Source organism: Streptomyces sp. NPDC041108, assembly GCF_055592645.1.
This window is the reverse complement of record NZ_JBVIYK010000006.1, coordinates 1-115343: the sequence shown is the minus strand read 5'-3', so window position 1 is coordinate 115343 and position 115343 is coordinate 1. Positions and strand designations below refer to the sequence as shown.

Annotated in this window: 95 protein-coding genes and 2 pseudogenes (1 of these 97 running past the window's edge); 58 read left to right on the top strand and 39 right to left on the bottom strand. The window is 71.2% G+C overall.

Annotated elements, in window-relative coordinates; translation table 11 throughout:
- Nucleotides 1-49, top strand: partial view of a hypothetical protein gene (locus tag ACZ6BB_RS18650; RefSeq protein ID WP_471616255.1) — the final stretch only. Its footprint begins 146 nt before the window's first position; only the last 49 of its 195 coding nucleotides appear in the window; its start codon lies beyond the left edge, outside the window; it ends in the stop codon at nucleotides 47-49.
- A gap of 349 nt (nucleotides 50-398) precedes the next feature.
- Here the strand turns inward: ACZ6BB_RS18650 and ACZ6BB_RS18645 are convergent, their stop codons facing one another.
- Both ACZ6BB_RS18645 and ACZ6BB_RS18640 read right to left on the bottom strand, forming a co-directional pair.
- The gene (locus ACZ6BB_RS18645) at nucleotides 399-2705 is read right to left on the bottom strand and encodes an ABC transporter permease (RefSeq protein ID WP_471616254.1); all 2307 of its coding nucleotides are present in this window, start codon (nucleotides 2703-2705) and stop codon (nucleotides 399-401) included.
- Nucleotides 2702-3412, bottom strand: a complete 711-nt coding sequence (locus ACZ6BB_RS18640; protein ID WP_471616253.1) for an ABC transporter ATP-binding protein — start codon at nucleotides 3410-3412, stop codon at nucleotides 2702-2704. The genes ACZ6BB_RS18645 and ACZ6BB_RS18640 overlap by 4 nt, the downstream gene beginning before the upstream one ends.
- Nucleotides 3413-3415: 3 nt before the next feature.
- Between ACZ6BB_RS18640 and ACZ6BB_RS18635 the strand changes: the two genes are divergently transcribed.
- From ACZ6BB_RS18635 to ACZ6BB_RS18625, 3 genes are all read left to right on the top strand, one after another.
- Nucleotides 3416-4393, top strand: coding sequence for a sensor histidine kinase (locus tag ACZ6BB_RS18635; protein WP_471616252.1), 978 nt, complete (start codon nucleotides 3416-3418; stop codon nucleotides 4391-4393).
- Nucleotides 4390-5100: a response regulator gene (locus tag ACZ6BB_RS18630; protein ID WP_471616251.1), complete on the top strand. Its 711-nt coding sequence runs from the start codon at nucleotides 4390-4392 to the stop codon at nucleotides 5098-5100. Before ACZ6BB_RS18635 ends, ACZ6BB_RS18630 begins: the two co-directional genes overlap by 4 nt.
- A gap of 137 nt (nucleotides 5101-5237) precedes the next feature.
- Nucleotides 5238-6911 (top strand): HEAT repeat domain-containing protein, encoded by a 1674-nt coding sequence (locus ACZ6BB_RS18625; protein ID WP_471616250.1) that lies wholly within the window; start codon nucleotides 5238-5240, stop codon nucleotides 6909-6911.
- A 111-nt stretch (nucleotides 6912-7022) separates the two neighbouring features.
- Here the strand turns inward: ACZ6BB_RS18625 and argG are convergent, their stop codons facing one another.
- Nucleotides 7023-8477 (bottom strand): argininosuccinate synthase, encoded by a 1455-nt coding sequence (argG, locus tag ACZ6BB_RS18620; RefSeq protein WP_046919575.1) that lies wholly within the window; start codon nucleotides 8475-8477, stop codon nucleotides 7023-7025.
- A 567-nt stretch (nucleotides 8478-9044) separates the two neighbouring features.
- Here argG and ACZ6BB_RS18615 point away from each other — a divergent pair.
- On the top strand, nucleotides 9045-9668 hold the full coding sequence (locus tag ACZ6BB_RS18615) for a hypothetical protein (protein ID WP_471616249.1): 624 nt from the start codon (nucleotides 9045-9047) through the stop codon (nucleotides 9666-9668).
- A 197-nt stretch (nucleotides 9669-9865) separates the two neighbouring features.
- On the opposite strand, the gene ACZ6BB_RS18610 is transcribed toward ACZ6BB_RS18615, so the two are convergent.
- Nucleotides 9866-10429: an LPXTG cell wall anchor domain-containing protein gene (locus ACZ6BB_RS18610; RefSeq protein ID WP_471616248.1), complete on the bottom strand. Its 564-nt coding sequence runs from the start codon at nucleotides 10427-10429 to the stop codon at nucleotides 9866-9868.
- A gap of 116 nt (nucleotides 10430-10545) precedes the next feature.
- Between ACZ6BB_RS18610 and ACZ6BB_RS18605 the strand changes: the two genes are divergently transcribed.
- Nucleotides 10546-11454 (top strand): helix-turn-helix domain-containing protein, encoded by a 909-nt coding sequence (locus tag ACZ6BB_RS18605; RefSeq protein ID WP_471616247.1) that lies wholly within the window; start codon nucleotides 10546-10548, stop codon nucleotides 11452-11454.
- A gap of 50 nt (nucleotides 11455-11504) precedes the next feature.
- Here ACZ6BB_RS18605 and ACZ6BB_RS18600 read toward each other — a convergent pair whose 3' ends face one another.
- The 4 genes and pseudogenes from ACZ6BB_RS18600 to ACZ6BB_RS18585 all read right to left on the bottom strand — a co-directional run bounded on the left by ACZ6BB_RS18600 (nucleotide 11505) and on the right by ACZ6BB_RS18585 (nucleotide 15174).
- A complete protein-coding gene (locus tag ACZ6BB_RS18600) occupies nucleotides 11505-12110 on the bottom strand; it encodes a 3'-5' exonuclease (RefSeq protein ID WP_471616246.1) in 606 nt (201 codons plus the stop codon).
- A gap of 149 nt (nucleotides 12111-12259) precedes the next feature.
- Complete coding sequence (locus ACZ6BB_RS18595) at nucleotides 12260-13687, bottom strand: serine hydrolase domain-containing protein (RefSeq protein WP_471616245.1); 1428 nt, start codon at nucleotides 13685-13687, stop codon at nucleotides 12260-12262.
- Between the two features lie 218 nt (nucleotides 13688-13905).
- Nucleotides 13906-14301: pseudogene (locus ACZ6BB_RS18590) on the bottom strand (hypothetical protein); the annotation flags it as partial.
- Between the two features lie 27 nt (nucleotides 14302-14328).
- A complete protein-coding gene (locus ACZ6BB_RS18585; RefSeq protein WP_471616244.1) occupies nucleotides 14329-15174 on the bottom strand; it encodes a DMT family protein in 846 nt (281 codons plus the stop codon).
- A 248-nt stretch (nucleotides 15175-15422) separates the two neighbouring features.
- On the opposite strand from ACZ6BB_RS18585, the gene ACZ6BB_RS18580 reads away from it, so the two are divergent.
- From ACZ6BB_RS18580 to ACZ6BB_RS18555, 6 genes are all read left to right on the top strand, one after another.
- A complete protein-coding gene (locus tag ACZ6BB_RS18580; protein ID WP_471616243.1) occupies nucleotides 15423-19355 on the top strand; it encodes a glycoside hydrolase family 2 TIM barrel-domain containing protein in 3933 nt (1310 codons plus the stop codon).
- Nucleotides 19356-19953: 598 nt separating this feature from the next.
- Nucleotides 19954-21954: an RICIN domain-containing protein gene (locus tag ACZ6BB_RS18575; protein ID WP_471616242.1), complete on the top strand. Its 2001-nt coding sequence runs from the start codon at nucleotides 19954-19956 to the stop codon at nucleotides 21952-21954.
- Nucleotides 21951-23357, top strand: coding sequence for a glycoside hydrolase family 43 protein (locus ACZ6BB_RS18570; protein ID WP_471616241.1), 1407 nt, complete (start codon nucleotides 21951-21953; stop codon nucleotides 23355-23357). The genes ACZ6BB_RS18575 and ACZ6BB_RS18570 overlap by 4 nt, the downstream gene beginning before the upstream one ends.
- A 158-nt stretch (nucleotides 23358-23515) precedes the next feature.
- On the top strand, nucleotides 23516-24418 hold the full coding sequence (locus tag ACZ6BB_RS18565; protein ID WP_471616240.1) for a hypothetical protein: 903 nt from the start codon (nucleotides 23516-23518) through the stop codon (nucleotides 24416-24418).
- A 127-nt stretch (nucleotides 24419-24545) separates the two neighbouring features.
- Nucleotides 24546-25166 (top strand): hypothetical protein, encoded by a 621-nt coding sequence (locus tag ACZ6BB_RS18560; protein WP_471616239.1) that lies wholly within the window; start codon nucleotides 24546-24548, stop codon nucleotides 25164-25166.
- 442 nt (nucleotides 25167-25608) lie between these two features.
- Nucleotides 25609-27030: an ATP-binding protein gene (locus tag ACZ6BB_RS18555; RefSeq protein ID WP_471616238.1), complete on the top strand. Its 1422-nt coding sequence runs from the start codon at nucleotides 25609-25611 to the stop codon at nucleotides 27028-27030.
- A 21-nt stretch (nucleotides 27031-27051) separates the two neighbouring features.
- Here the strand turns inward: ACZ6BB_RS18555 and ACZ6BB_RS18550 are convergent, their stop codons facing one another.
- On the bottom strand, nucleotides 27052-27423 hold the full coding sequence (locus ACZ6BB_RS18550) for a hypothetical protein (protein WP_471616237.1): 372 nt from the start codon (nucleotides 27421-27423) through the stop codon (nucleotides 27052-27054).
- Nucleotides 27424-27585: 162 nt separating this feature from the next.
- On the opposite strand from ACZ6BB_RS18550, the gene ACZ6BB_RS18545 reads away from it, so the two are divergent.
- Entirely contained in the window at nucleotides 27586-28053 is a 468-nt protein-coding gene (locus ACZ6BB_RS18545) for a DUF6174 domain-containing protein (RefSeq protein WP_471616236.1), read from the top strand.
- On the opposite strand, the gene ACZ6BB_RS18540 is transcribed toward ACZ6BB_RS18545, so the two are convergent.
- Nucleotides 28035-28448 carry a hypothetical protein gene (locus tag ACZ6BB_RS18540; protein WP_471616235.1) on the bottom strand — a complete coding sequence of 138 codons (414 nt, stop codon included), beginning with the start codon at nucleotides 28446-28448 and terminating at the stop codon, nucleotides 28035-28037. The genes ACZ6BB_RS18545 and ACZ6BB_RS18540 overlap by 19 nt on opposite strands.
- A 149-nt stretch (nucleotides 28449-28597) precedes the next feature.
- Between ACZ6BB_RS18540 and ACZ6BB_RS18535 the strand changes: the two genes are divergently transcribed.
- The 5 genes from ACZ6BB_RS18535 to ACZ6BB_RS18515 all read left to right on the top strand — a co-directional run bounded on the left by ACZ6BB_RS18535 (nucleotide 28598) and on the right by ACZ6BB_RS18515 (nucleotide 31870).
- Nucleotides 28598-29308 (top strand): hypothetical protein, encoded by a 711-nt coding sequence (locus tag ACZ6BB_RS18535; protein WP_471616234.1) that lies wholly within the window; start codon nucleotides 28598-28600, stop codon nucleotides 29306-29308.
- Nucleotides 29309-29451: 143 nt separating this feature from the next.
- Nucleotides 29452-29748: a hypothetical protein gene (locus ACZ6BB_RS18530; protein ID WP_471616233.1), complete on the top strand. Its 297-nt coding sequence runs from the start codon at nucleotides 29452-29454 to the stop codon at nucleotides 29746-29748.
- A gap of 177 nt (nucleotides 29749-29925) precedes the next feature.
- Nucleotides 29926-31101 carry a hypothetical protein gene (locus tag ACZ6BB_RS18525; protein WP_471616232.1) on the top strand — a complete coding sequence of 392 codons (1176 nt, stop codon included), beginning with the start codon at nucleotides 29926-29928 and terminating at the stop codon, nucleotides 31099-31101.
- Between the two features lie 113 nt (nucleotides 31102-31214).
- Complete coding sequence (locus ACZ6BB_RS18520) at nucleotides 31215-31598, top strand: hypothetical protein (RefSeq protein ID WP_471616231.1); 384 nt, start codon at nucleotides 31215-31217, stop codon at nucleotides 31596-31598.
- Nucleotides 31599-31723: 125 nt separating this feature from the next.
- Entirely contained in the window at nucleotides 31724-31870 is a 147-nt protein-coding gene (locus tag ACZ6BB_RS18515; protein WP_471616230.1) for a hypothetical protein, read from the top strand.
- Nucleotides 31871-31951: 81 nt separating this feature from the next.
- Here the strand turns inward: ACZ6BB_RS18515 and ACZ6BB_RS18510 are convergent, their stop codons facing one another.
- Nucleotides 31952-32908 (bottom strand): hypothetical protein, encoded by a 957-nt coding sequence (locus ACZ6BB_RS18510; RefSeq protein WP_471616229.1) that lies wholly within the window; start codon nucleotides 32906-32908, stop codon nucleotides 31952-31954.
- A gap of 488 nt (nucleotides 32909-33396) precedes the next feature.
- Here ACZ6BB_RS18510 and ACZ6BB_RS18505 point away from each other — a divergent pair, with 488 nt between their 5' ends.
- The 7 genes from ACZ6BB_RS18505 to ACZ6BB_RS18475 all read left to right on the top strand — a co-directional run bounded on the left by ACZ6BB_RS18505 (nucleotide 33397) and on the right by ACZ6BB_RS18475 (nucleotide 43523).
- Nucleotides 33397-34383: an ATP-binding protein gene (locus ACZ6BB_RS18505; protein ID WP_471616228.1), complete on the top strand. Its 987-nt coding sequence runs from the start codon at nucleotides 33397-33399 to the stop codon at nucleotides 34381-34383.
- A gap of 17 nt (nucleotides 34384-34400) precedes the next feature.
- Nucleotides 34401-34793: an SCO5389 family protein gene (locus tag ACZ6BB_RS18500; protein ID WP_471616227.1), complete on the top strand. Its 393-nt coding sequence runs from the start codon at nucleotides 34401-34403 to the stop codon at nucleotides 34791-34793.
- Between the two features lie 399 nt (nucleotides 34794-35192).
- Nucleotides 35193-38474: a SpoIIE family protein phosphatase gene (locus ACZ6BB_RS18495; protein WP_471616226.1), complete on the top strand. Its 3282-nt coding sequence runs from the start codon at nucleotides 35193-35195 to the stop codon at nucleotides 38472-38474.
- A 273-nt stretch (nucleotides 38475-38747) separates the two neighbouring features.
- Nucleotides 38748-41390, top strand: coding sequence for an SdrD B-like domain-containing protein (locus ACZ6BB_RS18490; protein WP_471616225.1), 2643 nt, complete (start codon nucleotides 38748-38750; stop codon nucleotides 41388-41390).
- Between the two features lie 285 nt (nucleotides 41391-41675).
- Nucleotides 41676-42356, top strand: a complete 681-nt coding sequence (locus ACZ6BB_RS18485) for a L,D-transpeptidase family protein (protein WP_471616224.1) — start codon at nucleotides 41676-41678, stop codon at nucleotides 42354-42356.
- 37 nt (nucleotides 42357-42393) lie between these two features.
- On the top strand, nucleotides 42394-42909 hold the full coding sequence (locus ACZ6BB_RS18480; protein WP_471616223.1) for a DUF3515 family protein: 516 nt from the start codon (nucleotides 42394-42396) through the stop codon (nucleotides 42907-42909).
- Between the two features lie 17 nt (nucleotides 42910-42926).
- On the top strand, nucleotides 42927-43523 hold the full coding sequence (locus ACZ6BB_RS18475) for a TlpA family protein disulfide reductase (protein ID WP_471616222.1): 597 nt from the start codon (nucleotides 42927-42929) through the stop codon (nucleotides 43521-43523).
- Here the strand turns inward: ACZ6BB_RS18475 and ACZ6BB_RS18470 are convergent.
- From ACZ6BB_RS18470 to ACZ6BB_RS18460, 3 genes are all read right to left on the bottom strand, one after another.
- Complete coding sequence (locus ACZ6BB_RS18470) at nucleotides 43483-44496, bottom strand: hypothetical protein (RefSeq protein ID WP_471616221.1); 1014 nt, start codon at nucleotides 44494-44496, stop codon at nucleotides 43483-43485. The genes ACZ6BB_RS18475 and ACZ6BB_RS18470 overlap by 41 nt on opposite strands.
- Nucleotides 44497-44631: 135 nt before the next feature.
- Nucleotides 44632-45441, bottom strand: coding sequence for a L,D-transpeptidase (locus ACZ6BB_RS18465; protein ID WP_471616220.1), 810 nt, complete (start codon nucleotides 45439-45441; stop codon nucleotides 44632-44634).
- Nucleotides 45431-45934: a SigE family RNA polymerase sigma factor gene (locus ACZ6BB_RS18460; RefSeq protein WP_471616219.1), complete on the bottom strand. Its 504-nt coding sequence runs from the start codon at nucleotides 45932-45934 to the stop codon at nucleotides 45431-45433. Before ACZ6BB_RS18460 ends, ACZ6BB_RS18465 begins: the two co-directional genes overlap by 11 nt.
- 152 nt (nucleotides 45935-46086) lie before the next feature.
- On the opposite strand from ACZ6BB_RS18460, the gene ACZ6BB_RS18455 reads away from it, so the two are divergent.
- The 4 genes from ACZ6BB_RS18455 (at nucleotide 46087) to ACZ6BB_RS18440 (ending at nucleotide 49357) form a co-directional block, all read left to right on the top strand.
- Nucleotides 46087-47100: a L,D-transpeptidase gene (locus ACZ6BB_RS18455; RefSeq protein WP_471616218.1), complete on the top strand. Its 1014-nt coding sequence runs from the start codon at nucleotides 46087-46089 to the stop codon at nucleotides 47098-47100.
- Nucleotides 47101-47261: 161 nt separating this feature from the next.
- Nucleotides 47262-47837 (top strand): hypothetical protein, encoded by a 576-nt coding sequence (locus ACZ6BB_RS18450; RefSeq protein ID WP_471616217.1) that lies wholly within the window; start codon nucleotides 47262-47264, stop codon nucleotides 47835-47837.
- A gap of 129 nt (nucleotides 47838-47966) precedes the next feature.
- Nucleotides 47967-48524, top strand: coding sequence for a SigE family RNA polymerase sigma factor (locus ACZ6BB_RS18445; protein WP_471616216.1), 558 nt, complete (start codon nucleotides 47967-47969; stop codon nucleotides 48522-48524).
- A 71-nt stretch (nucleotides 48525-48595) separates the two neighbouring features.
- Complete coding sequence (locus ACZ6BB_RS18440; RefSeq protein ID WP_471616215.1) at nucleotides 48596-49357, top strand: hypothetical protein; 762 nt, start codon at nucleotides 48596-48598, stop codon at nucleotides 49355-49357.
- A gap of 7 nt (nucleotides 49358-49364) precedes the next feature.
- Here the strand turns inward: ACZ6BB_RS18440 and ACZ6BB_RS18435 are convergent, their stop codons facing one another.
- From ACZ6BB_RS18435 to ACZ6BB_RS18420, 4 genes are all read right to left on the bottom strand, one after another.
- Nucleotides 49365-50717, bottom strand: coding sequence for a helix-turn-helix domain-containing protein (locus ACZ6BB_RS18435; protein WP_471616214.1), 1353 nt, complete (start codon nucleotides 50715-50717; stop codon nucleotides 49365-49367).
- Nucleotides 50718-50843: 126 nt separating this feature from the next.
- A complete protein-coding gene (locus tag ACZ6BB_RS18430) occupies nucleotides 50844-52229 on the bottom strand; it encodes an outer membrane protein assembly factor BamB family protein (protein WP_471616213.1) in 1386 nt (461 codons plus the stop codon).
- Entirely contained in the window at nucleotides 52226-52780 is a 555-nt protein-coding gene (locus ACZ6BB_RS18425; protein ID WP_471616212.1) for a SigE family RNA polymerase sigma factor, read from the bottom strand. Before ACZ6BB_RS18425 ends, ACZ6BB_RS18430 begins: the two co-directional genes overlap by 4 nt.
- Nucleotides 52781-53023: 243 nt before the next feature.
- Entirely contained in the window at nucleotides 53024-53782 is a 759-nt protein-coding gene (locus tag ACZ6BB_RS18420) for a membrane protein (protein WP_471616211.1), read from the bottom strand.
- 319 nt (nucleotides 53783-54101) lie between these two features.
- Between ACZ6BB_RS18420 and ACZ6BB_RS18415 the strand changes: the two genes are divergently transcribed.
- The 3 genes from ACZ6BB_RS18415 (at nucleotide 54102) to ACZ6BB_RS18405 (ending at nucleotide 58679) form a co-directional block, all read left to right on the top strand.
- Complete coding sequence (locus ACZ6BB_RS18415; RefSeq protein ID WP_471616210.1) at nucleotides 54102-56063, top strand: Ig-like domain repeat protein; 1962 nt, start codon at nucleotides 54102-54104, stop codon at nucleotides 56061-56063.
- 227 nt (nucleotides 56064-56290) lie between these two features.
- Entirely contained in the window at nucleotides 56291-57058 is a 768-nt protein-coding gene (locus tag ACZ6BB_RS18410) for a response regulator transcription factor (protein WP_471616209.1), read from the top strand.
- Between the two features lie 79 nt (nucleotides 57059-57137).
- Complete coding sequence (locus ACZ6BB_RS18405) at nucleotides 57138-58679, top strand: sensor histidine kinase (RefSeq protein WP_471616208.1); 1542 nt, start codon at nucleotides 57138-57140, stop codon at nucleotides 58677-58679.
- 209 nt (nucleotides 58680-58888) lie between these two features.
- On the opposite strand, the gene ACZ6BB_RS18400 is transcribed toward ACZ6BB_RS18405, so the two are convergent.
- Both ACZ6BB_RS18400 and ACZ6BB_RS18395 read right to left on the bottom strand, forming a co-directional pair.
- Nucleotides 58889-60094, bottom strand: a complete 1206-nt coding sequence (locus ACZ6BB_RS18400) for a hypothetical protein (protein ID WP_471616207.1) — start codon at nucleotides 60092-60094, stop codon at nucleotides 58889-58891.
- A gap of 127 nt (nucleotides 60095-60221) precedes the next feature.
- Complete coding sequence (locus tag ACZ6BB_RS18395; RefSeq protein WP_471616206.1) at nucleotides 60222-61448, bottom strand: PP2C family protein-serine/threonine phosphatase; 1227 nt, start codon at nucleotides 61446-61448, stop codon at nucleotides 60222-60224.
- Between the two features lie 203 nt (nucleotides 61449-61651).
- Here ACZ6BB_RS18395 and ACZ6BB_RS18390 point away from each other — a divergent pair, with 203 nt between their 5' ends.
- Nucleotides 61652-62092, top strand: coding sequence for a hypothetical protein (locus tag ACZ6BB_RS18390; RefSeq protein ID WP_471616205.1), 441 nt, complete (start codon nucleotides 61652-61654; stop codon nucleotides 62090-62092).
- 94 nt (nucleotides 62093-62186) lie between these two features.
- Here ACZ6BB_RS18390 and ACZ6BB_RS18385 read toward each other — a convergent pair whose 3' ends face one another.
- Nucleotides 62187-62690, bottom strand: a complete 504-nt coding sequence (locus ACZ6BB_RS18385; protein WP_471616204.1) for an SH3 domain-containing protein — start codon at nucleotides 62688-62690, stop codon at nucleotides 62187-62189.
- Between the two features lie 224 nt (nucleotides 62691-62914).
- Here ACZ6BB_RS18385 and ACZ6BB_RS18380 point away from each other — a divergent pair, with 224 nt between their 5' ends.
- Complete coding sequence (locus ACZ6BB_RS18380) at nucleotides 62915-63928, top strand: hypothetical protein (RefSeq protein WP_471616203.1); 1014 nt, start codon at nucleotides 62915-62917, stop codon at nucleotides 63926-63928.
- Here ACZ6BB_RS18380 and ACZ6BB_RS18375 read toward each other — a convergent pair.
- Nucleotides 63843-65276: an aminotransferase-like domain-containing protein gene (locus tag ACZ6BB_RS18375; protein ID WP_471616202.1), complete on the bottom strand. Its 1434-nt coding sequence runs from the start codon at nucleotides 65274-65276 to the stop codon at nucleotides 63843-63845. The two genes, ACZ6BB_RS18380 and ACZ6BB_RS18375, sit on opposite strands and share 86 nt — an antisense overlap.
- Nucleotides 65277-65369: 93 nt before the next feature.
- Here ACZ6BB_RS18375 and ACZ6BB_RS18370 point away from each other — a divergent pair, with 93 nt between their 5' ends.
- From ACZ6BB_RS18370 to ACZ6BB_RS18350, 5 genes are all read left to right on the top strand, one after another.
- Nucleotides 65370-66155, top strand: coding sequence for an alpha/beta fold hydrolase (locus tag ACZ6BB_RS18370; protein WP_471616201.1), 786 nt, complete (start codon nucleotides 65370-65372; stop codon nucleotides 66153-66155).
- A 93-nt stretch (nucleotides 66156-66248) separates the two neighbouring features.
- Nucleotides 66249-66704 (top strand): DUF7144 family membrane protein, encoded by a 456-nt coding sequence (locus ACZ6BB_RS18365; protein ID WP_471616200.1) that lies wholly within the window; start codon nucleotides 66249-66251, stop codon nucleotides 66702-66704.
- A 272-nt stretch (nucleotides 66705-66976) separates the two neighbouring features.
- The gene (locus ACZ6BB_RS18360; RefSeq protein ID WP_471616199.1) at nucleotides 66977-68050 is read left to right on the top strand and encodes an endonuclease/exonuclease/phosphatase family protein; all 1074 of its coding nucleotides are present in this window, start codon (nucleotides 66977-66979) and stop codon (nucleotides 68048-68050) included.
- Nucleotides 68051-68108: 58 nt separating this feature from the next.
- On the top strand, nucleotides 68109-70070 hold the full coding sequence (locus tag ACZ6BB_RS18355) for an FUSC family protein (RefSeq protein ID WP_471616198.1): 1962 nt from the start codon (nucleotides 68109-68111) through the stop codon (nucleotides 70068-70070).
- A 149-nt stretch (nucleotides 70071-70219) separates the two neighbouring features.
- Nucleotides 70220-70438 (top strand): hypothetical protein, encoded by a 219-nt coding sequence (locus tag ACZ6BB_RS18350; RefSeq protein WP_471616197.1) that lies wholly within the window; start codon nucleotides 70220-70222, stop codon nucleotides 70436-70438.
- Nucleotides 70439-70517: 79 nt separating this feature from the next.
- On the opposite strand, the gene ACZ6BB_RS18345 is transcribed toward ACZ6BB_RS18350, so the two are convergent.
- Nucleotides 70518-72599, bottom strand: a complete 2082-nt coding sequence (locus ACZ6BB_RS18345; protein ID WP_471616196.1) for a PhoX family protein — start codon at nucleotides 72597-72599, stop codon at nucleotides 70518-70520.
- A gap of 250 nt (nucleotides 72600-72849) precedes the next feature.
- Here ACZ6BB_RS18345 and ACZ6BB_RS18340 point away from each other — a divergent pair, with 250 nt between their 5' ends.
- The 3 genes from ACZ6BB_RS18340 to ACZ6BB_RS18330 all read left to right on the top strand — a co-directional run bounded on the left by ACZ6BB_RS18340 (nucleotide 72850) and on the right by ACZ6BB_RS18330 (nucleotide 77242).
- Nucleotides 72850-74964 carry a VWA domain-containing protein gene (locus tag ACZ6BB_RS18340; protein WP_471616195.1) on the top strand — a complete coding sequence of 705 codons (2115 nt, stop codon included), beginning with the start codon at nucleotides 72850-72852 and terminating at the stop codon, nucleotides 74962-74964.
- A 123-nt stretch (nucleotides 74965-75087) separates the two neighbouring features.
- Nucleotides 75088-76818, top strand: a complete 1731-nt coding sequence (gene metG, locus ACZ6BB_RS18335) for a methionine--tRNA ligase (RefSeq protein ID WP_471616194.1) — start codon at nucleotides 75088-75090, stop codon at nucleotides 76816-76818.
- 58 nt (nucleotides 76819-76876) lie between these two features.
- Entirely contained in the window at nucleotides 76877-77242 is a 366-nt protein-coding gene (locus ACZ6BB_RS18330; RefSeq protein WP_471616193.1) for a PH domain-containing protein, read from the top strand.
- Between the two features lie 149 nt (nucleotides 77243-77391).
- On the opposite strand, the gene ACZ6BB_RS18325 is transcribed toward ACZ6BB_RS18330, so the two are convergent.
- Both ACZ6BB_RS18325 and ACZ6BB_RS18320 read right to left on the bottom strand, forming a co-directional pair.
- Nucleotides 77392-78759: a pectate lyase family protein gene (locus ACZ6BB_RS18325; RefSeq protein WP_471616192.1), complete on the bottom strand. Its 1368-nt coding sequence runs from the start codon at nucleotides 78757-78759 to the stop codon at nucleotides 77392-77394.
- Nucleotides 78760-78959: 200 nt separating this feature from the next.
- On the bottom strand, nucleotides 78960-79313 hold the full coding sequence (locus tag ACZ6BB_RS18320; protein WP_471616191.1) for a cupin domain-containing protein: 354 nt from the start codon (nucleotides 79311-79313) through the stop codon (nucleotides 78960-78962).
- Between the two features lie 610 nt (nucleotides 79314-79923).
- Here ACZ6BB_RS18320 and ACZ6BB_RS18315 point away from each other — a divergent pair.
- Together ACZ6BB_RS18315 and ACZ6BB_RS18310 are read left to right on the top strand one after the other, a co-directional pair.
- Nucleotides 79924-80787, top strand: a complete 864-nt coding sequence (locus tag ACZ6BB_RS18315; RefSeq protein WP_471616190.1) for a CAP domain-containing protein — start codon at nucleotides 79924-79926, stop codon at nucleotides 80785-80787.
- Between the two features lie 114 nt (nucleotides 80788-80901).
- A complete protein-coding gene (locus ACZ6BB_RS18310) occupies nucleotides 80902-81801 on the top strand; it encodes a hypothetical protein (RefSeq protein ID WP_471616189.1) in 900 nt (299 codons plus the stop codon).
- A 66-nt stretch (nucleotides 81802-81867) separates the two neighbouring features.
- Here ACZ6BB_RS18310 and ACZ6BB_RS18305 read toward each other — a convergent pair whose 3' ends face one another.
- Nucleotides 81868-82116 (bottom strand): hypothetical protein, encoded by a 249-nt coding sequence (locus ACZ6BB_RS18305; RefSeq protein WP_471616188.1) that lies wholly within the window; start codon nucleotides 82114-82116, stop codon nucleotides 81868-81870.
- A 33-nt stretch (nucleotides 82117-82149) separates the two neighbouring features.
- Between ACZ6BB_RS18305 and ACZ6BB_RS18300 the strand changes: the two genes are divergently transcribed.
- The 3 genes from ACZ6BB_RS18300 (at nucleotide 82150) to ACZ6BB_RS18290 (ending at nucleotide 83825) form a co-directional block, all read left to right on the top strand.
- Nucleotides 82150-82422: a hypothetical protein gene (locus tag ACZ6BB_RS18300; RefSeq protein ID WP_471616187.1), complete on the top strand. Its 273-nt coding sequence runs from the start codon at nucleotides 82150-82152 to the stop codon at nucleotides 82420-82422.
- A gap of 241 nt (nucleotides 82423-82663) precedes the next feature.
- Nucleotides 82664-83008, top strand: coding sequence for a CAP domain-containing protein (locus ACZ6BB_RS18295; RefSeq protein WP_471616186.1), 345 nt, complete (start codon nucleotides 82664-82666; stop codon nucleotides 83006-83008).
- A gap of 109 nt (nucleotides 83009-83117) precedes the next feature.
- Nucleotides 83118-83825 carry a hypothetical protein gene (locus tag ACZ6BB_RS18290; RefSeq protein WP_471616185.1) on the top strand — a complete coding sequence of 236 codons (708 nt, stop codon included), beginning with the start codon at nucleotides 83118-83120 and terminating at the stop codon, nucleotides 83823-83825.
- A gap of 53 nt (nucleotides 83826-83878) precedes the next feature.
- On the opposite strand, the gene ACZ6BB_RS18285 is transcribed toward ACZ6BB_RS18290, so the two are convergent.
- The 3 genes from ACZ6BB_RS18285 to aspS all read right to left on the bottom strand — a co-directional run bounded on the left by ACZ6BB_RS18285 (nucleotide 83879) and on the right by aspS (nucleotide 87701).
- Entirely contained in the window at nucleotides 83879-84283 is a 405-nt protein-coding gene (locus ACZ6BB_RS18285; protein ID WP_471616184.1) for a hypothetical protein, read from the bottom strand.
- A 260-nt stretch (nucleotides 84284-84543) separates the two neighbouring features.
- Entirely contained in the window at nucleotides 84544-85542 is a 999-nt protein-coding gene (locus ACZ6BB_RS18280) for an intradiol ring-cleavage dioxygenase (RefSeq protein WP_471616588.1), read from the bottom strand.
- A gap of 395 nt (nucleotides 85543-85937) precedes the next feature.
- Nucleotides 85938-87701, bottom strand: a complete 1764-nt coding sequence (gene aspS / locus ACZ6BB_RS18275) for an aspartate--tRNA ligase (protein ID WP_471616183.1) — start codon at nucleotides 87699-87701, stop codon at nucleotides 85938-85940.
- Nucleotides 87702-88048: 347 nt separating this feature from the next.
- Here aspS and ACZ6BB_RS18270 point away from each other — a divergent pair, with 347 nt between their 5' ends.
- Both ACZ6BB_RS18270 and ACZ6BB_RS18265 read left to right on the top strand, forming a co-directional pair.
- Nucleotides 88049-90271, top strand: a complete 2223-nt coding sequence (locus ACZ6BB_RS18270) for a SpoIIE family protein phosphatase (protein ID WP_471616182.1) — start codon at nucleotides 88049-88051, stop codon at nucleotides 90269-90271.
- A 316-nt stretch (nucleotides 90272-90587) separates the two neighbouring features.
- The gene (locus ACZ6BB_RS18265) at nucleotides 90588-91400 is read left to right on the top strand and encodes a BRO family protein (protein WP_471616181.1); all 813 of its coding nucleotides are present in this window, start codon (nucleotides 90588-90590) and stop codon (nucleotides 91398-91400) included.
- 180 nt (nucleotides 91401-91580) lie between these two features.
- Here ACZ6BB_RS18265 and ACZ6BB_RS18260 read toward each other — a convergent pair whose 3' ends face one another.
- The 3 genes from ACZ6BB_RS18260 to ACZ6BB_RS18250 form a co-directional block, all read right to left on the bottom strand.
- Nucleotides 91581-93017: a glycosyltransferase family 39 protein gene (locus ACZ6BB_RS18260; protein WP_471616587.1), complete on the bottom strand. Its 1437-nt coding sequence runs from the start codon at nucleotides 93015-93017 to the stop codon at nucleotides 91581-91583.
- 586 nt (nucleotides 93018-93603) lie between these two features.
- Entirely contained in the window at nucleotides 93604-94575 is a 972-nt protein-coding gene (locus tag ACZ6BB_RS18255) for a pirin family protein (protein WP_471616180.1), read from the bottom strand.
- A gap of 347 nt (nucleotides 94576-94922) precedes the next feature.
- Complete coding sequence (locus tag ACZ6BB_RS18250; protein ID WP_005483119.1) at nucleotides 94923-95417, bottom strand: SseB family protein; 495 nt, start codon at nucleotides 95415-95417, stop codon at nucleotides 94923-94925.
- Between the two features lie 149 nt (nucleotides 95418-95566).
- On the opposite strand from ACZ6BB_RS18250, the gene ACZ6BB_RS18245 reads away from it, so the two are divergent.
- From ACZ6BB_RS18245 to ACZ6BB_RS18230, 4 genes are all read left to right on the top strand, one after another.
- Nucleotides 95567-97393, top strand: coding sequence for an acyl-CoA dehydrogenase (locus ACZ6BB_RS18245; RefSeq protein WP_471616179.1), 1827 nt, complete (start codon nucleotides 95567-95569; stop codon nucleotides 97391-97393).
- A 166-nt stretch (nucleotides 97394-97559) separates the two neighbouring features.
- Nucleotides 97560-98858, top strand: a complete 1299-nt coding sequence (locus tag ACZ6BB_RS18240) for a M18 family aminopeptidase (RefSeq protein ID WP_471616178.1) — start codon at nucleotides 97560-97562, stop codon at nucleotides 98856-98858.
- A gap of 120 nt (nucleotides 98859-98978) precedes the next feature.
- The gene (locus tag ACZ6BB_RS18235) at nucleotides 98979-99215 is read left to right on the top strand and encodes a DUF6458 family protein (protein ID WP_275457304.1); all 237 of its coding nucleotides are present in this window, start codon (nucleotides 98979-98981) and stop codon (nucleotides 99213-99215) included.
- Between the two features lie 105 nt (nucleotides 99216-99320).
- Nucleotides 99321-99815 (top strand): LURP-one-related/scramblase family protein, encoded by a 495-nt coding sequence (locus ACZ6BB_RS18230; RefSeq protein WP_471616177.1) that lies wholly within the window; start codon nucleotides 99321-99323, stop codon nucleotides 99813-99815.
- 55 nt (nucleotides 99816-99870) lie between these two features.
- On the opposite strand, the gene ACZ6BB_RS18225 is transcribed toward ACZ6BB_RS18230, so the two are convergent.
- Complete coding sequence (locus ACZ6BB_RS18225) at nucleotides 99871-100665, bottom strand: carbon-nitrogen family hydrolase (RefSeq protein ID WP_471616176.1); 795 nt, start codon at nucleotides 100663-100665, stop codon at nucleotides 99871-99873.
- 231 nt (nucleotides 100666-100896) lie between these two features.
- Between ACZ6BB_RS18225 and ACZ6BB_RS18220 the strand changes: the two genes are divergently transcribed.
- Nucleotides 100897-101721, top strand: coding sequence for a maleylpyruvate isomerase family mycothiol-dependent enzyme (locus ACZ6BB_RS18220; RefSeq protein WP_471616175.1), 825 nt, complete (start codon nucleotides 100897-100899; stop codon nucleotides 101719-101721).
- A 34-nt stretch (nucleotides 101722-101755) separates the two neighbouring features.
- On the opposite strand, the gene ACZ6BB_RS18215 is transcribed toward ACZ6BB_RS18220, so the two are convergent.
- Together ACZ6BB_RS18215 and ACZ6BB_RS18210 are read right to left on the bottom strand one after the other, a co-directional pair.
- Nucleotides 101756-103057: an MFS transporter gene (locus ACZ6BB_RS18215; protein WP_471616586.1), complete on the bottom strand. Its 1302-nt coding sequence runs from the start codon at nucleotides 103055-103057 to the stop codon at nucleotides 101756-101758.
- Between the two features lie 11 nt (nucleotides 103058-103068).
- Nucleotides 103069-103731 (bottom strand): GntR family transcriptional regulator, encoded by a 663-nt coding sequence (locus ACZ6BB_RS18210; RefSeq protein WP_471616174.1) that lies wholly within the window; start codon nucleotides 103729-103731, stop codon nucleotides 103069-103071.
- Nucleotides 103732-104017: 286 nt separating this feature from the next.
- Here ACZ6BB_RS18210 and ACZ6BB_RS18205 point away from each other — a divergent pair, with 286 nt between their 5' ends.
- Both ACZ6BB_RS18205 and ACZ6BB_RS18200 read left to right on the top strand, forming a co-directional pair.
- Nucleotides 104018-104863, top strand: coding sequence for a D-alanyl-D-alanine carboxypeptidase family protein (locus ACZ6BB_RS18205; RefSeq protein WP_471616173.1), 846 nt, complete (start codon nucleotides 104018-104020; stop codon nucleotides 104861-104863).
- A 170-nt stretch (nucleotides 104864-105033) separates the two neighbouring features.
- Nucleotides 105034-105999: a BRO-N domain-containing protein gene (locus tag ACZ6BB_RS18200; protein WP_471616172.1), complete on the top strand. Its 966-nt coding sequence runs from the start codon at nucleotides 105034-105036 to the stop codon at nucleotides 105997-105999.
- A 90-nt stretch (nucleotides 106000-106089) separates the two neighbouring features.
- Here ACZ6BB_RS18200 and ACZ6BB_RS18195 read toward each other — a convergent pair whose 3' ends face one another.
- Genes ACZ6BB_RS18195 through pdhA form a run of 3 tightly spaced genes read right to left on the bottom strand, consistent with a single transcriptional unit; the run spans nucleotide 106090 to nucleotide 109801 of the window.
- Entirely contained in the window at nucleotides 106090-107538 is a 1449-nt protein-coding gene (locus ACZ6BB_RS18195; RefSeq protein ID WP_471616171.1) for a dihydrolipoamide acetyltransferase family protein, read from the bottom strand.
- 11 nt (nucleotides 107539-107549) lie between these two features.
- Nucleotides 107550-108578, bottom strand: a complete 1029-nt coding sequence (locus ACZ6BB_RS18190) for an alpha-ketoacid dehydrogenase subunit beta (protein WP_471616170.1) — start codon at nucleotides 108576-108578, stop codon at nucleotides 107550-107552.
- A 2-nt stretch (nucleotides 108579-108580) separates the two neighbouring features.
- Nucleotides 108581-109801 (bottom strand): pyruvate dehydrogenase (acetyl-transferring) E1 component subunit alpha, encoded by a 1221-nt coding sequence (pdhA, locus tag ACZ6BB_RS18185; RefSeq protein ID WP_471616169.1) that lies wholly within the window; start codon nucleotides 109799-109801, stop codon nucleotides 108581-108583.
- A 551-nt stretch (nucleotides 109802-110352) separates the two neighbouring features.
- Between pdhA and ACZ6BB_RS18180 the strand changes: the two are divergent.
- Nucleotides 110353-111500 (top strand): annotated as a pseudogene (locus ACZ6BB_RS18180) (phosphotransferase).
- A gap of 30 nt (nucleotides 111501-111530) precedes the next feature.
- On the opposite strand, the gene ACZ6BB_RS18175 reads toward ACZ6BB_RS18180, so the two are convergent.
- Nucleotides 111531-113102 (bottom strand): protein kinase domain-containing protein, encoded by a 1572-nt coding sequence (locus ACZ6BB_RS18175; RefSeq protein WP_471616168.1) that lies wholly within the window; start codon nucleotides 113100-113102, stop codon nucleotides 111531-111533.
- A 391-nt stretch (nucleotides 113103-113493) separates the two neighbouring features.
- Here ACZ6BB_RS18175 and ACZ6BB_RS18170 point away from each other — a divergent pair, with 391 nt between their 5' ends.
- The gene (locus tag ACZ6BB_RS18170; RefSeq protein WP_471616167.1) at nucleotides 113494-115134 is read left to right on the top strand and encodes a protein kinase domain-containing protein; all 1641 of its coding nucleotides are present in this window, start codon (nucleotides 113494-113496) and stop codon (nucleotides 115132-115134) included.
- Nucleotides 115135-115343: the final 209 nt, after the last annotated feature.

Sequence of the window (115343 nt, the reverse complement as noted above, 5' to 3'; positions counted from 1 at the left end):
GCTCAAGGCGAACAAGAGCTCCTCGGACCGGAGCAACGGCGACGACTAGCTTCGACCGAGCAACTGGAGGCATTCGAGACGGACGTGCTCTCAGGCTTCGTGCCGGCGCGGGCCTCGGCAGGGCTGGCAGACGGCACCATCCGCGGGGACGTCGGCAACCTGGAGCAGATCCGCACGTGGTTCGGCCGACCGCCGTGGGACATGGAGCCCGCCGACGCGTACTTCGGGCGGGCCCCGCGCGGCTCGCCGCCCTCGACCGGTAGCGCCGCCGGGCCGGCTCGGCCGGCCTGCGCACCGTGCCAGGTGCGAAGGCCGAGAAGATGGCGTCGGACCGTACGCCCCCATCCGCATCATGAGGACGTGGCGGTCCGGCCGAGGTACTCGCTGAAGGGAGGGGGCTACTCGTTGTGCAGCACCTTGGCGACAGTGAGCCGCGCTGCCGACCTCGCCGGGATCAGCGCACCGAGGACGGCGATCGTCACGCCCGCCAGGAGCAGAGCGGCCAGCTGCGGCATGTGCCAGACCTGCTTCATGGATTCCGGGAACGAGACCACTCCGACCCGGTCCACAACCAGCCGGTGCGCGACGATCCCCAGAGGGATCCCCAGCAGGCCGCCGACCACGCCCAGAGCCGCAACCGACGACACGGTCATCACCATGACCTGGCGCGGCGTCATCCCGATCGACTTGAGCATGCCCAGGTCGCGGCGCCGTTCCCGGATGTTGAGCAGGACGGTGTTGAATACCCCGAGCGCAGCGACGACGGTCAGCAGCACGGTGAACACCGACGCGAAGCCGACAACGGTCGTGGTGGCGGTGTTGTCCGAGTGCAACAGTGCCGGGCGCAGGGACGGGTCGGCCGCCTTGACCGCTTCGATGTAGCTCTGGGCGTCGGCTCCGTGAGCGAGCCGGATCGTGTACTCGGCAGCCTGTCTTGTCGGGTCGAGTTGCGTCAGCGTCCGCCAACTGGAGTCCAGTGCCTGGGCGTTGCCTTCCATCAGCTCACCCACGATGGTGACGGGCGCCTGCCTGCCGTTCAGCTGGATGGTGACCCGGTCGCCTACCGACAAGCCGTGCTGATTGAGGAATGCCGGACCGGCTGCGGCCTCCCCGGCACCGGCCGGCCAGTGTCCCTTGACGATCCCGGAGGCGAGGTCCTGGGTGTCCCCGCGGTAGAAGTTGGCGAATACGGTCTGCGTATACCCGGCGAGGCTCACTTTGGTGAGCGCGCGGACGGTCACCTGATCCGCCCCAGGCAGAGAGCGCAGTCGTCGTTCGGTCTGCCGGTCGCTCAGTTCCGGAGCGGTCTGGCCGCGCGCGGGCGAGCCGGCCTGTACGCCGACCCGGGCGGCCCCGTCGCTCTTGCCGGCATTCCCGTAGGCGACCATGGTGCTGGTCAGACCGGTCGTCAGGGTCACGGTGGTGACCCCGAGGACGATGGCCGCCATCGTCAACAGGGACCGGCCCGGTCGGGCGAACGGCTGGCCAAGACCCAGGCTCACGGAACGCGGCAGCCGGGTCCCACCGAGTCGGCGCTGGGTGCGGAGTCCGCGTCCGGTCCGCGGTGCGCTGCCTGCCGTGATCGCCTGGGCCGCGGACAGTCTGTGCGCGCGTACGGCGGGGATCAGGGCGGCAACAACCACGAGGGCAGGCATGCCCATCAGGCAGATTGCGGACGGCCACCAGCTGATACCGATCGAGGCGCTGCCCGTTTCGATGCCGGAGAAGGCCACCTGCAGGATGGGGCCGGCCACCGCGTTGCCGATCAGGATGCCGATGGCGCAGCCGATGAACGCGGGGACGGAGACCATCGTCAGATAGACCGCGACCACTTGGTTCGGGGTGAAGCCCAGCGACTTGAGCACGCCGATGTGCCGGTGCCCGGAGATGACCGCCCCGCTGACGACATTCCCGACGATCAGTACGGAGACCAGAAGGCCGAGGACTCCGAAGAGAGTCATGAACGGCAGATACGCATCGGCCTGTGCGGAGAAGGCACGCTTGAGGGTGAGGTAGGACTGCGCGGTGGTCAGCGATCCGGCGGGCAACTCGGCGGTGGCTGTGGTGAGGCCGGTACGCAGCTCCCGCTCAGTCGCGGCGTTCGTGAAGCGGTACAGCATCTGGGCGGTGGCCGGGTGCAGTTGGGTCATCTGCTCGGGTGAGACCCACGCCCCGGCGGACTTGCTCATGCTGGTGGCGAAGCCGACGACGGTGAGGGCCGGGGCTCCGCGGGCCTTGAGCTTGGTGCCGAGCCGGCCGGGGCCGGGCGTGCCGTCGACGGGCCAGTTGACGACGATTTCACCGGGAGCGGTGGCCCAGCGGCCTTCGAGCAGACGGATGCGGTCCACCGGGCCGTCCGGATCGGCCCGGCCCACGACGGAGAGAGAACCGGCCGACATCCACAGCCAGTCTTTGGGCATCTCCAGGACGGCTTGCCCGAAGGGCCCGGCGGCGGCCTCGACGCCGGAGCGGCGGGCCGTCTGCGCCAGCTGCGCACGCGACGCCTTCGCCGGGTCGAACGCCGCCACCGTGTGGGCCCCGCGCTGCTGGTCGAAGGCTTTGTCGAAGGGGGCTGAGGCTGCGGTGAGCAGCGCCAGCCCGAGCAGGATGGTCGTGGTGGAGCACAGGACCACGAGCCCGATGACGAACGTCTGGAGCCTGCGGCGTCTTACGGCCGCCCGCGATGCCCTCCACACGGCGCTCATGCGGTGGGCTCCAGCGTGCGCTCGCGGGCAACTCGGCCATCGGCGATCTCGATCAGGCGGCTGGCGCAGCGGGTGGCCAGGTGCGGGTCGTGCGTGACGATCAGCAGGGTCTGCCCGATCTGGTTGAGGTCGATCAGCAGGTCCATGACCTGCTCTCCCGAGCGGCTGTCCAGCGCGCCGGTCGGCTCGTCGGCCAGGAGCAGGGCCGGGCGGTTCATCAGCGCCCGGGCCACGGCCACTCGTTGACGCTCGCCTCCGCTCAACGCGGCCGGGTAGGTGTTCTTGCGGTCGGCGATGCCCAGTTCGTCGAGGAGTTCCAGCGCCCGGCGGCGGGCCTGCCGGGCGGACATGCCGGTCAGCTGGGCGGCCAGCGCGACGTTGTCCAGTGCGGGCAGGTCGTCGATCAGGTTGAAGAACTGGAAGATCATGCCGATGTGCCGTCGCCGGAACAGCGCCAGCCCCGTCTCGTTCAACTTTTTCAGGTCCTGGCCGTGGACCTGCACCGTTCCCGACGTCGGGCGGTCCAGGCCGGCAACCATGTTGAGCAGTGTGGACTTGCCGCACCCGGAGGGCCCCATCACCGCGACCGCTTCCCCGGCACGGATCTCCAGGCTGACGCCGTCCAGGGCCTTCGCGTCGCCGTACTCCTTGTGGACGTCCTCCAGCCGAACGACGACCTGTGGGGAGCTGTCCAGATCAGTTGTCATGGCATGAACCTAGAAGCGGCACGACCGGTACGACGTCCCCCACCGGATGTAACCGGCCCGGAAGGTCATCCTGGGGATGTAGGGAACTGGATCCGGAGCATGACGCGGATGGGCATGGCGGGCTGCAATGCTCGTCCGGTGGGGAGTTCAGGGTTGATATGGCTGGTCACAGCTTCGGCAGCAGCGTGCACTGCGGCCGTCGCCCTGGGTGCAGCGCTCATCCGGGCACGTCGGCGCCACCGAGCATCCATCGAAGAACGCGGCTGGCTGCTGGAGCGGGAGCGGGAGAGTGCGGCACGGACCGCGGTTGACGCCGAGCGGGCCAGGATCGCAGCCGAACTCCACGACATCGTCAGCCACAACGTGAGCCTCATGGTGGTCCAGGCCGGGGCGGCTCGCGAGGTGCTGGCCACCATGCCCGACGAGGCAGAGGCCGCACTGCGCGCCGTGGAGAACGCAGGGCGGACCGCGATGACCGAGCTACGGCACCTGCTCGGCCTGCTCGCCCCTGCGCAGAGCGGCGACGACGAACCCTACGGTCAGGACCTGGCACCACAGCCAAGCCTGAGCCGGCTCAGCCCGCTGATCGACCGGATCGCCTTCGCCGGCCTGCCCGTGGAGGTGCGCATCTCCGGAGAACCCCGCCCACTGCCGACCGGGATCGACGTCACCGCCTACCGGATCATCCAGGAGGCGCTGACCAACGCCCTCAAACACAGCGACGGAGCCAAAGCCGAGGTGACAGTGCGGTACGCGGAGCACTACCTGCGCGTCGAAGTCCTGAACAGCGGACCCAGCGTCCTCACCGACGACGCTGCCGGGCCTCGCAGCCATCCGGCCGCAGGCCAGGCCCACGGAGCGGGACGCGGACTGCTCGGCCTGCGAGAGCGGGTCGCCGTCTACGGCGGCGACCTGGACGCCCGGCGCCGCCTGGGTGGCGGCTACCGCGTCCGCGCCCGGATCCCGCTGGACCGGCCATGACCGCACTCACCGACCCGGCCCCCCGCGTCGTGATCGCCGACGACCAAGAGCTGGTCCGCACCGGCTTCCGCCTGATCCTGACCGCACGCGGCATCGACGTGGTCGGCGAAGCCGCAGACGGAGCCGAAGCCGTCAAAGCCGTCCGCCGCCTACGACCCGACGTCGTCGTCATGGACATCCGCATGCCGAACATGGACGGCCTGGAAGCCGCCCGCCAGATCCTCGCCCAAGTCCCGAACTGTCGAGTGATCATGTTGACCACCTTCGACCTCGACTCCTACGTCTACGCAGCCCTCGCCGCCGGCGCCAGCGGCTTCCTCCTCAAGGACGTCACACCCGCACACCTCGCAGCCGCCGTACGCCTGGTCGACACCGGTGACGCACTGCTCGCACCCTCGATCACCCGCCGCCTGGTAGAGCGGTACGCCTCCGGTGCCGCACGGACCGCTCCAACCTCGGCACCCCCTGCCGTCCACCGCGACCTCGCTGTACTGACACCACGCGAACGCGAGGTACTGACACTCATGGGCAAGGGCCTGTCCAACGCCGAACTCGCCCAGGAACTGACACTGAGCGAAGCGACGGTGAAAACCCACGTGGCCCGGATTTTCGCAAAGCTGACCCTGCGAGACCGGGCCCAGGCCGTCGTCCTCGCCTACGAGACGGGACTCGTCGCACCCGGCGATTCTGCCGACCTCGATCGCTAGGCCGTTTTCACCCCTCGGCCGATTCCACTCTGGCGTTTGATACCCGACCGTGCGTACAACTCCCGCACCCCGTGGACAGTCGTCATCGTCGACGCCTCCCCCGCAGCGGGTCGGCGCGGGCGACTCGGAGGGGACGCGTGGGGGTTGTCAGGGGTGGCGGGGCCGACGGTGCGGCCCATCAGATCCGGTTCTTCCTGCGGGAGTCGGCGGCCGAGCAACCCGGGCGGAGGACCGCCGCCGTCAAAGGGCTCGGGCGGGTGGGGCGGTGGGCCGCCGCGTACGGGGAGGTGGTCACCGGGGTGGGGGATGCCGTCGGACGGGCCGCTGAGGACCCTGCGGCCGTGGTGCGGGCCGCGGCGGCGCATGCCCTCGGGTGGCTGGGACCGGTCGGCGGCGACGGGGCGGGCGCGGTGGTCGTCGCGCTGATGGGGGACGCGGATCCAGCCGTACGGCGCCCGGCCTCGCTCGCCGCCGAGCGGCTGCAGCTGACCGGGCCTGAGGTCGTGGCGGCGCTGCGGCGGCTGTCGGACGACACCGACCGGCATCTGCGGGTCAACGCGCTGCTGGGCCTGCGCAGCCGGGGCGAGACCGCCGAACCGGCGGTGCTCGTACGGCTGTTGGGCGACACCGAGCCCCTCGTGTGGGGCCATGCGCAGCGTGACCTCTATGCCTCGCTGAACGAAGGCCCCGTAGTGGAACAGCTTCTGCGCGCCGCCCGGCACGGCCACGGACTCTCGCGCGCACGAGCGCTGGAGATGCTGCCCGCGCGGCACCGGCGCGGTCTGCGTGACACGCTCCTCGACGGCCTGCGCGACGAGTGCCCCGAGGTACGGCGGGTGGTCGCGGGCATGCTCGCCGACGACCGGCCCGGCCCCGCCGACGCGCTGCTGTCGGCCCTGCGGCTGTCCGGAACGGTCGACGCCCTCTTCTACGCCCTGCGGCGCACCGGCACGGCCGAGTCGCTCCTGCCGGTCCTGCGCCCCTCGGGCACGGCCGACGCGTTGCTGTCGGCGCTGGAGGCCGAGACCGACGCCGAGGTCGCCGCCCGGCTCCTGAGCGCGCTCGGCGCCTGGGGCGACGTCCGTGCCGTGCCCGCCGCCGTGCGCTGGCTCGACCACCCGGAAACGGGCCCCGGCGCCGTACGGGCGCTGGCCTCCATCGGGACGCCGACGGCGGTCCGGTGGATCGGAGCGGTGGCCGTCTCCGCTCCCGGGCCCGACCCGGGCCCCGGTCTCGGCCACCCCTGCGTCCGGGCGACCGCCGCCACCGCCCTGGGCGAACTCGCGGAACCCGGGGCCACCGAGACACTGCTGGCGCTCCTGCGCGACCCGGACCGGCGGGTGCGGGCCGGGGCGCTCGACGGTCTGGAGCGGCTGGGCCGGCACGAACTGCCGCCCCCTCAGCGGCAGGCCGCCGCCGAGGCCCTGCTCGGCCACCTGACGACCGACGAACCGAACCTCCGGCACACCGGCAACGCGCTCACCGAGTACCCCGAGACCCGGCCCGCCGTACGGCGCCTGATCGGCCACCCGTCCGAGGAGGTCAGGGCGACCGTCCTGACCCTCCTGGACGAGGACGACGACGCAGACGTCGCCCTCTTCCTGTCCCACCTCGACGACCCGTCCGAATCCGTCCGCAGCCAGGCCCTGTACGGGATCGGCCGGTACGTCGACGGGTACGGGGAACTGCCCGCCGCACCCCCCGGCGCCGACCTGCTCGCCACCCTCACCGCGCTCTCCCGGCCACCCGCCTCCCGCGGCGTCCGCTACGCGGCGGAACAGCTCCTCGACGCGCTGGAGAAGCACGGGTAGCCCCCGGCCGGGTGGCCGTCGGCGCATGCGCGAGGGGCCTGTGCGACACAGACGTGTCGCACAGGCCCCTCGCGGTGCCGTCGTCCCGGCGGTCGGTCCGTGCCGGACCGATCAGTCCGTGCCGGACTCCATCGCCGCGCGGTCCAGCAGCGCGTCCTCCTCGGAGACCTCGCCGCGGGAGGCGATGGCCTCCGCGCCGCCCTGCGGCAGCTCCGGCATGGTGCCGATCAGGCCGGTGGCGGCGGCCTGGGAGGCGCCGACGGTGGGGCTGCCGGTGCCGATCAGGCCGAGACCGGCGTACTGCTCCAGCTTGGCGCGCGAGTCGGCGATGTCGAGGTTGCGCATGGTGAGCTGGCCGATCCGGTCCACCGGGCCGAAGGCCGAGTCCTCGGTGCGCTCCATGGACAGCTTGTCCGGGTGGTAGCTGAACGCCGGGCCCGTGGTGTCGAGGATCGAGTAGTCCTCGCCGCGCCGCAGCCGCAGGGTGACCTCACCGGTGACGGCCGCGCCGACCCAGCGCTGCAGGGACTCCCGGATCATCAGGGCCTGCGGGTCCAGCCAGCGGCCCTCGTACATCAGCCGGCCGAGGCGGCGGCCCTCGGCGTGGTACTGCGCGAGGGTGTCCTCGTTGTGGATGGCGTTGACGAGACGCTCGTACGCGACGTGCAGGAGGGCCATGCCGGGGGCCTCGTAGATGCCGCGGCTCTTGGCCTCGATGATGCGGTTCTCGATCTGGTCGGACATGCCGAGGCCGTGGCGGCCGCCGATGGCGTTGGCCTCCATCACCAGGTCGACGGCGGAGGCGAACTCCTTGCCGTTGATCGTGACCGGGCGGCCCTGGTCGAAGCCGATCGTCACGTCCTCGGTGGCGATCTCGACCGACGGGTCCCAGAACCGGACGCCCATGATCGGCTCGACGGTCTCGACGCCGGTGTCCAGGTGCTCCAGGGTCTTGGCCTCGTGGGTGGCGCCCCAGATGTTGGCGTCGGTGGAGTACGCCTTCTCCGTGGAGTCCCGGTACGGCAGCTGGTGCGCGACCAGCCACTCGGACATCTCCTTGCGGCCGCCCAGCTCGGTGACGAAGTCGGCGTCCAGCCAGGGCTTGTAGATCCTGAGGTGCGGGTTGGCCAGCAGGCCGTAGCGGTAGAACCGCTCGATGTCGTTGCCCTTGAAGGTCGAGCCGTCGCCCCAGATCTGGACGTCGTCCTCCAGCATCGCCCTGACCAGCAGCGTGCCGGTGACGGCACGGCCGATGGGGGTCGTGTTGAAGTACACCCGGCCGCCGGAACGGATGTGGAACGCGCCGCAGGTCAGCGCGGCCAGGCCCTCCTCGACCAGCGCGGCGCGGCAGTCGACCAGGCGCGCGATCTCGGCACCGTAGGTCTTCGCGCGGCCGGGCACCGAGGCGATGTCGGGCTCGTCGTACTGGCCGATGTCAGCCGTGTAGGTGCAGGGGACAGCACCCTTGTCGCGCATCCACGCGACGGCGACCGAGGTGTCGAGCCCGCCCGAGAAGGCGATGCCGACGCGCTCGCCGGCCGGAAGAGAGGTGAGGACCTTGGACATAGGAAGATTATGCACCCTCATGCATGATCATGCAAAGTCGGTTCTGGTGATTCAGCTCCCATCGACGCCGTCGCCATAGCCGTCGCCACCGCCGCCGTCGCTGCCGCCGTCGCTGCCGTCGCTGCCGTCGCTGCCGTCGCTGCCGTCGCTGCCGCACGGACGCCGGGTCGTTCACGCTCGGACAGTCGTTCACGCTCGGGCATGCGGACTCCTCGGGATGTTCATGCCCGGACGGCGGTCAGCGAGCCATGGCCCCGGTTCGCGGGCTCCCTCGGCGCCTGCGGCAGCGCCGCGACCTCCGCCATCTTGTGGATGCGTCGTCCGGTGCCGACACGGGTTCCCCCGTCCTTGTACAGCCCGACCCGCCCTTGGACCCCGTCCCAGGCACCCCGAATACCCGCACGTCAGAGGGGCTGGGATGGTTCCACCGTGGTGGATCGGCAGTCGGCTGTTGCGCCCGGCCGCCGTGACCGCCGATGCTCGTGGTGCCGCACCGGACAGGCCCGGACCGACCAGCCGGCCTCGCCGCGGCATCCACGTCCACGCACTCATCCAGGGGGAACACCCATGCCCATGCGCATCCGAACGAGCGCTCTCACCGCACTCACCGTCGCCGCCCTCGCGGCGGGCACCCTCTTCACGGCACCGGCCGCGGGCGCCGCGCCGAAGACCGCCGCGCCCACGTTCCTGTCGGCGTCCCAGCTGCCGCCGCACCCGACGTCGTCCTGGACGGCGGGGCCGGTCACCGAGGGCTTCCCGGAGGCACTCGGCCTCTGCGTGAGCACGGAGGGCGTGCTCGACTACGAGTACCGGCACCGGGAGTTCCGGACCGACCTGGACACCCACGCCGTGCAGTTGACCGTCGTGGCGGGCACAGCCGCCCAGGCCAAGGCCCTGGCGAAGCACTACGACGACCTGATCCGCACCTGCGCCGACCGCCTCGAGGAGTCCTCGCCCGACATCGACGCCGAAGGCCGGGACTACGGCACGCTGCCGGTCGAGGAGGGCGCCCACGTCCGCGGCCTGAACACCGAGACGTCCTGGGGCGCCACCGACGTCGCCCTGCTGTCGGTCGGACGCGACGGCAGGACCGTCACCGTCGTCCAGTGGGGCCAGATGGGCGACTTCGTGAACGCGCCCGTGACCGCCTTCAAGAAGACCACGACCACGGCCGTCAACAAGCTGTACTGACCCGGCGGCCGCCGGCGAGGGCCGGGGCCGTCCTCCCGCCACGGGGGTCGGGGGGACGGCCCCGTACGCCCGACCTGGGCCTTGTTCGTCTCCTGACCGCCGGCGCCGGCGCCGACGCCGGCGGTCAGGCCGACGGCCCGGCGCGCACGCCACGGGTGGGTGGCGTCGCTGCCGGGCCGTCAGTCACTCACGCGGTCTCACTTCCCGTGCGAAGCCTTGCGACGACGTCCGCGAAGTACCAGCACACCGCCGGCGACGATGACCAGCAGGCCACCGATGGCGCTGTACGTGACAGCGGTGCTCGCCCCGGTGGAAGCCAGGGGGCCGAACGTGTTGCTGCTGCTGTTGCTCGGAGACGGCTGGCCGACGGGTGCGCCGTTCTCCACCTGCGCACGGCTGCCGGTCTTGCCGGCGGCGGAGACGAGCGGCGCGGCGGCGGGCGGCGTGGCGGCGGGCGTCGGCTTGTCAGCGCTGGTCCCCGACCTGGGCTTCAGCTGAAGAGTCGTGATCGAGTACGGCGGCAGCGTCTGTGCGGCCGCCGTGCCCCGCTTCGCCGTCGTCAGGGCGGTGTCTCCCTTGCCGTACGAAACTGTCGTGACCGCCCCTGCGGCCGGGGTGAATCCGGCGTACGAGAGCGACACCTGCGCCGCGTTCTGCGGGCTCTTGTTGGTCAGCATGACGTTCAGCCCGCCGTTGCCGCTTCGCACCGCGTGCACAGTGACCGACGAGTTGCCCGAGGACGACTTGACCATGGTGTCCATCTCAAAATCGTTCTTCTCCGAGAGGCTGCCGCACACCGCCCTGTTCTGGAGAACTCACGGGATGTCGCGCTGAGGCTCTTGAGTCTCCAGCCGCTGGAGGGTTCAGGATCGTGCTCATGGACCACGAACGCCCCGAAGTGCTCACCATCGGCCGGCTCGCGCACCGCACCGGACTTCCGGTGCGCACCCTGCGTTTCTGGTCGGACGAGGGGGCGGTGCCGCCTGTGGGCCGTTCCGCGGGCGGCTACCGGTTGTACGACGCCGAGTCCGTGGCCCGCGTCGAGTTGGTCCGCACCCTGCGGGAGCTGGGCCTCGGGCTCGACGACGTGTGCCGGGTCCTGAGTGGCCGCACCACGGTCGCCGGGGTCGCCGACGCGCATGTGGCCGCGATCGACGCGCAGATCCGCTCCCTCAAGGTGAGCCGGGCCGTCCTGTCCACCGTGGCGAAACGGAGTTCGACCGTTGAGGAGACAGCACTGATGAACCGGTTGGCGCGGCTTTCCGCCGCCGAGCGCAAGCAGATCATCGACGAGTTCAAGGAGGAGGTGTTCGGCGGCCTCGACGACCCGCGCCTGCGCGACCGCATGCGCGCCTTCAGCATCGAATTGCCCGACGATCCCACACCTGATCAGGTCGACGCCTGGATCGACTTGGCCGAATTGGTTCGGGACCCCGAGTTCCGCGCCCGGTTGCGCACATGGATGGAGCTCAACACGCCCGTCCCCGGGCAGGGCCGTCCCCCCGGGGCGTCCATCTGGTGGGCCAGGCAGATCGTGCAGACCGTCGCGGAGGTCAGAAAAGGCGGGGTCGCTCCCGAGGAACCGGCAGCGGCCGAGGTGCTGTCCGAGCTGTTCGGTGACGCCGATCGGGCCGCCGTGCTGCGCAGCCTGGAGGCCGGGATCGAGGCAGGAGCGGAGCACTACCGCAGGCTCGTCGCCCGTGTGCGCGGGCAGAATTCGTCGCCCGACGCGACCGAGGAGCTGGAATGGCTGGCGCGGGCCCTGCGCGCCGCGGACCAGACCTGACCTGGCCCTCGCCCGCCCGGCCGCGGGCCGGGATCGAGGGCACCGCCTGGCTAGGGCCCTTGGAGGAGACCGTCCGCCAAGGCGGTCCCCGTCCCCGCCAGGTGCCGTAGCGCCGTCGCGATGGAGTGGCAGTCGAAGAGGGCCGAGTGTTCGTCGCCCGGGACAGCGGGCCGGGGGAGGCCCAGGGCCTTCCACAGGCGGCCGGAGTTGACGCCCGCCGTCGCCGGGGCGACGGCGTTGAGCCAGGGCCGGAGGTTGACGAAGCCGGGGGTGAGGGCGCTGTGCCCGATCTCCTCGCCGCGGGCCCGCGCCCAGCCGATGTTCTCGCCGACGACGACCATGTCGTTGCCGTAGGAGAGGACGGACTGTCCCTGGCAGAAGGCGAGGAAGTCGCTCAGGGCCCGGGCCGGTGCGAAGCCGTCCCGGTCGACCGCCCCCTGCTCGATACCGGTGAGGGCGGTGAAGTGCGGGGAGAGGACCGGGTTGACCACCGGCCGGACCAGCGTGTCGTACGTGTCGACGACCGCGTACTCCTCGTTCAGCCGCAGCGCGCCGATCTGCACGATCTCCCGCAGCTGGCCGGGGGCCGACCAGTGCTGTTCCATGGCCCCCGGCCAGGTCGTGAACTCCAGGTCGAAGATGACGAAGGTGGGCAAAACGCTACTCTCCCTGGTGTGCGAGGACGGTTACGGAAGCGTTCTACCCACCGATGCCCGGAATCCCGGGACTTCGGGACCTCGGGATTCCCAGACTTCGGCACCCCGGCACCCCGGCACCCCGGCACCCCGGCACCCCGGGGGCGGGGTCACCGGTTCCGGTTCGGTGGCACGAAGGGGCTCGGGGCCATCGGGCTGTTCCCGGTGGACAGACCCACGTCCGGCAGGCCGTTCCGCAGGAGCCGCCGGGCGTCCGCCGCCGCGATCCCGGACTTCAGCGCCGCCCCGGACGCCGCGCCCGGCTCCTCACCCGTGTCCAGGGACGGGCACAGCCCCTTCACCAGGTGGATGATGATCGCATCGTCGATCGGGCTCGGCTCCAGCTCCGTACCCTCCTCGTTGAGACGCTGGTACTTCATCAGGTTGTAGCCCATGGAGAGCTGCCGCTTGCCGTGCGCGCCGGTGAAGCTGATGGTGCCGGCGCCGAAGACACCGCCGTCGTGGCCCCAGAAACGCCCGCAGCCCGGGAGGTCGAGCGCGTAGATGCCGAGGCCGTAGTCGATGGCGGCGTCCGGGCCGACCAGCACCGGGACCGTGCGCTGCATCTGCGCGAGGGACGCCCGGCCGACGAGGCCGCCGGTCAGCAGCTCGCGGTAGAACCGGTTGAGGTCGTCCGTCGTGGAGACGATCGCGCCCGCGGTGGAGGCCCAGGACATGTCGTAGACGCTGTAGTCGCGGGGCGGGTCGATCAGCCCGTAGAACGACTCGTACATCCGGGCGTGCGGACCCTTGATGTACGGGGTGCGCGGGAACGAGGTGTGGTGCAGCCCGGCCCGGTCGATGACATGCCGGGTGATGTACGACGACGCCTTCTGGCCGGTGACCTTCTCCAGGATCAGGCCGGCGATGACGTAGTTGGTGTTGGAGTACGAGCCGGGCTGCGCGCCGGGGCTGCCGGTGGCGTCGGCGGCGAGGCCCAGCCGGACCAGTTCCCGGGGGCTGATCGAGCGGAAGCGGCCCTCGTCGAGGCTGGCGGTGGAGTTCTGGTCGAGGGAGGGGAAGGCGCCGCGGACGTAGTCGCCGATGTGGCTGGTGTGGTTGAGCAGCATGCGTACGGTGATGGCGTCGCCGCGCTCCCGGGCGTTCGCGTCGGTGCCGGTCCCCCTGAACAGCTCGGGGACGTAGCGCGTGAGGGGGGCGTCGAGGCTGATCCGGCCCCGCTCCACCTGCTGCATGACCGCCACGGCCGTGAACGTCTTGCTGATGCTGCCGACGCGGTGCCGCATGTTCGGGGTGACCTTGCGCCCGGTGTCGACGTCGGCCAGCCCCGCCGCGCCGGTCCAGCGCTCACGGCCGTCCCGCACCGAGGAGTACGTGCCGTACATCCCGGCCTCGGGGATCGCGGCGAGCGTGCCGCGCAGTTCGGCCCGGTCCAGTCCGCCCGGCCCGCGAGCGGTGCTCCCGGCGGTGCTGTCTGCCGTTCTCCCCGCCGCGGGTACGGCCGAGGCGGCCGGTACCGCCGTGAGAAGCAGGAGTGTGGTGCCCAGAGCCGTCCCGGCGAGATGGGTGATGCGCACGGCGTGTCCCTCGTTTCCGGCGTTCGTGACGTCGCCGACGTGCCTGACATCCCTGCCACGTCAGCGCTTCTGTGCGGCCCGGTCGGTCAACTCCCGTGCCCTGTACGGCGATTGTCACGAACGGCCGGTGCGCACTGCATCGTTCCCGTGGACGAGCGCCTTCACAGCGGGGCCATGACATCTGTCACGGCCCCGCGCACGTCGGTGACGGGAGGGGGTCAGAGGCCGTAACGGGACTTCATGTGACGCCAGATGCCGCGGAACATCCACGTGTCGAACTCGGTGATCCGGGTGGCACTGCCGGCCTTCATCAGGAAGCAGCACCGGCCGGTCGGGGACCAGTCGTAGAAGTCGTCGAGGCCGAAGGTGTGGCCGACCTCGTGGAGATAGATGTGGATGTTCTCCCGGCCGAGGGCGCCGGTGAAGTAGGAGCGGCCCATGCGCTGCCCCCGGTCACCGCCGGCACCGCCGCCGAAGCCCTCGGTGAGCCAGAGGGACTGGTCGTAGTGGCGGGCGGCGCCGCCGGGACAGCGCGAGTAGTCGCCGTCCTGGTGGAAGAAGCGGCCGCAGTCGGGAGCGCACTGCGGGGCTCCGGCGCCGTCCAGCATGTTGGTGGAAGGCTGCCGCCCGCCGGGCACGGGTCACCCCCGGCCCTCCGGCTCCCCCGCCTCCCCGAACCGGGCCAGCGCCACCCCGCCGCCCACGCACCCCACGAACCCGATGACGGCCAGCCACCCGTACCCCTGCCGGGTCGAGTCGCCGAGGCAGACCACCCCGAAGACGCCCGGCCAGACGGTCTCGCAGATGACCATCGCCGCCGTGGCCGCCGTCACCGAACCCGACTGGAGGGCCTGGACGAGGAGGAGGTAGCCGCCGAGACCGGAGACGACGACGGCGTACGCGGCCGGCTGGGCCAGCACCGCGGGGACGGTCGCGTCCGGCAGCAGACGTACGGCGATCGCGGTGAGGCCGAAGCTCAGGCCCGCCGCCGCGCCCAGCACGACCGCCCGGCCCTGCCGCAGCCGGCCGCCCAGGGCCCACCCGCCCGCCACCACCAGCACCGCCGCCACCAGCACCGCGACCCGCAGCCCGGTGTCTCCGTGTCCCTCGCCCGTGCGCCCGGCGGACACCGCGAGCGTCGCGAGACCCAGGCACACCATGGCCACGGCACCCCACTCGGCCCGCCGCAGCCGCAGCCCCAGCACGGCCGTGCCGCCCACCGCCGTGACCGCCAGCGACGCGGCCACCGCCGCCTCCACCAGGAACAACGGCACCAGCCGCAACGCCACCACCTGCGCCGCGAAGCCCGCCGTGTCGAGGCCCGCCCCGGCGAGGAAGGGCCAGCCGCGCAGCACCTCCACCACGGTCCGGCCCCGGCCGCGCCCGTCGTCCCTCAGCGCCGCCCGCCGCGCGCCCAGCGCCTGCAGCACGGTCGCCGTCCCCATGCACACGGCCGCGCACAACGCCCACACCACACCCACCACCATGGGGGCACCGTAAGCGGCGGGACGGGCCCGGGGCGGGCAACACCAGCGCACGCACCCACGTGGCCGTCACCCTCGCGCTCTCACCACCCCACCCTCACGACCGCACAAAGCGCGACAGATTCATTGCTCCCGTTCTGTTCGAAGTCCTAGGGTGGGCCCGGTTTTTCAACAACTTCGGACACCATCCGACGCATCAGACGCTCCTCAGCACGCGCACTCCCCAATGTCGTCGAGGAAGGCCCCGGTACATGCCACAGCAGCACCCGCACACAGGCACCCCCACCGCCCGGCCCGTCATGAGCCGCCGCCGCCTGCTGGAGGGCGGCGCCGCCCTCCTCGGTGCCGTGGCCCTCTCCGGTGGCGCCGCCCACGCGGCCCCCCTCCTCGCGCCGAAGGCCGACGGCACCCCCGAGTGGTCCGGCAGCATGGCGCTCTTCCAGGTCGGCGCCGAACCGCCCCACACCACCCTCATGCCGTACGCGGACGTCAGACAGGCTCTCGCCGCCGACCGCACCCGTTCCCCGTACCGGCTGAGCCTCGACGGCAAGTGGCGGTTCGCGTACGTCGACCGGCCCGGCGACCGGGACGAGGACTTCTACCGGACCGACGTCGACGACAGCGACTGGGACACCATCCCGGTACCGTCCAACTGGCAGCTGCACGGCTACGACTTCCCCATCTACATCAACATCACCTACCCCTGGTGGGGCCCCAACGGCCTCGGCGAGGAGGCGCAGCCGCCGAACGCGCCGACCCGGTACAACCCCGTCGGCCAGTACCGCCGTTCCTTCCAGCTCCCCAAGGACTGGACGGCCGGCGACCGCCGTACCTTCCTGCACTTCGAGGGCGTCAAGTCGGCCCACTACGTGTGGATCAACGGCGAACTCGTCGGCTACCACGAGGACTCCTACGACCCGGCCGAGTACGACATCACCCAGCACCTCAAGCCGGGGTCGAACCAGATCGCCGTCGAGGTCTACCGGTACTCGGACGGCGACTGGCTGGAGGACCAGGACATGATCCGGCTGAGCGGGATCTTCCGCTCGGTCTACCTCTACTCCACCCCGGCCGTGCACCTGCGCGACTTCAAACTGGACACCCCGCTCGCCGACGGCTACACCACCGCCGAGCTGTCCGTCACCGCGAGCGTGCGCGCCTACGAGTCCGGGCACGAGGGCGCGTACTCCGTCGAGACACAGCTCTACGACGCCGGCGGACACGCCGTCTGGTCGCGCCCCCTCGTCCAGTCCGTCACCGTCGGTGCCTCCGCCGTCGGTGAGGACGTGACCGTCCAGGCCGCCAGGGCCGTCCCCTCCCCCGAGCTGTGGTCCGCCGAGCACCCGACCCTCTACACGGCCGTGCTCCAGCTGCGCGACCCGGGCGGCAAGGTCGTCGAGACCCTCTCCCACCGCGTCGGCCTGCGCGAGTTCGCGCTCAAGGACGGGCTGATGCGGATCAACGGCAAGCCGGTCTCCCTGCGGGGCACCAACCGCCACGAGATCCACCCCGACCGGGGCATGGCGCTCACCCGCGCCGACCTGGTCCAGGACATGGGCATCATCAAGCGCCTCAACATCAACTCCGTCCGCACCTCGCACTACCCCAACAACCCGCTCTGGTACGAGCTGGCGGACGAGTACGGCCTCTACCTCGTCGACGAGACGAACCTGGAGACGCACGGCATCCGGGACCGCTTCCCCGGCAACGACCCCGACTGGACCAAGGCGTGTGTGGCCCGCGCCCGGAACATGGTCCACCGCGACAAGAACCACGCCTCCGTCGTCATCTGGTCCCTAGGCAACGAGGCGGGCGGCGGCTCCACCTTCGTCGCCATGCGCGACTGGATCGAGTCGTACGACAAGACCCGTGTCATCCAGTACGAGGGCGACGACCGGCCGACCATCAGCCAGATACGGTCGGAGATGTACGACAGCCCGCAGCGCGTCGAGCAGCGGGCCAAGGACACCTCGGACACCCGGCCGTACGTGATGATCGAGTACTCGCACTCCATGGGGAACTCGACCGGCAACTTCAAGAAGTACTGGGACCTCGTCCGGCGCTACCCCGTCCTCCAGGGCGGCTGGATCTGGGACTTCGTCGACCAGTCGCTGACCTGGCCGATCCCCCGGCTGAAGGTCTTCACCGACGAGGGCCCGAGCGCGCTGAAGGGGCAACTCCTCACCGCCGCAGGAACGTTCAGCCGCGACAAGGGTCTCTCCGGCGCCACCGGCTTCACCCGCGACCCCGCCCTCGACCTCACCGGCTCCCTGACGCTGGAGGCGTGGTTCACCCCGCACGTCACCGGCGGCCACCAGCCGATCATCGCCAAGGGCGACACCCACTACGCCCTCAAGCAGAGCGAGAAGAACATCGAGTTCTTCATCTACGGCGGCGGCCAGTGGGTCAGCGTCAGCTGGGGGCTCCCGGCCGAGGGCTGGACCGGCCGCGAACACCATGTCGCCGGTGTCTTCGACGCCGGGTCCGGGTCCCTCACCCTCCACGTCGACGGCGAGGTGAAGGCGACCCGCACCACGACCCGGCGGCCCAGCGTGAACGTCGCCCCGCTCGCCCTCGGCACCGACACCGACAACCCGACGCGCGAGTTCAGCGGCACGATCCGGCGGGCGCGCGTGTACGCCCGCGCCCTGAGCGGCTCCGAGCTGGCCTCCACGGGGCGCGGCGCCAAGGACGACGGGGTGCGTTTCTGGTTCGACGCGGCGACGGTCGAGGTGGCGGAGAGCAGGGCGAAGGACCGTTCGTTCCTCGCGTACGGCGGTGACTGGGGCGACAACCCCAACGACGGCGCCTTCGTCGCGGACGGCATCATCAAGGCCGACCGGGGCCACACCGGCAAGGCGGCCGAGGTCAAGCGCATCTACCAGGCCGTCCACGCGAAGCCGGCCACCGGCACCACCCTGACCTCGAAGAGGGTCACGCTCACCAACGAGTACCTGTTCACCAACCTCCGTGAGCTGGACGGCGGTTGGACCTTGGTGGCCGACGGCAAGAAGGTCCAGGAGGGCCGCCTTACCCGCGACCAGCTGGACGTCGGCCCCCTGTCCACCAAGGACATCACGGTCCCCTTCGACCTCCCCGCCGACCCGGCCCCCGGCACCGAGTACTTCCTCGAACTCTCCTTCACCACCAAAGACTCCGCCCCCTGGGCCGAGGCCGGCTTCGAGGTGGCCCGCGAGCAGCTGTCCGTGGACGCGGGCAGCCCGGCGGTGACACCCGTCCCCCTGGCGGACGTCCCGGAGCTGAAGTACGAGGAGAGCGACGAGGCCGTCACGGTCACCGGCAAGGGCTACCCGGGCCGCTTCTCCGTCACCGTCGACAAGGCGACCGGCACGATCACCTCGTACAAGGCGGGCGGCACCCGGCTGATCTCCTCCGGCCCGGTGCCCAACTTCTGGCGGGCCCCCACCGACAACGACCACGGCAACGGACAGCACACCCGCAACCAGACCTGGCGGGACGCGGGCACGAACCGCAAGGTCACGGGCGTGACCGTGCGCGCGCTCGGTGAGCGGGCCGTGGAGATCAAGGTCAGCGGCACGCTCCCGACGACCACCGAGTCCACCTACACGACCACCTACACGGTGTTCGGCAACGCCGAGATCAAGGTGGACAACACCCTGCACCCGGGTGCCGCCTCCCTCCCGTACATCCCGGAGGTGGGCACCCTGTTCCTGCTCAACCGCCGCCTGGAGCGCCTGCACTACTACGGCCGCGGCCCCGAGGAGAACCACTGGGACCGCAACAACGGCACCGACGTGGGTCTCTACTCCGGCGACATCGCCGACCAGTGGTCCGGCTACATCCGCCCCCAGGAGAACGGCAACAAGACCGACGTCCGCTGGGCCGCCGTCACCGACCGCGACGGAGAGGGCCTGCTGGTCTCGGGCGACGGGCTGATCGAGATCAACGCCTCCTACTTCACCCCGGAGGACCTGTCGACGGGCCTGCGCCACGACTACCACCTCACCCCCCGCGACACCCCCGTCCTGCGCGTCAACCACCGCCAGATGGGAGTCGGCGGCGACAACAGCTGGGGCGCCCACACCCACGACGAGTACAAGCTCTTCGCCAACCGCGACTACGCGTACACGTACCGGCTGCGCCCGCTGACGGACGTCGGCGAGGCGACAGCGGCGTCGAGGAGGCCCACGGCGACCAAGTGACGCCCTCCCACACGTGACCGGCACGGCCGGCGCTACCGGCACTACCGGCACGAAGGTCCCGTCTCGCCGCGAGACGGGACCTTCGCGTCGGCGTCGCCTCCGTCCCCGTCCCCGTCTCCGTCTCCGTCCCCGTCCCCGTCTCCGTCTCCGTCTCCGTCCCCGTCTCCGTCTCCGTCTCCGTCTCCGGTGACGAGTCCACCGCGTCACGGGGTGAACGAGGACGCGGCCGGTGGACGAGGAGGCGGCCGATTTCATCCGGTGAGGGGCGAGAGTGACCGGTCACACGGCCTGACCAGGCCGAACCCATCAGGGCCGGCAGACCCCTCCCCGGACTCGGCACGCCAGTGCCCCCGCCGCGGAACGCGACCGCCGGTGGCGCGACGCCGGGCCCTTCCCGGGCCCGGCGTCCGCGCGTTGCCGCCCCGTCGGCACCCGCGCTCCCGCCTCCGCGTCGCTACTTTGTGACCGGTTCAAAAAACACCTCTGCCACAGCCGTTGACTTCCTTCACTCCCGGCTCTACTTTCGGCCAGCCAGCATGTTCGGCGCGCCGATCCCCGTTCGAGATATCGATCTCCGGGTATCCATCGAAGGAGCCGCATGACCTCCCCTCCACGTGCCAACTCCCGTGGTCTCCACCGGCTTTGCAGGACGACGGTGATCCGCGCCGTCACCCTGGCGACCGCCGCCACGGCCGCCCTGCTCTTCGCCCAGCCGCCGACCGCGGCCCCCGGCCCCCAGACGCTGACCGACGCCGCTCCCGTGGCGGTGACGGACCGTCAAATACCGGTCCCGGAAGCCCCGATGGGCTGGGCCTCCTGGAACGCCTTCGCCGCGAAGGTCGACTACGACGTCATCAAGCGCCAGGTCGACGCGTTCGTCGCGGCCGGGCTGCCCGAGGCCGGCTACGAGTACATCAACATCGACGAGGGATGGTGGCAGGGCACCCGCGACGGCGCGGGCAACATCACCATCGACGAGGCCGAGTGGCCCGGCGGCATGAAGGCCATCGCCGACTACATCCACAGCAAGGGCCTGAAGGCGGGCATCTACACCGATGCCGGCAAGGACGGCTGCGGCTACTACTTCCCCACCGGCCGCCCCGCCGCGCCCGGCAGCGGCAGCGAGGGCCACTACGTCCAGGACATGACGCAGTTCTCGAAGTGGGGCTTCGACTTCGTGAAGGTCGACTGGTGCGGCGGCGACGCCGAGGGCCTCGACCCGAGGACGACCTACCAGGCGATCAGCGACGCCGTGGCCACCGCGACCGCCACCACCGGCCGCCCGCTCACCCTCTCCCTGTGCAACTGGGGCTACTCCAACCCCTGGAACTGGGCGCCGGGCATGGGCCCCATGTGGCGGACGAACACGGACATCTTCTACCACGGCCAGGGCCTGACGTACGCGGGCATGCTGACCAACTACGACCGGAACGTGCACCCCACCGCCCAGCACACCGGGTACTACAACGACCCTGACATGCTGATGATCGGCATGGGCCTCACCGCCGCCCAGGACCGCACCCACATGAACCTGTGGGCGGTCTCCGGCGCCCCGCTGCTCGCGGGCAACGACCTCTCCACCATGACCACCGCCACGGCGAACATCCTCAAGAACCCCGAGGTCATCGCCGTCGACCAGGACCCCCGCGGCCTCCAAGGCGTCAAGGTCGCCGAGGACACCACCGGCCTCCAGGTCTACGGCAAGGTCCTCTCCGGCAGCGGCAACCGCGCGGTCGTGCTGCTCAACCGCACCTCCACCACGCAGAACATGACCGTCCGCTGGTCCGACCTGGGCCTGACGAACGCCTCCGCGACCGTCCGTGACCTGTGGAGCCGCAGCGACGTCGGGACCCCCGGCACGAGCTACACCACCAGCGTCCCTGCGGGCGCCTCCGTGATGCTCACGGTCAAGGGCGGCACCGAGCAGACGTCGAGCGCGTACACGGGCACGTCCGGCTTCTCCGGCGTGGTCGCCGGGAACACCGGCCTGAAGACCGTCGACGTCTCCTACACCAACAACACGTCCTCGGCTCGCGTCGGCACCCTCACCGTCAACGGCCAGACCTCCACGAAGGTCTCCTTCCCGCCGACCGGCTCCTCCCCCGGCAACATCTCCGTCGCCATGTCGCTCACCAAGGGCAGCGCCAACACGATCACCTTCTCCGGCGCCCCGACCCTCGAAGGCATCGTCGTACGGCCGCTGCCGGGCACCAACGGCACCCTGATCACCGGCACGGGCTCCGGCCGCTGCGCCGACATCGACAACAACACGATCACCAACGGCACCGACGCCCAGCTCTGGGAATGCTCCGGCGGCCAGAACCAGGTCTGGCAGTACACCTCCCGCAAGGAACTCGTCGTCTACGGCAACAAGTGCCTGGACGCCTGGGACCGCGGCACCTCCAACGGCACCCGCGTCGTCATCTGGGACTGCCACGGCGGCACCAACCAGCAGTGGAACGTGAACGCCGACGGCACCATCGTCAACGTCAACTCCGGTCTCTGCCTGGACGCCTACAACGCCGCGACCACCAACGGGACCAAGCTCGTCCTGTGGTCCTGCAACGGCCAGAACAACCAGAAGTGGAGCCGGACATGAGCGGAACTACGTACGGACCGGACCGGCAGGGCCCCTCCCGCCGGCTCTTCCTCGGCATGGCGGCCACCGTCCCGCTGGCCGCGACGGGCGCGCTGACCCTCGGCGCGGGCACCGCCCACGCCGCCGACTCGGCGTACGCGATGGTCTACTTCACCGAGTCCACCACCATGCTGGAGGCCGACTACGGCCTCCACCTGGCCGTCAGCCAGGACGGACTCAACTGGACCCCGCTGAACCAGAACGCGCCCCTGGTCACCCCCACCCAAGGCGCCGGCGGGCTGCGCGACCCGTTCCTGATGCGCAAGCAGGACGGTACGTTCGTCGTCCTGGCGACGGACCTCAAGGGCACCGACTGGAACTACAACAGCACCTACATCCACGTCTGGGACTCGACCGACCTGCGCACCTTCACCGGCTACCGGCGCGTGAAGCTGCACGACATGACCGGCACCCACAGCTGGGCCCCGGAGGCCTACTGGGACGCCGCGCGCGGCCGCTACGGCATCCTCTACTCCTCGGTGAACAGCAGCGGCCACAACGTCATCATGGTCAGCTACACCACCGACTTCGTCACGACGTCCAGCCCCCAGGTCTTCTTCGACCCCGGCTACGACATCATCGACGGCAATCTCACGGTCGGCGTCAACGGCGTCAACTACCTCTACTACAAGGTCAACCAGACCCTGGTGGGCGCCCGCTCGACGACCCTGAACCCCGGCAGCTTCACCCCGTTCAGCACGGCGGCCTCCCACGGCGGCACCGAGGCCCCCACGGTGGTGAAGTCCCTGACCTCCGACACCTGGTACCTGTGGGGAGACACGTACACCCCCAACGGCGTCTTCTACGCCTGGCAGTCCGGCGACCTGGCCGCCGGCACCTGGACCGCCCTCGACCAGAAGCTCTACACCCAGCCGCTCAACTCCAAGCACTGCGGCATCCGCCCGATCACCTCGACCGAGTACACCAACCTGGTGGCCAAGTGGGGTGCGCCGGCCTGGAACCGCCTCAAGTCGTACAACTTCCCGTCCCGCTACGTCCGCCACAGCAACTACGTGGGCCGTATCGACGAGTACCCCTTCGACCCGTTCACGGACTCCCAGTGGAAGCTGGTCCCGGGCCTGGCGGACTCCTCCGGGGTGTCCTTCCAGTCGGTCAGCCACCCCACCCGCTACCTCCGGCACTACAGCTACAACCTGCGCCTCGACGTGAACGACGGCACGCCGGCCTTCGCCGCCGACGCCACGTTCACCCGGGTCGCCGGCCTCGCGGACTCGACATGGTCGTCCTTCCGCTCGTACAACAACCCGACCCGCTACATCCGCCACAGCAACTACGTGCTCCGCATCGACCCGATCTCCACGGCGACGGAGAGGGCGGACGCGACGTTCCGGGTGGGCTACTGAGACAACGGCCCCGCTCGGTGTGACCGACCGTTCCCCGCGCCCCCGTTTCCCGGGGGCGCGGGGAACCGCGCGAACGGGCCCGGCCACCAAGCGTGTTGGTGCCACAGAGATCACAACGTCGTGCACAACGTCGTACGCACACCTGCGATGCTGTGCGGATGAGCAAAGTATGGCAAGGACACCTCATCGAGGGCACGCGCTTCGTGGTCCCGGCGTTCGGTGTGACACCAAGGCACGTGCTGTGCGCGATCGGCGTGGGCCTGGATCCCGACGTGCTCGGCCGCGTGGTCGAGGAGGCCGGCGGCGGGGGCTTCGAACTCGACGAGTTCCAGCAGGAGCCGGACCCCCGGATGCGGGAGTGTTTCGACGCCGCGCTCGACTCCCGCCAGATCACCGGCGACGACGGGTTCGGCGAGAGCGACTGGGCCGCGGTGGACGCACACGACTCGGTCGTCTACGTCCTGTCGCCGCCGATCTCCCAGTTCACCGCCCTCGAAGTGTCCCGCCGCACGCTGGCCGTCACCGCGGCTTTGCTGGCCCACGGGGCCACCGCGGTGAAGAACGAGTCCAGCGGGGTGGCCTGCGGGCGCGAGCGGTGGCTGGCCCTGGCGAGCGAGGCGGCGGCCGCCGAGACCGTGGACGACCTGGCCCGCGCCCTCGTCCGGGCCTGGGTCGCGCCGGTGATCTACGACGGGGAGGTCTACTACAGCTGCGGCATGCACCTCCTGGGCGAGGCCGACGTGGAGCTGGCCCCCGGAACCACCGGGGTGCCCGAGCCGAAGCTGATGCTCGACTGGATGGCCACCATGCAGATCGCGTCGTACTACCTGCTGACGGAGCAGCCGGAGCACGGCGTCCAGGACGGCGAGGGCTTCCGCATCGCCCAGGACGCCCCGCGCTGGATCATGAACCGTGTGGAGTGCGAACGCTTCGAGGACGACGACTTCTTCCACAACCCGTACGGATACTGGCGCCTGACCCCGGCTGTCCGCGGCCCACAGAGGGGGGCGAGGCTCAGGAAGCGCAACCGCACGACCCTCCGAACGCGACGGAAGGGGTGAGAGCGGCGAAGGCGTGGAAATCTCCGGGCCACGGGCCGAACGCCGCACCCTTCTCCGGCGTCTCAGTACCGATCGCGGTCCCACCCACCCGGGCGACCGCACAGGGGGCGAAGAACCGGAGGGACACATGGCCGAGCGCACACCCGCCAGGCCCGGCACGATCGCGGCCGTGGCCATCGCCGTCCTGACCCTCGGCGGCCTCCAGGGCTCGACGGCCGGCGCCCAGGCGGCACAGACCCCACAGGCCGCACCGGGCCCTTCGACCACCTGCCACGGCACGCGCCCGGAGGGCAGTCTCACCAGCCGCACCGGCGCCGGCGCGGCGGGCGAGACCTCGTTGGAACGGACCCTCGTCCACGTGGAGAAACTGGCCACAGGCCCTCACGCCGACGTCTACGCCGGACTGGTCGTCGACGAGGACGCGGCGGCCGCGGACCTCTACCGCATCCCCTCCGCAGCCTTCGACAAGGCCGTCTGCGCCTCGGCCGAGCGGGGCGTGACCCTCCGCCTCCACGACCGCGACATCAACGAACGGGACCTCACCGTCCTGCTCGACCGGATCAGCGAGGACATGACCCGCTGGGACGGCACCTTCGACCTGCGCGAGGTCGGCCTCGACGGCACCGGCCGCGTCCAGATCGGCGTGGACGACCCCGGCAAGGCCGAACCGATCCTCCGCAGGGCCTACGGCGGCCACAACGCCAAGTACCTCGTCGTCGAGTACGCCCCCCAGGCGCACTTGCTCTGACCCGGCGATCTTCGTGGATGCAACACCCCGGAAGATCCGCTATAGTTGATCACGAGCCGCTCACCGGAACACGAACTCCCGGTAGCACTCGATGCGTTGGTGGTCCAAGGAAAGACGCCCCGCTTCCTGCGGGGAAATGCAGGTGCAAGGCCTGCCCGGCGCTCCAGTACAAGAGCCCCACTTCGCTTCATGCGAAGTGGGGCTCTTGCGTTGTACGGGACGGGACCGGCATTCGCCCGCCCCACCATCGGCCAGAGCCGCCGCCGCATCCCGGGCGACTGGCGTACGGCGACGTCCGTCCGCCTGCCCTGCTCTGCTGCTCTGCCCATCCCGCCCGCGACCGATCACACCCCACCCCACGCCGCGCGACACGAACCAAGGCCGAATGGTATCGGTGGCGATAGTATCTCCCTCGATACTATCTCTCGCGGGAGTCTCCCTCATGCGACGATTCATCGGGCGGGACCCGGAGCTGAACGTGCTCCGGGACGCCTTCCAAGCGGTTCACGAGGCCGTCGGATCGGCGAAGCCAGGTCAGTGCATCCTCGTGCGGGGCAGGCGGCGGGTCGGCAAGTCCAGCCTCGTCGAGGAGTTCCTCCGGCGTACCGGGGCGCCGAACCTCTTCTTCACCGCGGCGGGCGGCACGGCGGAGGACGAGCTGACAGAGCTGCTCGACACCGTCGCGAGATCCACGCTGCCGGAGCGGGAACTGTTCTCGGAGGAGACCCCGGGACAGTGGAACGCGGCGTTCAGGCTGCTCGCCGAGATCCTGCCCGACGACAGCCCGAGCGTGGTCGTCATCGACGAGGTCCCGTACCTCATGGACCGCATCGACGCCTTCGAGGGCATGCTCCAGCGGGCATGGGACCGCCTGCTCAGCCGCAAACCCGTACTCCTCCTCCTCGTCGGATCCGATCTGTCGATGATGGAGGCGCTGAACAGCTACGACCGGCCCTTCCACCAGCGGGGCCGGGAAATGGTCGTGGGCCCGCTGCACCCGGCCGACATCGGAGAGATGCTCGGCCTTCCGCCGGCAGCCACCTTCGACGCCGCCCTGATCACGGGCGGTCTTCCGCTGATCTGCGCGCAGTGGCGGGCCGGGGCGGACGTCTGGGAGTTCCTCCGCGACTCCCTGAACAACCCGATCTCGGCGCTGCTGGTCTCCGCCGAGCGCTCACTGGCCGCGGAGTTTCCCCCGCAGGCCATGAGCAGGGAAGTCCTGCGGGCCATCGGAAGCGGGGAGCGGACCTTCACCAACATCGCGCGCGCCGCCGGCGGAATCTCGCACACCACTCTCACCCGTGCGACGGACGTCCTGACGGAGAAGCGGGTGGTGGCGACCGAGCTGCCCCTCTCGCTGCGGCCGTCGAAGGAACGCCGCTACCGCGTGGCCGACCCCTACCTGCGCTTCTGGCTCGCGTTCCTGGATCCGCACATGGCGGAGATCGAGCGGATGCGGGGAGATCTCACACTCGGCCGGATCAAGGAGCGGTGGACGAGTTGGAGGGGCCGCGCGATCGAGCCCCTGGTCCGGGAATCCCTCGCCCGCCTGCTGCCGGACGGGCACCTGCCCGCCGCCCCGGCGATCGGCGGATACTGGACCCGCAGCAACGACGTCGAGATCGACCTGGTGGGCGCCGACCGGCAGCCGGTGGCCAAGCAGCTGCTCTTCCTCGGCTCGGTCAAATGGCTGGAGAACTCCGCGTTCGACAACCACGACCTGGCCGCACTGCAGAAGCACCGGGCGACGCTCACCGACCAGCCCGTACCCCTCGTGGCAGTCTCCCGCAACGGGATCAACTGCTCCGGCCTCCAGGCGGCGTACGGCCCCGAGGAACTGCTCGACGCCTGGCGCAGGGCGTGAGCAGGGTTCCGCCGAACGCTGTCATGCGGTGACGGTCTCCGCCTTGTGCAGCAGCCGAGCCAACAACAGTGCTCCTCCGGCTGCCGCCCCTACCGCTCCCACGGCCATGAAACCCCCGTGGGAACGCCACGACAGCACCGACCACCGTGACTGCGCGGAGAACAACGACCCGGTACTCAGCCACGACCCGGTCGAGATCAGCGACAGGGAGGAACCGATCGAGCCGACCGACAAGGCACTCCCGATCGAGCCGACCGACAGGGCCGAACCGACGGATCCCACGGAGAGCACCGATCCGACCGACCCGATCGACAGCACGGAGTCCTGCGACCACAACGACAACACCGAACGGGAGGAAGTGCGACGGACTGAAGGTACGGACAGCTTCGTCATGCAGCCATCCTGCCCGTTGCACGCCCCCGGACAGAGCCTTCCGGCCGCCGCCACCGCCGGCCCGCGTGTCGCCGCCGGCCCGCGTGTCGCCGGAGATCTCGCCGAACGTTGCCGACCCGCCCCGCGTCTCAGTGGTGACCGTCCCAGAAGGAGGCCACCACCATGCCGAAGACCGCCACCGTACGAGTCCGTCAACGCGCCCTGACCGCCGCTGCGACGGCCGGGACGTTGCTGTGGGCCCTCTCCGCGTGCGGGGAGGAGTCGACGACAGCGAAAAGGTCGGCGCCCGTCTGGGAGGAGCCCACCGCGTACCGCTACACGCTCAAGTCGAGCGAGGGTGAGCGGGCGCTGATCGGGACGTTCGAGGTGACGGTCCGGGACGGGAAGGTCGCGAAGGCCGTCGGGATCGACGAGAGCGGCCGACGGGCGGTGGACCAGAAACTGGCCGAAGTGCCCACCATCGCGGGCTTGTTGAAGCAGGCGGAGACGGCACGGGACGAAGGCGCCGACGCCGTGGACGTCGAGTACGCGAAGGACGGCCGTCCGACCAGCATCTCCATCGACTGGGAGGAGAACGCGATCGACGACGAGGAGGCGTACACCCTCGGCGACTACGAGGCGCTCGGCTGACTCAGGTCCCGGATCGTGCCGCCCACCTTGGCCTTCAGCTGCTTGAGCACCTTGGGCTTGGCGGAGATGGCCCATTGCGGACCGACCAGGTACTTCCCGCCGTACATGGAGGCCGACTCCAGCCAGACTTCCTTCAGCTCGTCCTTGGGGAAGGTGGTGATGAGGTAGTCCCCGACACCGGTCTGACACACGCCCTCGCGCAGCTCCTCCGCCTCGGTCCGGATCTTCACCTCGCACCCGGTGAGCTCGGCGATCACCTCGACCTTGGCCGGCGCGACCACCGCGGCAACAGTGCTGGACTCGCCCTTGCCCTCGTCACCGCCGCACGCCGCCATCAGGGGCAGGACAGCCAGGCTCGCGGCCAACGCGACACCACGCGACAGCTTCCTCACCATGTCCTGATCTCCGTTCGCGTTCCCCGTACCGAGTGCACTCGGTACGGGGGTACGTGTGACGCCTGCGGATTGCTCAATCTCAGGTACTCGCGGAGCACGACCTCGACACCACTTCCTTGGGTGCACCGGCCGGCAAGGAACGTCGCCCCTTGCCACAGGCGTCGCGCACGCGCGCCGAACACGTCGTCACCGCCGACGGCCACTACCTCCTGGTGGTCAAGGTCAACCGGAAGAAGCCGCGCAAGCTGCTGCGGCGCCTGCCCTGGAAGCAGATCCCGCCACAGGCCCGCACCATCGGGGTCGGAGACGGCAGTGGCCCTGATCGCCGCGCTTGCCACCACCAACTGACTGAGCATTTTCAGCGTGACCACCTATCAGGTGGCAGCTCCGGCGCCTCTGGCGTCAAGCACTTGCCGGGGAGGCAGTCAGTTGAAAGCGTCGGTCATGCAGTCCACCCGGCAGTCGGCAGCCTCATAGCGCCGGCGGAGGGCGGCAGCTGCTTCTTCGCGCTCCACAAAGCGGTACCCGTAGTGCTGGCGCGCCACCCTGGTCACGTCTCCGACCGTGACTATGGCCGGTTCGCCGTGTTCAGCGCGTCGACGCGCTCCGGCGATTGCCATGTCCGCAGAGCGCAGCAGGTTTCTGGAACGATCCCGGACCACGGCTGCCTGGGCGCGTTTCGCCGAGAGGGGACGCAGGACACGTCCTCTCCAGAGGTAGCCGGCGGCGACAAGGATGAGACCGAGCGCTACGAACAGGAGTCCGCCTGGGGCGTGAGGTCGCATCTATCCAGTCTTCACCACTCGCGTGGTGATCGTCATGCCCCCGTCGGCGGCCGATTGGCGACTTGGTGTCAGTGAGCCCTTGCGCAACGCACGAGGCTCCCGTGCCGTTGAGGGAGGTGTTCGAGTCTCAAACCGATCCCCCGAAATGCACCGGCTCGCTCAGCGGCCGGTACTCGCATGCCCGGGTCGTGCTGGATTCACGGGGCGGAGGTCGCCTGATGGGGAGCGAAACGCCGGGTGAGGTGCGGCTGTTGCCGTGGGTCGGGGGTGAGGGGAAGGCCTGTTATCCGGTGACCGACGCCGGAGGTGGGCCGGTGTCGCGGGTGGCTGATGCCGCGGAGGCCATTCAGCTCGGGATGGGACGTGAGCTGCTCGCTCATGCGGGGGAGATGTTGGCGGAGGCTGCTCCGGGTGGTGAACTCCGGTTTCTGGCCGAGCGGTTGAGTGAAGCCCTCAGCGACGCGCTTCGGGTTGCCGAGAGTCGGGGGCAGCGGCTGACGCGGCGGCTCGGCTGACGGCGCGGGGCCACTCACAGGGTGGTGACACGGACACCTCAAGGGTGCGGATGCAGGGGCGTCGGGTACGTGTCACGCTGGCCGTAGCGCCGCGCCTGGACCTCCCTTGCACCCCTTGCACCCGTTGCACCCGTTGCACCCGTCATCTGCAGTGAAGAGACGAAACGGAGTACGGCCATGGGCGAGATTCTGGTCAGCACGACCACCAGCGGTGCCCAGTTCCAACCGTCCGTCGACTCGGTCTTCGGTGCGCAGTACGTGGCCATGTGGGCGGACGAGAGCAATGCCGGTATCAAGGGGCAGAACCTGGGGACGAACGGGGCCAAACTCGGTGCCGAGTTCCAGGTGAGCGCGGCGACGCCGCCCGGCGGCAACACGAGTCGGCAGTGGCCGACGATCGAGTCCGCGGGGTTCTCCTCGTTCGCGGTGTGGAGGGAAGAGGCTTTCAACCCGCCGCCCGGACCGCAGCTGAAGCTGCGGCGGTTCGTCAACGGGCAGCCGTCGGGGGCCGAGGTCCAGGTCAACGGCTCCGAGATCGACCCGGCCACCCGGCCGTCCGTCACGAACATGATCGACGGCGGCTGCCTCGTCACCTGGGCCGGTTCCCGTGCGGACCAGCGGATCCGGGCCCAGCGGTTCACCTCCGAGGGCATCAAGGCCGGGCCGGAGTTCACGGTCAACACCACCGAGGGGTTCCATGTGAACCCGGCCGTGACGGTTCTCGCGAACGGGAACTACGCCATCGCCTGGACCTCCGACCCCTCCTCGGTCGGCGGAGGCCGGCTCACCTTCCGGGTCTTCGACTTCGAAGGGGTCCCGCAGGGCGGCGAGGTCCGGCCCAACGCCTCCGGATTCAAGGGCGACAACGCGATCACGCTGCTCGACAACGGACGGTTCGTCGTCGCGCACATCGACGGCATCGGGCCCAGCGATATCGGTGTCCCGCAGACCACCGTGGAGGCCAGCATCTACGACCCCGGCAGCGGTGGCGTCGAGATCACCAGCGTGACCGCGGGCCAGCCGCGGGACTTCAACCGGTCCAGCCCGGCCCTCACCCCCCTGCCGGGTGGGCGCTTCCTCCTCGCCTGGGTGGAGAAGAGCGCGACCACCTTCGACACCGTCCCCAAAGTCATGGCGAAGATGTGCTCCGACACCGCGCTCTCCCTCAGCGACAAGGTGCAGGTCAGTACGGCTACGGCCGGCGATCGCCTCCAGGTCTGCGCCGCGTCGGCCTTCGGCGACGGAGCCGAGTCCGTCTTCCTCGCGTGGGCGGACGACGGCGGCACGTCGGACTTCGCCGTACGGGGACGGGCGTTCACTGTCAGCTCCACGGGGCAGTTGGTGGCGGCGTAGCCGAGTCACCCCAGGGGCCTCGACCTCCAGGATCGCGTCCACGGCGCCTGCCGCCCCGGAGGCCGAGGGAAAAGGGGTCTGTGGCCGGCACCGGCCACAGGCAGACTGCGTTCATGCAGCTCCCCGCACCGGCCGTCGCCGCCACCGCGCTGATCGAAGTCGTCAGGATCTCCGGCCTGCCGAGGCGGCGGTGCGACCCCTATCCCGGTGCGGTGGTCGCCCACTGGGCCGAGGGCGAGGCCGCCGACGTACTGGCCCTGATCGGGACCCTGCCCGGCAGCGCACAGCATCGCTGCGGCTTCTCGCCGGGATGGGGCATCCGGGCGTACGACGCCGCGCTCGACCTGCCGTTGTTCGAGGCGGCGTTCTGCTTCACCTGCCATGAGGTCCGGATGCAGGGGACGGCTGTGCCGCCCGCGCCGGCCACGCAGTTCTTCGACGCGGATGCAGGGCAGGCCCAGGCCCTCCTGGCCCGCTTTCGCGGGGAAGCCCGGTAACCGGACCCGGTATCCGGGCACCAGGCACCGTACGTAGCCGATTCCGTAATCTCACCGATCACTTCCTGGGCGTCGGCCGGAAGGATGGTCCGGGTTCCCATGAACAGCGATCGACAGTGATCGATGTGGAGGTAGTCGCGCCCAGCGGCCGCGGTGGCGCGCTCAGGACCACGGTCACGGCCACCGCCGACGGTTACTGGCGCTGGACCTTCGCCGGCAACAGCACCACCTCGACGGCCAAGGCCACCGGGGACTACGTCGACGTGCGCTGAGCCAGGGGTACGAACGGACATGGCGCCCGGCCCTCGGAAGAGGGCCGGGCGCCACATGCGTTCAGACGTTCACGCGTCGCGTCACGAAGCCGTGCGGTTCGCGCCCTTGCGTCGCGTCACCACGAAGATCACGCCACCCGCGGCGACGAGACCGGCCGCGCCGATGGCGATCGGGATGGCGTTGCCGCCGCCCGTCTCGGCGAGGTCGCCGGGCTCACCGCCGTTGGGGGTGGGGGCCGCCGGGGCGGAGTCGGAGGGAGAGGGCGACTCGGTCTTCGGGGTGTCGTCGGCCGGAGGCTTCTCGTCGGCCGGGGGCTTCTCGTCGGCCGGAGGCTGCTCCTCCGCCGGCGGCTGCTCCTCGGCGGGCGGCTGCTCCTCGGCCGGGGGCTGCTCCTCGGCCGGGGGGTTCTCCTCGGCCGGCGGCTGCTCCGTCGTGCAGTCCTTCGTGCCACCGTTCCAGGCCGCGATCAGCTTGTCCTTGATGACCGGGCGGTCGGGGCCCTTGGGGACGTCGCCGTGCTCGAAGCCGTCCTTCGCGTCGAGCTTGCCGTCGAACTTCACCTTGCCCCGGTACAGGTCCACCTGGCCGAAGCAGCCCGCGTCGGGGACCGCGATGTCCAGGGAGTCCGTGCCGCCCTGCTTGACCGTCACCGTGTCGAAGTCGACGAGGACCTGCTCGCCGGAGGTGGCGAAGGTCGGGCCGTGGGCGAGGTAGGACGCGAGGGAGACCGTGCAGGTCGTGGCGTCGGAGGCGGCGCGGACCTTGATGTGGACCTTGCCGTCCTCGGTGGGCTTGAGGTTCTGCTCGTCGAGCTTGACCCAGTCGGCGAACTTCACGCCGTCCAGCGAGAACTCGCAACGGTCGGTCTCGGTGGGGGTGCCCGCGCCCTGGCCGGGGGCGTAGCTGTTCTTGCCCCAGCCCTCGCCGCCGGGCGTGTCGGTGGCGAAGGCCGGACCCGACACGGCCGCGCTCAGCGCGAGAGCCGCGATGCCCGTTCCCACCAGGCGGCGCACGATGACACGTCTCACTATGGACATGCAGATCCCATTCTCGAACTCGGAACGTACGAGACCCGACCCAGGGCGTGGCGGCAGGACGGCAGCACGAGGCCATGCCCGTCCGGGGCCGCGCCAGGGTGTGAGTGGTCGAAGAAAACACCGGGCCCAGGGGTCACTTGAGCCACAGAGTCTGCACATCGTTTACCAACGGGTAGGGGCTGTCAACCTCGGGAAACGACTCTGCGGCATCCGGCTCCGCCCACCCCTCGGGCAGGGCCGCGCCCTCCGTGCCGCACATTTGGGACACAAAGGGAATCAGCGCCTCCGAGTTCCCACGGGGACCTCACGGGTACCCCAAGGACGGGTCGAGGAACCATAAAGGGCTCACCAACTCACCCGTTCGCGCGGGTGAGTTGATATGGGGCGGATTTGACAATCCTGTCCCCCGCTCCCGACTCTACGTTCATGACATCCATTTTCATTATCGGCGTCGACGGTGCCGCCGACGGCGAGCGGGGTGACGGTCCATGCGTGTGGCCTTCGTAGGCAAGGGCGGCAGCGGCAAGACGACACTCTCCGCGCTCTTCGCCCGGCATCTCGCCCGCTCGGGAGCACCGCTCGTGGCGATCGACGGTGACATCAACCAGCATCTCGCGCACGCGCTCGGCCTCGACGAGGACGACGACTTCGGCGCGCCGGCGCTCAGTTCGCGCACCGGCGAGATCAAGGATCATCTGCGCGGCACGAACCCGCGGATCGTCTCGCGCGAGGCCATGGTGAAGACGACCCCGCCGGGCCGGGGTTCGCGGCTGCTGCGGCTGCTCGGGGACGACGAGGTCCACGGCCGGCACGTCGCACACGTGGACGGCGTGCCGCTGATGGTCACCGGCGCCTTCGACGAGAGCGACCTCGGCGTGGCCTGCTACCACTCCAAGCTGGGCGCGGTGGAGCTGTACCTCAACCATCTCGTCGACGGGCCCGGCGAGTATGTCGTCGTCGACATGACCGCCGGCGCGGACGCCTTCGCCTCCGGCCTCTTCACCCGGTTCGACATGACCTTCCTGGTCGCCGAGCCGACCCGGAAGAGCGTGTCCGTGTACCGGCAGTACCGGGAGCACGCCGCCGAGTTCGGCATCCCGATCGCCGTCGTCGGCAACAAGGTCACCGGTGAGGACGACCTGCTCTTCCTCAAGGAGCACGTCGGTGACGACCTGCTGGCGTACTGCGTGCAGTCGTCGTACGTCCGCGCGCAGGAACAGGGGCGGCCCCAGGGCGAGCTGGAGGCGCACAACCTCCACACGCTGACGCAGCTGAAGGCCGCCGTCGACGCCCGTACGAAGGACTGGGTCACGTTCCAGCGCCAGGCCGTCGAGTTCCACCTCCGCAACGCCGCCGCCTGGGCCAACGACGCCACCGGGCACGACCTGGCCGCCCAGGTGGACCCCGAATTCCGGCACGGGCCGCAGGCACCGGCCGCCGCCGGGTCCGACGCCCCCTGCGCCGTCTCCCTCTGACCAGAACAGGAACACCCATGTCGCTCGACGTCTCCCCGCAGCTGCTCGCCGATGCCGAGAAGGGCGAGGTGCGGGAGGAGGAGTTCGTGGAGACGGTCCGTACGTCGCTGCCGTACGCCTACGAACTGATCGCCTCCCTCGTCGGTGAACTGCGCGCGGGCAACGCGGAGTTCGCCGACAACCAGACGCCACCGCCCTCGGAGCGGGAGCGTGGGCAGCTGCTGCGGGCGCTGTCCAGCGACGCGATCCGGGGGAGCCTGGAACGGCACTTCGGGGTGGCGCTCGCCTTCCAGAACTGTCACCGGGTGGCGGTCTTCCCGGCCGGGGCGCGCGGCGGTGCGACGTATGCCCGCTTCACCTCGCTGCGGTCGCAGATCCTGAACCAGTCGCCGGAGTTCCGCGACTGCTGACCCCTCGGCCGGCCCGGCCCTCCATCACCGCCGCCCCCTCCGCACCCTTTTCCGCGGAGGGGGCGGTTGTTTCGACACGCCGGAGCGTGGGGGGCGTACGGGGGCGCACTACCGGCGTACGGCTGCATGGGTGACGAGGGGTGGGGGCGTCCGCGTGTGCGGGGCGGGGGTGTGCGTGCGGGCGGCTTCGTCCCGATCGCGCCCGATCCGGCACGATCCCGCCCGGGCGTGCGGGGCTCGTGCGCGACGGTCGGGTGCCCGGTGAGTGCTCGCGGCGCGCCCGGTCCGTGCGCCACGGCGTGCGACCGTGCGATTTGCGCCGTCACGAGTTGGCCCACCTGCGATCACACAAGGTGAATAATGGGGCCTGAGGGCGTCTCAGCGACAGAGAGGGTCGCCGTGGGGACCGACAGGGACAGTGCCGTTTCCCGTCAGCGCTTCGACGTGGCCGATGCCGCGCCGTTGTTGATCGACGCGGACGGGTTCGTGACGAGCTGGACCCGGGACGCGGAGCGGCTCTTCGGGTATCCGGCGGCCGAGATCCTCGGCCGCAGCGTCCGCACGCTCCTGCTCGACGAGGACGGCGATCGCATCGGTCTCCTGGCCGAAACGCATCGCGCCCTCGGCGGCTGGTCCGGCATCCTCACCGCCCGCCACCGCGACGGCCACCACATCAAGGTCATGGTCCGCGTCGTCCCCACGCGCGAGGCGATCTCGACGGGTCACACGGGTGGCTCAGCCCCGGCACACCACTCGGGCCCGGCGTGCGGCTCGGCAGGCCCGGGCCACGGCTCGGGCCCGGCCGGCTCCATCCGTGCGTCCGGTCCGGGGGTCCGGCCCGGGGGGACACCCGGCCCCGGCTCGGGCGGTTCAACCGTCCGGCCCACCGCGGCCTCCGCGGCCGGCCGAACCGGCGCCACCGAAACGGTCGGCCGGCCCGGGACTCCCGGATCTCCCGGATCTACTGGATCTACTGGATCTACTGGATCTACTGGATCTGCCGGGTTCGCAGGCTCCACCGAGCCCGCCGGGTCCACCGGGTCCGCAGAGCCCGGAATGACCGGGTCCACCGGGTCCATCAGGGCCACCGGCGGTGCGGCCTTCCCGCCCGGTGCGGCGCCTGGGGCCGGATCGGCTGGTTCCGCCGGTCCGGCCTCCCCGCCCGGTGTCACCGCTTCCCCGTCGGCCGCCGACTCGCCATCAGGCTCCGTCGGCTGGCCCGCCCCGCGCCCCGGCTACCCCGACATGGACCGGTCCGCCACACCGTCGCCGTCCCAGGCCGTACCGCCGTCTCCTTCCCAAGCCGTACCGCCGTCTCCGGCCACCCCCGTCCGGGAGGCGGGTACCGGGGTGCCGTCCCGGCAGGGACCGCCCCCGCCCAAGCCCACCCCGCCCCGGGCCGAGTCGCCCCGGGCCACCTGGTCGGCCGCCCAGGGCCATGGCAGGCCGGCGGTTCGGCGGACCGCGCCCGCTCCCGGCTCCCCGTCCGCCCGCCTGCCCTTCCCCCCGTCCCCCGCCCCCTCCGCCCCCGACCCCCTCGAGGCGGCCCACTGGGTGGCCCTCGTCTCCGATGCCACGGACGCTCCCGGCTGGGACATGAGCCGGACGGTGCTGGAACGGATGACCGCGTGGTCGCCCGTGGGCATAGCGATGGTGGACACGGAGCTGCGGTTCGTGTGGTCGAACGCGGCGCTGGAACGGTTCGGCGGCGGCCGCGCGCACGAACGGGTGGGCCTGCGGCTCGCCGAGGTGCAGCCCGGCCTCGACGCCGAGCGCATCGAGGCACAGATGCGGAAGGTACTGGAGACGGGCGTCCCGGTGCTCGACTACGAGCACGTGGGCCGGCTGCGGTCGGCACCGCACCGAGAGACCGCGCACGCCATGTCGTTCACCCGGCTGGAGGACGACCACGGGCGCCCGATCGGCGTGTACTACACGGTGGTCGACGTCACGGAGCAGCACCGCGCCCGCATCCGGCTGGCCCTGCTCGACCGGGCCGGTGAGCAGATCGGCCGGACCCTCGACGTGGGCCGGACCGCGCAGGAACTGGCGGACGTCGTCGTGCCGACGCTCGCCGACTTCGTGACCGTGGACCTGCTCGACTCGGTGCTGCGGGGTGCCGAGCCGGGTCCCCTCGACGACGATTCCGTCCCGCTGCGGCGCGTCGCCCAGCAGTCCGTGCACGACGGGGTACCGGAGGCCGTCCTGGAGGTCGGCGCGTTCGCCTCGTACGCGGCCGGCTCGCCGCCGGTGCGGGTGCTGGTCGAGGGCCGGTCGTGGTCGGAGCCGCGGCTCGACCCGCTGTCGGCGGAGTGGGCCAGGGCCGTGCCCGGTGGCCGGGCACTGCCCGCCGAGGCGCTCCGGCTGCACAGCGTGATGATCGTGCCGGTGCGGGCGCGCGGCATCACGCTCGGCATCACCACGTTCTTCCGGCGCGACCGTCTGGACCCCTTCGACGCGGTCGACCTGGGCCTCGCCGAGGAGCTGGTGGGCCGGGCCGCCGTGTGCGTCGACAACGCCCGCCGGTACACGCGTGAGCGCGACGCCGCCCTCGCCCTCCAGCGCAGCCTGCTGCCGCGCAGGCTGCCCGAGCAGGACGCGGCCGAGGTCGCGGCACGCTACCGGCCCGCCGACGAACTCACCGGTCTCGGCGGCGACTGGTACGACGTCATCCCGCTCTCCGGCGCCCGCGTCGCCCTGGTCATCGGCGAGGTCGCGGGCCACGGCATCGACGGCGCCGCCGCCATGGGCCGCCTCCGTACGGCCGTACGCACCCTCGCCGACCTCGATCTGCCGCCGGACGAGGTGCTCGCCCACCTCGACGACATGGTGGCCAAGTCGGCACGGCAGGAGGGTGCCGAGCCGGGCGGGGGCAGCGGCCCGACGGTCGGGGCCCGCTGTCTGTACGTGGTCCACGACCCGGTGTCGGGCACCTGTGCCATGGCCGCCGCCGGACCGTCGGCCCCGGCCCTGGTCGCCCCCGACGGCACGGTCACCTTCCCCGCACTGCCCCAGGGGCCGGCGCTCGGCGTCGACCAGCAGCCCTTCGAGGCGCTGGAGCTGGACCTCCCCGAGGGCACCGTCATCGCCCTGCACACCGACGGCCTGCTCGCCGGGTCCACCCGCGAGGCGCTGTGCCGTGCCCTGGCCCGGCCCGAGCCCTCCCTCGAACGGCACGCCCAGCGCGTCCTCGACGCCCTCGCCCCGGCCCGCCCCACCGACGACGTCGCCCTCCTCCTGGCCCGCACCCGGCGGCTGCCCGCGCACCGGGTCGCCTCCTGGGAGCTGCCGGCCGACCCGGCGCTCGTCGCGGAGGCCCGCAAGACGACCGCCCGGCAGCTCGGCGTCTGGGGGCTGGACGAGCTGGCGTTCACCACCGAACTGGTCGTCAGCGAGCTGGTCACCAACGCCATCCGGCACGCGGCCGGGCCCATCCGGCTCCGGCTGGTCCTCGAACGCACCCTGATCTGCGAGGTGTTCGACGGCGGCGCCACCGCGCCCCATCTGCGCCACCCGCGCACCACCGACGAGGGCGGCCGCGGCCTCTTCCTCATCTCCCAGTTCACCCAGCGCTGGGGCACCCGTTTCCTGCCCGAGGGCAAGGTGATCTGGGCGGAACAGTCCCTGGCGGACCCGTCGGCGGACCCCTCGGCGGACCCGTCGGCGGATCCTCCGGTCTGACCGCCCCGGCCTACCCCCATTCCCCGCCGTACGCCATGCGGGGACGCCGTCACTGGCCCGGCCGGGTGAACATCACCCGGCCGTCGTCCGCTCCCCCACACCCCCCTCCTCCCCCGAATCTCCATATTCCCGGCATCCCGCCGCCCTCTCCCTCTCCTCCCGTGCCCCGTTCGGCCTGATTAGTAGCGCTTGGCACTTCATATGAATGCAGGCGTCGGCTTCGGGCACCGGGTTCCGTCGCCTCGGCAGGACATCAGGAGAAGAGGACGTGGCGTGAAGCGAAGAACTCCGAGGGGCGTGGGTCTGGTCCTGGCCGTCTCGGCGGCGCTGGTGCTCGGGCCGGCCGGCGAGGCGGTCCCGGCCGGCCCCGGCGTCGACGGCACGGCCGGCCGGGCACCCGGCGACGGCACCGTGACCGTACGCGTCGTCAACGAGGTGGACGCCGACGGGACGTACGACAGCGGTCTGGAGAAGGGCCGCGAGGGGGTGCGGGTCACGCTGACCGACGACCGGGGGACGGTTGTGACCCGGACCACCAACTCCTACGGCGTCGCTTGGTTCCAGCCGTCCGCCACCCCCTTGAGCGGCGGCAGATATCGCGTGCAGGCCCACAACCCCGACCCCCGCACCCTGCAGCCGGCGATCGCGGGACTCGGCGACGGCCCGAAGGTCATCCGCAGCGGCGTCGGCTTCGTGGACGTCTCCCGGAACCGCAACGTGACGTACACGACCGGCTTCTGGGAGCCCGGCGTCTACTGCCAGGAGAACCCCGACCTGGTGACCTGCAACCTGACCAAGGGCGACGCCCCCGACACCCACCAGGGTCTGGTGCGGTTCGCCGGGAACTTCTCCGGCACCCACCCCGGCGGCACGGTCGAGCGGCTGACCAACAACACGCAGCAGGGCGCCGTGTTCGGCATCGGCAACGACCGTACCGGCAACACGTACATGGGCACGCTGGTCAAGCGGCACGCGGCGTACGGGCCGGCGGGCGCGACCAACACGATCTACCGCCGCAACAGCGCCTCCGGGGTGAGCACCTTCGTCACCCTGCCGGGCCTGCTGACCGAGCACGACGAGTCCGACGGCTGGCTCCGGGACAACCCGGTCTACAGCCGGGTCGGCCGGGAGGGCATCGGCGACGTCGACGTCTCCGGCGACGGCCGGACCCTCTACGCGGTCAGCCTCAACGACTCCCGGCTGTACGCCGTGCCGATCCGCGGCAGCGGCGACCAGGTCTATCCGGGCACCTACCGCTCGCACGTCATTCCCGAGCCGGAGGACTGCGCCGGCCGCTGGCACCCGTACGGCATCGGGGTGCGCGGCGGGCGGGTGCTCGTCGGCGGGGTGTGCGGCGCGGAGAACACGGTCACGCGCAGCGCCCCGTGGGGCGACCCGTCCGAGGTCACCGCGCACGTCTACGAGTTCCGCCAGGGCTCGTTCCGCCATCTGTTCCACACGGCGATGAACTACCCGCGCGGCTGCGCGTACCGGTTCACCGGACTGCCCGCGAGCATCGCCCGCTGCACCAAGCCCGCCACCGTCGGCCAGCCGCTGAGCGCGATGTGGGAGGCGTGGAACCAGCGCGTCCCCGTGCCCGGACACCTCTCCTTCGTCTCCGCGCCGCAGCCGATCCTGTCCAACATCGAGATCGCCGACAACGGTGACCTGGTTCTGGGCTTCCGCGACCGCTTCGCCGACATGCAGGGGACGGCGACGTACCCCTTCAACGCCCAGAACAGGGGCCTGGTCAGGGCCGTCGCCGCCGGTGACGTGCTGCGCGTGTGCACCTCCGGCACGACGTACACGCTGGAGAACAACGCACGGTGCGACGCCCTCTACGGGGCGCGGCCCAACAACGACGAGGGACCGGGCCACGGCGAGTTCTACGACGACTCGACCGACCTCACGGACGCCCACGAGGACCAGGTCACCCAGGGCGGCACGGCGCTCCAGCCGTTCCGGAACAGGCTGTGGAGCACGGTCTACGACCCGTTCGACTACCACCCCTGGGAGCAGGGCGTCCGCCGCTGGAACGCCGACAAGGGCCGGACCGAGGGCAACCTGACGGTCCAGAACACCTGGAGCGCCGACGCCGGACGGCGCGCCCTGCTCTTCGGCAAGGGCAACGGCCTCGCCGACCTGGAGATGGTCTGCGACCGGGCGCCCGTCCAGATCGGCAACCGGGTCTGGTACGACGTCAACGGCAACGGCATCCAGGACCCCTCCGAACCGCCGGTCAGGAACGTGAAGGTGACGCTCGACCCGCAGTCGCCCGGCCCCGACCTCACGGCCCGCACGGACGCGAACGGCGAGTACTACATCGGCAGCGGCCAGGGCCTGCGGCCCAACACCACCTACCGGGTCTCCTTCGACCACCGCGGCGTCGACACCACCGCCCTGCCGGGGCGGCCGAGCCTCGCCTCCCTCAAGTGGACGGTCAAGGACGCCGGTTCGAACCGCGCGATCGACTCCGACGCCGACGCGCACGGCAGGACCACGGTCCGCGTCGGCGACGCCGGCCATGTGAACCACGCGGTCGACGCCGGCCTCACCAAGTCGGTGCGGCTGACGCTCCTGAAGCTGGACAGGAAGACCGGCAAGCCGTTGAGCGGTGCGGTGTTCGAGCTGTGGCAGGACACCAACGGCGTCCGTGGCCTGCAGCGCAGCGGTATGCGCAAGGACCGCTTCGTCAACGACTGCGCCAGCTCCCGCACCGGCCGCTGCTCGTTCGGCTCGCTGCTGCCCGGCACGTACCACCTGGTCGAGACCGACGTCCCCGAGGGCTACCTCAAGCCGAAGCAGCCGGTCACCGGGCCGTACGTCCTCACCCCGGCGAACGCCTCGTCCGGGAGCGGGCTGCTGGTGAAGGTGCGCAACCAGCGGGGAGAGCCGTGCAAGGGCAAGAAGTGCTGACGGGCTGACGGACCGATGGACCGGCGGTTCTGGGACGGCCGACGGCTGACGGCTGACGGCTGACGGCTGACCCGAGCGCTCGCGGCACGAGACGGGCCGCCCACCGGAGGACACCCCGGTGGGCGGCCCGAGGCCGGTTCCCGTTCGGCCCAGCAGGACGTCTCCGGAGCGCGCGGAATGCCGTATCTCTGGGAGGGGGTTCGGCGAGCGAGTGTGTGAGTACCGGAGGCCGCGTTGACGACCCGACGAAGGACACGCAAGACCCCGATACGTACGGTCGCGGCAGTGACCTCCGCCCTGCTGGGCTGGACGGCGGTCCCCGCCGCCGCGGCGGCGCCCGCGACGCCGGAGTGCGCCACGCGCACCGGCCCCTACCAGTGGGACCTCGAACGCCATCTCCGACGCCCCGCCGACGGCCGGCAGTCCACCGCCGACTGTGTGGCGATCCGCGCGTTCCAGCAGCGCACGGGGGTGCGGCCGGCCGACGGTTACGCGGGCCTCGCCACCTACCGCACCATGCTGGTCGTGCAGGCCCGCCCCGACCCCAACCGCGCCGGCAAGTGCCCGGTGCGGACGTACCAGGTGACGTGTGTGGACCTCGACCGTCAGCTGATGTGGGTGCAGGAGGACGAGCGGGTGGTCTACGCGCCGGTGCCCGTGCGCACCGGCAGGGACGGCCAGGAGACCCGTACCGGCTGGCACACGGTCTACTGGAAGAACCGCGACCACCACTCCGACCTGTACGACGACGCCCCCATGCCGTTCGCCCAGTTCTTCAACAACGGGCAGGCCTTCCACGGCGTCCTCGACGACCTCTTCCGAGGCGGCTCCCACGGCTGTGTGAACCTGCGCTACGCGGACGCCGAACGGCTCTGGAACGTCATGCACGAGGACGACGCGGTGTACGTGTGGGGCGTGAAGCCGGGCACGGGACGGTCGTTGCGGCCCCCGTCCGAACGGGGTTGAGCGGCCGCCGCCCACACCCACCCCGTACGATCTCGGCATGTCCCGCCGCACCCGGATCGCCGTGCTGACCGTCGGCGCCCTCGCCCTCGCCGCCGCGGTCACGGTGCACCTGCTGAGCGCACCCACCTTCACCTTCGCCGCCGCCCCGCTGGCCGACGATCCCGCCTGCGCCAGGGTCGGCGAGCGGTACCCCGACCGGCTGGCCGGACTGGAGCGGTCGGACACCACGACGGAGGGCGCGGCGGTCTGGGGGGACGGGGCCGTCGTCGCGCGCTGCGGCTTCCCCCGGCTCGGCGCCACCGACGACGCGTGCACCCAGGTCGACGGGGTGGACTGGGCCTGGCGTACGAGCAGGGACGGCGACGGTCGGGAGGTGCTGGTGACCTACGGCCGGGAGCCGTCCGTCGAGATACAACTCACCGTCGGCGAGGCGGCCCCCGACGCCGTCCTCGTGGGCCTCTCCCCCGTCGTGAGACATCTCGAGCAGGACAACGAGTGTCTGGCTCCCTCCGATGTCACGGCTCCCACGACACCGCCGCAACACACCCACTGACGGAGCTGGAGCACCCGATGGCCACGAGGAAGACGGCCCGGCTGGCGGCCCTGTGCGCGCTCGTGGTCGCGCTGTCCGGCTGCTCGACGAGCGAACCGCTGGAGCTCGACACGGACTCGGCGCAGTCGGGCCGGTTCCAGCCGTTCAAGCGCGTTCCGGTGGCCGAGCGCGCGGACGCTCCCGCGTTCTCCGGCCGTACGGTCGACGGGAAGCCGGCCCGTCTCTCCGACTACCGGGGCGAGATCGTCGTGGTGAACGCCTGGGCCACCTCGTGCGGTCCCTGCCGGGCCGAGGCACCCGCCCTGGAGCGCACGTATCGGACGTTCAAGGACCGGGGCGTGCGGGTCCTGGGGATCAGCACCGACATCGAACGACGGAACGCGCGGGCCTTCCAACGGGAGTTCGGCCTCTCCTACCCGAGCCTGCACGACCCGGAGGGCCGGCAGTTCCTGGAACTGCCGCGCGGCATGGTGAACCCGCAGTTCCTGCCCTTCACCCTGTTCGTCGACCGGGCGGGCAGGATCGCGGGTGCCGTCCAAGCACGCCTGGACGAGAAGGGGTTGAAGGCCATTCTCACGCCGTTGCTGAAGGAGGGGCAGGAGGCAGGCCGGTGACGGGGGCGGGCCGCCCGGCCTCGTCGGAGTAGTCGTCCTCGCCGGCGGACGTCCCGTCCGGGGACTGCTCCTCGGAGGTATCCTCCTCGGTGGTGTCGCCCTCCGTGGTGTCCTCCTCGGAAGGCGGTGGCGTGGTCCCGCCGCCCTCGGAACTCTCCCCCGGACTCGCCTTCGGCGTCCTGTTCGGGGTCTTCTCGCCCTTCGTCGCGCCCTGCCGTTCCTTTTCCAGGACGTCCCGGAGCCGCTTCGCCCCCGCAACCGCGGCGTCGCGGGTGGCGGTGTCGTCGATGCCGTAGAGGCCGCCGTGGGTGACGAGGACGGCGGTGTCGCCCACACGGACGGTCGCGAGGTCGAAGGTGAGGGCGCTGTCCTCGCCCTCGACGTCACCGCTGACGACCAGCCGCAGGCCCTGCCGTGCGTCGCCCAGGTCGCCGGGCAGGTCCACGGGGGCGACCTCGGCTCCGTGCTCCCGGCCCTGGGCGCCGGTGATGGTGAACTCCCCGCACTCGTCGACGAGTTGCCGGAGGTGTCCGAGCCGGGCGTCGACGTCGGCCCGGTCGTACGCGCCCACCTGGTAGCGCAGCTGGGCGCCGTACTCGAAGTCGTCGAAGCCCACGACGGCCGTCCCGCCCCGGGGCTTGCCGAGGACGTCCTCGGCGTAGACCGCGTCGAGGAGTTCCTGGCACTCGGGGCGGTCGGTGCGACCCTTGAGGAGGCCGTCCCGCCAGGTCGCCGCGCCCTGGGTGCCGGCCCAGGCGTCGCCGAGGTCGCCCTGGCGGAGCAGGGCGCTGCGGGCCCGGGCGTCGGTGAGGGCGGAGGCGGACGGCGCGGAGGGCGAGGGGGAGGCCGTGTCGTCGACGGCCGCCTCGGGGAAGCCGCGCGGGTGCCCCGGATCGTCCACGAAGCAGCCCGCCGCGCCCGCGAGCATCCCGAGGACCACGACCCGGGCGAGAACACGGTACGGACGACGCATGGCGGAGCCTCCCGGGAGCACGATGTTTCCGCTCCCACGCCAACACCACCCGGGCCCGCCCACCAGCGCACGGGGGCGTACGGGTGAGCCACTCCCCCGTACGGCTCCGCAGTCGGCCCCCGTACCGCTGGGGCCCTAGCTCCGAGGCACCCGCCCGTCGCCCGGGGAAGGGCTGGCGGACGGGGACGGGGTCGCCCGCGTGTCCCGGATGTCCACGACCGCGCCCTCGGGCAGCCGGTCGAACAGCCATCGTGCGTCGGCGGTGCGCAGGCCGATCCAGCCGTCGGTGACGTCGTGGGCGCCGGGGGCCTTCTCGTTGTGGGCGATGGCGGCGATCCAGAGCGACCACGGCCTTCCGGTCCGCGTCGGCTGCGGCCTCGTCCTCCCGCTCGTGTCGGTGCCGCCGCCCGAGTCGCCGCCGTCCCCCGCCTCCGTCGTGCCGCGCGCGTCGACCGCTCCGGGATCCTCGCCCGTGTCGCCCGTCGCGACGGGCGACAGCTCCATGACCCAGTCCAGGTTCACCGTGTACTCGTCACCGAGGCCGACCGTCTTGCTGGAGACCCTCAGGGTGTCCACCTTGCGGGTGACGTTCATCAGGCCGGTCGGCGTCGGCGTGCTGTCCTTCCCTGCGGAGATGGGCAGTTCACGGCCGGCGTAGACGAGGACGCGACGCGAGAGGTCCACCGTGACGTCGGGGCCCGCCGTCGCGCTGGCCGAGGCGCTGGCGGCCGTGGCCGGGCGCTGCGGCGTGCCGTGGGAGGCGACGTTCAGGGTGAGGACGGCGGCCAGGCCGGCCGCCGCGCAGCCGCCCGCGACGGCGGCGGACGTACGGCGCCGGCGGCGCCGGCGGCCCGCGGTGGCGCGGACCTCGGCACCGGACCCGGGCGGCGGGGTCTCGGCGGTCTCGGCCAGTTCACGCAGCCGGACGGTGAGTTCATCGGACACGGCCGTCCTCCTTCTCACCCTCGCCGGGGGCCAGTTCGCGTGCCAGCGCCGCCCGGCCCCGGGACAGCCGGGCCTTGACCGTGCCCACGGGGGCGCCGGTCTCGGAGGCTACCTGTTCCACACTCAAGTCGCACAGATGGTGCAGAACCACCGCCATCCGCTGTGCCTCCGGAATCCTGCGCAACGCGTCGACCAGGACCGCCCGCTCGGGATCGGGCCCCGGCACGTGTTCCGCGGGCGGAGTGCGGCGCACCAGGTCCAGCCAGCGGCGAGCCCGCCGCCAGCGGCTCACCGCGAGCCGCATCGCCACGGTCCGGATCCACGCCTCGGGCGCCCCCTCGGCGAGGAAGTCCCGCCGCCGGTCCCAGGCCCGTACGAAGGCCTCCTGCACCACGTCCTGTGCCTCCCCGTGGTCCCCGGTGAAGGCGAAGAGCTGGCCGGTCAGCCGGGGGAACGCGGTCGCGTAGAACGTGTCGAACTCTTCCTCGGTCATGCCCCCCGCCGTCTTTCCCGAAGTTCCTCGCATCGCCGTGCAACCCGGCCGCCCCCGTCGTGCGTACAGGTCCCGTACGTACGCCACACATCGAAACACATCGCGGAATCACACCGCGTCGGACATCTGGTCGTAAGACCACTGGGGGGACCATGACCACGGGGAACGGCGGCTCGGGGAAGAGAGCCGCGGAAGGCGGGACCACGGGGAGGAGGCGGACCCGGCGTCTCGTCCACGCGCTCGCGGCGACGGCCGCGTGCGCGCTCGCGCTGACGCTCACGGGCTGCGCGGGGATCGGCGAGGGAGTACGGGTCGAGGGGCCGAGCGCGATACCGAAGGCGCACGTCCGGGCGGACTCGGGGGGCGAGGGGAAGACCGGGGCCGGGCGTGCGACGCCGACTCCCACCCCGCCGAAGGCCCTTGAGGGCGTGCGCGTGAACATCGCCGACGGGCAGACCGTGGGTGTCGGCATGCCGATATCCGTCACCTTCGACCGGCCTGTCGCGCAGGCCGAACGGGCGAGGGTGGAAAGGGAGTTGAAGGTCCGCACGGACAACGGAACCGAGGGGTCCTGGAGCTGGGTCAAGGACCACAACCTCGCCGACGGGCAGCGGGTCGACTACCGTCCCCGCGCCTACTGGAAGCCCGGCACGAAGGTCACCGTCGAGGTGGGAGCGGGTCTGGAGCGGCACTTCACGATCGGCCGCTCGCTCGTCGCCACGGTGGACGTGCGGCGCCACGTCATGACCGTCGAGAAGGACGGCTCGACCGAGCGCATCCCGGTCACCACGGGCGCGCCCGGCATGGACACGTGGAACGGCACGATGGTCGTCTCCGACAAGCAGAGCCGGGTGTTCATGGACTCCACCACGGTCGGCTACGGCGACTCGTACGCGGGCTGGTACGCGAACGCGGTCCACCTCACCACCTCCGGCACGTATCTGCACGAGAACCCGAAGGCCAATACGTACGCGGGCCGCCAGAACGTCACCCACGGCTGTGTGGGTCTCGCGGACGACGGCACGGCGAAGCGGTTCTACGACCAGGTCATCCCTGGTGACGTGGTGAAGGTGACCGGCTCGAAGGAGACCGTGGCCGTCGGCAACGGGTACGGCGACTGGAACCTGGGCTGGGAGAAGTGGAAGGAGGGCAGCGCGCTGCACTGAGCCGAGGTGAGGGGTGTGAGGGAAGGCGACGGGAGAAGCCGCGGAGAAAAAGTCCCGCCGGTGTCATCCGTCCCGTACGCCTCCCGGGTTTCAGGAGTGTCAGACCAACGCACCTGAGCCAACACACCTTTGGGGGTCGTCCGTTCATGACCATGACACGGATGCACACACTCGTCGCCGTCGCAGCGCTGACCACGCTGCTGGCGGGGGCGTCGACGACGTCGTACGCCGCCTCGCGGGGGGAGGCGGCGCACGGCGCCGGCACGGCGGTGGCGGTCGCCGAGGCCGCGGCGGCGGCCAGGAAGGCGCCGACTCCGCGCATCGTCCAGCCCGGTGAGCACGTCGTCGCCGCGCCGGGATTCGAGTTCTGGATGACGGCGGAGGGGAAGCACTGGCTGGAGCCGGACCTGCCGGACTTCCCGCAGTTCCGCAGTGTCGTCGACGGCAACATCGACCTGTCCCGGCCTGGGGTGTCCCTCCAGGCGTCCGCCTTCGAGGGGCGCTACTACCTCTCCGGCGTCTACTACGGAGGCAAGGGGACCGCCTCCCGCGTGACGGTCCGGACGAGCACGGGCCCGGTGCACGGCAAGCTGATCGAACTGCCCGGGAAGCCGGGCTGGGGCGTCTGGTACGCCGTCGCGGATCTGCCGACGGTGGACGACGGGCAGGAGTTCCTGCGCGGGGTGACCGTCCACGACACCGAGGGCGGCGTCTACTCCCGGCTGCGGCTGCGCTGACCGCCGCGTCCGCGCCGCGGTGACCCTGCCGCGATGACCGTGCCGAAACGACCGTGCGGGAGCGGGACTTGACCACCCCGCTCCCGCACGGCATGCTCCCCCGTTCCCGAGCCCCGAGGACCGTCGCCCGTGCCGCAGGAGAAACCAGGATCACCGGAGGCCGCCGACTTCGCCGCGTACGCCACCGCCGCCTGGCCCCGTCTGGTGCGCACCGCGCACATGCTGACCGGAGACTTCCACGAGGCCGAGGACCTCGTGCAGACCACCCTGGCGAAGGTGTACGCCCGCTGGCGGCGCATACCGCGCGACGACGTCGACTTCTACGTACGGCGCTCGCTGGTCAACAACAACATCAGCCGCGTACGCAAGAGACGCGTGGCCCATCTGCTGACGCCGTTCCTGCCCGAGCGGATGCACGAGCGGCACGCCGGGCACGCCGAGTCGATCGCCCAACGGGCCGCCGTCACCCAGGCGCTGGCCGCCCTGTCGGCCCGTCAGCGGTCCGTGCTGGTGCTCCGCTTCTGGGAGGACCTCGGCGAGATGGAGATCGCCCAGCTGCTCGGCTGCTCCCTCGGCACGGTCAAGACCCACATCCGCCGGGGCCTGCAGGCCCTGCGCGCGCACCCCGAGTTCGCCGGCGCCGCCCACGCCGCCGCCCCTTCGCCCGTCTCCGGAGCCCGCCCATGAACCAGCCCACCCCCGGGACCGGCCCGGACACCACCGCAGCACGAGGGACAGGGAAAGGAGGCGGAACGGACGTGGGTACGGTCGAGGACGGCGCGTACGACGCCGGCACCGGGCGGTTGCTGCGCGAGGCCCTCGCCGACGCCGCGTACGACATCACCCCGCAGGCCGTGCCGCTGCGGGCGATCGAGCGCGACGGCCGGGCCGTCCGGCGGCGGCGCCGGGCCGCCGTGCTGAGCACGGGCTGCGCACTGCTGCTGCTCCCGTTCGCCGTGGTGCTGGCGCTCCGGCCCGGCGGCCCGCCCGCCACCGTCCAGCCCATGGCCCCGCCGGCGCCGACCGCGAACGCCTCGCTCACGCCCGCCCGGATCGCCGGACCGTACGCCGGGCAGACGCGTGTCGTCGAGCCGGGCGAGCGCGTGGACGTCGGCATGGGCACACAGGTCTGGCTGACCAGCAAGGGCAAGCACGCGTACGAGCCGCTGATGTCCGACCTCGTCGAGTTCCAGAACCTGCTCGACGAGGACATCGACAGGAGCCGTCCGGGAGCCGCGATGCAGGAGGCGGTGTCGGGGACCGACTACGCCCTCCTGTCCGGCCTCTACTTCGGCACCCGGACCCCGGCGGCCGGCGTACGGCTCGAACTCCGTGACGGCCGGACCCTCGACGGCACGGTCCTGCGGCTGTCCGGGAACAAGGAGTGGGGGGCCTGGTACGTGCTCACGCACCGCGAGGCGCGGACCCCGCACGCCGAGCGCCTGCGGAGCCTCACCGAGAAGGTCACGGTGTACGACGAGGAGGGCACCGTCCTCGTGTCGCGGACGTTCGACGGCTGAACCGCCGTCACAGAGGGGGCTGCGCGGGGGCGGGGCCGAGGGTGGTGGTGCCCGGGGCGGTGCGGTGGCCGAGGCCGGTGCGATAGGCGTCGAGGGCGGCCTCGACGCGGCCGGAACGCCGGTACAGGTCCCCGAGCAGACGGCACAGGTCGGCCAGGTCTCCTGCGGCGCCCGCGCGTTCCAGCAGGCTCAGCGCCCGAACGTAGTGTTCCTCGGCGGTGTCCGCGTTCCGGGCGTCCTCGGCGATGATGCCGAGGAGGCGGTGGGCTGCGGCGGAGTGCAGGGCGCCGCGTTCGGAGCTGAGGTCGCTGAGGACCTCGCGGAGCAGCTCGGCGGCCTCCTCGGACTTGCCGCGGCGGTGCAGGACGTCGGCGAGTTCGACGGCGACCTGGCTGGTGTAGAGGGCGGCGCGCTTGGCGGAGAGCATGCGGCGGGCCTCGCGCAGTTCCTCCTCGGCGCGGGCATAGTCGCCGTTCTGGGCGTGGAGATAGCCGCGCATCCAGTGGCAGTTGGCCAGTTCGGTGCGGATCTGGAGCTGCCGGTACAGCTCGGAGGCCTTGGCGAGCGAGGCGTCGGCCTCGGCGATCCGGCCCTCGGCGATCATCGTGCGGGCGACCGAGCGGTGCATACGGGCGACGAGGGCGGGGTCGCCGGAGCGCGGGGCGAGGGCGAGGGCCAGCTCGGCGGCCTGGGCGGCGCGGGCGTGGGCGCCCATGTCCATGTAGGGGGCGATGACGCCGGTGTAGAGGAGCAGTAAGGCGTCCGGGTCGTGCATGCCGTTGCGGTTCAGCTCGTCGAGGGTGGACTCGTAGAGGTAGCAGGAGTAGCGGAGTTCACCGGCGAGGTAGTGGGCGGTGGCGCGACCGCGCAGGGCGGGGACACGGGCCGGCAGCGGGGCGTCACCGAGACGTTGCTCGACCTGCTCGAACCGCAGCCGGGCGCTCTCCAGGTCCCCGGTCTCCAGGGCGCATTCGCCGAGTCCGAGCAGCGCGTCGGCCTGCTCGGCGACCAGTCCGTACTCCTCCGCCTCGGCGAGGACGGCCGAGAACTCCTCGGCCGCGGCCTCCGTGGCGCCGCCGGCGAGGGTGCGCTGGGCGCCGGTCAGACGCAGCCGCAGCTCGGTGGCGAAGCCGGCGGGGCGGCCGGTGGCCAGCTCCTCGTAGCCCACACCGAGCCGTTCGGCGATGTGCCGCAGGGCCGGTTCGGAGGCCCGGACACGGCCCGCCTCCAGGGTCGAGATGTACGCCGGGGTGTATGCCGGTTCGGCCAACTGACGCTGTGTGAGGCCCTGTTCCGTCCGCAGTTGCTGCACTCTGCGCCCGATGACCTCGGGATCGTCACGCTCGGCCGTACCTGCCATGGCGTAAGCATGCCAGTAACCCTGCTTACACCGGCCGCTTTACCGCAACTCGCGCTCCTGGCCGGGACGGAGACTGCTGTCCCGGCCAGGAGCGCGTGGTCAGTCGTCCAGGCTGGGGCCGTCTGGTCAGCCGTCCAGACTGGGCAGGAGGGAGACCATGCGGTTGCCGCTCCGGGCGATCAGGACGTCCCCGTGGAGCAGGGCCTGGGGCATGGCCCCGTGCTTGCCGGCGTCGACGTGTCCGCGCCAGATCCGTTCGCCCGTGTCCGCGTCGAGGCCGGACAGATCGCCGTCCGGGCCGAAGAAGTACACGACGTTCCGGTGCGGCGACGCCACCGGGCTCGCCAGGTCGGGCCAGTTCGCCTCGGAGTCGGGCACCTTGATGCCGACCGGGGCGGTCCACAGGACCTTTCCCGTGGTGAGCGAGTAGGAGGACGCCTGGCCCGCACGGGACACGGAGATCAGACGGTCCCCGACGAGGGCTTTGGTGGCCGTGTCTCCCCGGACCGGGTAGGACAGCGGGGTCTGCCTGCCCGAGCTGTCGACGACGGTCAGCCTCTCGGTCCTCGCCTTCTGCTCCTCCGTCTCGACGACCACACTCGACCGTGTCGGCATCCTGGTCAGGACGATCCGGTCCCCCCAGGTCCCGACGATCTGCTGCCTGCCGGAGAGGGCCGTGACTTTGGTGGTCCGTCCGGTGGCCGGGTCGAGCCGGAGGACATCGGTCGGGCCGGGCTTCTTGGTCTCCGGCGAGCACAGCAGGTAGGGGACGCCGCTCAGCACCACCCGGTCGCACCAGATGCCCTTGCCCCAGCTGTGGCGCCACTTCACCTTGCCGGTCCGCGGGTCGACGGCCGACAGCGTCCGGTCCCTCGGGGTGTTGGCCAGGACCGCGCCGTCGATGAGCAGGACGGCCTGGTCGTCGCGGTTGTCGCTCGCCAGCTCCACCGTCCACAGCACCTTGCCGCTGCCGGTGTCCACCGCCATCAGGTCGGTGCCGGGGGCATAGTTCCCCTTGGAGTCCTTCTCGGCGGTGTGGGCACCGTAGGTGTAGAGCACGCCGTCGCGCACGCCGACCGGTCGGCTGGACACGGACACGGGCCCGGAGCCGTCGCCGATCGCCTTGCGTGTCCACAGCCGCTTACCGGTGTTCGCGTCGAACTTCACGGCGTCGTACTTGTACCCGGCGCAGTACAGCGCGGAGCCGTCCACCAGACAGCCCCGGTCGACGGCGCCCCGGGCGTCGATCCGCCAGGGATGCCAGCCCTCCGGCGACTGCGCCGCCGGCCGCACCGGCCGGTCCGGGTCGCTCCCCTGGCCGCCCCCGAAACCGAACACCGCTGCCACGGTGATCCCGGCCACGGCCGCCGCCGTCCCCGCCACCTGCGAGAAGCGGCGCCGGGCGCGCCGCCGCACCACCTTCTCGACCAGGTCGCCGGGCGCCCGTACGCGGTCCAGGTCGACGGCGTGCAGCGTCTCCCGGATCTTCCGTTCCATCTGCTCCGTCGTCATCCCTGGGCCCCCTTCGGCGTGAACGCGAGCTGCTGTGCCTGCTCCTGAGCGGACCCGGCGGGCCCCAGTTCCGGTACGAGGGCCCGTAGCTTGGCGAGCGATCTGTGTGCCGTGCTGCGCACGGTGCCGACCGGGCACCTCAGCAGCGCCGCGACCTCGGCCTCCGGCAGGTCCTCGAAGTAGCGCAGGACGACCACGGCCCGCTGGCGCTTCGACAGCCGGCCGAGCGCCGCCCACAGCGCGATCCGCAGCTCCGACTCCGCCCCGGCGTCGGCGTCGGTGCCCGACTCGGGCAGGACGGGCACCGACGTCTCCGCACGGTGTCCGCGCAGCCGCCAGCGGTTGACCTGCTGGCGGTACATGACCTGGCGCACGTACGCCTCGGGCTGCTCGATGCTCGACCAGCGTCCGTAGACCTTCATCAACGCGATCTGCAGCAGGTCCTCCGCTCCGTGGCGGTCCCCACCGGTGAGCAGCACCGCGAGCCGCAGCAGCGCGGTGGAGCGCATCGCCACGAATTCACGGAACTCGTCGTGACTCGATGCCTTCATCGACCCTCCCCTTCTCGGCACCCCTCACGACGTGCCGGGCCGCGCACGGCTATCCCTCTTCGAGGGAGATTGTGCGTCCGTCCCGGGGAGAGAGGTACGCGGCCGCGGAACGCAGGGGTCCCCGCACCCCTTCGAAGGGGTGCGGGGACCTGTGTGCGGTCGGATGCCGACAGGTGCCGGCAACGGTCGGATGACGGTGGCCGGTCCGTCGGACGTCGGCCGTCAGACATCGGCGGTCGGCCCTCAGACGTCGGCGGTCGGACGGCTGGCCGGGACGCTCTCGCGCGCCTCCCGGTACGCCGCCACGCTCCCCCGCGCGTGCACGGTCTCCCGCTCCACCGTCGTCAGCGCCCGCTCCCACCGCTGCCGCATCGGCCCGATCAGCCCACCGCCGACACCGACGACGAGGATCCCGGCGACCGTGCCGAGCGCGGCGTAGAGAACGGGCTGGGTGACGTCCTGCGCGATGCCGGCCTGGCCGAGCGCCGCGATGACGCCGAGCCCGACGACGCAGGCCCAGACGGCGGTCGCGAGGGTCCGGCCGTAGGAGACGGAGGCGAGCGCGCCCCCGACGATGCCGCGCACCGCGTTGGCGATGGCCATCGCCACGACGACGAGCACGACGGCGACGACCGCGCGCGGCAGCCAGGCCACGATGTCGTTGATCATCGCGCTGACGGGGTTGGTGCCGAAGACCCCGAGCGCGAACTGCAGGGTGAGCAGCATCAGCGCGTAGTACACGATCCGGCGCAGGATGCCGGTCAGGTCGTAGGAGGAGTCCTGGAGCAGGCGGGACGTTCCGGCGCGCTCCGAGAGGCGCTCCGAGCCGGCCTTGCGCAGGACGCGGTCGAGGACGCGGGCGATCAGTTTCGAGACGAACCAGCCGACGGCCAGGATGACGAGGAAGGCGGCGAGTTGCGGAACGAACTGCGCGACCTTGGACCAGGCGTCGTTCAGGCCCCGGGTGAAGTCGACGGACACGTCGACGGACAGGCTGACCATGGGTGGTTCTTCCCTTCGCGGGTACGTCGGATACGTCCCCTCCCCTTGTGGATAGCAGTGGGCCGACCGGGTGACGGCGCAGTTCAGGGCCGTTCGGGTGACCGCGCGCGGGGTGCGCGGACGGCGCGTGCGCCGGAGTGGACGTCCGTCACGTAAATGCTTTGAGTTCTCCACCACCCCCTGTGACCCTCTTGTCAGTGGCATGACTTAGTCTTCGCACACGCTTCACATGCGTCACACGCGCCGCACAGGTCGAACACACCGGCCCCGCGCGACGACGCACCCACTTCTTCGTACCGGGGGGTTCGACACCGTGCGTATGCGCACTCTTCCGGCTGCCACCGCGCTGGCAGTCCTCTTCAGCTCCGCCGCACTCACGGTCGCGCCGACGGCGTCCGCCGACAGCACGAAGGTCCTGCCGGTCGCGTCGAGCGCCGACATCGTGGTGGACGGCGTCCACCAGCGGGTCTTCATCAGCGACCCGACGAGCGGCAAGATCGTCGTCACCGACTACTACGGCATCGTCCGCAAGCAGTTCACGAACCTGCCTGGCGTCCAGGGCCTGGAGCTGTCCGCCGACTCCGGCACCCTGTACGGGGCCGTGCGCGGCGCCGACGCGATCGTGGCCGTCGACACGGCGACGGAGACCGAGTCCGCCCGCTACCCGGTGGGCGACGCCCCGGTGGGCCTGGCCCTGGCCGGCGGCAAGGTCTGGTTCGGCTACGGCGCGGCCGGTGACGGCGACATCGGCTCGCTGGACCTGTCCGGCGAGGAGCCCGTGGTCGCCCTCGACCAGGACACCACCCACCTCTGGTACTACGCGCCGATCCTGGACGCGGCCCCCGGCTCCGGCGCCCTGGTCGCGGGCGAGCCCGGCGGCAGCAAGCTGGCCGTGTACGACGTCTCCACGGGCACCGCCTCCCGTACGGCCGCCGTGGACACGAACGGCGGGAACATGGGCGACCTCGCGGTCGCCCCGGACGGGCAGCGCGTCGTCGTGGCCAGCGGATCCCCGTACCACCACCAGGTCTTCAAGACCTCCGACCTGACGCCGGACGGCACCTACGCCAGCGACACCTACCCCAACTCGGTCGCCATCGCGCCCGACGGCACGGTCGCGGCGGGCATCGACGGCATCTACGAGCCCGACATCTACATCTACGAGCCGGGCTCCACCACCGCGATCCGGGAGTACGACTTCCCGAACACCGGGAGCGGCGGTGGCGGCGACGAGCTGCCGGACTCCGGCCTGGCCTGGGCGCCGGACGGCTCCCGCCTGTTCGCGGTGACGTACAACGACGAGGGCGTGTACTCGCTGCGCACGCTGGACGCCCCCACCAAGGCGCTCACGACGATCACGGTCGACGCCCCGGCCACGGCCACCCGCGCCAAGAAGCTCACGGTCAAGGGCAAGGTCACCTCGAAGGCGGCGTTCCCGGCCGGGGTGAAGCTGACGGTGACCCGCACCGACGTGGAGTCCACCTCCGGCAAGGCCCTCGCCGCGGTGACCGTGGCGGCCGACGGCAGCTACAGCTTCTCCGACACCCCGCCGGCCGGCGGCAAGGTCAAGTACACCGTGAAGTACGCGGGGGACGCGGACCACACCGCCGCGTCCGCCTCCGACACCGTCGAGGTCTCGCGGGCGACGCCCACGCTGACGCTGGACAAGAACCGCAAGACCTACGCGTACGGCGCGGACGTGAAGTTCACCGCGCACCTCGGCACGACGTACAAGAACCGCAAGGTCGAGATCTGGGCCGACCCGTACGGCTCCGACCGGCCGAACAAGCTGGTGAAGTCGGGGACGGTGAACTCGCAGGGGAACCTGTCGGCCACCGTCGACCTGAAGCGTGACACCAAGCTCTCGGTGAAGTTCGCGGGCGACGCGCGCTACAAGGCGAAGACCGTCACGAACACCGTCTACACCAAGGTCAAGATCTCGTCGTCGATCTCGGGCCACTACAAGACGCAGACGGCCTGGGGCCATAAGTACCACTACATCCGCAAGTCCAAGGACCCCGTCCTGAAGACCGTGATGACGTACTACCCGAACCGTCAGCAGCGCCTCAAGCTGGAGTACTACCTCGACGGCGCGTGGCGGGACTGGGGCTCCGAGTACTTCGCGCTGGGCACGTCGGGCGGGTCGAACATCACCCTCACCGGCACCCCGACCACCAACGTCCGCCTCCGTTTCCGCTCCGAGTACCACGACACGACCTCGGGCGACAACGTCAACACCACGACGTACGGGGCCTGGAAGTACTTCATCTTCACCAGCTAGACGCAGGTCACGGCATCACGGCGAGCGCCGCCGGGCGGATCCACGGGTCCACCGGCGGCGCTCGCCGCTGTCACGGCCACGGCGGACGGAGGGGGACGAAGGCGGGGAACGGGTTGTTCCGGATGAATCCGGAACCGCTCTCCGTTACCTGCCGGTACGTGTGACGATACGGACTCTGCCGAAACTTGAGATCTCAATTTGAGATCACGGCCGTAAAGGAACAGGACATGACCACCCCTGTGCCCTCCGCCCCATCAGCAGTCCCACCAGCCACTTCCGCCGCGCAGTCCCCGCCGACGGGCACCGCCGGGCCCACCGGGCGCCTCCTCGTCGTGGACGACGAGGAGGGGATCAGGTCCATGCTGACCATGGCGCTGGAGTTCCTCGGATACCAGGTCACCGCGGCGGCGACCGGACGTCAGGCACTGCAGGCCGTCACGCGCCACGACCCCGATCTGATCCTCCTCGACGTCAACCTCCCCGACCTGGGCGGCTTCGAGGTGTGCCGGACCCTGCGCGACCGGGGCAACGCGGTCCCGGTCCTGTTCCTCACCGGACTCGGCGGCGTCGACGACCGGGTGCGCGGCCTGGACATGGGCGGCGACGATTTCGTCACCAAGCCGTTCGAGCTGAAGGAGGTCGCCGCCCGCGTCCGCGCCCTGCTGCGCCGGTCCGGCGGCGGAAGGCCGGCCCCCGACCGCAACCGTCTGCGCGCCGGGGCGGTCCAGCTCGACGCCGACGCCCACCAGGTCTGGGCCGCCGACCGGCCCGTCGATCTCACCACCACCGAGTTCGCCCTGCTGCGCTACCTCATGGAGAACCCCGGCCGCGTCCTGTCCCGGGGCCAGATCCAGGAACGCGTGTGGAACCACCGCGACGAGGGGTCCGGCGTCGTCGACACGTACATCTACTACCTGCGCCGCAAGCTGGGTGAGCCGGGCCAGTCCCTGATACGGACGGTCAGGGGCGTGGGCTACCAACTGTGCACGAACTGAGAGAGGGAGCCTCCGGGGGAGGGGCGGGCGACGACGGCGAGGGCCACGGAAGGCTGGACGGCGTGAACGGGCTGGTCGGATGAGCGGGTTCACCGGACTGGGCGAGAACATCAGGGCGGCCGGGCTGCTCGCGCCGAGTGACACGTGCCTCCGGCCGCCCCCCGGCCGCCCCCTGCCGCCCGTGGAACAGCCGATCCGCCCCCATCGCGCGGGCCGACGCACCGTCGGCTTCTGGCTGATCGCCACCCTCGCCACGCTGGGCGCGGTCGCCGCCCTCTCGGCCCACACCCTCGCCCAGCAACTCACCGCCCGCACCGACCAGGAGATAGCGCGGGCCAGCGCACTCGGCGGTTTCGGCGGTCCGGTCGCGGGTGCGAGCCCCGGTGGGCGGCCGGGTCCGGGTGCGCGTCCGGGTGCTCAGGCGGCCCCGGTGCCGGACCCGGAGGTGACCACGGCATCGCTCCCGCCGTCGGCAGCGGTGACGGCACCGGCATCCGTACCGGCCTCGGCACCGGCCTCGGCGTTCGCCCCCGTGCCGGCGCCCGCACCCACCACCACCCCGGCCCTCGTCCCGGCCCCGCCCCTCGGCAGCAACGACCTGGTCCTCGTCCTCGACGCCGAGGGCAGGGTCGTGGAGCGCCACCCGGGGTCCGAGGGGCTCCCCGCCTTCCCGGCGCTCACGCCCGCCCGGCTGAAGGCGTACGCGGCGCGGACCGACCCGTCGACGTTCGGGGGGAGTTACCGGGCACTGGTGGTGCGGGTGCCGGAGACGGACCCGAACCACGCGGGCGGCTACCTCGTCACCGCGAGGTCGACGGCGGAGGACCGGCGGGCGGTCGAACGTCTCCTCCGGGTCGAGACGGCCGCCGCACTCCCGCTCCTGGCCACCGTCCTGCTCGGCGCGCGCCGGCTCGGCCGCCGTGAGGTCGAAGAGCGGGAGGACACCGAGCGGCGGCTGCGGGAGTTCATGGCGGCCGCCGGGCACGAACTGCGCAACCCGCTGACCACGATCTCCGGTTACGCCGAACTCGCCCGGGTCGGCGACCCCGCGTACGAGCCCATGCGGCAGGAGGCGCTCGGCCGGATCGCCACCGAGGTCGGCCGGATGAGCACGCTCATCGACGAACTCGTGCTCCTGACCCGCCTCGACCTCGGCCAGCCCCTGCAACTGACCTGCGTGGACCTGGCCCAGCTGTGCCGCGACGCGGTCTCCGCCGCCCGCGACTGCCACCCCGGTCACCCCGTGCGGCTGCTGCTCGCCCCCGGGGACCACACGGTCACCGGCGACCCGTTACGGCTGCATCAGCTGGTCGCCAACCTGCTGGCCAACGCGCGGGTCCACACGCCACCGGGGACGACGACGACCCTGGGGCTCGGCACGGAGGACGGCTACCGGGTGATCGAGATCCTGGACGACGGCCCCGGCATCCCGGACGAACTGCGCGCCCGGCTGTTCGACCCCTTCGTGCGCGGTGAGGAGACCCGGGCCGCCGGAAGCGGGCTCGGCCTCAGCATCGTCGCGGCGATCGCGACGGCCCACGGCGGGACGATCACGCTGGAGCCCTCCCGTCCGCCGCACCGGGGGGCGTGGTTCAGGGTGCTGATCCCGGCCTCCTCCTGAGCCACCCGTCGTAGCCCACGGGTTGTGACAGGGGGGTGGACTTTGCGAACGGCAGGGGAGTTTCTGATCATTCTCTGATCGAACTCCGATCCGTTCCGGAACGGCGACCGCTTAAGTGATCAACGTACGGTGTCCACCCTGTGCAGTGCCGGTGCGACCCCGTACGACTCCCCTCCGAGGTCGGCCCCGCATTCGCCCTGATCGACGGCTCATCGATCTACGACGAACGGACGACGGCTCATCGACCGGCTCGGCTGACCGGGTAGGTGCTGGGCCGACCTCAACTCACCGTCCCGCTGCCCGAGTTCGGCCAGACGCTGCCGGGCGTGCGCCAGGGCCCCGGCCCGGCGGCCCGGTACCCGGCCGCGCAACTCCACCAGCACGGAACCGAGTTCGAGGGCGCGTCCCGTGTCCGTGACCAGGCCCCACTGGTGGTGCGCCCGGTCGACCGCCGCCTCGACCGCCGGGTCCCGCGCGGGCCGCCCCGCCGCGAGCCGCGCCGCCGCGACCCCCAGCCAGGTCTCGCAGCTCCCGGCCGCGTCCCCCGCGAACATCGCCAGGTCCGCCCGCACCTCGCGCCAGTGCAGCACCTCCTCCGACCCGTCCCCGAACTCCCGCAACGCCCCCTGCTCCCACCGGGCGGCGAGCCCGTCGGCCTCGGCGTGCCGTCCGGCCTCGACGGCACCCGCGATGGCGCTGTGGGGGTCGGCGGCCACGGGGTCCGGGCCCACGGGAGCGGCGGCCACGGGAGCGGGCGCACCGTGCGGGGCCGCCGCCGCGGGCGCCGTGGCGTCCCGGGCCAGCACGAGGTCACCGTGCCCCCCGGCCCGCGCGACCACCTGCTCGTGGAGGACCGCCGCCGCCGGCCGCTGCCCGCTCCGCAGTATCGTCGCCAGCGCCTTCATGTACCCCGGCAGGGCCACCGCCCGGCGCACCCCGCCCGCCGGCGGCGCGACCCGCCCGTACAGGCTCACCCCGGGCCCGGCCGACAGCGGCTGTTCCGCCAGCTGCCGCCACACCTCCGCGTCGGCGTGCAGATCGACGAAGAGGGTCGTGGATCCGGGGGCGCGCAGCCGCAGTTCCTCCACGATCCAGTGCCAGGGGAACGCCGTGTACCGCACGGTCGCCGGCGTCGTACGCGCCAGCGCCAGATGCACGAGCCGCTGTCTGCGGTCGAGTTGGAGCTGTCCCGTGAGGTAGACGGTGAGCGGACCCGGCGCGGTGGCCGCCGCGCGCAGCCGGGTGAGGACGGCCTGCGGCTCCAGCGGATCGGCCAGCTCGACGACGTTCGCCGTGCCCGTGCCGGACAGCACCTCGGGTGTGACGGCCGCCAGTACGGGGAGCACGGAGGCCGCGTCCACGAGGCAGCCCCTGCCCATGGGCGAGGCCGCGAGCAGCAGCACTGTTCCGGGCATCGTTCCCTCCCCGTCGTTCCTCGTCGACTCCCCGTCGGCTCCCCGCCGATCACGGACGCCAGCCAGCACGGTAACCGCTGCACGTGCGAACGGGGAAAGAGGCGGGGAGGGAGCGTGGCGGGTGCGCTCACCGCGGGGCCCCCGGCGCCCTCCGCACCGGCTCCGACGCCCGGCGCACCGCGAAGATCGTCGTGTCGTCGTCGAGGCCGCCGCCGGTGTGGGCGAGGACGCCGTCGCGGACGAGCCGGACCAGGGAGGCGGGGTCGAGGGCGGGCGGCCCGGCGACGAGGGCGCGGGTGAGGTACTCGCGCAGGGGGAAGAAGACACCGTCGCCGTCACGAGCCTCCGTCACCCCGTCCGTGACCAGCAGCAGCGTCTCGTCGGGGGCGAGCCGGACCGTGGCCGTCCGGGGGGTTCGCGGGTTCAGCTCACCGAGGCCCAGCGGGAGTCCGTCGCGCAGCGGCAGGAAGCGTACGCCGTCGGGGCGGACCAGGAGCGGGGGCTCGTGGCCGAAGTTGACGATGTCCACGGTGACGGCGTCGAGATGGGTGAGGTCCGGCCCCCAGTCGGTCCGTTCACTGCGCAGTTCGGGGAAGTCCAGGAGGACGGCGGTGGCGAAGCGTTCGGAGTCGTCGCGGCCGAGGTGTGCGCAGTACCGCACGTGCCGCACCATCCGCGTCTCCAGATGCTCGGCCACGGTCACCGGGTCGGCCTCGCAGTAGGCGGCCTCGCGGAACGTGCCGAGCAGCACCGACGCCGCCTCCACCGCCGCGAGCCCCTTGCCCTGGACGTCGCCGACGACGACGCGCGTGCCGTACGGGCTGGGCTGGATGTCGTAGAAGTCGCCGCCCACGCGGGCCTGGCTGTCGGCGGCGAGGTAGATCTCGGCGTGGTCCAGGCCGCCGACGTCCGGCGGCAGCTGGCGCAGCAGGATACGGCGGGTGGTGTCGACGACGGCCCGCATGTGCAGCATCCGCTCCTGCCCGCGCACCCGTACCGCGCACGCGAGCACGGAGAGGATTCCACCGAGGGCGACGAGGACGAAGTCGGGCAGGCCGGTGCGGTACTCGTGCGGCCAGGAGTTGTCGCCCACGAAGTACATGAGCATCGAGAGCACCGCGAACAGCGCCGTCGTCCACACCCCGCACACGGCGGCGGCCAGGCCCGGCACGAGCACCAGCCAGGAGATGATCCGGAAGTCGCCTCCCGTGTACCAGTCGATCACGGGCACCGCGAGCAGCACCACCAGCGGCGGAAGCCAGGTGATGTCATGCCCCCGCACCCGCAGCGGCGGGTGCCGCTCGACGGGGTCCGGCTCCCGACGCACACGCGGCCCCGGCATCCGCATCCGCATGCCCCTCAGCGAAGCACGCCGCCACGCCCCCCGCATCCGCGCAGCCCGCACCGCGCCCCTGCACCGCGCCGCCCGGCCCCGGGTCCCCGGCCGCCCGCTTCCCGTCACAGCCTTCGTCGTCCGACTTGCCAGGGGGTCGTCCCAGGTGTGCTCTGGTAGTCGGGGCGGAGAGTCGCGGGGGGAGGGAAGAGAGGAGTGCTCCCATGGCGCAGATGGCACCCACTCCGGGCAGGCCGGTGGTACCGGCCACGCCCGACGTCTTCAGCGAACGCACCCATGCGCTCGCGAACCGGATCGTGCCCGTGGTCCTCGGCCTCGTCTACGGCTACTGGGCCGCGGCCATGAACCGCGACGCCGGCCCCATCACCGGCTGGAACGTCCTCTTCGGCCTCGTGACCGCGTTCGTGTTCGCGGCGCTCCACATCGCCGTGCTGACCGTGGCCCCGCGCCTGCCGCGCGAACTGCACGCCGCGCTCTGGGCCGTCTTCGCGGGCTGCGCGTTCGGGTTCCTCTACAGCCAGGCGTCCCAGCACTCCGTGCTGCGTTCCGTGGCCATGTCCCTCGCCGTCGCGGCGGGATTCCTCGTGGTGAACTTCTACCGCTACCACACGCACGAGGACGCGGAGGGCCACCGGCTGCGGTGAGCCGGCGGCCGCTCGCGCCTCGCACCCGTCCGCCGGTTCAGGTCCCCCCGCGTTCCACCTACCGCTTTCCACCTCCCGCGTTCCGCCTTCCGCCTCAGTCCTCCGTCCACTCCCAGGTACCGGAGGCCGTGAAGGTCCAGGTGAAGGAGACGGAGCCGTTCCGGTCGTCGTGCCCGTGCCCGTCCTGGCAGGGATCGCAGTCCTTCCAGCGCGGGCACGGGTCCGTGCACGCGGGCACGGAGCGGCCGTGGGTGTCGACGTACACGGCGCTCGCCCAGCCGCGGGCGTCGGCGAGCCAGTACCAGTGCCGGTCGCCGAAGACCTTCTGACCGCGCACCACGCAGTCGACGCGGGTGTGGCTGCCGGGCGCGAGGTAGCCGACGACGTGGGAGTGCGTGGTCGGCTGTTCGCGGAGGTTCAGATCACCGCGGGCGACGATCGTGCCGCGCACGGACCCCTCGTGGTCCCCGTGGGAGCGGACCGCCGGGCGGTCCACCGCCGCGGACGCCGTCCCGAGCGCCGTCACCGTCAGCACACCGCCCGTGATCCCGGCCGCGACGAGGCCCCGCAGGACCGGCGTACCCGAATTGCCACGCATGCTCGGCCTCCTCACCACCCCCACGCCACCCCCTGTCACCTCCCCTCCAGGTAACACCCGTTCGGGTGAGTGCTCCACCGGAGGCGCCCCGCACGGCCCCTGCCCGCGGGCAGGGGCCGGCCGCCTCGCCCGGTCTCCCCGTTCGGCTTGTCCTGGGGGGCCATTCGCAGTCACCCGGGGCGGCAGCGCTCGCGCGGTGCCGGGCGGGGGTCTTGCCTGGAGGGGTGTCCCCCCGTGCCCGCGCCACCCTGTCGTCCGCGCTGACCGTGCTCGCCTGCCTGCTCATGCCGGTGGGCGCGCTGGCCGCGTGGGCGACGTACGAGATCGCGGACCGCACGCGCTACGAGGCCGTCATGGCACCGCTGGCCGCCGACCCCGCCGTCCGGGAGGCGCTCGCGGACGCGGTCGCCGCCGGGATCCTGCGCGAGGTGCGGGTGGGGCCTCGACTGCGGGGGCCGGTCCGGGACTTCACGCACGACGCGGCGCACTCCTTCACCCGGACCGAGGCGTTCCGCACGGCCTGGCACCTGACGAACCGGGCGGCGCACGACGCGGTGCTGACGGCGGTGCGGGGGGAGGGCGCGTACGGCGCGGGGGGCGAGGGCGCGGGTGACAGAGGCGTGGGTGACGGAGGCACGGGTGGCGGGGGCACGGGCGGCAGGGGCGCACACGGCGGGGGCGCCTACGGCGGGGAGGCCCGGCCGGTGACGCTCGACCTCGCGCCGATCGGCGAACTCGTCAAGCGTCAACTCGTCCGCGACCACGTGCCGTTCGCCCATCGCATCCCGGTCGCCCACACCGAGGTCGAGGTGCTGTCGGCCACGGAACTGGTCCAGCTTCGAAAGGGATACCGCGTGCTCGAAATCGCCGCGTTCTGGCTCCCGGTCGGCGCCCTCGCGCTGGCCGCCGGTGGCATTCTCGTCGCGACCAGGCGCCGTCGGGCCGTCTGCGCGACGGGCCTCGGCACGGCTCTCGGCGGTGCGCTGCTCGGCGTCGCCGTGGCCCTCGGCCGCCACCTCACCCTGGCCGACCTGCCGCCCGACGTCTCCCCCGCGGCCGCCGGCGCCGTCTACGACGCGCTCACCGCCACCCTGCGCAGTGTGACCTGGGGCCTGTTGGGCCTCGGCACCACCGTGGCCGCGACCGCCTGGCTCACGGACCGCCTCGTGCGACTTCGGCGAGCGTCCGCAACGCCCCCGCCAGCTCCGACGGAGGAACCGACGCGAGTCCGAGCCTGACGCAGTCCGACGCGGAAGCGGCGGCCGGGGCCCGCACCTCCCGCTCCGCCCGGCCGGCCCCCACCACCGGGACGGCGAACGCGGACCCGGGGGTCACCGCCACCCCCCGCTCCGCCGCCGCCGCGCAGAACGTGTCGGCCCGCCACGGCTCCGGCAGCTCCCACCAGGCGTAGTACGCCCGCGGATCCCCCTGTACGGCGAACCCCGCCAGTTCCTCGGCGACCAGCCGCCGGCGCGCCGCCGCGTCGGCCCGCTTCGCCGCGACCAGCCGTCCGACCGTCCCGTCCCCGATCCACCGCACCCCTGCCTCCAGCGCGAACCGCCCCGCCGCCCAGCCCCCCGAACGCACCGCGTCCGCCGCCCCCTCGGCCCGTCCCCGCGGCACCACCAGGAACCCGACCGTCAGGCCCGGCGCCACCCGCTTGGACAGCCCGTCGACGACGAACACCCGCTCCGGCGCGTACGCGGCCAGCGGCGGCGGAGCCCCCACCCCGGAGCACCCCGCACCGCAACCCTCCGCACCGCATTCCTCCGCACCGCAGTCCCCGTCCATGAGGAACGACCAGATCCGGTCCTCGATCACCGGCAGGTCCAACTCCCGCACCACACCCGCGAGTTCGCTCCGGCGCGCATCGCCCATCGTGACGGACGTCGGATTGTGCAACGTCGGCTGGGCGTACACCGCCGACAGCGGCGCCGCCCGGTGCGCGGCGGCCACCGCCTCCGGCCGCACCCCCTCCCCGTCCGTAGCGAGCGGTACGAGGGTCACCCCCAGCCGCGCCGCGATCTCCTTGACCAGCGGATACGTGAGCGCCTCGACGCCGACGCGGCCCCCGGGCCGTACCAGGTGGGCGAGGGCGGCGGCGATGGCCTGGCGGGCGTTCCCGGTGAAGAGGAACCGGTCCGGGGCCGGGCGCCAGCCGGCCGTGGCGAGCAGCCCGGCGGCGGCCTCGCGCGCGGCGGGCGTGCCGGCCACCGGGGCCGTGCCCAGCGCGTCCGACAGCACGTCGGGCCGCAGCAGCGGCGCGATCCCGGCGGCCAGCAGCTCCGGCTGGCCCGGCACGGAGGGGTAGTTGAGCTCCAGGTTCACGGGCGCGGCGCCGACCGGCTCCGCCAGCGCCCTCCCGGCCGGTCCGGGCGGCGCCGCCCGGACGTACGTCCCGCGTCCGACCTCACCCACGACCAGCCCGCGCCGCACCAGCTCCGCGTAGACCCGCCCGGCGGTCGACCCGGCGATCCCCCGCCGACGCGCGAACACCCGCTGCGGCGGCAGCCGGTCGCCGGGCCGCAGCCGCCCGGCGGCGATGTCGTCCGCGATGCGATCGGCGATACGCCGGTAGTCGGCCACGACCGTTCCCCTCCTTCTCCCGGCCCTCACCACATTGCACCGAGGGCAAAGATTTTATTGCACCGATCGACGGGGCGACCCTAGGGTCGGATCATGACCGCCGCCTTCCTCGCATACGAGGACGAAGGGGAAGCGGGCCCGTCCCGCCCCCTCCCTCTGGTCCTCGTCCACGGCCACCCCTTCGACCGCACGATGTGGCACCCCCAGATCACCGCGTTCGCCGCGTCCCGTCGCGTCGTCGCCCCCGATCTGCGCGGCTACGGCGCCTCCCCCGTGGTCCCGGGCGTGACCCCGCTGTCCGCCTTCGCCGACGACATCGCCGCCCTCCTCGACCACCTCGGGATCAGCGACTTCGTCCTCGGGGGCCTGTCCATGGGCGGCCAGATCGCGATGGAGTGCTACCGCAGGTACCCGCACCGCGTCCGTGGACTCCTCCTCGCCGACACCTTCCCCGCCGCCGAGACGCCCGAGGGCCGGCGCGACCGGAACGCCATGGCCGACCGGCTGCTGCGCGAGGGCATGACGGGGTACGCCGACGAGGTGCTGTTCAAGATGGTCGCGCCGTACGCGGACCCGGAGGTCGCGGCCCATGTGCGCCGCATGATGACGGCGACCGACCCCGCGGGCGCGGCGGCGGCCCTGCGCGGCCGCGCCGAGCGCCCCGACTACCGGGAGCTGCTCACCCGGGTCACCGTGCCGGCCCTGGTCGTCGTGGGCGCCGACGACGAGTACACCCCCGTCTCCGACGCCAAGGCCATGCACGCCGCCCTCCCCGACTCCACCCTCCATGTCGTCGACGGCGCCGCCCACCTGCCGAACCTGGAGCGCCCGGACGAGTTCAACAAGGCGCTGGCCGCTTTCCTGACTACTCTGGAATGAGTGGTTTTCACCCGTTTGGCCCACATCACATGCGGCGCTCCCCCCGGGGCGCGACCATTCGGGTGAGCTGTCCATCTGTCGGAGGAGGCCCTCATGGCCCAGCACAGCACGGCACCGCGCTCGAACACCACGTCCCAGGAGACACCGACGCGGCACGGCGAGACCCGCTCCGAGTGGGCCCACGGCGGGATGGTCTTCGCCGGTGTCCTGATGATGGTCATCGGCGTCATGAGCATCCTCAACGGCATCGCGGGGATCGCCACGGACGACGTGTACGCCAGCATCGGGAACTACGCCTTCGAGTTCAGCCTCACCACATGGGGCTGGATCCACCTGGTGATCGGCCTCGCCGTCCTGGGCACCGGCTACGCCGTCATCCAGGGCCACACCTGGGCCCGCGCGGTGGGCATCGCCCTGACGTCCCTGTTCGCCATCGAGTACTTCATGTTCCTGCCGTACGCCCCCGTCTGGTCCGTCATCTGCATCGGCATCGCGGTGTTCGTGATGTGGTCCCTGGCCACAGCCCCGAACTCCCGCGCCGACATGTGACCCCACCCGGGACGGACCGCGGGTCCGGTGGGGCTTCTCGCGCAGTTCCCCCACGCACGGAAAAGCACGGGCTGCACCCGTGCTTTTCCGTGCGCACAGGGCTTGGCCTTCAAGCGGCGCCGAGTCCGGTCCTCCAGGCCCGCAGGGCCTGGTCTTTCAGGCGCACGGGGAACCGCGCGAGAAGCCCCACCACCCGCACCCACCACGCAACCTTCTCCACGTCCCACCCGTCCTTAAGAGGACCCCGCAACAAGAACGAGAGGCACCGGCCCGTGGAGAGCGCGACCATCGAGCGGCCGGACCCCGCGCCGGACCCGGCGCCGGAAGCCACACCCGCCCCGCCCCCGCGCAAGCGGCACCGCGGCAAGGCCGGCCTAGCCGCCCTGCTCCTCCTCGGCGTCAGCCTCGTCGTCGTCTCCCGCACCGTCGACGTGGACGCCTTCACCCCGGTCCCCCAGCTCCTCGCGTTCCTGCCGTGGCTCCTCGCCCCCACCGCCCTCGCCCTGCTCCTCTCGCTCGTCGCCCGCTGGTGGACCGGCCTGACCTGGGGCGTCATCGTCCTCGCCGCCCTCGCCTGGTACATCGAGCCGTACGCGAAGGCGACCGAGCCCACCGGCCCGGTGCTCGCCGAGGTACGCGTGATGACGTCGAACGTGCAGTTCGGCCGGGGCACCGACGCCCTGGTCAAGGCCGTACGCCGCGACCGCCCCGACATCGTCTTCGTCGAGGAGTGCGAACTCACCTGCTCGGCCACCCTCCGCGACACCTTCGGCTACCTCGACGACCGGAACGGCGGCACCGGCGGGGCGAAGAAGAAGCCCGTCGAGTACCCGCACCGCCAGTCCATCGAGGGCTACGGCTCCACCGGCTCCGTCATCCTCAGCCGCTACCCCCTGACGTCCGCCGCCCCGGTCCCCGGCTCGATGGGCATGCCCGGCGCGATCGCCGACATCAAGGGCCGGCCCGTACGGCTGCAGCTGGCGCACCCCATGCCGCCGCTGCCGGGAGCGCTGGACACCTGGCGCCGGGAGCTGGACGCGCTGCGGGCCTACGCGGCGAAGGACACCCGGACGCCGACCATCCTGGCCGGCGACTTCAACGCCTCCCAGGACCACGCGGCCTTCCGCGCCATCCTCGACACCGGCCTGAGCGACGCGGCCCGCCTGACCGGACAGGACCGCAGGCCGACCTGGCCGGCCCGGACGACCCCGAGGTTCGGCTCCCAGATCGACCACGTCCTGGTCTCCCGCGAGGACTTCTCCGCACGCGAGATCCGCTTCCTCACGCTGTCCGGCACCGACCACGACGCCGTCACCGTGGACCTCGCCCTGCACCGGCGCGGGTGAGCCAAAGGGCCACAAACGCCCCCCGGAACCCCCGGAATCGCCCCGTCATAATGGGCGCATGTCCCGCACGTTCCCCATCGGCCTCGCCCCGCCCGACTGGCTCGTGCGGAACCTCCAGCCGCAGCCGACCCCGGTCAACCGGCCGGCCGTCGCCCGCGCGGCGATCGCGCTGACGCTGCCGCTGGCGCTCGGCCTCGCCGCCGGCCGGCCCGAGTACGGCGCGCTCGCCTCCATGGGCGCCCTGTCGGGGGTCATCAGCGACACGGCGGCGGCGTACCGGATGCGGCTGATCAACATCGCGATCCCGCAGCTTTTCGCCGCCGTCGGCATCACGCTCGGCTCGCTGGTGTACGGGCAGGGCTGGGTCACCGTCGGAGCCCTCACCCTGGCCGCGCTCGTCTCCGGGATGATCTCGTCGATCGGCGCCGTGGCCTCCGTGTCGGGGCTGCTCCTGCTCCTCAACTCGGTGGTGGGCGCGGGCCTGCCCATGCCCGGGCAGTGGTGGCTCGCCCCGGTCCTGATGACCGGCGGCGGCCTGCTGGTCCTCGCCCTGGCCCTGCTCGCCTGGCCCCTCAGGGCGGGAGTTCCGGAACGGGACTCCGTCGCGGACACCTTCCGCAAGGTCGCCGACCTGCTCGCGACCACGACCACGGACGATCCCGCCGGCCACGCGGACGCCTACGACGCGGCCCGGCACATCGTCACCCAGTCCCTCAACCAGTCCTACGACCTGGTCCTCGCCCGCCGCGCCCGCCACCACGGCCGCAGCCCCGAACTGGTGCGGCTGCTGGCCCAGCTGAACGCCATCACCCCGCTGGTGGAGGCCGCCCCCGCGGTCCGGCTGTCCGGCAGACCGCTGCCCGCCGAGATCCCGGTGGCCGTACGGCATCTCGCGGAGGCCGTCGAGACGGGGTACTCGGGGCCGCTGGGCCTGCGGCTGCCGGAGCCCCGGAGCGAGATCGGGCGGGCGGTCGACCAGGCGCTGCGGCACGCCGCCGACGTCGTCACCGAGAAGTCGCCGGACGCGCTGCGGAAGGCCGGCGACCGGTCCGGGGGCCCCGCCCCGCTGGGCGTGCGCGCCGCCCGGGTCGCCCGCAACGTCGCCCTCTCCGGCGCCTCCTGGCGCTACGGCCTGCGGCTCGCCCTGTGCATCGGCATCGCGCAGGCCCTGGTGTCGCTCGTGCCCGTGCCGCGCTCGTACTGGGTGGCGCTGACCATCACGTTCGTCCTGAAGCCGGACTTCGGATCGGTGTTCTCGCGGGCGCTGCTGCGGGCGCTCGGCACGGTCGTGGGGCTCGTGGTCGCGGCCGGGATCCTCGCGGAGGTGCCGCGCGGCTGGTGGGACGTGCCCGTGATGCTGCTGCTCGCGCCGCTCATCCCGGTGTTCACCCCCCGGGGCTACGGCTATCAGACGGCCGCCATCACCCCCGTGATCCTGCTCCTGTCCGACATCCTCAACCATCAGGGAACCGGCCTGCTGGTGCCGCGTCTCGTCGACTCCCTCATGGGCTGCGCGATCGCCCTGCTCGCCGGCTATCTGCTCTGGCCGGAGAGCTGGCACGCCCGGGTCGGCGCCCGGCTCGCGGACGCCGTCGCCGACACGGCCGCCTACGTCGAGCAGACCTTCGGCCGGGGCGCGGCCGCCCCCGCCGACCGGATCCGGATGCGCCGCCGTCTCTACCGGGACCTGTCCGCCGTCCGTACGGAGTTCCAGCGGGCCCTGACCGAACCGCCGCCCATCGGCCGACGGGCCGCCGCCTGGTGGCCGCTGGTCGTGGCGGTCGAACGGATCGCCGACGCGACGACGGCCGCGCGGGTCAGGATCAAGCAGGGCGCGGAGCCGCCGTCCACCGCCGAGGTCGACCAGGTCGCGCTGCAGCTGCGGGAGCTGTCGGACGGGCTGCGCAGGACGGAGAACCTCTACGAGGTGCGCTCCGACCTCAGCGGACCGCCCGGGAGCGTGCTGGAGCCGCTGCGCCAGGAGGTGGCGGCGGCGCGGGCGATCACCACGCCCCGGTGACCCCCGGATCTCCCGCCTCCCCGGGTCAACCCGGCGCAGGGCGCCGAATCGTTACGTCAGCCCCGCACGGGTGACGGAGGGCGAATTCGCAGCCGAAAAGCAGACATGATCAATCCTGTTCAACCGCCCTACCTATAAGGGGATTTTTCATGCGTCGCACCGCGACCGTCCTGCTCGGAACCCTCGCCCTCGCCGGCGCCGCGGCCCCCGCCGCCGTGGCGATCCCGGACCCGGTCACCACCGTTACCTGTGTCGCCGAGACCCCGGCCGGCGTGACGGAGCTGGTCGATCCGGCCGCCGTACTCGCCGACCCGGCCGCCCTCGTCGACCCGGCGGGCCTCCCGGGCGTCAGCTGCCTGGCCCCCTGAACCGCGCGGCAGCCCGACGACGTGCGGGCCGTCCTCCCCGACAGGAGGGCGGCCCGCATTCGCATGTGTGCGTAAGGGATCAGACGCCGATGTCGCTGCCGTCCGCGCGCCACACCGCGACGACCGCCGGGCGGACGTAGGTGCCGGGCCCGTCGGGCCAGGTGCTCTTCGGCTTCTCGACGGTGGCTCCGTCGATCTCGCCCGGGTGCTGGACGGCGACCAGGACGCGGCGGTCCTGGATGATCGGGCCGCAGGTCTCGGCGCCGCTCGGAACCGTGAGGAACTGCTTCAGCTCACCGCGCCGCTTGCCGCGGGTGGCCACACCGAACAGACCGTCGTGCGACCCGAGCTGCGAGCCGTCGGTGGAGATCCACAGGTTGCCGTGCGGGTCGAAGGCGACGTTGTCCGGGCAGGATATCGGGCTGACGTGCTCCTTCGGGAAGCCGGCGAAGTAGGTCGCCGGGTCCTCGGGGTCGCCCGCGACGAGGAACAGCAGCCAGCCGAACTTCGTGCTCTCCGGCCGGTTGCGGTGCTCGGTGAGTTCGAGGACCTGGCCGTGCTTGTTGGCGCTGCGCGGGTTGGCCTCGTCCGCCTTGGCGTTGGAGCCGACACCGCGGTTGGTGTTGTTGGTGAGGGCGACGTAGACCTTGCCGGTGACAGGGTTGGGCTCGATGTCCTCGGGACGGTCCATCTTCGTGGCGCCGACCTTGTCACCCGCGAGCCGGGTGAAGACGAAGACCTCGTCGGCGGTCATCCCGTCCACGTGCGAGACGGCGCCCTCGGCGGTGGCGGTGGCCAGCGGGATCCACTCGCCGGCGCCGTCGAACTCACCGTCCGCAGGCAGCTTGCCCGTGCCGTCGATCTCGATCGCCGGGGAGTCGCCGGTCAGCTTGGCGACATAGAGCGTGCCCTCGTCCAGCAGGGAGAGGTTGTGCTCGCGGACGGAACGGCTCGACCCCTTCTTCATCCGCTTGCTGCCGACGAACTTGTAGAAGTAGTCGAAGCGCTCGTCGTCGCCGGAGTACACGACCGGACGCCCGTCCGAGGTCAGCCGGATGGTGGCGGCCTCGTGCTTGAAGCGCCCGAGCGCGGTGTGCTTGCGCGGGGTGGAGGACGGGTCGTACGGGTCGAACTCGACGACGTACCCGAAGCGGTGCACCTCGTTCGGCTCCTGGGCGACGTCGAACCGCTTGTCGAACCGCTCCCACTTGCGCTCGCTGGCGCCGGTGCCGATGCCGTACCGCTTGTCGGTCGTACGGCTGCTGTTGGCGAAGTACTGGTTGAAGTTCTCCTCGCCGTGCAGCGTGGTGCCCCAGGGGGTGGTGCCGCCGGAGCAGTTGTTGAGCGTGCCGAGGACCTTGGTGCCGGTCGGGTCGGCGGAGGTCTTCAGCAGGGCGGACCCGGCGGCGGGGCCGGTCAGCCGGAACTCGGTGGTGGCGGTGACGCGCCGGTTGAGCTGGTGCCGGGGCACGGCGGTGAGCCGGCCGGTGCGCCGGTCCTCCTCGACCACGACGGCGGACAGACCGTGGGCCGCCCAGGCGACCTCGACCTGGTTCCGGGTCGGGTTGGCGGCGTCGTAGCCGCGGAACATCAGGATCTCGTCGGTGTACTCGTGGTTCGCGACGAGCAGCTTGCGGTCACGCTCGCCCTGGAGCGGGAGCAGCGCGAGGAAGTCGTTGTTGTAGCCGAACTGCCCGGCCTGGGCCTTGGCCGTCTGGTTCTCGGGGTCGAAGGCGGGAGCGCCGCGCAGGATCGGCTCGCCCCAGCGGATGACGACGTTCTGCCTGTACCCCTCGGGGACGGTCACGGTGTCGGCGGTGTTCGGCTCGACGGCGGTGAACCGCAGGCCGCGGGCGGCCCTGTTCTTGCTCTGGGCCGCCGCGGTCCTGGCGGACTCGGCGGACTCCGCCGTCGTGGCCGCGGCGGCCGGCGCGGCGGAACCCAGCGTGACGGCCGTACCGGCCGCGCCGGCGACGGAGACGACGGCGGCGGCCCTCATCACCGAGCGGCGGCTGAGGGCGCTCGCGATGACGTCACCGACGTAGGCATTGGCACTGGTGTTCGGTACCTCGTGGAAGCAGGCGTCCCCACAGCGGAACCGGCAGGTCAGGGCGGAACGGCCGCCGGGATGCGAGCCGATCATGGGCAGCAGCTTGCGCACAGCGCGCTCCTCGATGCTCTTTGTACATTCCTGGTGTGAGCGCGACGCTAGGGGGGCGTGCGTGCGAGCGCGGGGACGCGAGGTGAACAAGGGGTGAACCTGCGGCGGTTCAGGCGGTGTTGACAGCGCGGGGTGGCGGAGATAGTGAAAGCCCCCGCCCCACCCCAAGATCACCACGCCTGGCCGCTAACCTTACGTGTCCGTCCTGGCCAGGGATTGACGGCTTCAACTCACCCGAAGGGTTGCGCACATGGGCATTCTCTCTCTCCTGCGGAATGCGTTCAGCCGCTCACGCAAGGGGCGCGACACGGTTCCTTCGCAGGAGGCGGAGCGGGATTCCGTCCCGGAGGACACCTCCGCGGCGGCGGCCGAGGGGGCCGCGACGCAGCCGGCCGCCGAGCCGAGGGTCCCGGCCCCGGCGACCGAGCCCGCGACCTCTTCCGTGGTCGACGACCTCGTCTCCGCGGCCTTCGACAACGTGACGGTCCCGAAGCCGCGGGACAGCGAGCCGGCCGAGAGAACGCCGGAGCCGGAGACGCCTGCCGCGGTTGCGGAGACGGACGCCGCGGTTGAGGCCACGCCGAAGGCCGAGGCGACGGCGACGACGTCGGTGGCCGAGACCGCGCCGGTCGTGGAGGCCGAGCCCGCCCCTGCCGCCGAGGCCGCCCCTGCCGCCGAGGCCGCCGCTGGCGCCGAGGCCGAGGTGGAGGCTGCAGCCGACAAGGCCGAGCCGAAGCCGGTTGCCGCCGCCGAGCCGGAGATCGTCGAGCCCGAGCCCGAGCCCGAACCCGAGCCGGTCGCCGAAGCCGCCCCTGCCGCCGAGCCTGAGTCCGAGCGTGAGGTGTCGGCTGAGGCCGACGACGTGAAGAGCGCCGCCGACGAGGAGCCCGCCGAGCCGGTCGCCGAAGCCGCGTCCGAGCCGGTCACCGAAGTGGTGCCCGAGCCGGTCGCCGAGGCCGAGCCCGCGGCGGTGGACACCGCCCCGGAGGCGAAGGCGGACGCCGAGCCCGTGGCCCCGACCTCCGAGGTGGAGCCCGAGGCCGCTGCGGATGTCGAGCCGGTGGCGGCGGAGGAAGCCGAGCCGGAGCCCGCCGCCGAGGCCGAGCCCACTGCCGCCGAGGCAGCTGTCGATGAGCCCGCCGTGGAGGCGGCGCCCGCGTCCGTCACCGAGTCCGAGGACGAGGCGCCGGCCGAGCCGGAGCCGTCGACCTCTGCGGCCGAAGAGGCCGAAGAAGCCGCCGAAGAAGCAGCCGCCGAAGAGCCGAAGGCTGCCGCCGAGGCCGCGCCGGAGCCCGAGAGCGCCCCTGAGCCCGAGGTCTCCCCGGAACCGGTGGCTGCCACCGAGCCGGAAGCCACCCCGGAACCGGCCGTCGCCCCCGAGCCGGAAGCCGCTTCCGAACCGGCCGTGACCCCCGAACCCGAAGCATCCACCCCGGAGCCGCAGGCCACCGCCGAACCGGTCGCCGCCGAACCGGTCGCCGCCGAACCGGTCGTCACCCCCGAGCCCGAGGCCGCCGAACCGGTCGCCGCCGGACCTTCCGAAGCCGCGGATCTCGTCGTCGTGGCCGATGAAGCCGCCCACGACCCCGCGGTCGCCGACGGCGAGGTCGCCCCGCAGGTGGCGCCCGCGGCCGACGACGAAAGCCGCACGAGTGGTGCGGGTGGGAGAACGGACGAGGCCGAAGGCGAAGCCGAGGCCGTGTCGACGGCCACCCCGGGCGGAGCCGACCCCGTGCCGGCCGGGCTGCGCACCGCGTACGACGCCGCCGGGGTCGTACTCGCCAAGCGGGACCTCACCGACGTCCGCGCCAAGGTGTACCTCGTGCTGGACCGGTCCGCGTCGATGCGCGGCTACTACAAGGACGGCTCCGCCCAGGCCCTCGGCGAGCAGACCCTCGCCCTCGCCGCCCACCTCGACCCCGAGAAGACCACGGTCCCGGTCGTCTTCTTCTCCACGGAGCTGGACGGCACCGGCGAGCTGACCCTCGACGCGTTCGAGAACAAGGTCGACGACCTGCACGCCGGCCTCGGCCGCATGGGCCGTACCAGCTACCACGTGGCCGTCGAGGAGGTCCTCGCCCAGCACAGCAAGGCGGCGGCCGGCACCCCCGCCCTCGTCGTCTTCCAGACCGACGGCGCCCCGGACGCCAAGACCCCGGCGAACCAGGCGCTCGCGGACGCGGCCGAGAACCACCCCGGCGTCCACTTCGCGTTCGTCGCGTTCGGCGACCCGGAGAACAAGGCCTTCGACTACCTCCGCAAGCTGAAGACGGCCACGACGTCCCACTTCCTGGCCGGCGAGAGCCCGCGCGAACTGACGGACGCCGAGGTCTACGAGGGCATCCTGGCCACCTGGCGCCCGTAGCACCACGCCCGCACCACCCCGTGCCGCCCGCTTCCCACCCGTCAAAACGGGAGGCGGGCGGCACACCCATGTCGGCTAGGATTTCAAGACTCACGAAAACGACCGACCTGGGAGCATCCCCCGATGGCTCGACACCTCATCACCAGCGCCCTTCCGTACATCAACGGGATCAAGCACCTGGGCAACATGGTGGGGTCCATGCTCCCGGCGGACGTGTACTCCCGGTACCTCCGCCAGCGCGGCCACGACGTCCTGTACATCTGCGCGACGGACGAGCACGGCACCCCCGCCGAGCTGGCCGCGAAGGAGCGGGGCCTCCCGGTCGACGAGTTCTGCGCCCAGGCGCACGACGCGCAGAAGGCCGTCTACGACGGCTTCGCGCTCGCCTTCGACTACTTCGGCCGGAGTTCCTCCCCGCAGAACGTCGAGATCACCCAGCACTTCGCCCGCCGCCTGAAGGAGAACGGGTTCATCGAGGAGCGGGCCATCCGCCAGGTGTACTCGCCCGCCGACGGCCGCTTCCTCCCGGACCGCTACGTCGAGGGCACCTGCCCGCACTGCGGCTACGACAAGGCCCGCGGCGACCAGTGCGAGAACTGCACCCGCGTCCTGGACCCGACCGACCTGATCGACCCGCGCAGCGCCATCTCCGGCTCCACCGACCTGGAGGTCCGCGAGACCAAGCACCTCTTCCTCCTGCAGTCCAAGCTGCAGCACGAGGTCGAGACCTGGGTGGCGGCCCACGAGGAGGAGTGGCCGCACCTGTCGTCCTCCATCGCCCGCAAGTGGCTGAACGAGGGCCTGCACGACCGCGCCATCACCCGTGACCTGGACTGGGGCGTCCCGGTGCCGGCCGACACCTGGCCGGAGCTGGCGGCGGAGGGCAAGGTCTTCTACGTCTGGTTCGACGCCCCGATCGAGTACATCGGCGCGACGAAGGAGTGGTCGGACGCCGCCCCGGACGGCGAGAACCGCGACTGGAAGTCCTGGTGGTACGAGGCCGACGGCGGCGACCACCCCGTCCGGTACACGCAGTTCATGGCGAAGGACAACGTCCCGTTCCACACGGTGATGTTCCCGGCCACCGAGCTGGGCATCCGCGAGCCGTGGAAGAAGGTCGACTACGTCAAGGCCTTCAACTGGCTGACGTACTACGGCGGCAAGTTCTCCACCTCGCAGAAGCGCGGCGTCTTCACCGACCAGGCGCTGGAGATCCTCCCGGCCGACTACTGGCGCTACTTCCTCATCGCCAACGCCCCCGAGTCGGACGACTCCTCCTTCACCTGGGAGCACTTCACCGCCACGGTCAACAAGGACCTCGCCGACACCCTCGGCAACTTCGTCAACCGTGTCCTGTCCTTCTCCCGCAAGCGCTTCGGCGACGAGGTGCCCGCGGGCGCGGCGGCCGGCGAGCCGGAGGCGAAGCTCGGCGAGGAGATCGCCCGTCTGCTCGCCGAGTACGAGGCGCAGATGGAGGCCCTGCAGTTCCGCAAGGCGGCGGCCGCGCTGCGTGCCCTGTGGTCGGCGGGCAACTCCTACCTGGAGGAGAAGGCCCCCTGGCTGGAGATCAAGACCGACCAGGACGCCGCGGCCCTCACCCTGCGCACCGCCATGAACCTCATCCACCTCTACTCGGTGGTCTCCGAACCCTTCATCCCGGCGTCCTCGGCCGCCATGCGCGCCGCCTTCGCCCTGAAGGACGACACGGCGGCCTGGGTGACGGCGGAGGAGGCCAAGGCCCTCGACCTCGTCCCCGCCGGTACGCCCTTCACCGTCCCCCCGGTCCTCTTCGCGAAGCTCACCGACGAGGACCTGGAGACGTACAAGGAGCGCTTCGGCGGCGCCCCCGTGTGACTCCCGCGCCGGCAGGTGCGGAGGCAACCCGTACGTCCGGGTGCGCGTCTCCCCGTGCATGGCACTGTTCGGAAACGCGCACACCGTGGACACCGGCAAGGCCCAGCAGGACTACGCGAGGCTGCTGGGCCGTGGGGAGCAGGTGCACGCCGCGTTCCTGCTGATCCGCGACACCATGCTGTTCACCGACCGTCGGCTCATCCTGATCGACAAGCAGGGCATCACCGGCAAGAAGGTGGAGTACCACTCCGTCCCGTACCGCAGCATCACGCACTTCGCGGTCGAGACGGCCGGGCACTTCGACCTCGACGCCGAGCTGAAGATCTGGCTGTCCGGCACTCATGAACCGATCGAGAAGACGTTCACCAAGGGGGTGGACATCTACGAGGTCCAGGCGATCCTCACGCAGTTCGTGGCCCGCTAGCCGTCCCTGACGTGGCGCCCACGGGGCCCGGGGGGGCGTGCTCGCCCCTCGGGCCCCTCTGCGCGTGTCCCGGACCCCTTCCTGATCGGGTCCGGGACACCTTCCTGGCCTCGGGTGGCGCCCCCAGCCAGGAGTCTTTCGGGTCCGGACTAGGACAGAACGCCGGCGCCCGTGGCCGATGTGGCCGTACCCGTCAGGTCGGTCAGCAGGTCCGTGACCGTGGTCTGGAGGCCGGCGGTGAGGGCCGGGGTCCAGTTGACCGTGGTCCTGAGCTTCTTCGACGAGTTCGCGGTGTTGTACGCGGCGACGAGGTCGGTGGCCTTGCCGTTGACGGTGTTGCCGGTGCCGGCGACCGAACCCGTGCCGTCGCCGCTCAGCAGCTTGGCGACCTTCGCGTCGGCGGGGATCCTCCACACGTTGCGCTCGGCGACGACCTGGGCCTCGGCACGGGAGTCGAGGCTGTACTTGGGGGCGTAGCCGTTGACCGTGGTGGTGTCGTACACGTTGTTGTAGAGGTGGATCCGGCCGATGCGGGCCAGGGGCGCCCGCTGCACGATGCCCTTCCACACGTTGTGGTGGATCGTCACGCGCAGCTTGCCGGTGGAGTCGGTGTCGCTGGAGCCGATCAGCATCGTCTTGTCGTGGTTGAGGAACTGGTTGCGCTCGACGGTCACCAGGTCCGAGCCGTTGGTGATGTCCAACGCACCGTCATGGACCTGGTACTTGCGGCCGTAGTACGTCGCCTCCGTCTTGTCGAAGGTCGGCGCGTCCGTGAACGTGTTGTGGTCCGCCCAGACGTTGGTCGCGCCGCGCAGGGTGACCGAGTCGTAGTTGGAGTTCCACTCGCCCGACGAGCCGTCGGTCGGGTCCCAGGCCGGGAAGCAGTCCTGGGTGTCCGCGAAGGTGAGGTTGCGGATGATGACGTTCTTGACGTTCTGGACCGTCAGACTGCCGCCGAGGATGCCCGCCTTGGTGCCGGGGACGCCCACGAGGGTGGTGTTCGCGGGCACCTTGAAGACGATGTTCTTCTTCTGCTTGGTCGCGGCGGCCGTACGCGCGGTCTCCTGCGCGCCCTTCGGCGCCTTCTTGCCGTAGGCCGACGGGTCGAACGCCTTCAGGTAGGCGGAGAGCGAGTAGCCCGTGCCGGAGGCGTAGTCCGCGCAGGTCACCTTCTTGCCGGAGTCACTGGTGTTGGCGTCGATCGTGCCCTTGATCTTGATGATCCGGGGGGTGGTGTCGGTCCCGGAGCCCAGCGCCTTCACCAGTTCCGCCCGCGTGGACACCGTGAAGGTGTGCGCCGCGTCCGCCTTCGCACCGCCGGTCGTACCCGCGCCGGACGCCGCCCAGCCGTCCTTGGCGGGCAGCACCTGGTGGTACAGGTCGGTGGGGCCGGCGCTGGCGTTCATCACGAGGACGCCGGCGCCGACCGCGGCGGCCACGGCGGCGGCGGAGACCACGAGGGTCCGGCGCCTGCGGAGGGACCGGCGGTGGGACGGGCGCAGGGAGGCAGAGGCCACGGATGAGTCCTTACGTAACGTACGTGGTTCGGGGGAACACGTGGTTCGCGTGGAGCCCCCGAGAAGGGGGTTCCGACTCATGGGTGGTCACGGCCCGCGGATAGGTTGCCGCCGAACTGAACTTTCCCGATGGCCACTTGAGGGCGGTCCCCGCGGTACGAGCGAGTGCCGGTCACCGAGCACCGGCAGGCGAGCGCCGGTCACTTGATGTGGTCCAGCACCTCCCGGAACTCCTTCGTCGGCGAGAACTCCACCAGTTCGACGTCCTCCAGGGCCTCCGGCGAGTGTCCGGGGGACCAGTAGTAGGCCTGTCCCGCCTCGTAGAAGTCCTCGCCCTCCTTGGTGCGCATCCGCAACCGGCCACGGACGACGAAGCCCCAGTGAGGGCACTGGCACAGGTCGTCGGGGAGGCCCTTGAGGGCCGGGGTCATGTCGATGCCCTGAGGGAGCTTGAGGAACGCGACGCTCATGCCGCCGCCCAGCTCCTGGATACGCACTTCGAGGCCGTCGCCCTCGATCTCGACCGGGGCTTGTGCCCGCGTGACTGCCGTCATGATTCCTCCACGGCCGGTCCATGGCCGGCCAACGGCCGATCCCCGTCCGCGGCCGGCCAACGACCGATCCCCGTCCGTGGTCGACCTACGGCCGATCCATGGCCGATCCACCGCGGGGCCTCGGGAATCTTCGTACGAGGATCCGCTCTCTCGGGAGCCCCGCCACTTCCAGTCTGCGGCCGTCCCGCACACCTCTCGAATCGGGGTGACATGCGTCACGACCGAATTGCGCCCCGATGGAATCGAACGCCCCGCTTTTCCAGGGCGACAACCGCGCTCTTCCTTGTATCTATCGGCTATTTCGGTCACAGGGTGCTGAATCGAACCGGTGGCCGAGATCTGCGGCGCGGACTCCGGCCGTCGGTGCCGACCGGCCTTCTACCTGGTCCCGGGCGGGTGTTGGCGCCGGGGCGCGTGCGCCGAGAGCACGCTTCACCGGCACCGGGACGCCTGCGAAGCGTCACCGGACCCTCACCTTCGGTAGCACACACGTTCGTTGCCCGGTGCACTCGACGCTCCCCATAATGACCGGGCTCGCCAGGGCCACGGCCACGGCCGCCGAGGTCGCGACGCCGTCGGACCGAAGTCGGACCAGTCTGTGAGGCCATGCATGAGCAGTCACCGCCGCAAGAAGGGCGCCCCGAAGACCTCGAAGGCCCGGAACGCCTCGAAGGCGAGGCGCCCGGGTGGGAGACGCCGCAGGGCCGTCATCGCCGCGGCGGTCGTGGTGGCCGTGGGCGCCGTGGGCGCCACCACCCTCGTCGCGAGCGGTGACGGGCCCGGCGGCTGGCGCGACACGGCCGCCTCCTGGTGGGGCGGGCAGAAGCCGGACCCCGCGCCCGACCCCACACCGTCGAGCACGCCCTCCGAGCAGGAGCGGACCTCCGTCGCGGACGCCCCGGCCTCCCCCACCCCGTCCCGCACCCCGAGCAAGCGCCGCTCCAGCCCCACGCCGAGCGCGTCCCCCTCGAAGAAGGCCGACCGGCCCGCCGAGAAGCCGACGGCGGACACCGCCGACGAGCCGACCAGGCCCGCGAACACCCCGACCCCCGCGAAGGCCAGGAGCACTCCCGCCCCCGCCCGGACCAACGCGGACTCCGGTCCCACGAGCCGCGTCCTGGAACTGGTCAACGCCGAGCGCGCGAAGGCGGGTTGCTCTCCGGTGACCGTGGACGCGAAGCTCACCAAGGCCGCGCAGAACCACAGCCAGGACATGGCCGACCACACGAACATGTCCCACACCGGTTCCGACGGCTCCTCCATGACCGACCGCCTCGGCCGTGTCGGGTACGCGTACCGCTCGGCGGGCGAGAACGTCGCCGCCGGGTACGGCACCGCCGACAGCGTCATGGACGGCTGGATGAACAGCCCCGGCCACAAGGCCAACATCCTCAACTGCGGCTTCAAGGAGATAGGCATCGGCCTGGCGGGCCCGGGCAACTACTGGACCCAGAACTTCGGCACTCCCGCGTGACGACGCCCCGCCGGGCTGAACACATGACGGCGTGAACGTTTCGTCGCTACTCGAAAGAGTGATCCACTCCCAAGTCACCCCAGACCGCACCTGAACGCTCCATAGCCTCCCCTCATGGTCACATCAGCCCATGAGGGACTGCATCGCATCTTCCAGGAGAGGCCGGAGATCCTCGCACCCGTCTTCCAGGTGCTCGGCCTCCCCTTTCCCGAGAAGGCGACCGTGGACGCGCTCACCACCGACGTGACGGAGACCAAGCCTCTGGAACGGCGCGTGGACACCGTGCTGCGCATCGGCCCGTCCGACGGGGAGGACTTCATGCTCGCCGTCGAGGTTCAGGGCGAGCGGAAGCCCGGCAAGGAGATGAGCTGGCCGTACTACGTCTCCTACATCCAGTCCAAGTACCGGCTGCCCGTGCTCCTGCTCGTCGTCTGCCAGGACCGGCGCACCGCCGCGTGGGCGTCCGGACCCTTCGACTGCGGCGCACAGGGCTGGATCACACAGCGCACCCACCCCATGGTGGTCGGACCGGACAACCTTCCGGTGATCACTGAGGCGAGGACCGCGGCGAACAACCTCGCCATGGCCGCCTTCTCCGCTCTGACGCACGCCCGAAGCACCCAGATCAACGACATACTGGACGCGATGGGCCGCGCCTTGCAGGCGACGGACGGGAAGGCAGTCGACTATTTCTACGAGTTCCTGGAAATCAACCTGCGGGGTACCCCCGCCGGAGAAAAGTGGAGGGACATCATGAGCTTCGTCAGCTACTTTCCCGGTCGTGGAACGGTCCGCGAGACGGCTTACCTGGAGGGCGAGGCCAAGGGCGAGGCCAAGGGGGTCCTGCGCGTTCTGGAGGTACGCGGCATTCCCGTCACCGAGGACGTCCGTGAACGCATCACCACATGCACCGACCTCACCCTCGTCAGTGCCTGGCTCGACCGGGCGGGTACGGTCGAGCGCGCTGAGGACTTGTTCCCCGACCGTGCCGCGGAGACCTCGGGCGAACGATGAACCGGCGCCGACGAGAGCGCCCCGTGTGAAGCCGCCCCGGCCCGCACGGACTGCCGGGGCTTCCCGCTAGCCTCGGCCGCCTCCCTCGCCGGGTCCCCCGAAGCCGCCCTCGGGTGCCTCGCCCGCCGTGACCGTGGCGACCTTCTTCGCCGAGCCGAGCCGAGCCGAGCCGAGCCTGCCGGAGCCGGCGAGGCCACCGGTGTCGGTGCCGGAGGCCGTGCCGCCGGGATGGACGGTGCACTCCTCGCCGGTCTTGATGCCGGCGCCGGAGCAGACGACGTTCTGGATGGTCTTCGAGATGACGTACGACGCCACGACCTTCCCGTCCGCGTCGACGATGTGCAGGTCGTGCCCGCCTCGACCGACGCGTCCAGGGCCGCCGACAGCCAGCCCTGGTCCGACTCCTCGTCCGGGGTGACGACCATGCCCGCGCTGCCGGAGGCGAGGAGCGTGCCCCCGTCGACGGTGAAGCTGCCGTTGACGTCGAGCGCTCCGTTGCCGCCCGCCTCGGGGCCGTTGACGACGATCGTGCCGCCGGTGATCTCGGCGGTGCCGTTGGAGTCGAAGCCGTCGCCCTGGGGGTCGAGGATCAGGGTGCCGCCGGTGATCTCGGCGGAGTAGTCGCCGACGCTCTCGCCGCCACCGCCACCGCCACCGCCACCGCCACCGACTGGACCGCCGCCCCGGCCGCCGTGCGCGTCGTCCCCTGAAGTCGCCTCGCTGCCCGACGCGTTGACGCCGTCGTCGGCGGAGGCGACGTGCGAGGTGCCGCCCCGGACCAGGATGTCCCTGCCCTCCAGGCCCTCCTCGGAGCCGGTGATGTCCTGGTGCCGCGCGGGCCCCGCGTCTCGACCTCCAGGAAATGCTGTCCGGAGGCCAGGTACGTCCGGATCCGCAGCTTGAAGCGGCGCCGACGGCGGCGGACCACATCCACTCGAACAGCCGGTACGGCGAGAACCTGGCGAAGGGGTCGAACCCGCGCTACTCCCTCGCGGACGCGGCCCGCCTCTGGCTGGACGAGCGGGACGACTACGACAGCCCCTCCAACGCCTGCGTGAACGACCGGGAGTGCCTGCACTACACCCAGTTGGTCCGGCGCACCTCGACACGGGTCGGCGCGGCCAGGGCCAGGTGCGGGAACGGCTGGACCTTCGTGGTGGCCAACTTCGACCCGCCGGGGAACTGGCTGGGCCGCCGGCCGTACTGAGCCGTACCGACCGGCCCGGCCGGCGGGGCCGTGATAATTCCTGCATGGCCCCACCCCGGCACCGCAGAGCCCCGGCACCGCAGAGTCCCGCCGTCTTCGGGACACGCCCGTGAACGGCGTCCCCGACGGGCTCCGCCACCTCCTGGACGACGTGCTGGAGATCGGTGCCCCGTACGCCCTCGCCCTCACCGGCGATCACGCGGCGCAGGCGCACGGGCTCGTCGAGGCGCGGCCGCCCGGCCGGGACCTGGAGGTGGCGACGGAGCACGCGGCCCCGATGGCGGAGATCGCCGCGGCGGTCCGGGCGGGCCTGACGGAACGCGGCTGGGCGGCGCACGCGGTGGAGACGGCCCCGCTCTCCGCCCGCCTCCTCGTCGCCGATCCCACCACGGCGGAGGAACGCACCCTCGACCTGCTGAAGGAAACCCTCTGGCACCCGCCGGTCCGCACGGCGTGGGGCCCGACGCTCTCCCTGGAGGACGTGGTCGGCGCCAAGGTCCGGGCCGTGGCCGACCGGGGCGCCGCCCGCGATCTGATCGCCGTGCACGCGGCCACCGCGCACCGGACCGTCACCGAGCTGGAGGAACTGGCCCGGCGCCACACCTCCGCCACGTCCAGCACCTTCGACCTCACCGACCTCCAGTCCCGCCTGGAGGGCACCGAGTGGCTCGACGACCGGGAATTCGCTCGCCACGGTCTGGACGCCGAGGCCGTCCTGGGTCTCCGCCGCTGGGCCCAGACCTGGGCCGACGACATCGCCGAACGCCTCCTGGAAGAGGAGGCCCTGGCATCCCCACCGGAGGAGGAGCCCGAGTGAGCGGACGACGCCACGTCGCCCGAGGCGGTCCGGTCCGGCGGCCGTCCGGAGGGTCACGGGGCGGCGATGACCGACCTGTTCGCGGGAGCCGGTGCCTGGCCCGTCTCCATGCCCAGCGCCGCACGGGCCGCCGACACATGACGCAGCCCGTCGAGCGCCGTGCGCGAGACCCGCGCGTACTCGTCGGGCGTGCGGGCCCGGGCGAGCTGGGCGCGGGCGGTGCGCAGGCGTTCGGTGGCGTCGGTCAGGGACTCGGCCGCGGCCCCGCCCGCCCCGGCCTGGGCGCGTACGTCGATGCCGGCCAGGCTGCCGCCCAGCCGTACGACCCAGCGGTTGGCGTCGGCCTCCGCGTCCAGGCCGGACGCCGGGCGGGGGTCGTCGACGGACCGCCGCCGGGCGACGATCGCGACCACCGCCCCCACGACCAGCAACACCGCCACCAGCACGACCGGTTTCATGGCCTCCTCCAGCTCCCACGTCTCGTCCCGTACGCCCCCCGCGTTCCCTACAGCCGGTACGTCCCTTAAGTGGGTGTACGGGGTGTACGGGTTCCCTCACCCTGTACGTCCCATCACACCCCCTCCCGCTGTGCTCATCCGTCGGGAAACCTGTGCGTCATCTGATGACCTCCCCAGCGGGTACCCGGCCCGGCGCGGGCGCACGCCGAGGGCCCGGAACCCACAGGAGGGTTCCGGGCCCGGGCCGTACGCCGGCCGGGTCAGCTCGCCGAGGCGGCCTCCGACGCCGTTTCCGAGGCGCCGGGCTGGACGGAGTCGCCCGTGCCGGTGTTCGCGGCCTCGGGGTCGACACCGACCGTGATGGAGCCGACGACACCGCGGGCGATGTCGTTCTTCTTCCGGTACTTCAGCGTGAGCAGACCGCCCTGGACGCCGCTGCCGTCGTAGATCGTGTCGTCGTCGAGGGTCGTGCGCTCGGTCGTGGACATCGAGTACGGCTCGACCTCGGCGGAGGCGAGCACGGCCGCCTCGGCGAAGAAGAACTGGCCGGTGTGGCAGGTGGTGCCGCCCTCGTAACCGGCGTCCGTCCACTCGCCGTCGACGTGCACCTTCGTGTGGATGTGCACACAGCGGCCCCGGTACCAGCCCGGGAAGATCGTCTCGAAGGTGACGAGGCCCTGTCTGTCGGTCTTCCAGGTGCCGCGCAGATAGCGGGTGTCACTGGTGGGTTCCTCGTGACCGCCACCGCCGCTTCCGCCGCCACCGGCCGGCGGCTCACCCGTCGGCACGTCCGTGGGGGTGCCCGAGGGGGCGTCGGTCGGCGGGGTGCCACCGCCCTCGGAGAAGCTCTCATAGCCCGAGTAGAGACCGAGCGCGTCACAGTGCCAGATGTCGAAGGCCGCGTTGCGGACCGGCCTGCAGGTCTCGGCGTCGATCACCTTGAGCCGGAGGGTGAGGGGGATACCCTCCTTGTCCTCGGTGATGTCACGGCGGAGCTTGTCCGCGTCGATGTAGTACGGGCCTTCGGTGGTCTCCGAGGTGAGCTGGTAGCACTCCTCGCCGGCGCTCGCGCTCGCGGTGGCGAGGGGCTTCTTGCCTGCCCCGCCGTTCGTGCCCGCGCTCGCGGTCGCGACGACCGCTCCGCCCACGCCCACGGCGGCCACGGCGCCCGCGCCCGCCACGACGACCCTGCGGCGCGTCAGGTCCCGCTTGTGCTTCCGCCCTTGTGCCTTCTCGTTTCCGGTCTGGTTTCCCGTCAGGGCCAGGAAAGCAGGGAGGCAGGGTGTCAACGCCTTGGGAATGGCCTGTGGTTCACCTCGCATTCCCGTGCGGATTCCACTTCGGAAAGAGAAGAGGCTCGAAATCGCCATCTCTTTCCGGCCGCTTCCCTCCGTTTTCCGGCGAGGAATCCGGTCGGCTCGCCTGCCGCGTACTCCGTGGTCCCGGCGGGCGACACCGAACCCGACGCCGAGGTAAAGGCGAAGGTCAAGGCCAGCACCGAGGCCGAGGCGGCAGCGGATGGCCGCCGGTCCGACCGGGCGGCGCGTCGCACCGGACAGTTCCACCGGTTTTTCCCCGCGCGCATGCGAAAGGGGCCGGAAATCGACGAACGATTTCCGGCCCCTGCACGGAAAGCCTGGTGAAAAGGCAGGCCCTACTTCGGCTGGGGCTTGCGCACCGACAGGTGCAGCTCGCGCAGCCGCGCTTCCTCCAGCTCCGTCGGCGCGCCCATCATCAGGTCCTGGGCGTTGCCGTTGAGCGGGAAGGCGATGGTCTCGCGGATGTTGGGCTCGTCCGCGAGGAGCATGACGATGCGGTCGACGCCGGGCGCGATGCCACCGTGCGGCGGGGCGCCGAAGCGGAACGCGCGCAGCATGCCCGCGAACTGCTCCTCGACGGTCTCACGGTCGTAGCCCGCGATCTCGAAGGCCTTCAGCATGATGTCGGGCTCGTGGTTCCGGATCGCGCCGGAGGACAGCTCGACGCCGTTGCAGACGATGTCGTACTGCCAGCCAAGGATGTCCAGCGGGTCCTGGGTCTCCAGGGCCTCCAGACCGCCCTGCGGCATCGAGAACGGGTTGTGCGAGAAGTCGATCTTCCCGGTCTCCTCGTCCTTCTCGTACATCGGGAAGTCGACGATCCAGCAGAATCGGAAGACGCCCTCCTCGAAGTGCCCGGCGCGCTTGGCGGCCTCGACCCGCACCGCGCCCATGATCTTCGAGACTTCCTCGAACTCGCCCGCGCCGAAGAACACGGCGTGACCGGCGGCCAGGGAGAGCCGCTTGGTCAGCTCGGCGACGTTGTCCTCGGTGAGGAACTTGGCGATCGGGCCGGACAGCGAACCGTCCTCGGCGACCCGGACCCAGGCCAGACCCTTGGCACCCTGCTCGATCGCGTACTCGCCGAGCTGGTCGAAGAACTTGCGGGGCTGGGCGGAGACGTCCGGCACGGCGAGCGCGCGCACGTGCTTGCCGGCGAACGCCTTGAACTCCGAGCCCTCGAAGACGTCGGTGATGTCCACCAGTTCCAGCTGGGCCCGCAGGTCCGGCTTGTCGGAGCCGTACTTCAGCATCGCCTCGCGGAACGGGATGCGCGGGAAGGGCGAGGTGACGTGCCGGCCGTTGCCGAACTCCTCGAACAGCTCGGTCATGAGCTTCTCGATGGGCTGGAACACGTCCTCCTGCTCGACGAAGGACATCTCCACGTCGAGCTGGTAGAACTCGCCCGGCGAACGGTCCGCGCGCGCGTCCTCGTCACGGAAGCAGGGCGCGATCTGGAAGTACCGGTCGAAGCCCGAGATCATCAGCAGCTGCTTGAACTGCTGCGGGGCCTGGGGGAGGGCGTAGAACCTGCCCGGGTTGAGGCGCGACGGCACGACGAAGTCGCGGGCGCCCTCGGGGGAGGTGGCGGACAGGATCGGCGTCGCCATCTCGTTGAAGCCGAGGGCCGTCATCTTGTGACGGATGGCGCTGATCACGGCCGTACGCAGCATGATGTTGCGGTGCATGCGCTCGCGGCGCAGGTCGAGGAAGCGGTACTCCAGGCGCCGCTCCTCGTTGACCCCGTCCTCGGCGTTGATCGTGAAGGGGAGCGGGGCGGCCGCGCCGAGCAGCTCGACCTCGCCGACCTCGACCTCGATCTCGCCGGTGGGCAGGTCCGGGTTGACGTTCTCGGAGCCGCGCGAGACGACCTTGCCGTCGACGCGGACGGTCGACTCCTTGGAGATCTTGTCCAGCGCCTCGTAGGCCGGAGTGCCCGGACGGGCCACCAACTGCGTGATGCCGTAGTGATCGCGGAGATCGATGAAGAGGATGCCGCCCAGGTCGCGCCGATTGTGCAGCCAGCCGCTCAGCCGGACGTCGGTGCCGACGTCAGAGGCGCGGAGCTCGCCGCAGGTGTGGGACCTGTACCGATGCATCGTCGTTCATCCAGCCTTCGCTGATCGGGGATCTGGCGGGTGTCTCACGGCCGGTGTCTCACGGCCGATGTTTCACGTGAAACAAACCCAAGGGTACCGGGCACCCCGAGATCACCTCCCCACCATTTACCGCTGACGGACGGGAGCCTCTCGCACGAGGGGCTCAACCCTGACCGGATACGCACGGTCATAGCCATGGGCAGGACCGCAAGCGGTTACTGTCGCTAGCGTCGATTGCCGTCACCTCCGTCGCCGCCGGTCGTGGTCACTTGTCATGCCTCCGGTCCCGATCGGTACCCGTACAGCGCCGGTGGCACGGTCCGATCAGCTGTTCTTAGAGTGGGTCAATGCGCACTGGTGAGCCCCCGCCCACTGTGGGGGACGTCCTGTCCGCCCTCGCGACGGGACTGTGGACCTGGGACAGCGCTGCCGAAACCGTCACGTTGGACGCCGAGGCCGCCCGGCTCCTGGGGCTGGCCGCGGAGCCGACGACCCTCACCCAGGCCGGGGCGCGATCACGTCTGCACCCCGTCGACTGGAACGAGATCGTGTCGGTCGTGCAGCTCGCCGTCGCCGAGGGCACCCTCGCCGAGGTACGGATCCGGATCATGGACGAACGCGGCCGGGTGCTCCGCACGGTCCGCAGCCGCTCCAAGCCGACCTTCGACCCGGTGCGCAGGTCCTTCGAGCTGATCGGCACCATCCAGGAGGTCACCGAACCCTCGCCGGCGACCGCCGTCCGCGCGCCGTCCGTCACCGGCGACTGGCGGCGCTCGCGCGAGGCCTTCCTGCTGGACGCCGGGCGCGCGCTGGCCGAGGCGCGGTCCACGCACGAGGTGCTGCGGGTCGCGGCGGGCCTGGCGATGCCGGGATTCTCCCCGGACGGGCTCGCCGTCTTCGGAGTGGAGGCCGACCGTCTCACCGTCATCGGCCACCACGGTCACAGCCAGGGCGCCGAGGGCCCCTTCACCCATATGCCGCTGGAGACGGACTACCCGGCCGCCGAGGTGGCCCGCACCGGCCGCGCCGTCTATCTCTCCTCCCCCGAGGACTACAAGGCGCGCTACCCCACGGCCTGGCCGCTCGCCGAACAGTTCGCCCGGCAGTCGTGGGCGTTCCTGCCGCTGACCGTCGCCGGGCGCACGATGGGCGCGTGGATGGCGGGCTTCACCCACCCCGTCACCTTCACCCCCGACGAACGATCGGTGCTGACCACCGTCGCCCGCATGCTCGCCCAGGCGCTCTCCCGCGCCGGGGCCGCCGAGACCGAACGCGAGCTGACCGACGGCCTCCAGCGGACGATGCTCCCGACGCTGGGCCCGGAGATACCGGGCATGAGCGTCGCCGCGCGGTACGTCCCGACCGGCGGCGGGCTCCAGGTCGGCGGCGACTGGTACGACATGATCGCCCTGCCGAGCGGCCGCTTCGCCCTGGTCATCGGCGACGTCCAGGGCCATGACGTACGCGCCGCCGGGCTCATGGGCCAGCTCCGTATCGCCCTGCGCGCCTACGCCTCCGAGGGACACCCCCCGGACGCCGTCCTCTCCCGCGCTTCCCGCTTCCTGCACGGCGTCACCAACGACTCCGCCGCCCACTTCGCCGACCTGCGCTTCGCGACCTGCCTCTACGTCGAGGTCGACCCGGCGTCCTGCGTGCTCGACATCGCCCGCGCCGGGCACCCCGACCCGGTGGTCCGCATGGCCGACGGCACGGTCCTGGTCCGCCCGACCCCGGGCGGCCTCCCCCTCGGCATCGACCCCGACGCCGACTACCCCACGACCCGGCTCGTCCTCGAACCCGGCGAGACCATGCTCCTGTGCACCGACGGCCTCATCGAGACGGGCGGCCACGACCTCGACACGGGCTGGCGCCGTATCCGCACCATCCTGGAATCCTTCGACCCTGCCCCGCCCGGGGACGGAACCGCCGAGGAGCCGCAGGGCGAGGGGGCGAAGACCGCCGTCCTAGCCACCACCGGCCCGGGGCCGGCCGGTCTGGCGCCGGGCCGGCTGGAGGCACTGGCGGACGCACTGGTGCAAGGCGTGCACGGCCCCTCCTCGCACCACACGCCCGGCCCGCTCGCCGACCGGCGGGAGGACGATATAGCGATGCTGCTGCTGTACCGCAAGAGCGAGGGGCACGACCGCGACGACGACGCCGTACGCCCGCCCGTACGACGCACCGCACTCACCGTCGCCCAGGCGGAGCCCGAACGCATCGCCGGCGCCCGCCAGCAGGTACGCGAACTGCTCCACGACTGGAACTGCCGCGACCAGGTCGACTCCGCGGTCCTCCTCGTCTCCGAGACGCTCACCAACGTCCTCGTCCACACGGACGCCGACGCCCTCCTCGTCGCCGAGGTGACCGGCGACGGCGGCAAGCGCCGGATACGCGTCGAGGTCACCGACACCAGCGACGCCCTCCCCCACAAACGCCACCCCGGCGAACTCGCCTCCTCCGGCCGCGGCCTCGTCCTCATGGACCTGCTCGCGGACGCCTGGGGCGTGGACCCCCGCGGCGACGGCAAGAGCACCTGGTTCGAACTACACGAAACGACACCACCGGACTAGCGCCGCACGTGACCGGGCAGACGCCCCGGACGCGATCGGCGACACCGGCGACACCTCGTACCGAAGCCCCTTTCGCCACAGAATCGATGCATCTGTACCCGATTTGGGTGAACATCCTTGCTACGGACACCCGTCACACCCCCCGCTGCCTAGCTTCCGGTGCGGAGGAGATGCTCGATGGACGAGCAGAACAACACACCGCCGGACGATCCGGCGGCGCAGCACCAGGACGCGATCGACATCAACGACTTCGTGTTCGCGGCGACGGGGGGCACGGCTCCGCAGGCTTACCACCCCGGGCGGCGAGCACTGGTTCGTGGCAGCGGATCTGGCCACGGATCTTGGCTGCACGAACACCCGCCAGGCACTCATCGCACATGTTGCAGCGGACGGTCAATCAATCCTGGGCGATCTTGCACGAAGCGTCTACGGAACAGACGCTTCGTGCAAGATCGCAGGTCACGGACTCAAGAAGTCGATGAAGATGGTGAACCTCAAGGGGCTGGTCAGCCTTGTCAACGGGTGCCACAAACCCGAGTGCGCACCGTTCAAGAACTGGGTCTGCGAGGTCATCGCCACCATCCAGCGCGACGGCTCCTACGCCCTGAAGCCCGCCCCCGTACAACCCGCCCCCACCGGCGGCACGGCCTACGCGATGCCCCAGCAGGTGGCGGACGCCATCGTCCGGCTCGAAGAACGGAACATCCGGGCGGACGAGATGCTGATGGCGTTCCAGGAGGAGGGGAACGTTCTGCTCCGCCAGATCAACCGCAGCCAGAGCGTCATGGCGGACGCGCTGCAGGACATCGCCGTCTCCCTCAGGCACCTCGGCAACCGTCCTCACCCCCACCTGTCCGAGGAGCCGGAACCGGAGTCGACCCCGCAGGACCTCCTCGCCGCCTGGAAGGCGAAGAACCTCATGGTCACCGAGGACATCCACGCGGTGGCGGCCTACCTCGCCCCGGCGCTGGTACGCGGTGAGGCGCGCTACCGCCTGGAGGAGATCTCCTCCCGTACCGGGCTGTCCCAGGAACGGGTCAACGACTGTCTCAGGATGCTCGTCAAGCGGGGATGCGTCCGGCAGACGGGCTGCACTCCGGGCGGTGCGCCGGTCTACGTCCTGGCGTGAGCCATGACGCCGTGACGCCGTGACAGAGCCCTCATGAGGCAGGCCCGAAGCCGCAATACGAAGTTGCGGCTTCGGGCCTGGCCTCACGGTATCGGTTCTCACCCGCCCGCCGCCGCCGAACGCGTCACCCACCCCCGGCCCCACGCGGTCGCGGCCCCCGACCGCTGCGCATGTCCCCGCTCAGGCCCGCTCGTACACCAGCAGTCGCCGGCCGTGGGAACGCTCGTCCGCCACCACGGTGAAGTACCGCTCCAGTACGGCGGCTTTCGTCCTGTCCCGTCGCGACGTCGGTGGTTTCGCCACGTCGGGCGCGTCGGTGACCAGCAGGATCCGCCGCTCCGCGAGCATCGCGGCCCGTATCCGGGCCGGGTCCGCCTCCACCCCCTTCAGCGTCCCGGACCTCGCGGGGCTCCGGGCCAGCGCGATGTCCCGTACCCCCGCGAAGTCGTCGGGGGAGACCAGCGCGGTGTCGCGTCGGGCCGACGGCGCGAAGATCACCGCGTCACCGGGCCGCTTCAGGCGTCGTACGTCCTCGGCGGTCGCGAGGACGTCGTCGACGCGGCTGGCGGGGGACCGCTTGGCGATCGACTGCGGCAGCAGCGCCACCATCGCGACGGCGACGACCACCGGGACGAGCCATGACGCCGCCTGCGGGAACCGTGGCGGGACGGCCTGGACCGCCGCACCGAGAGCCGCCCCGATCAGGAGCGCCAGACCCAGCATGCCGGACAGGACATAGCGTTCCAGGAACAGGGGCCGGATCAGGGAGAGGCCGAGCAGGCCGAGCTGCGGCACCGCCAGCAGCGGCAGCGCGACGGCCGCGACCGACAGCCGTCCCGCCCGCGGCCGGTCCAGCAGGGCCCCGAGACCCCCGATCGTCAGCAGGACCGCGGGCCCGATCATCATGTGCCAGGTCAGCGGCGGTATCCAGGAGACCTGACCGGACTGCCCGCGGCTGAAAAGGATCAACGGCAGGACACCCGCCGTCGCGACCACCGAGGCCGCCGCCCAACGCGCCCAGATCGGCCGCGCCGCCCGCGTCCACACCAGGGTCGCCGCGTGCGCGGGCACGATCAGCAGCGACAGCCAGTTCAGCAGCCCGCACACCAGGACCGCGGCACCGTACGCCGCCCAGAGGGCCGCCCCGCGCGCCCCACGGCCGTCCCGCTCCCGGTGGAGCACGGTCACCAGCAGCAGCGTCGAGAGTCCCGCGCCGGCCGTGACGATCGCGTACGGACGGCCCTCCTGGAGATGGAACTGCACCGCCGGCAGCAGCGCGAACGCCAGCCCGCCGCCCAGGCCCGCCCAGACCCCGGCCAGCCGGCGGCCGATGACCGTCACACAGGCGGCCGCCACCGCCATGGCCAGCACCGAGGGCAGCCGCAGAGTCGTCGTACCGGGGCCGAAGCACGCGAAGAGACCGTGCATCAGCAGGTAGTAGAGCCCATGGACGACGTCGACCTGCCCCAGCATGTGCCAGATGTCCGGGGCCGACCGTCGTGCCACCTGCCAGGTCGCGGCCTCGTCCCGCCACACCGTGTGCTGCCGGGACAGCCCCCACAGACCGAGGGCCAGGGTCCACACCACCGGGACCGACCAGAGCGGCAGACGCCGCACCAGGGCCAGGGCCGGGGTCGCCGCCGCCGAGCAGACGGTCGGGACAGCCGCGACGGCCGCGCGGCATCGTACGAGCAGCGGAGCGTCAGTGGTCAAGCGACCGGAGGACGCAGTGCGTCCCGGCGGCGAACTCCCCAGTCGTCGAGCACTCTGTCCATGATCTCTCCCCGTTCCCCTGTCCTTACGGCGAGGGCAGCGGGCACACCTGTCGACGCCCCGGCCACAGGCCGGGGCGGACAGGCGTGCTGATCTCCCCCTGAGTGCCACCCGTCCCGGAGGTCAGCCGACCGGGTGGACATGCCAAAACCTACGCAGGGAGAGGAAGACTGATCCAGCTGTTGTCCGGGTGGGCATGATCACCCGGAACACAGTGAACCGAAAGACGGAAAGCTCCGTCCACGCGCGGACGGAGCCTTCCCACCAAGCAACCGAGCACCTGAGAACCTGAGCCACTGACCGCCTGAGCACCCGACCCGCTGAGCACCCGAGCCCCTCGGCCAACGAGCACCCAAGCACCCAAGCACCCAAGCACCCGAGCTGCCGAACTCCTCGGATCCACCGCGCAGCCGCAGCGCTCCGGCGGGACCTACAGCCCTTCGGGGGTCATCCCGTGAACCGCCGGGATCGTCCCCAGCCGGCCCTTCTGGAAGTCCTCGACCGCCTGCTGCAGTTCGTCGCGGGTGTTCATGACGAACGGGCCGTAGTGGGCCATGGGCTCACGGATCGGCTGTCCGCCGAGGAGAACGATCTCCAGGTCGGGAGTGTGCGAGTCCTGCTGCTCGTCCGCGCGGAAGGTGATCGAGGAGCCCGCCCCGAACACGGCCGTCTGGCCGAGGTGGATCGGACGCCGGTCCGCACCGACGCTGCCCCGCCCGGCGAGGACGTACGCGAGGGCGTTGAAGTCCTCCCGCCACGGCAGGGTGATCTCCGCGCCCGGCGCGACCGTCGCGTGGAGCAGGGTGATCGGGGTGTGGGTGATGCCCGGCCCCTCGTGACCGTCCAGCTCACCGGCGATGACACGCAGGAGCGCGCCGCCGTCCGGAGTGGTGAGCAGCTGGACCTGGCCGCCGCGGATGTCCTGGTACCTCGGGGCCATCATCTTGTCCTTGGCCGGGAGGTTCACCCACAGCTGGATGCCGTGGAAGAGGCCACCGGACATGACGAGGGACTCCGGCGGCGCCTCGATGTGGAGGAGGCCCGAGCCGGCCGTCATCCACTGGGTGTCGCCGTTGGTGATGGTGCCGCCACCGCCCTGGCTGTCCTGGTGGTCGAAGATCCCGTCGATGATGTAGGTGACGGTCTCGAAGCCGCGGTGGGGGTGCCAGGGGGTGCCCTTCGGCTCGCCCGGCGCGTAGTCCACCTCACCCATCTGGTCCATCATGATGAACGGGTCGAGGTGGCGGTAGTTGATCCCGGCGAACGCACGGCGGACCGGGAAACCCTCGCCCTCGAATCCACTGGGCGCGGTCGTCACGGTGAGCACCGGCCGGGCCACCGCGTCGGTCGGCGCGGCGACACGGGGCAGGGTCAGCGGGTTCTCGACGGTCACTGCGGGCATGTCGGTACCTCCTTGTGCGCTCAGTTTAGTTGACGATTGAACTTCCTGCTACCCCCAACAGCACACGGCCCGCATCCCATTCCCTCGCGGTCAGGGCAGCAGAACGCCGCCGGCCACGGAGGACCAGCGGCGAGATCAATCTCGGTCACCGGCCAACAGCAGGGGACCGAAAGGCCCGGAAGAAACGGTGCAGCACACCCCACGGGCCAGCGGCGACCGACCCAGGGGGCGCGGGGAACTGCGCGAGCGACCACGGACCACCCGCACCCCGCAACGAACCTCAACCCACCACCCCGCCCCGGACCCGGCCCGACCGGCGGAGCTACCCGCCCGCGAAGCAATGGCGTCTAGCCATACATCCGCCGCATCGCGAACTCCACCATCTGCTCCACGGCCTTCGCGTCGAACACCATCCGGTGCTCCCCCTCCATGTCGAGGACGAAGCCGTACCCGGTCGGCAGCAGGTCGATCACCTCCGCACCGGTGATCACGAAGTACTTGGACTCCTTGCCGGCGTACCGGCGCAGCTCCTTGAGCGAGGTGAACATGGGGATCACCGGCTGCTGGGTGTTGTGCAGCGCGAGGAACCCGGGGTTGTCGCCGCGCGGGCAGTACACCTTGGAGGTCGCGAAGACCTGCTGGAAGTCCTCCGCGGCCAGCTGGCCGGTGGTGAAGGCGCGGACGGCGTCCGCGAGGGAGGGCGGGGACGGCTCCGGGTACAGCGGTGGCTGCTGCCCGTATCCGCCCCCCATCTGGCCGCCGGGCATCTGCCCGGGCATCTGCTGCTGCGGCGGCGGGGCGTACTGCTGCTGAGGGCCGGCGCTCTGGTCGTAGCCGTACATGCGGCAAAGCGTAACGAGTCACAGATGGACGGCTCGGGGTTGCTTCTTATTACCGATGGGTAGCATCATCGACAGAGAAGCTACTCGTTGGTATGTGAACTAGCGCGAGGATCCAGTGCCTCGCCGATCTCTCTTACGGAGCCGTCGCCATGGGGCACTACAAGTCGAATCTCCGCGACATCGAGTTCAACCTCTTCGAGGTGCTCGGGCGCGACAAGCTGTACGGCACCGGCCCGTTCGCGGAGATGGACACGGACACCGCGAAGAGCATCCTGGAGGAGCTGACCCGGCTCGCGGAGAACGAGCTGGCGGAGTCCTTCACGGACGCCGACCGCAACCCTCCGGTCTTCGACCCGGAGACGAACACCGCGCCGGTACCGGCCTCCTTCAAGAAGAGCTACAAGGCCTTCATGGACTCCGAGTACTGGCGGCTCGGCCTGCCCGAGGAGATCGGCGGCACCACCTCGCCCCGCTCCCTGATCTGGGCCTTCGCCGAGCTGATCCTGGGCGCCAACCCGGCCGTCTGGATGTACTCCTCGGGCCCCGCGTTCGCCGGCATCCTCTTCGAGGAGGGCAACGAGGTCCAGAAGCACATCGCCCAGGTCGCCGTGGAGAAGCGGTGGGGCTCCACGATGGTCCTCACCGAGCCCGACGCGGGCTCCGACGTCGGCGCAGGCCGCACCAAGGCGGTCCAGCAGGAGGACGGCTCCTGGCACATCGAGGGCGTGAAGCGCTTCATCACCTCCGGTGAGCACGACATGGAGGAGAACATCCTCCACTACGTCCTCGCCCGCCCCGAGGGCCACGGCCCCGGCACCAAGGGCCTGTCCCTCTTCCTCGTCCCGAAGTACCTCTTCGACTTCGAGACCGGCGAGCTGGGCGAGCGCAACGGCGTCTACGCCACCAACGTCGAGCACAAGATGGGCCTGAAGGCCTCCAACACCTGCGAGATGACCTTCGGCGACCGTCACCCGGCCAAGGGCTGGCTGATCGGCGACAAGCACGACGGCATCCGCCAGATGTTCCGCATCATCGAGTTCGCCCGCATGATGGTCGGCACGAAGGCGATCTCCACGCTGTCGACGGGCTACCTCAACGCGCTGGAGTACGCCAAGGAGCGCGTCCAGGGCACCGACCTGGCGAACTTCATGGACAAGACCGCGCCCAAGGTCACCATCACCCACCACCCCGACGTCCGCCGCTCGCTGATGACGCAGAAGGCGTACGCGGAGGGTATGCGCGCCCTCGTCCTCTACACGGCCTCCATCCAGGACGAGATCCAGGTCAAGGAGGCTGCGGGCGAGGACGCCTCCGCCCTGGAGGCCCTGAACGACCTGCTCCTGCCCATCGTCAAGGGCTACGGCTCCGAGAAGGGCTACGAGCAGCTCGCCCAGTCCCTGCAGACCTTCGGCGGCTCCGGCTTCCTGCAGGAGTACCCGATCGAGCAGTACATCCGCGACGCCAAGATCGACACCCTGTACGAGGGCACCACCGCGATCCAGGGGCAGGACTTCTTCTTCCGGAAGATCGTCCGCAACCAGGGCGCGGCGCTGAACACCCTCGCCGAGGAGATCAAGAAGTTCCTGGCGCTCGGCGAGGGCGGCGAGCAGCTGGACGGTGCCCGTGAGCACCTCGCCAAGGCCGCCGTCGAGCTGGAGGCCATCGTCGGCCTCCTCCTCACCGACCTCGCGGCCACCGAGCAGGACGTCAAGAACATCTACAAGGTGGGCCTCAACACCACCCGCCTGCTCATGGCCTCCGGTGACGTGGTCGTCGGCTACCTGCTGCTCAAGGGTGCCGCCGTCGCCGCCGAGAAGCTCCCGACCGCCTCCGCCAGGGACAAGGCCTTCTACACCGGCAAGATCGCGGCGGCGAAGTTCTTCGCGGCCAACGTCCTGCCGGGCGTCACCCTCGCCCGCAAGATCTCCGAGGGTGTCGAGCTGGACCTGATGGAGCTGGACGAGTCGGCGTTCTAGCGGGCTCCGGCCGGGCGCGTCCCGGCCGCGTCCGCCGCCGCGTCCCGGTCGTGGCGCCGGACGGACCCTGCCCGTCCGGCCGGCGCCCCCTCCTCCGCACGCTCACCACGAGGGCCCGCTCCCATCCCCCGGGAGCGGGCCCTCGTACGTCGTTAAGGTGAACCCCATGCGCACACCCCCACGCTTCGATCGCGGCCACACCGACGACCTGATGACCTTCCTTGCGGGCAGCCCGACCCCGTACCACGCGGTGGCGAGCGCCGCGGAGCGGCTGGAGAAGGCCGGCTTCCGGCAGGTCGCGGAGACGGACGCGTGGGACGGCTCGCTGGGCGGCCGGTACGTGGTGCGCGGCGGCGCGATCATCGCCTGGTACGTGCCGGAGGGCGCCGCCCCCCACACCCCGTTCCGCATCATCGGCGCCCACACCGACTCCCCCAACCTGCGGGTCAAGCCCCGCCCCGACAGCGGCGGGCACGGCTGGCGCCAGATCGCCGTGGAGATCTACGGCGGCCCGCTGCTCAACTCCTGGCTCGACCGCGACCTCGGCCTCGCGGGCCGGCTCTCCCTGCGCGACGGCACCACCCGCCTCGTCAACGTCGACAGACCGCTCCTGCGCGTCCCCCAGCTCGCCATCCACCTCGACCGCAACGTCACCTCCGACGGCCTGAAGCTCGACAAGCAGCGTCATCTCCAGCCCGTCTGGGGCCTCGGCGACGACGTCCGCGACGGCGACCTGATCGCCTTCCTGGAGGAGGAGTCCGGCATCCCCGCCGGCGAGGTCACCGGCTGGGACCTGATGACCCACTCCGTCGAGCCCCCCGCGTACCTGGGCCGTGACGACGACCTGCTCGCCGGTCCCCGTATGGACAACCTCCTCTCCGTGCACGCCGGTACGGCCGCCCTCGCGTCGGTCGCCGGTTCCGGTGACGGCCTGCCGTACATCCCCGTCCTCGCCGCCTTCGACCACGAGGAGAACGGCTCCCAGTCCGACACCGGCGCGGACGGCCCGCTGCTCGGCGGGGTGCTGGAGCGCTCGGTCTTCGCCCGCGGCGGCTCCTACGAGGACCGGGCGCGCGCCTTCGCCGGCACGGTCTGTCTCTCCTCCGACACCGGGCACGCCGTCCATCCCAACTACGCGGAGCGCCACGACCCGACGCACCACCCCCGCGCGGACGCCGGCCCGATCCTGAAGGTCAACGTCAACAACCGTTACGCCACGGACGGTTCGGGCCGTGCCGTCTTCGCCGCCGCCTGCGAGAAGGCCGGCGTGCCGTTCCAGACGTTCGTCTCCAACAACTCCATGCCCTGCGGCACCACCATCGGCCCCATCACGGCCGCCCGGCACGGCATCCGCACCGTCGACATCGGCGTCGCCATCCTCTCGATGCACAGCGTCCGCGAACTGTGCGGCGCGAAGGACCCGTACCTGCTGGCGAACGCGCTGGCGGCCTTCCTGGAGGGCTGACCCCGGGTCAGTCCCCCGACCGCTGTTACTGAGCGGCCTGTCCGGGTACCCGATGTCAACCGGTAGGACCGAACGACCGGAACGACCGGCCGACCCAACCGGACACTGGAGGGAACACTCATGGGCCTGGGCGGGTGCATCATTCTGATCGCCGTGGGGGCCATCCTCACGTTCGCCACCGACTGGGACATGCAGGGGGTCAACCTCGACCTGGTCGGTGTCATCTTCATGATCGTCGGGCTGATCGGTGTCGCCACCTTCAGCAGCATCGCCAGGCGTCGGCGGGTGGTGGTACCGCCCACGACCCCGGTGATCGAGGACGACCGGCAGCAGCGGGGCGGGTACCAGGGCTACTGACCTCGCGGGTGGCGGCGGTACCGGGACCGGGACACCGGTCACCGGCTCGCCACCTTCGGCCTACCGCCGATGTTTCGGAGCCGGCCGCGGGGAACGCCTGAAGGCATGAGATTCCTCGTACGCGACCGGCTCCTCGGCATCGGTGACGACTACTGGATCGAGGACGAGCACGGCCGGAAGGCCTTTCTCGTCGACGGCAAGGCCATGCGGCTGCGGGACACCTTCGAGCTGAAGGACACCCAGGGGCGGGTGCTGATCGACATCCGCCGCAAGATGTTCGCCCTGCGCGACACCATGGTCGTCGAACGGGACGGCGAGCCCCTCGCCACGGTCCGCCGCAAACGCCTGTCCCTGCTGCGCAACCACTACCGGGTCTCCCTGGCGGACGGCACCGAACTCGACGTCAGCGGCAAGATCCTCGACCGTGAGTTCGTGGTCGAGTACGACGGCGAACTCCTCGCGCACATCTCCCGCAGATGGCTGCGGGTCCGCGAGACCTACGGCCTCGACGTCGTACGCGACGACGCGGACCCCGCGCTGCTCATCGCCGTCACGGTGTGCGTGATCAACCTGGCCGAGCGGGAGAGGGACGACGACTGACGCCCCCGGCGGAGAGGGCGGGCGGCGGCTCAGGGGGAGCGCGGGCCGGCGAGGGTCAGCGGCGCGGTGGCTCCAGCCCCAGCAGTCTGTCCTTCAGGGCCGGGAACTGCTCACGTGTGGCGGCCACCTTCGCCGGGTCGAACTCCACCGTGAGGACTTCCTCGTCGGTCCCAGCCTCCGCCAGCACCTCGCCCCAGGGGTCGACCACGACGGAGTGGCCCGCCTGGGCGACTCCCGCGTGCGTACCCGCCGTTCCGCAGGCGAGGACGTACGCCTGGTTCTCCACGGCCCGCGCCCGCGCCAGCAGGGTCCAGTGCGCGCGCCGCCGCTCCGGCCAGCCCGCCGACAGCACGAAGGTCTCGGCGCCCGCGTCGACGAGCCCGCGGAACAGCTCGGGGAAGCGGAGGTCGTAGCAGGTGGCGATCCCGAGGGTCGTGTCGGGCAGGCGGAGCGTCACCAGCTCCGAGCCCGCGCCCATCAGCACGGCCTCCCCCTGGTCGAAGCCGAAGCGGTGGATCTTGCGGTAGACGGCGGCGAGATCTCCGGACGGTGAGAAGACCAGGGAGGTGTTGTAGAGAGGCCCGTCGGGGTCACGCTCCGGGATCGAGCCCGCGTGCAGCCATACGCCCGCGTCGCTCGCCGCCTTGGCCATCGCCTCGTACGTCGGCCCCTCCAGCGGCTCGGCCGCCGTGGTGAAGGATTCGAACGCGAAGGCGCCGGTGGTCCACAGCTCCGGCAGGACGACGAGATCGGCACCGGCCTGGTCCCGCACCAGCGAGGCCACACGCCGCCTGCGCGAATCGGCCGATTCATCCTCTTCTACGCCGATCTGGATGAGCGAGGCGCGCACACTACCACCGTCCTGGCATTCGAGCCGTCCACACCGGCCTACGATCGTCACACCAAAGCACTGCCGGGGTGCCTCACAGCAGCGTAACTTAACGTTCCAGAACACCCACTGACAGCCGCCGAAGCCCACTCACCGCCGTCAACGCCGACGCCCCCACCGAAACCGCCACCCACATACCCATACGCACCGACCGTACTGACAGGTACCGACCGCCCGAGGGGTCCCGTTTCCGTGAGTCTGCATCCCACTCTTCAGCCCTACGCCGACGCCTGGACCCACTCCGTGGACGCGATATCCGAGCTGGTGACACCGCTCGTGGAGGGCGAGTGGAACCGGCGGACGCCGTGCCCCGCCTGGTCGGTGCGCGATGTGGTCTCGCATGTCATCGGCCTGGACTGCGAGATGCTCGGCGACCCGCGGCCGATCCACACCCTCCCGCGCGACCTGTACCACGTACGGACCGAGCACCAGCGGTACATGGAGATGCAGGTCGACGCCCGCCGCCACCACACCGCGCCGGAGATGACCTCCGAGCTGGAGTACACGATCATCCGGCGCAACCGCCAGCTGCGGAACGAGTCCCGGGACCCGGGCCACAAGGTCCGTGGCCCGCTCAGCACGGAAGTGACCCTCGAACAGGCCATGCGCAACCGCGCGTTCGACGTCTGGGTCCACGAACAGGACCTGCGCGCCGCGCTGGGGCAGCCGGGGAACCTGGACTCGCCGGGCGCGTACGTCGTCCGTGACGAGCTGCTCTCCGTCCTGCCGAAGGTCGTCGCCGAGGACGCGCAGGCGCCCCGCAGTTCGGCGGTCGTCTTCGACGTGCACGGCCCGGTGGAGTTCATCCGCACCGTCCGCGTCGACATGCAGGGCCGCGGCACCCTGGAGACCGCCCCCGCGCTCGGCCCGGCCGCCAGCCTCACCCTCGACTGGGAGACCTACGTCCGCCTCGCCTGCGGCCGCGTCACCGCCGACCTCGTCGCCGACCGCATCAAGGCCGAGGGCGACCCCCATCTGATCGCGGCGATCCTGCGCGCGTTCGCGGTGACCGTCTAGCCGCCGCGTCCGGGCGCCTGCCGTCGGCCGGCCCTCAGGCCGGTACGTGCACCGTCTCCACCCGGCTCGCCACCAGGCGTTCCCTCTCCCGGCGGGCCGCTCGGCCGCGCAGGCGGAAGATCTGCGCGAGGCCGAGGGCCTGGAGGACGAAGACGGCGGAGAAGGCGACACGGTAGTCGTCGCCGGTCAGATCCAGCAGGGCGCCGACCGCGAAGAGGGTGGTCATGGAGGCGACGAAACCGCCCATGTTGGTGATCCCGGAGGCGGTGCCCTGACGCTCCGGCGGGTTCGCGGGGCGGGCGAAGTCGAAGCCGAGCATCGAGGCTGGTCCGCAGGCGCCGAGCACCGCACAGAGGACGACCAGGAGCCACATCGGGGCGTGAGCGCCGGGGTACAGGATCGTGGCCGCCCACACCGTCGCCGTCGCGAGGACCGTGCCGAGCGCCAGCGGCAGCCGCGCGGTGTGGTGCCGGGCGACGATCTGGCCGTAGACCAGTCCGACGACCATGTTGGACAGGACGACGAGGGTGAGCAGTTCACCGGCGGTGCCCCGGCCGAGGCCCTGCGCCTGGACCAGGAACGGCATCCCCCACAGCAGCAGGAACACCATCGCCGGGAACTGGGTGGTGAAGTGGACCCACATCCCGAGCCGGGTGCCGGGTTCCCGCCAGGACGCCGCGATCTGCCGCCGCACGTACGCGGCCCCGTGGTGCGGGAAGGGCTCCGGCTCGTGCCCCTCGGGGTGGTCCTTCAGGAACAGCAGGGTCAGGACGAGGACGACCAGACCGGCGACCGAACTGCCCGCGAACGCCGCGGTCCAGCCCACCCCGTGCAGCAGGCGGGCCAGCAGCAGCGTCGAGACCAGATTGCCCGCCATGCCGGCCAGGCCCGCCATCTGCGCGATCATCGGTCCGCGCCGGGCCGGGAACCAGCGGCTGCCCAGCCGCAGCACGCTGATGAACGTCATCGCGTCACCGCAGCCCAGCAGCGCCCGCGACGCCAGCGCCGTGCCGTACGACGGCGACAGCGCGAAGCCGATCTGGCCGGCCGTGAACAGCAGGACGCCCAGGGTCAGCACCTTCTTGGTGCCGAGCCGGTCGACCAGCAGACCGACGGGGATCTGCATGCCCGCGTAGACCAGCAGCTGGAGGATCGAGAAGGTCGACAGGGCCGAGGCGCCCACCTGGAAGCGGTCGGCGGCGTCGAGGCCGGCCACGCCCAGCGACGTACGGAAGATGACGGCGACGAAGTAGACGGAGACGCCCACGCCCCAGACCGCGAGGGCGCGGCGGCCGCCGGGCGGGTCTGCGGGCAGGGACCCGGCGGACGAGGGCATGACGGGGCGGCTCAACGCAGCTCCCCCCGCGCCAGGTTGGAGAACCAGTTGACGTGCCCGTGCACGAGCGCCACGGCCGCCTCCGCGTCACCGGCGCGCAGCGCCCGGAGGATCTCCTCGTGCTCGTGGAGGGCCTTGGTGATGCGGTCGGGGTGGGCGTGCATCACGGCGACGCCCATCCGCAGCTGCCGGTCGCGGAGTTGGTCGTAGAGACGGGAGAGGATCTCGTTCCCCCCGCTGCGGACGATCTCGGCGTGGAAACAGCGGTCGGTCACGGCCGCCGCGGCCAGGTCCCCGGCGGCGGCCTGGGCCTTCTGCTGATCGAGCAGTTCCTCCAGCCGGGCGAGGAGCCGGGGCGAGGCGGGCACCGCCTTGCGGACGGCGTGCTCCTCGACCAGCTGCCGGGTCTCGACGACGTCCGCGATCTCCTGCGCGGAGACGGGCAGCACCAAGGCGCCCTTCTTCGGATAGAGCTTGAGCAGCCCCTCGACCTCCAGCCGCAGCAGCGCCTCGCGCACCGGCGTCCGGGACACGCCGACCGCCTCGGCCAGCTCGCCCTCGGTGAGCAGCGTGCCGCCCTCGTAACGACGCTCCAGAACACCTTGTTTGACGTGGGTGTAGACGCGTTCGGCGGCGGGGGGCTGCTTCATGACGAGGGCGGGCGCGGAGGGCATGCCGACAGCATAGATACAACACGTACGCATCGCTGCCCCCGTCCACGATCCGGACGAAAACCCACCATGAACCCGTCAGAAGGGTGTGAGGTGGCTCTGAATTGCCCCCCATGCCACACGGAGCACAACCTTTTGTGCTACTCACTTGTCACACGAGAAGCGGCCCTGCTTGCCCGAAACCCGGAGTTCAAGTGGCCGCGCTCCACAGACATTTGACGCAATCGGGGTACTTGACTTGATTACCGCCATAAAGGGCGCGCGTGTCCGCAGAGCCGCAGCAGTCGTCATGACCACCGGTGCGATGATCGCGACCGGAGTCATCGGCTCCGCTCCCGCGCAGGCCGCTCCCGCGAAGCCCACGATCACCGCCAAGGGCGGGTTCGTGATGAACGGCGCCAACGGCAAGACTCTTTTCACCAAGGCCGCTGACACCAAGAGGCTCACCGCCTCCACCACGAAGATCATGACCGCCAAGGTCGTACTGTCGCAGCCGAACCTGAACCTCGACGCCAAGGTGACGATCAAGGGCGCCTACAGCGACTACATCGTCAACAACCAGGCCTCGTCGGCCGGGCTGATCGTGGGCGACAAGGTGACTGTCCGTCAGTTGCTGTACGGGATGATGCTGAAGTCGGGTTGCGAGGCCGCCATGGCTCTGGCCGACAAGTACGGTTCCGGCTCGACGATCTCGGCCCGCACCAAGAACTTCATCGCCAAGATGAACACCACGGCCAAGAACCTCGGCATGACGAACACCAAGTTCGACTCGTTCGACGGCATCAGCAAGGGATCGAACGCCTCGACCCCGCGCGACCTCACCAAGCTCGCGCGCGACGTCATGAAGAACGCGAACTTCAAGAAGATCGTCGCGACGAAGTCCTACACGGCGAAGACGATCACCAAGAACGGCGGCACCCGCCTGACGACGTGGGCAAACACCAACAAGCTTCTCGGCTGGAAGGGCACCATCGGTATCAAGACCGGCTCCGGCACCGAATCCAAGTACTGCCTCGTCTTCGCCGCGACCCGCAACGGTAAGACGATCATGGGCACCGTCCTCACGTCTTCCTCCGAGGCCAACCGCATGGCGGACGTGAAGAAGCTCATGGACTACGGGTTCGCCACGCTGTAGGCGACTCGGGCATCTCACGGGAAGGGGGCCACCGCAGTGAGCGGTGGCCCCCTTCCCGTTTCCCCCGCGCAAGCCGATCAGGCTTATATACCTCGCAATAGTGAATACGGTTAGTTCAGCTGGCATATTCGATTTCCTCCGCCCTACGTTCCGCAGCGGAGGTGGTTCACATGATCGAACCCAGCAAGCACCAGCCCGACCCCCGCATGCGTCAGCAGGACGCACTCGACGTCGGCGACTTCGTCTACGCGGCTACCGGAGCCCGGGTCCGCCGACTCACCATGCCGGACGGGACACACTGGTTCCCGGCGGTGGATGTCTGCAAGGAGTTGGGGCACACCAACTCTCGGAAGGCACTCTCCGACCATGTCCCAGAGAAGCACCGAGAGATTCTTGAGACTGTAACCGGAAGTTACGGTCTCGGCGTTCCCGCAGGTCGGGAGTGGCGGCGAGACATGAATCTCATCGATCTCCAGGGCCTGATCCTTCTCGTCAGCGCCTGCACCAAACCGGAGTGCGCCCCCTTCAAACGCTGGGTCGCCGAAGTGATCGAGACCGTCCAGCGCGAGGGTTCCTACACCCTGGAGGAGGCCGAGGTGCAGCCCTCGGAGCCGGGCGCGCCCATCGCCTACGCCATGCCCGAGCAGGTCGCGGAGGCCATCGTCCGGCTGGAGGAGCGCAACCTCCAGGCGGACGAGCAACTCGCGGTGGCACAGCAGAGGTCGATCGCCCTGCAGGAGCAGATGGTGGAGTTGCAGACCGCCACCCTCGCCGCCCAGCAGGCCATGGCCCAGGCGATGGAGCGCATCGCGGACCGGCTCGACGCCCTGACTCTCGCCCGGCCGGTACCGGACACCACGACGGTCTCGACACAGCCGACCACGGAGACGGTGCTCGCCGACTGGCGGGAGCGGTTGTCGGTGACGGAGGACGTGTGGACGGTGGCCGTCGTGATCGCCCCGGTGCTGGTCGAGAAGGGTGAGCTGCGGCAGCCGTTGGAGACGATCGCGGCCCGGACGGGGCTGTCCGTGCACCGCGTCAGCGAATGTCTGCGCCTGCTGCGCAAGCACGCCTGCATCCACCCCATGGGCGCGGCGGAGGACGGGGCGCCGGTGTACGTGCTCGACCGACGCTGACGGCATCCGGGTACGACAACGGAGAAGGGGCCGGCCGCAAGACGAATTTGCGGCCGGCCCCTTCCCCGTGAGCCTACCCAGTCGGAACCCTCACGCCCACGTGATCAGCCTCTTCGGCTGCTCCAGGATCGCCGCCACGTCCGCCAGCACCTTGGAGCCAAGCTCCCCGTCCACCAGCCGGTGGTCGAAGGAGAGCGCCAGGGTGGTGACCTGCCGGGGCTTCACCTTCCCCTTGTGGACCCACGGCTGCGGCTTGATCGAGCCGACCGCGAGGATCGCGGACTCACCGGGGTTGAGGATCGGCGTGCCGGTGTCGATACCGAAGACTCCGACATTGGTGATGGTGAGCGTGCCGCCCTGCATCGCGGCGGGGCTGGTGCGGCCCTCCTTCGCCGTCGAGACCAGCTCGCCCAGCGACTCCGCCAGTTGGGGCAGCGTCTTCGCGTGGGCGTCCTTGATGTTCGGGACGATCAGACCGCGCGGGGTGGCCGCCGCGATCCCCAGGTTCACGTAGTGCTTGACCACGATCTCCTGGGCGGCCTCGTCCCAGGAGGCGTTGATCTCCGGATTGCGCCGGATCGCCACGAGCAGCGCCTTGGCGATCAGCAGCAGCGGATTGACCCGGAGACCCGCGAGCTCCTTGTCCTGCTTCAGCTCCTCGACCAGCTTCATCGTGCGCGTCACGTCGACCGTCACGAACTCCGTGACGTGCGGCGCGGTGAAGGCCGAGCCGACCATCGCCGCCGCCGTCGCCTTCCGGACCCCCTTGACCGGGATCCGGGTCTCGCGCGCGCCGTCGTACGACGCCACCGGAGCCGGGGCCGGAGCCGCGACGGAGGCGGCAGGAGCGGCCGGGGCCGCGGGCGCCTGAGCCACCGGCTCGGGAGCCTTCGGCGGGGCGACGGCCGCGTGGACGTCCTCACGGGTGATCACGCCGTCCGGGCCGGACGGCGTGATCGTCGCCAGGTCCACCCCGAGGTCCTTGGCCAGCTTGCGGACCGGCGGCTTCGCCAGCGGACGCGGCTCGCCGACGGTGTGACCGTGTCCGTTCAGCTCGCCCTGGACGGCCTGGATCGCGGTGGCCGCGTACAGGGTGTCCTCGGCGGGCGCCGCCACCGGCGGCACGCCCTTGCGGGGGCGGCGCTTGGTGGACGACTCGGCGACCCCGTAGCCGACGAGGACCGGTGTGCGGCCCTCGGGCTTCCTGGCCGCGGGCGCGGGCTTCGCCGCGGGCTCCGGCTTGGCCGCGGAGGGCTCCGGCTCGGCCGGGGCCGCCCCGCCCGCCACGTCCACCGCGATGATCGACGTGCCGACGTCGACCGTGGTGCCCTCGGGGAAGTGCAGGGCGCGTACGACACCGTCGTACGGGATGGGCAGTTCGACGGCGGCCTTGGCCGTCTCGACCTCGCAGACGACCTGGCCGTCGGTGACGGTGTCGCCGGGCTGGACGTACCACTTGAGGATCTCGGCCTCGGTGAGTCCCTCGCCCACGTCGGGCATCTTGAACTCGCGCGGAGACGTGTCTGTCATCGTCGTCACGGACCTCTCCCTCAGTACGCCAGCGAGCGGTCGACGGCGTCGAGCACCCGGTCCAGATTCGGCAGGTACTCCTCCTCCAGCCGAGCCGGCGGATAGGGGGCGTGGTAACCGCCGACACGGAGGACGGGGGCCTCCAGGTGGTAGAAGCACCGCTCGGTGATGCGGGCGGCGATCTCCGCGCCCGAGCCGAAGAACACCGGGGCCTCGTGCACCACGACCAGGCGGCCGGTCCGCTCCACGGACGCCTGGATCGAGTCGAAGTCCAGCGGGGACACCGACCGCAGATCCAGGATCTCCAGGGCCCGGCCTTCCTCGGCCGCCGCGTCGGCGACCTCCTGGCAGAGCTTCACCATCGGGCCGTACGCGGCGAGCGTGAGGTCGGTGCCCTCACGGACGACACGGGCCTTGTGCAGCGGGCCGGGGATGGCCTCGGGGTTGACCTCGGCCTTGTCCCAGTAGCGCCGCTTGGGCTCGAAGAAGATCACCGGGTCGTCGCTCTGGATGGCCTGCTGCATCATCCAGTAGGCGTCCGACGCGTTCGACGGCGAGACCACCTTCAGGCCCGCCACGTGCGCGAACAGCGCCTCCGGGGACTCGGAGTGGTGCTCGACCGCGCCGATGCCGCCGCCGTAGGGGATACGGACGACGACGGGGAGCTTGACCTTGCCCAGCGAGCGCGCGTGCATCTTGGCGAGCTGGGTGACGATCTGGTCGTACGCGGGGAAGACGAAGCCGTCGAACTGGATCTCGACCACCGGGCGGTACCCCCGCAGGGCGAGGCCGATGGCGGTGCCGACGATGCCCGACTCGGCGAGCGGGGTGTCGATCACCCGGTCCTCGCCGAAGTCCTTCTGCAGGCCGTCCGTCACCCGGAACACCCCGCCGAGCTTGCCGACGTCCTCGCCCATGACGAGGACCTTGGGGTCGGCTTCGAGGGCCCTGCGCAGCGATTCGTTGATCGCCTTGGCGATCGCCATGCTCTTCACGGCGGATCGACCGGCGCTCTGCCCCGCCGTCTGCGCGGCTGTCTGCGTGCTCATCGCTACTTGCCCTCCTCTTCGTCCACATCGGCGAACGACGCCTGGTACGCGGCGAACTGGGCGCGCTCCTCGTCCACGAGCGCGTGTCCGTCCGCGTACGCGTTCTCGAAGATGGCGAAGTGGTCCGGGTCGGGCATGGCACGCACCACTTCGCGCACTCGCCTTCCCAACGCCTCGCTCTCCGCTTCGAGTTCCGCGAAGAATCCCTCGTTCGTGTCGGTTTCGGACTCCAGGTAAGCGCGCAGGCGCGCGATCGGGTCCTTGGCCTCCCAGGCCACCCGCTCGTCGTCGTGGCGGTAGCGGGTGGGGTCGTCGGAGGTGGTGTGGGCGCCCATGCGGTACGTGTACGCCTCCACCAGGGTGGGGCCCTCGCCCCGGCGGGCGCGCTCCAGCGCCCACTTGGTGACGGCGAGGCAGCCCAGTACGTCGTTGCCGTCGACACGGACGCCCGGGAAACCGAAGCCCTGGGCGCGCTGGTACAGCGGTACGCGGGTCTGCTTCTCGGTCGGTTCCGAGATGGCCCACTGGTTGTTCTGGCAGAAGAACACGACCGGCGCGTTGTAGACCGCGGAGAAGGTGAACGCCTCGGCGACGTCGCCCTGGCTGGAGGCGCCGTCGCCGAAGTAGGCGACGACCGCCGAGTCGGCGCCGTCCTTGGCGATGCCCATGGCGTACCCGGTCGCGTGCAGCGTCTGGGAGCCGATGACGATCGTGTAGAGGTGGAAGTTGTTGCTGTTCGGGTCCCAGCCGCCGTTGTTCACGCCGCGGAACATGCCCAGCAGGTTGGTCGGGTCGACACCGCGGCACCAGGCGACGCCGTGCTCGCGATAGGTCGGGAAGACGTAGTCGTCCTCCCGGGTGGCCCGCCCGGAGCCGATCTGGGCGGCCTCCTGGCCGAGCAGCGAGGCCCACAGGCCCAGCTCGCCCTGGCGCTGCAGGGAGGTGGCCTCGGCGTCGAAGCGACGGGTCAGCACCATGTCGCGGTACAGGCCCCGCAGCTCGTCGGCGGTGATGTCCGCGACGAACGGGTCGTACTCGGCGTTCCTGACACGCTTGCCCTCGGGCGTCAGCAGCTGAACGAGTTCGGGCTGGGCGTCGGTCGGCTTCTTGGCAGTGGCGGCACGCCTGGTGCCGGTGGTGCCGGCCGCCTTGCTGCCGGTGCTGCCGGTCTTGCCTGCGGCGCTGCGTCGCGGCTTGCGCGCGGCAGTGCTCTCCACGGTCACGTGTGCTCCTCCGTCGGTCCGGCCCCCGGGGTTGCCGGGTGACCAGTGCGGCTCGCCTGATCCCGGTAACCCGTGCACGGGGTGGGTGCCCTTGGCCGGGAACAGACGTGACAGGTGCCCCGGCGAGCGCCCTGCACGAGGCACGTTACCCAGTGCTCCACATTCCTGTGAAACCCCTACTGACCTGCGATTTTCCTTGGATTTCCAAGTAATTCGGTACTAGGGGGTCCAAGTGAGTCGCGTCCGTCGGGAACAGCTGCTGGTCACAGCACTGGTTAACAGCCTGGCAGGGGGCCGGAACACGGGCACGTTATCCCGGCCACCCCGGCCTCGGGAAGACTTCACCGGAGGCGGGCGTCGAGATCGGCTGTGGAAGTTGCTCCATCCGTGCGGCCGGATGTCTGCGCTTCGAGCCACAGTTCGGTTCTGCGCGCTCTGTGATCGATCACGACTGTGGGTGACATTCCTGAGGTCGGCGGCCTGGCGCGTGCCCTACCATCTGGCGCGTGCCGCGCTCATCCGCACCACCCCCCGTACTCCACGCGCCCCCGCTGGGCCCCCTCCTGAAGCGGTACGCCGCCGGATCCGCGCTCACCTGCGAACCCGTCGACGAGGGCCTCCTCAACCGCGGCTACCGGCTCTCCACCACCCGCGGCCGGTACTTCCTCAAACACCACTTCGACCCCGAGACCGCCGCCCCCGCCGCGATCGCGCGCCAGCACCGGGCCACCCTGCGCCTCGCCGACCTGGGGGTTCCGGTGGCCCCGCCGCTGGCCGGGCGCGACGGCCACACGGTCGCCGTGGTCGGCGGCCACGCCTACGCCCTGCACCCCTGGATCGAGGGACGCCACCGGCACGGCGGCCAGCTCACCCCCGGACAGTGCGGCCGCCTGGGGGCGCTGCTGGGCGTCGTCCACGCGTCCTTGGAACGGGTGATGCCGGCGCGGCAGCCGGAGGCGCCGCCGCCGGCCCGCAGGCGGCCGGTCCCGGCCCACGGCCACGGCCCGGCCAGGTCGCCCACCGCACCACGGGCCGCGGACCGCACGGCCGGCACGGCTGACGCGGCCGGCACGGCTGACGCGAAGCCTTACGGTCCCCCGGGGCCACGGAGAGCCTCGGGTCCGAGAGCGCGGACCCCACCGAGACCTTCGCCCTGATCGAGGCCCTGCTCGACCGGGTACGGCGGCACCGGCCGGCCGACGCCTTCGACGCGCTCGCCCGGCACCGGCTGCTGGAGCGTCGGGAACTGCTGGAGCGGCACGCGGGGCGGCGGCCGCCCAGGGGCGGCCCGTTGGGGTGGGTCCACGGCGACTTCCACCCGTTCAACGTGCTCTACCGGGACGACGCGCCCGAGGTGCCCGCCGCGATCCTCGACTGGGACCGGCTCGGGGTGCAGCCACGCGCGGAGGAGGCGGTCCGGGCGGCGGTGATCTTCTTCGTACGGCCCGTCGGCGCCCTGGACCTGGCGAGAGTACGGTCCTACGCGCGCGCGTACCGGCGTTCCACGGGGGCCGGCCCGGCCGAACTCGTCACCGCCGTGCACCGCGTGTGGTGGGAGCGGCTCAACGACTTCTGGATGCTCTGCTGGCGCTACGAACGCGGCGACACACGCGCCGATCCGCAGTTCCCTGCGGCCTCGGCGCTGGTGGTGTGGTGGACGAGGGAGTACGACGCGGTGTGCGAGGCGTTCGCGGAGTGACCCGGGGGGCCACTGCGCGAACGCCTCGGATCACTCCTCGTCGTCGCCGATACCGCCCGGCAGACCGGCGGTGTCGCCGCTGCTGCCCTCGTCGGGGCTCTCGCTCACCGGCGGGTCCGGCTCCTCGGAGGTCGTCGGCTCCTCGGAGGTCGTCGGCTCCTCCGAGGTCGGCTCGTCCGTCGGCTCGTCCGTCGGCGACTGGCTGAAGGACGGGGACCGCGTGTACGACGGCGTGTAGCCGGGGTTGTCGCCGGAGCCGGTGTTGCCCTGCGTCTCCTCCTCGGTCACCTCGTCGCTGGGCGTCTCGCTGGTGTCCTTGTCCTTGCTGGAGGACGTCGCCGTCGGGGACTTGCTGGTCCCGGTGCCGCCGCTGCCGCCGCCGGTGTCCTTGGTGTTCAGTGCCAGCGCGACACCGGCGGAGATGGCGATCACCGCGAGAACGGCGAGGATCCACAGCTTGCCGCGGCCGCTGCCCCGGTTGCCGCGCCCCTCGAAGCCGCCGTCGTCCCGGCCACCGCCGCCGTATCCGGGCAGGATCGGCTGCGGGATCTGCGAGGTGCCCTCCCCGGGGTGGGGCATGACCGTCGTACCGGACATACCGCCCGGCGGTGTGTGCCGGCCGTCGTGCACGGCGACGGGCCCCGTGTTCCAGGTGCCGGTGTGGCCGCCCTGGTCGTACAGCATCTGCAGGCCGTACTGCACGAGGCCGCGCATCTCCTCGGCCGTCTGGAACCGGTCGTCCGGCTCCTTGGCGAGGGAGCGCATGACGAGGCCGTCGAGCTCCGGCGGCGCCGCCCCGTCCGAGGACTCGGAGGGCGGCACCGGGATGTCCTGGACGTGCTGGTAGACCACCGACAGCGGGGTCTCGCCGATGAACGGCGGCCTCAGCGCGAGGAGTTCGTAGAGCAGACAGCCGGTGGCGTACAGGTCGGAGCGGTGGTCGACGGCCTTGCCGAGCGCCTGCTCCGGGGAGAGGTACTGGGGTGTGCCCATCACCATGCCGGTCTGCGTCATCGTCGTCGACGCCCCGTGCAGGGCGCGCGCGATGCCGAAGTCCATCACCTTCACGGCACCGTTGTCGGTGATGATGACGTTCGCCGGCTTGATGTCGCGGTGCACGATGCCGTGCTGGTGCGAGTAGGCGAGCGCCTCCAGCACCCCCGAGACGATGATCAGCGCCTGCTCGGGGCCGGGCGCCTCCGCGTTGATCAGCAGATCGCGGATCGTGCGGCCCTCGACCAGCTCCATGACGATGTACGGCACGGGCGTGCCGTTCACGACGTCCTCGCCGGAATCGTAGACCGCCACGATCGAGTGGTGGTTGAGACCAGCCACGGCCTGGGCCTCACGCGTGAAGCGGGCCTTGGAGATGGGGTCCTCGGCCAGGTCGGAACGGAGCAGTTTGACCGCCACCGTACGACCGAGGCGCACGTCCTCCGCCGCGAACACCTCGGCCATGCCGCCCCGGCCGAGTCTGTGGGTCATCCGGTACCGACCGTCACCGACCAGCCCGCCGTTGCCCCACAACTCCGGCGCGTCCGACATGCCGCCACCAGCCGCCTCGGGGTCGGACGGGCCCTGAGAGCGCTGCTGCTGTGCCATCAGTCCTCGCCGTCGTTTCTGCCCGCGGTCCGCGCGGTACTTGTTACGGTCTCCGTCGGCCACGCTACAGCCTTCACGCAAGGGGCCGGTCCGGGTTGGATGCGCGACGGGGTTCACGACGGGTTCAAGGTGGATCCATAGGTTGAGTCGGCCATGAAACCCGCAGCGCGCGCACTCGTGCAAGTTCTGTGTACCGGGCGTACGCCCCCTGTAACGCTTCCGCGACGCTTCTTTCGCGTACGGTCACGGATCGGGCACCGCGCTTGACGTGTCGGTGCCCTGGGGCAGACTTGGCCGGGAATAGCTCAAAGGATCACCAGCAGCATCAGGGATCACCGAATCGCGGGAGCAACGCCAGCAGCTTTCGCGCGCCGATGGGGGACGCAGGAAGATGAGCCAGGACGCCGCACAGGGCCGGTACGCGGGGCGGTCGCTAGCCGGTGGCCGCTATCAGCTGCGTGACCTGCTCGGCGAAGGCGGTATGGCCTCCGTCCACCTCGCGTACGACTCGGTGCTCGACCGACAGGTCGCGATCAAGACACTCCACACCGAACTCGGCCGCGAACAGGCATTCCGTGAGCGTTTCCGCCGCGAGGCGCAGGCCGTGGCGAAGCTCACCCACACCAACATCGTCTCCGTCTTCGACACCGGCGAGGACGAGATGGACGGCATGACGACGCCGTACATCGTCATGGAGTACATCGAGGGCAAGCCGCTCGGTTCCGTGCTCGACGCCGACGTCGCCCAGCTCGGCGCGATGCCCGCCGACAAGGCGCTGAAGATCACCGCGGACGTGCTGGCGGCGCTGGAGATCAGCCACGAGATGGGCCTGGTCCACCGCGACATCAAGCCGGGCAACGTGATGATGACCAAGCGCGACGTCGTGAAGGTCATGGACTTCGGCATCGCCCGCGCCATGCAGTCGGGTGTGACGTCGATGACGCAGACCGGCATGGTCGTCGGCACCCCGCAGTACCTGTCGCCCGAGCAGGCCCTCGGCCGAGGCGTGGACGCCCGCTCCGACCTGTACTCGGTCGGCATCATGCTGTTCCAGCTGACCACCGGGCGGCTGCCCTTCGAGGCGGACTCCCCGCTGGCCATCGCGTACGCCCACGTCCAGGAGGAGCCGGTGGCTCCCTCCTCGATCAACCGTTCCCTGCCGCCGGCCGTCGACGCGATCATCGCCCGGGCGCTGAAGAAGAACCCGAACGAGCGGTTCCCGAGCGCGGAGGCGATGCGGGACGAGTGCATGCGGGTCGCCGCGTCCCTCCAGCCCGTCGCGCCGAGCATCGTGCCGGGCGCGCAGACACCCAGCGGCGCCGGCGTCTCCTCGGCCGTCTTCCCCCCGATCGACCAGACGGGCGCGCCGCAGTCGGGCAGCGTCCAGACGCCGTACCAGCCGCACGCGACGGGCGGATACGGTCCGCCGACCCCCGCGCCCGCCCCGTCCTACGGCTACCCGCAGCAGGGCGGTTACCCGGCCCCGCCGCAGACCGCCCAGTACGCGCCGCAGCAGGGGGCGGCCACCCCGCCGCCGTACACCATCTCGCCCCAGCAGTCCTCACCGTCGGCGGGAGGTGCCGAGGGCGGGAAGAGCAACAAGGGCGTGATCGTGGGGGCGATCGCCGTGTCGGTCCTCGCGGTCGGCGGTCTGATCGTGGCGCTGACCCTGAACACGGGCACGGAGACCAAGGGCGACGACGGCACGACCACGTCCCCCTCGCCGACCGTGGTCGAGGGGCACAAGGGCCCGGACACCTCGAAGGTCATCGAAACGACCGCGTGCACGGAGCCCGTGGAGTCGTACAACGACCCGGACAAGATCGAACTGCCGGGCTTCACCTTCAAGAACATCGACTCGGTGAAGAAGTGCTTCCAGGCCGCGGGCTGGGAGTACGACGTGCAGAAGGTCGACGAGAACACGTACGGCGAGGGCACGGTGATGGAGCAGTACCCGTCGGCCGACGAGGACGTCGACCCCAAGGACATGCCCACGATCGTCCTCAAGGTCTCCACGGGCAACCCGGCCTGACGCCCGCCCACCCCGGCAGGTGGAAGGGCCCGGCACGTCATGTGCCGGGCCCTCTGCGTACGTGGGGGGGGTGGGGGTGTCGGGCGGGGGCGCCGGACGGGTGTCCGTCCGGGGCTAGACGAGTAGTTCCTATTGCGGGGTTCACGGACGCAGGGAGGGTGTCCAACATCGGGTTGTGACGACCGAGTTAGACACCCTCTTGACCGCAC

Bases quoted from the DNA above. Each gene is read 5' to 3' on its own strand.
- ACZ6BB_RS18420 (WP_471616211.1), bottom strand. From the start codon at position 53,782: ATGGTCAGCCTGTCCGTCGACGTGTCCGTCGACTTCACCCGGGGCCTG.
- ACZ6BB_RS18585 (WP_471616244.1), bottom strand. From the start codon at position 15,174: ATGGTGGTGGGTGTGGTGTGGGCGTTGTGCGCGGCCGTGTGCATGGGG.
- ACZ6BB_RS18350 (WP_471616197.1), top strand. From the start codon at position 70,220: ATGCGTCGCACCGCGACCGTCCTGCTCGGAACCCTCGCCCTCGCCGGC.
- ACZ6BB_RS18510 (WP_471616229.1), bottom strand. From the start codon at position 32,908: ATGTCCATAGTGAGACGTGTCATCGTGCGCCGCCTGGTGGGAACGGGC.
- ACZ6BB_RS18430 (WP_471616213.1), bottom strand. From the start codon at position 52,229: ATGACGACGGAGCAGATGGAACGGAAGATCCGGGAGACGCTGCACGCC.
- ACZ6BB_RS18475 (WP_471616222.1), top strand. From the start codon at position 42,927: ATGGCCACGAGGAAGACGGCCCGGCTGGCGGCCCTGTGCGCGCTCGTG.
- ACZ6BB_RS18635 (WP_471616252.1), top strand. From the start codon at position 3,416: ATGAACCTAGAAGCGGCACGACCGGTACGACGTCCCCCACCGGATGTA.
- ACZ6BB_RS18605 (WP_471616247.1), top strand. From the start codon at position 10,546: ATGGACCACGAACGCCCCGAAGTGCTCACCATCGGCCGGCTCGCGCAC.
- ACZ6BB_RS18310 (WP_471616189.1), top strand. From the start codon at position 80,902: ATGGTCACATCAGCCCATGAGGGACTGCATCGCATCTTCCAGGAGAGG.
- ACZ6BB_RS18230 (WP_471616177.1), top strand. From the start codon at position 99,321: ATGAGATTCCTCGTACGCGACCGGCTCCTCGGCATCGGTGACGACTAC.
- ACZ6BB_RS18630 (WP_471616251.1), top strand. From the start codon at position 4,390: ATGACCGCACTCACCGACCCGGCCCCCCGCGTCGTGATCGCCGACGAC.
- ACZ6BB_RS18390 (WP_471616205.1), top strand. From the start codon at position 61,652: ATGGCGCAGATGGCACCCACTCCGGGCAGGCCGGTGGTACCGGCCACG.
- ACZ6BB_RS18340 (WP_471616195.1), top strand. From the start codon at position 72,850: ATGGGCATTCTCTCTCTCCTGCGGAATGCGTTCAGCCGCTCACGCAAG.
- ACZ6BB_RS18370 (WP_471616201.1), top strand. From the start codon at position 65,370: ATGACCGCCGCCTTCCTCGCATACGAGGACGAAGGGGAAGCGGGCCCG.
- ACZ6BB_RS18250 (WP_005483119.1), bottom strand. From the start codon at position 95,417: ATGTACGGCTACGACCAGAGCGCCGGCCCTCAGCAGCAGTACGCCCCG.
- aspS (WP_471616183.1), bottom strand. From the start codon at position 87,701: ATGCATCGGTACAGGTCCCACACCTGCGGCGAGCTCCGCGCCTCTGAC.
- ACZ6BB_RS18520 (WP_471616231.1), top strand. From the start codon at position 31,215: ATGCAGCTCCCCGCACCGGCCGTCGCCGCCACCGCGCTGATCGAAGTC.
- ACZ6BB_RS18425 (WP_471616212.1), bottom strand. From the start codon at position 52,780: ATGAAGGCATCGAGTCACGACGAGTTCCGTGAATTCGTGGCGATGCGC.
- ACZ6BB_RS18550 (WP_471616237.1), bottom strand. From the start codon at position 27,423: ATGACGAAGCTGTCCGTACCTTCAGTCCGTCGCACTTCCTCCCGTTCG.
- ACZ6BB_RS18565 (WP_471616240.1), top strand. From the start codon at position 23,516: ATGAGCAAAGTATGGCAAGGACACCTCATCGAGGGCACGCGCTTCGTG.
- ACZ6BB_RS18480 (WP_471616223.1), top strand. From the start codon at position 42,394: ATGTCCCGCCGCACCCGGATCGCCGTGCTGACCGTCGGCGCCCTCGCC.
- ACZ6BB_RS18540 (WP_471616235.1), bottom strand. From the start codon at position 28,448: ATGGTGAGGAAGCTGTCGCGTGGTGTCGCGTTGGCCGCGAGCCTGGCT.
- ACZ6BB_RS18500 (WP_471616227.1), top strand. From the start codon at position 34,401: ATGTCGCTCGACGTCTCCCCGCAGCTGCTCGCCGATGCCGAGAAGGGC.
- ACZ6BB_RS18460 (WP_471616219.1), bottom strand. From the start codon at position 45,934: ATGACCGAGGAAGAGTTCGACACGTTCTACGCGACCGCGTTCCCCCGG.
- ACZ6BB_RS18175 (WP_471616168.1), bottom strand. From the start codon at position 113,102: ATGGCACAGCAGCAGCGCTCTCAGGGCCCGTCCGACCCCGAGGCGGCT.
- ACZ6BB_RS18395 (WP_471616206.1), bottom strand. From the start codon at position 61,448: ATGCGGATGCGGATGCCGGGGCCGCGTGTGCGTCGGGAGCCGGACCCC.
- ACZ6BB_RS18580 (WP_471616243.1), top strand. From the start codon at position 15,423: ATGCCACAGCAGCACCCGCACACAGGCACCCCCACCGCCCGGCCCGTC.
- ACZ6BB_RS18215 (WP_471616586.1), bottom strand. From the start codon at position 103,057: ATGCCCTCGTCCGCCGGGTCCCTGCCCGCAGACCCGCCCGGCGGCCGC.
- ACZ6BB_RS18470 (WP_471616221.1), bottom strand. From the start codon at position 44,496: ATGCGTCGTCCGTACCGTGTTCTCGCCCGGGTCGTGGTCCTCGGGATG.
- ACZ6BB_RS18615 (WP_471616249.1), top strand. From the start codon at position 9,045: ATGCCCATGCGCATCCGAACGAGCGCTCTCACCGCACTCACCGTCGCC.
- ACZ6BB_RS18240 (WP_471616178.1), top strand. From the start codon at position 97,560: ATGCGCACACCCCCACGCTTCGATCGCGGCCACACCGACGACCTGATG.
- argG (WP_046919575.1), bottom strand. From the start codon at position 8,477: ATGTCCAAGGTCCTCACCTCTCTTCCGGCCGGCGAGCGCGTCGGCATC.
- ACZ6BB_RS18320 (WP_471616191.1), bottom strand. From the start codon at position 79,313: ATGACGGCAGTCACGCGGGCACAAGCCCCGGTCGAGATCGAGGGCGAC.
- ACZ6BB_RS18435 (WP_471616214.1), bottom strand. From the start codon at position 50,717: ATGGCAGGTACGGCCGAGCGTGACGATCCCGAGGTCATCGGGCGCAGA.
- ACZ6BB_RS18365 (WP_471616200.1), top strand. From the start codon at position 66,249: ATGGCCCAGCACAGCACGGCACCGCGCTCGAACACCACGTCCCAGGAG.
- ACZ6BB_RS18210 (WP_471616174.1), bottom strand. From the start codon at position 103,731: ATGCCCTCCGCGCCCGCCCTCGTCATGAAGCAGCCCCCCGCCGCCGAA.
- ACZ6BB_RS18315 (WP_471616190.1), top strand. From the start codon at position 79,924: ATGAGCAGTCACCGCCGCAAGAAGGGCGCCCCGAAGACCTCGAAGGCC.
- ACZ6BB_RS18545 (WP_471616236.1), top strand. From the start codon at position 27,586: ATGCCGAAGACCGCCACCGTACGAGTCCGTCAACGCGCCCTGACCGCC.
- ACZ6BB_RS18415 (WP_471616210.1), top strand. From the start codon at position 54,102: ATGCGCACTCTTCCGGCTGCCACCGCGCTGGCAGTCCTCTTCAGCTCC.
- ACZ6BB_RS18610 (WP_471616248.1), bottom strand. From the start codon at position 10,429: ATGGACACCATGGTCAAGTCGTCCTCGGGCAACTCGTCGGTCACTGTG.
- ACZ6BB_RS18555 (WP_471616238.1), top strand. From the start codon at position 25,609: ATGCGACGATTCATCGGGCGGGACCCGGAGCTGAACGTGCTCCGGGAC.
- ACZ6BB_RS18385 (WP_471616204.1), bottom strand. From the start codon at position 62,690: ATGCGTGGCAATTCGGGTACGCCGGTCCTGCGGGGCCTCGTCGCGGCC.
- ACZ6BB_RS18530 (WP_471616233.1), top strand. From the start codon at position 29,452: ATGGGGAGCGAAACGCCGGGTGAGGTGCGGCTGTTGCCGTGGGTCGGG.
- ACZ6BB_RS18640 (WP_471616253.1), bottom strand. From the start codon at position 3,412: ATGACAACTGATCTGGACAGCTCCCCACAGGTCGTCGTTCGGCTGGAG.
- ACZ6BB_RS18190 (WP_471616170.1), bottom strand. From the start codon at position 108,578: ATGAGCACGCAGACAGCCGCGCAGACGGCGGGGCAGAGCGCCGGTCGA.
- ACZ6BB_RS18200 (WP_471616172.1), top strand. From the start codon at position 105,034: ATGATCGAACCCAGCAAGCACCAGCCCGACCCCCGCATGCGTCAGCAG.
- ACZ6BB_RS18235 (WP_275457304.1), top strand. From the start codon at position 98,979: ATGGGCCTGGGCGGGTGCATCATTCTGATCGCCGTGGGGGCCATCCTC.
- ACZ6BB_RS18330 (WP_471616193.1), top strand. From the start codon at position 76,877: ATGGCACTGTTCGGAAACGCGCACACCGTGGACACCGGCAAGGCCCAG.
- ACZ6BB_RS18570 (WP_471616241.1), top strand. From the start codon at position 21,951: ATGAGCGGAACTACGTACGGACCGGACCGGCAGGGCCCCTCCCGCCGG.
- ACZ6BB_RS18405 (WP_471616208.1), top strand. From the start codon at position 57,138: ATGAGCGGGTTCACCGGACTGGGCGAGAACATCAGGGCGGCCGGGCTG.
- ACZ6BB_RS18410 (WP_471616209.1), top strand. From the start codon at position 56,291: ATGACCACCCCTGTGCCCTCCGCCCCATCAGCAGTCCCACCAGCCACT.
- ACZ6BB_RS18295 (WP_471616186.1), top strand. From the start codon at position 82,664: ATGCTGTCCGGAGGCCAGGTACGTCCGGATCCGCAGCTTGAAGCGGCG.
- ACZ6BB_RS18255 (WP_471616180.1), bottom strand. From the start codon at position 94,575: ATGCCCGCAGTGACCGTCGAGAACCCGCTGACCCTGCCCCGTGTCGCC.
- ACZ6BB_RS18575 (WP_471616242.1), top strand. From the start codon at position 19,954: ATGACCTCCCCTCCACGTGCCAACTCCCGTGGTCTCCACCGGCTTTGC.
- ACZ6BB_RS18170 (WP_471616167.1), top strand. From the start codon at position 113,494: ATGAGCCAGGACGCCGCACAGGGCCGGTACGCGGGGCGGTCGCTAGCC.
- ACZ6BB_RS18400 (WP_471616207.1), bottom strand. From the start codon at position 60,094: ATGCCCGGAACAGTGCTGCTGCTCGCGGCCTCGCCCATGGGCAGGGGC.
- ACZ6BB_RS18645 (WP_471616254.1), bottom strand. From the start codon at position 2,705: ATGAGCGCCGTGTGGAGGGCATCGCGGGCGGCCGTAAGACGCCGCAGG.
- ACZ6BB_RS18525 (WP_471616232.1), top strand. From the start codon at position 29,926: ATGGGCGAGATTCTGGTCAGCACGACCACCAGCGGTGCCCAGTTCCAA.
- ACZ6BB_RS18355 (WP_471616198.1), top strand. From the start codon at position 68,109: ATGTCCCGCACGTTCCCCATCGGCCTCGCCCCGCCCGACTGGCTCGTG.
- ACZ6BB_RS18285 (WP_471616184.1), bottom strand. From the start codon at position 84,283: ATGAAACCGGTCGTGCTGGTGGCGGTGTTGCTGGTCGTGGGGGCGGTG.
- ACZ6BB_RS18505 (WP_471616228.1), top strand. From the start codon at position 33,397: ATGCGTGTGGCCTTCGTAGGCAAGGGCGGCAGCGGCAAGACGACACTC.
- metG (WP_471616194.1), top strand. From the start codon at position 75,088: ATGGCTCGACACCTCATCACCAGCGCCCTTCCGTACATCAACGGGATC.
- ACZ6BB_RS18245 (WP_471616179.1), top strand. From the start codon at position 95,567: ATGGGGCACTACAAGTCGAATCTCCGCGACATCGAGTTCAACCTCTTC.
- ACZ6BB_RS18270 (WP_471616182.1), top strand. From the start codon at position 88,049: ATGCGCACTGGTGAGCCCCCGCCCACTGTGGGGGACGTCCTGTCCGCC.
- ACZ6BB_RS18455 (WP_471616218.1), top strand. From the start codon at position 46,087: ATGACCACGGGGAACGGCGGCTCGGGGAAGAGAGCCGCGGAAGGCGGG.
- ACZ6BB_RS18205 (WP_471616173.1), top strand. From the start codon at position 104,018: ATGACCACCGGTGCGATGATCGCGACCGGAGTCATCGGCTCCGCTCCC.
- ACZ6BB_RS18560 (WP_471616239.1), top strand. From the start codon at position 24,546: ATGGCCGAGCGCACACCCGCCAGGCCCGGCACGATCGCGGCCGTGGCC.
- ACZ6BB_RS18450 (WP_471616217.1), top strand. From the start codon at position 47,262: ATGCACACACTCGTCGCCGTCGCAGCGCTGACCACGCTGCTGGCGGGG.